This window comes from Shinella sp. NM-101, assembly GCF_021401195.1.
GTDB lineage: Bacteria > Pseudomonadota > Alphaproteobacteria > Rhizobiales > Rhizobiaceae > Shinella.
The window spans coordinates 1-111537 of the sequence record NZ_JACBFT010000002.1; the positions used below are offsets into that span (position 1 = coordinate 1).

The 111537-nt window shown below is 66.7% G+C and carries 105 protein-coding genes, 1 tRNA gene, 2 pseudogenes and 1 riboswitch (1 of these 109 only partly in view); of the genes and pseudogenes, 51 read left to right on the plus strand and 57 right to left on the minus strand.

All coding sequences use genetic code 11. From position 1 onward, the window contains the following. Positions 1–34: 34 nt before the first annotated feature. The 9 genes from L0976_RS03865 to L0976_RS03905 all read left to right on the plus strand — a co-directional run bounded on the left by L0976_RS03865 (position 35) and on the right by L0976_RS03905 (position 10727). The gene (locus tag L0976_RS03865; protein ID WP_234186214.1) at positions 35–964 is read left to right on the plus strand and encodes an electron transfer flavoprotein subunit alpha/FixB family protein; all 930 of its coding nucleotides are present in this window, start codon (positions 35–37) and stop codon (positions 962–964) included. 53 nt (positions 965–1017) lie between these two features. Then, positions 1018–1899, plus strand: a complete 882-nt coding sequence (gene purU / locus L0976_RS03870) for a formyltetrahydrofolate deformylase (RefSeq protein WP_234186215.1) — start codon at positions 1018–1020, stop codon at positions 1897–1899. 262 nt (positions 1900–2161) lie between these two features. Next, the gene (locus L0976_RS03875) at positions 2162–4111 is read left to right on the plus strand and encodes a PrkA family serine protein kinase (protein ID WP_234186216.1); all 1950 of its coding nucleotides are present in this window, start codon (positions 2162–2164) and stop codon (positions 4109–4111) included. Between the two features lie 21 nt (positions 4112–4132). Next, complete coding sequence (locus tag L0976_RS03880) at positions 4133–5449, plus strand: YeaH/YhbH family protein (protein ID WP_234186217.1); 1317 nt, start codon at positions 4133–4135, stop codon at positions 5447–5449. Between the two features lie 12 nt (positions 5450–5461). After that, the gene (locus L0976_RS03885) at positions 5462–7003 is read left to right on the plus strand and encodes a SpoVR family protein (RefSeq protein WP_234186218.1); all 1542 of its coding nucleotides are present in this window, start codon (positions 5462–5464) and stop codon (positions 7001–7003) included. A 134-nt stretch (positions 7004–7137) separates the two neighbouring features. Beyond that, a complete protein-coding gene (locus L0976_RS03890; protein ID WP_234186219.1) occupies positions 7138–7773 on the plus strand; it encodes a CerR family C-terminal domain-containing protein in 636 nt (211 codons plus the stop codon). Further along, complete coding sequence (locus tag L0976_RS03895; protein ID WP_234186220.1) at positions 7766–8707, plus strand: HlyD family secretion protein; 942 nt, start codon at positions 7766–7768, stop codon at positions 8705–8707. Before L0976_RS03890 ends, L0976_RS03895 begins: the two co-directional genes overlap by 8 nt. Continuing rightward, positions 8704–9618 (plus strand): ABC transporter ATP-binding protein, encoded by a 915-nt coding sequence (locus L0976_RS03900; RefSeq protein WP_234186221.1) that lies wholly within the window; start codon positions 8704–8706, stop codon positions 9616–9618. The genes L0976_RS03895 and L0976_RS03900 overlap by 4 nt, the downstream gene beginning before the upstream one ends. Beyond that, positions 9615–10727, plus strand: a complete 1113-nt coding sequence (locus L0976_RS03905) for an ABC transporter permease (RefSeq protein ID WP_203316297.1) — start codon at positions 9615–9617, stop codon at positions 10725–10727. The genes L0976_RS03900 and L0976_RS03905 overlap by 4 nt, the downstream gene beginning before the upstream one ends. Positions 10728–10769: 42 nt before the next feature. On the opposite strand, the gene L0976_RS03910 is transcribed toward L0976_RS03905, so the two are convergent. After that, a complete protein-coding gene (locus L0976_RS03910) occupies positions 10770–11843 on the minus strand; it encodes an ROK family protein (RefSeq protein ID WP_234186222.1) in 1074 nt (357 codons plus the stop codon). A 106-nt stretch (positions 11844–11949) separates the two neighbouring features. Here L0976_RS03910 and otsB point away from each other — a divergent pair, with 106 nt between their 5' ends. The 3 genes from otsB (at position 11950) to L0976_RS03925 (ending at position 14922) form a co-directional block, all read left to right on the plus strand. Continuing rightward, positions 11950–12762 carry a trehalose-phosphatase gene (gene otsB / locus L0976_RS03915; protein ID WP_234186672.1) on the plus strand — a complete coding sequence of 271 codons (813 nt, stop codon included), beginning with the start codon at positions 11950–11952 and terminating at the stop codon, positions 12760–12762. Between the two features lie 57 nt (positions 12763–12819). After that, positions 12820–13260 (plus strand): PPC domain-containing DNA-binding protein, encoded by a 441-nt coding sequence (locus tag L0976_RS03920; protein WP_234186223.1) that lies wholly within the window; start codon positions 12820–12822, stop codon positions 13258–13260. A gap of 129 nt (positions 13261–13389) precedes the next feature. Then, positions 13390–14922, plus strand: a complete 1533-nt coding sequence (locus tag L0976_RS03925) for a phospholipase D-like domain-containing protein (RefSeq protein WP_234186224.1) — start codon at positions 13390–13392, stop codon at positions 14920–14922. Here L0976_RS03925 and L0976_RS03930 read toward each other — a convergent pair. Beyond that, entirely contained in the window at positions 14820–15752 is a 933-nt protein-coding gene (locus L0976_RS03930; RefSeq protein WP_234186225.1) for a lysylphosphatidylglycerol synthase domain-containing protein, read from the minus strand. The genes L0976_RS03925 and L0976_RS03930 overlap by 103 nt on opposite strands. A gap of 81 nt (positions 15753–15833) precedes the next feature. Between L0976_RS03930 and L0976_RS03935 the strand changes: the two genes are divergently transcribed. Next, the gene (locus L0976_RS03935; protein WP_203316292.1) at positions 15834–16559 is read left to right on the plus strand and encodes an endonuclease/exonuclease/phosphatase family protein; all 726 of its coding nucleotides are present in this window, start codon (positions 15834–15836) and stop codon (positions 16557–16559) included. Positions 16560–16567: 8 nt separating this feature from the next. Here the strand turns inward: L0976_RS03935 and L0976_RS03940 are convergent, their stop codons facing one another. The 4 genes from L0976_RS03940 to glyA form a co-directional block, all read right to left on the minus strand. Continuing rightward, positions 16568–17890: a D-serine ammonia-lyase gene (locus tag L0976_RS03940; RefSeq protein ID WP_234186226.1), complete on the minus strand. Its 1323-nt coding sequence runs from the start codon at positions 17888–17890 to the stop codon at positions 16568–16570. 66 nt (positions 17891–17956) lie between these two features. After that, positions 17957–18853 carry a formyltetrahydrofolate deformylase gene (purU, locus tag L0976_RS03945; protein WP_203316290.1) on the minus strand — a complete coding sequence of 299 codons (897 nt, stop codon included), beginning with the start codon at positions 18851–18853 and terminating at the stop codon, positions 17957–17959. Positions 18854–18873: 20 nt separating this feature from the next. Next, entirely contained in the window at positions 18874–19767 is an 894-nt protein-coding gene (folD, locus tag L0976_RS03950) for a bifunctional methylenetetrahydrofolate dehydrogenase/methenyltetrahydrofolate cyclohydrolase FolD (RefSeq protein ID WP_234186227.1), read from the minus strand. 205 nt (positions 19768–19972) lie between these two features. Next, positions 19973–21250: a serine hydroxymethyltransferase gene (gene glyA / locus L0976_RS03955; protein ID WP_234186228.1), complete on the minus strand. Its 1278-nt coding sequence runs from the start codon at positions 21248–21250 to the stop codon at positions 19973–19975. 131 nt (positions 21251–21381) lie between these two features. Between glyA and L0976_RS03960 the strand changes: the two genes are divergently transcribed. The 5 genes from L0976_RS03960 to L0976_RS03980 all read left to right on the plus strand — a co-directional run bounded on the left by L0976_RS03960 (position 21382) and on the right by L0976_RS03980 (position 26833). Beyond that, the gene (locus L0976_RS03960; RefSeq protein WP_234186229.1) at positions 21382–22350 is read left to right on the plus strand and encodes a LysR family transcriptional regulator; all 969 of its coding nucleotides are present in this window, start codon (positions 21382–21384) and stop codon (positions 22348–22350) included. Between the two features lie 254 nt (positions 22351–22604). Further along, positions 22605–23636, plus strand: coding sequence for a transporter substrate-binding domain-containing protein (locus L0976_RS03965; RefSeq protein WP_234186230.1), 1032 nt, complete (start codon positions 22605–22607; stop codon positions 23634–23636). Positions 23637–23706: 70 nt separating this feature from the next. Further along, entirely contained in the window at positions 23707–24918 is a 1212-nt protein-coding gene (locus tag L0976_RS03970) for an ABC transporter permease subunit (protein ID WP_234186231.1), read from the plus strand. Further along, on the plus strand, positions 24915–26045 hold the full coding sequence (locus tag L0976_RS03975) for an amino acid ABC transporter permease (RefSeq protein ID WP_234186232.1): 1131 nt from the start codon (positions 24915–24917) through the stop codon (positions 26043–26045). Before L0976_RS03970 ends, L0976_RS03975 begins: the two co-directional genes overlap by 4 nt. A gap of 29 nt (positions 26046–26074) precedes the next feature. Next, positions 26075–26833 (plus strand): amino acid ABC transporter ATP-binding protein, encoded by a 759-nt coding sequence (locus L0976_RS03980; protein WP_255695791.1) that lies wholly within the window; start codon positions 26075–26077, stop codon positions 26831–26833. Between the two features lie 46 nt (positions 26834–26879). On the opposite strand, the gene L0976_RS03985 is transcribed toward L0976_RS03980, so the two are convergent. Next, on the minus strand, positions 26880–27773 hold the full coding sequence (locus L0976_RS03985; protein ID WP_234186233.1) for a bestrophin family protein: 894 nt from the start codon (positions 27771–27773) through the stop codon (positions 26880–26882). Positions 27774–27968: 195 nt separating this feature from the next. Between L0976_RS03985 and L0976_RS03990 the strand changes: the two genes are divergently transcribed. After that, positions 27969–28871: a DnaJ C-terminal domain-containing protein gene (locus L0976_RS03990; protein ID WP_203316283.1), complete on the plus strand. Its 903-nt coding sequence runs from the start codon at positions 27969–27971 to the stop codon at positions 28869–28871. 2 nt (positions 28872–28873) lie between these two features. Then, a complete protein-coding gene (locus L0976_RS03995; protein WP_233290618.1) occupies positions 28874–29155 on the plus strand; it encodes a chaperone modulator CbpM in 282 nt (93 codons plus the stop codon). 7 nt (positions 29156–29162) lie between these two features. On the opposite strand, the gene L0976_RS04000 is transcribed toward L0976_RS03995, so the two are convergent. The 7 genes from L0976_RS04000 to fdnG all read right to left on the minus strand — a co-directional run bounded on the left by L0976_RS04000 (position 29163) and on the right by fdnG (position 38284). Beyond that, positions 29163–29258, minus strand: a tRNA-Sec gene (locus tag L0976_RS04000). 47 nt (positions 29259–29305) lie between these two features. Further along, positions 29306–31210 carry a selenocysteine-specific translation elongation factor gene (selB, locus tag L0976_RS04005; RefSeq protein WP_234186234.1) on the minus strand — a complete coding sequence of 635 codons (1905 nt, stop codon included), beginning with the start codon at positions 31208–31210 and terminating at the stop codon, positions 29306–29308. Beyond that, the gene (gene selA, locus L0976_RS04010; RefSeq protein ID WP_234186235.1) at positions 31207–32583 is read right to left on the minus strand and encodes an L-seryl-tRNA(Sec) selenium transferase; all 1377 of its coding nucleotides are present in this window, start codon (positions 32581–32583) and stop codon (positions 31207–31209) included. The genes selB and selA overlap by 4 nt, the downstream gene beginning before the upstream one ends. Further along, positions 32583–33494 (minus strand): formate dehydrogenase accessory protein FdhE, encoded by a 912-nt coding sequence (fdhE, locus tag L0976_RS04015; protein ID WP_234186236.1) that lies wholly within the window; start codon positions 33492–33494, stop codon positions 32583–32585. The genes selA and fdhE overlap by 1 nt, the downstream gene beginning before the upstream one ends. Before the next feature lie 31 nt (positions 33495–33525). Beyond that, positions 33526–34218 (minus strand): formate dehydrogenase subunit gamma, encoded by a 693-nt coding sequence (locus tag L0976_RS04020; RefSeq protein ID WP_370643571.1) that lies wholly within the window; start codon positions 34216–34218, stop codon positions 33526–33528. Further along, positions 34215–35204, minus strand: coding sequence for a formate dehydrogenase subunit beta (fdxH, locus tag L0976_RS04025; RefSeq protein WP_234186237.1), 990 nt, complete (start codon positions 35202–35204; stop codon positions 34215–34217). Before fdxH ends, L0976_RS04020 begins: the two co-directional genes overlap by 4 nt. Beyond that, positions 35201–38284, minus strand: coding sequence for a formate dehydrogenase-N subunit alpha (fdnG, locus tag L0976_RS04030; RefSeq protein ID WP_234186238.1), 3084 nt, complete (start codon positions 38282–38284; stop codon positions 35201–35203). The genes fdxH and fdnG overlap by 4 nt, the downstream gene beginning before the upstream one ends. Before the next feature lie 171 nt (positions 38285–38455). On the opposite strand from fdnG, the gene selD reads away from it, so the two are divergent. Further along, on the plus strand, positions 38456–39511 hold the full coding sequence (selD, locus tag L0976_RS04035) for a selenide, water dikinase SelD (protein ID WP_234186239.1): 1056 nt from the start codon (positions 38456–38458) through the stop codon (positions 39509–39511). A 6-nt stretch (positions 39512–39517) separates the two neighbouring features. Here selD and L0976_RS04040 read toward each other — a convergent pair whose 3' ends face one another. Continuing rightward, on the minus strand, positions 39518–40453 hold the full coding sequence (locus L0976_RS04040; protein WP_234186240.1) for an AraC family transcriptional regulator: 936 nt from the start codon (positions 40451–40453) through the stop codon (positions 39518–39520). 71 nt (positions 40454–40524) lie between these two features. On the opposite strand from L0976_RS04040, the gene L0976_RS04045 reads away from it, so the two are divergent. The 6 genes from L0976_RS04045 to L0976_RS04070 all read left to right on the plus strand — a co-directional run bounded on the left by L0976_RS04045 (position 40525) and on the right by L0976_RS04070 (position 47264). Beyond that, entirely contained in the window at positions 40525–41250 is a 726-nt protein-coding gene (locus L0976_RS04045; protein ID WP_234186241.1) for an AzlC family ABC transporter permease, read from the plus strand. After that, positions 41247–41561 (plus strand): AzlD domain-containing protein, encoded by a 315-nt coding sequence (locus L0976_RS04050; RefSeq protein ID WP_203316274.1) that lies wholly within the window; start codon positions 41247–41249, stop codon positions 41559–41561. Before L0976_RS04045 ends, L0976_RS04050 begins: the two co-directional genes overlap by 4 nt. An 88-nt stretch (positions 41562–41649) precedes the next feature. Then, positions 41650–43521 carry a sigma-54-dependent Fis family transcriptional regulator gene (locus L0976_RS04055; RefSeq protein ID WP_234186242.1) on the plus strand — a complete coding sequence of 624 codons (1872 nt, stop codon included), beginning with the start codon at positions 41650–41652 and terminating at the stop codon, positions 43519–43521. A gap of 161 nt (positions 43522–43682) precedes the next feature. Further along, positions 43683–44756: a 2,3-butanediol dehydrogenase gene (locus L0976_RS04060; RefSeq protein WP_234186243.1), complete on the plus strand. Its 1074-nt coding sequence runs from the start codon at positions 43683–43685 to the stop codon at positions 44754–44756. Positions 44757–44820: 64 nt separating this feature from the next. Further along, positions 44821–46620 carry an NAD(P)/FAD-dependent oxidoreductase gene (locus tag L0976_RS04065; protein WP_234186244.1) on the plus strand — a complete coding sequence of 600 codons (1800 nt, stop codon included), beginning with the start codon at positions 44821–44823 and terminating at the stop codon, positions 46618–46620. A 152-nt stretch (positions 46621–46772) separates the two neighbouring features. Beyond that, on the plus strand, positions 46773–47264 hold the full coding sequence (locus L0976_RS04070; protein ID WP_234186245.1) for a GAF domain-containing protein: 492 nt from the start codon (positions 46773–46775) through the stop codon (positions 47262–47264). Between the two features lie 242 nt (positions 47265–47506). Here L0976_RS04070 and L0976_RS04075 read toward each other — a convergent pair whose 3' ends face one another. Continuing rightward, entirely contained in the window at positions 47507–48613 is a 1107-nt protein-coding gene (locus tag L0976_RS04075; protein ID WP_234186246.1) for an acyl-CoA dehydrogenase family protein, read from the minus strand. Between the two features lie 276 nt (positions 48614–48889). On the opposite strand from L0976_RS04075, the gene L0976_RS04080 reads away from it, so the two are divergent. From L0976_RS04080 to L0976_RS04100, 5 genes are all read left to right on the plus strand, one after another. Beyond that, positions 48890–50206, plus strand: a complete 1317-nt coding sequence (locus L0976_RS04080) for an FAD/NAD(P)-binding protein (protein WP_234186247.1) — start codon at positions 48890–48892, stop codon at positions 50204–50206. Between the two features lie 223 nt (positions 50207–50429). Then, positions 50430–51455, plus strand: coding sequence for a sulfate ABC transporter substrate-binding protein (locus L0976_RS04085; protein ID WP_234186248.1), 1026 nt, complete (start codon positions 50430–50432; stop codon positions 51453–51455). Positions 51456–51460: 5 nt separating this feature from the next. Then, positions 51461–52324 carry a sulfate ABC transporter permease subunit CysT gene (cysT, locus tag L0976_RS04090; protein WP_234186249.1) on the plus strand — a complete coding sequence of 288 codons (864 nt, stop codon included), beginning with the start codon at positions 51461–51463 and terminating at the stop codon, positions 52322–52324. After that, positions 52314–53174, plus strand: coding sequence for a sulfate ABC transporter permease subunit CysW (cysW, locus tag L0976_RS04095; RefSeq protein WP_203316266.1), 861 nt, complete (start codon positions 52314–52316; stop codon positions 53172–53174). The genes cysT and cysW overlap by 11 nt, the downstream gene beginning before the upstream one ends. A gap of 19 nt (positions 53175–53193) precedes the next feature. Further along, positions 53194–54252 (plus strand): sulfate/molybdate ABC transporter ATP-binding protein, encoded by a 1059-nt coding sequence (locus L0976_RS04100; protein ID WP_234186250.1) that lies wholly within the window; start codon positions 53194–53196, stop codon positions 54250–54252. Between the two features lie 24 nt (positions 54253–54276). Here the strand turns inward: L0976_RS04100 and L0976_RS04105 are convergent, their stop codons facing one another. The 6 genes from L0976_RS04105 to L0976_RS04130 form a co-directional block, all read right to left on the minus strand. Further along, a complete protein-coding gene (locus tag L0976_RS04105) occupies positions 54277–54996 on the minus strand; it encodes an aspartate/glutamate racemase family protein (protein ID WP_234186251.1) in 720 nt (239 codons plus the stop codon). 1 nt (position 54997) lies between these two features. Continuing rightward, on the minus strand, positions 54998–55720 hold the full coding sequence (locus tag L0976_RS04110) for an ABC transporter ATP-binding protein (protein WP_234186252.1): 723 nt from the start codon (positions 55718–55720) through the stop codon (positions 54998–55000). 3 nt (positions 55721–55723) lie between these two features. Next, positions 55724–56506: an ABC transporter ATP-binding protein gene (locus tag L0976_RS04115; protein ID WP_203316262.1), complete on the minus strand. Its 783-nt coding sequence runs from the start codon at positions 56504–56506 to the stop codon at positions 55724–55726. Continuing rightward, complete coding sequence (locus L0976_RS04120; RefSeq protein ID WP_234186253.1) at positions 56503–57474, minus strand: branched-chain amino acid ABC transporter permease; 972 nt, start codon at positions 57472–57474, stop codon at positions 56503–56505. Before L0976_RS04120 ends, L0976_RS04115 begins: the two co-directional genes overlap by 4 nt. A gap of 4 nt (positions 57475–57478) precedes the next feature. Beyond that, complete coding sequence (locus L0976_RS04125) at positions 57479–58348, minus strand: branched-chain amino acid ABC transporter permease (protein ID WP_203316260.1); 870 nt, start codon at positions 58346–58348, stop codon at positions 57479–57481. Positions 58349–58438: 90 nt separating this feature from the next. After that, positions 58439–59626, minus strand: a complete 1188-nt coding sequence (locus L0976_RS04130; RefSeq protein WP_234186254.1) for an ABC transporter substrate-binding protein — start codon at positions 59624–59626, stop codon at positions 58439–58441. Between the two features lie 233 nt (positions 59627–59859). Between L0976_RS04130 and L0976_RS04135 the strand changes: the two genes are divergently transcribed. Next, complete coding sequence (locus L0976_RS04135; protein WP_234186255.1) at positions 59860–60564, plus strand: GntR family transcriptional regulator; 705 nt, start codon at positions 59860–59862, stop codon at positions 60562–60564. A 98-nt stretch (positions 60565–60662) separates the two neighbouring features. Here L0976_RS04135 and treY read toward each other — a convergent pair whose 3' ends face one another. The 3 genes from treY to treZ all read right to left on the minus strand — a co-directional run bounded on the left by treY (position 60663) and on the right by treZ (position 65563). Beyond that, positions 60663–63284 carry a malto-oligosyltrehalose synthase gene (gene treY / locus L0976_RS04140; RefSeq protein ID WP_234186256.1) on the minus strand — a complete coding sequence of 874 codons (2622 nt, stop codon included), beginning with the start codon at positions 63282–63284 and terminating at the stop codon, positions 60663–60665. Positions 63285–63351: 67 nt separating this feature from the next. Next, positions 63352–63723 (minus strand): CBS domain-containing protein, encoded by a 372-nt coding sequence (locus L0976_RS04145; protein WP_234186257.1) that lies wholly within the window; start codon positions 63721–63723, stop codon positions 63352–63354. Positions 63724–63781: 58 nt separating this feature from the next. Continuing rightward, entirely contained in the window at positions 63782–65563 is a 1782-nt protein-coding gene (gene treZ / locus L0976_RS04150; protein WP_234186258.1) for a malto-oligosyltrehalose trehalohydrolase, read from the minus strand. 181 nt (positions 65564–65744) lie between these two features. Here treZ and glgX point away from each other — a divergent pair, with 181 nt between their 5' ends. Then, positions 65745–67829 carry a glycogen debranching protein GlgX gene (glgX, locus tag L0976_RS04155; RefSeq protein ID WP_234186259.1) on the plus strand — a complete coding sequence of 695 codons (2085 nt, stop codon included), beginning with the start codon at positions 65745–65747 and terminating at the stop codon, positions 67827–67829. Continuing rightward, the gene (locus L0976_RS04160; protein ID WP_370643573.1) at positions 67715–68893 is read left to right on the plus strand and encodes a DNA topoisomerase IB; all 1179 of its coding nucleotides are present in this window, start codon (positions 67715–67717) and stop codon (positions 68891–68893) included. The genes glgX and L0976_RS04160 overlap by 115 nt, the downstream gene beginning before the upstream one ends. A gap of 5 nt (positions 68894–68898) precedes the next feature. Here the strand turns inward: L0976_RS04160 and L0976_RS04165 are convergent, their stop codons facing one another. The 3 genes from L0976_RS04165 to L0976_RS04175 are packed head-to-tail and all read right to left on the minus strand — an operon-like array spanning position 68899 to position 69780. After that, the gene (locus L0976_RS04165; RefSeq protein ID WP_203319818.1) at positions 68899–69156 is read right to left on the minus strand and encodes a DUF982 domain-containing protein; all 258 of its coding nucleotides are present in this window, start codon (positions 69154–69156) and stop codon (positions 68899–68901) included. Positions 69157–69158: 2 nt separating this feature from the next. Further along, a complete protein-coding gene (locus tag L0976_RS04170) occupies positions 69159–69548 on the minus strand; it encodes a CBS domain-containing protein (protein WP_234186261.1) in 390 nt (129 codons plus the stop codon). A 16-nt stretch (positions 69549–69564) separates the two neighbouring features. Continuing rightward, on the minus strand, positions 69565–69780 hold the full coding sequence (locus L0976_RS04175) for a hypothetical protein (protein WP_234186262.1): 216 nt from the start codon (positions 69778–69780) through the stop codon (positions 69565–69567). Positions 69781–69906: 126 nt separating this feature from the next. On the opposite strand from L0976_RS04175, the gene L0976_RS04180 reads away from it, so the two are divergent. Beyond that, positions 69907–70689 (plus strand): SDR family NAD(P)-dependent oxidoreductase, encoded by a 783-nt coding sequence (locus L0976_RS04180; protein WP_234186263.1) that lies wholly within the window; start codon positions 69907–69909, stop codon positions 70687–70689. A 67-nt stretch (positions 70690–70756) separates the two neighbouring features. Next, positions 70757–72268, plus strand: a complete 1512-nt coding sequence (locus L0976_RS04185) for a malonyl-CoA synthase (protein ID WP_234186264.1) — start codon at positions 70757–70759, stop codon at positions 72266–72268. On the opposite strand, the gene L0976_RS04190 is transcribed toward L0976_RS04185, so the two are convergent. Next, positions 72265–73152: a LysR family transcriptional regulator gene (locus L0976_RS04190; protein ID WP_234186265.1), complete on the minus strand. Its 888-nt coding sequence runs from the start codon at positions 73150–73152 to the stop codon at positions 72265–72267. The two genes, L0976_RS04185 and L0976_RS04190, sit on opposite strands and share 4 nt — an antisense overlap. A 103-nt stretch (positions 73153–73255) precedes the next feature. Here L0976_RS04190 and L0976_RS04195 point away from each other — a divergent pair, with 103 nt between their 5' ends. Then, the gene (locus L0976_RS04195; protein WP_234186266.1) at positions 73256–74443 is read left to right on the plus strand and encodes a cyanate transporter; all 1188 of its coding nucleotides are present in this window, start codon (positions 73256–73258) and stop codon (positions 74441–74443) included. Between the two features lie 51 nt (positions 74444–74494). On the opposite strand, the gene L0976_RS04200 is transcribed toward L0976_RS04195, so the two are convergent. From L0976_RS04200 to L0976_RS04215, 4 genes and pseudogenes are all read right to left on the minus strand, one after another. Next, positions 74495–75331: a bifunctional allantoicase/(S)-ureidoglycine aminohydrolase gene (locus L0976_RS04200; protein ID WP_234186267.1), complete on the minus strand. Its 837-nt coding sequence runs from the start codon at positions 75329–75331 to the stop codon at positions 74495–74497. A gap of 45 nt (positions 75332–75376) precedes the next feature. After that, entirely contained in the window at positions 75377–75967 is a 591-nt protein-coding gene (locus L0976_RS04205; protein WP_234186674.1) for an ankyrin repeat domain-containing protein, read from the minus strand. A gap of 265 nt (positions 75968–76232) precedes the next feature. After that, on the minus strand, positions 76233–76670 hold the full coding sequence (locus L0976_RS04210; protein ID WP_234186675.1) for a pseudoazurin: 438 nt from the start codon (positions 76668–76670) through the stop codon (positions 76233–76235). A gap of 162 nt (positions 76671–76832) precedes the next feature. Beyond that, positions 76833–77189: pseudogene (locus L0976_RS04215) on the minus strand (fumarylacetoacetate hydrolase family protein); the annotation flags it as partial. A gap of 156 nt (positions 77190–77345) precedes the next feature. On the opposite strand from L0976_RS04215, the gene hpaR reads away from it, so the two are divergent. Then, on the plus strand, positions 77346–77825 hold the full coding sequence (gene hpaR, locus L0976_RS04220) for a homoprotocatechuate degradation operon regulator HpaR (protein WP_203316244.1): 480 nt from the start codon (positions 77346–77348) through the stop codon (positions 77823–77825). Positions 77826–77835: 10 nt separating this feature from the next. Here the strand turns inward: hpaR and L0976_RS04225 are convergent, their stop codons facing one another. After that, the gene (locus L0976_RS04225) at positions 77836–78348 is read right to left on the minus strand and encodes a flavin reductase (RefSeq protein WP_234186268.1); all 513 of its coding nucleotides are present in this window, start codon (positions 78346–78348) and stop codon (positions 77836–77838) included. 10 nt (positions 78349–78358) lie between these two features. Further along, complete coding sequence (locus L0976_RS04230) at positions 78359–79918, minus strand: 4-hydroxyphenylacetate 3-hydroxylase N-terminal domain-containing protein (protein WP_203316242.1); 1560 nt, start codon at positions 79916–79918, stop codon at positions 78359–78361. A gap of 93 nt (positions 79919–80011) precedes the next feature. Here L0976_RS04230 and L0976_RS04235 point away from each other — a divergent pair, with 93 nt between their 5' ends. Further along, entirely contained in the window at positions 80012–80893 is an 882-nt protein-coding gene (locus L0976_RS04235; RefSeq protein ID WP_234186269.1) for a helix-turn-helix domain-containing protein, read from the plus strand. On the opposite strand, the gene L0976_RS04240 is transcribed toward L0976_RS04235, so the two are convergent. Together L0976_RS04240 and L0976_RS04245 are read right to left on the minus strand one after the other, a co-directional pair. Then, positions 80894–81184 carry a DUF2218 domain-containing protein gene (locus L0976_RS04240; protein ID WP_234186270.1) on the minus strand — a complete coding sequence of 97 codons (291 nt, stop codon included), beginning with the start codon at positions 81182–81184 and terminating at the stop codon, positions 80894–80896. Beyond that, positions 81184–81744 carry a PadR family transcriptional regulator gene (locus L0976_RS04245; RefSeq protein ID WP_203316239.1) on the minus strand — a complete coding sequence of 187 codons (561 nt, stop codon included), beginning with the start codon at positions 81742–81744 and terminating at the stop codon, positions 81184–81186. Before L0976_RS04245 ends, L0976_RS04240 begins: the two co-directional genes overlap by 1 nt. Before the next feature lie 129 nt (positions 81745–81873). On the opposite strand from L0976_RS04245, the gene tsaA reads away from it, so the two are divergent. Beyond that, positions 81874–82395, plus strand: coding sequence for a tRNA (N6-threonylcarbamoyladenosine(37)-N6)-methyltransferase TrmO (gene tsaA, locus L0976_RS04250; RefSeq protein ID WP_203316238.1), 522 nt, complete (start codon positions 81874–81876; stop codon positions 82393–82395). On the opposite strand, the gene L0976_RS04255 is transcribed toward tsaA, so the two are convergent. The 19 genes and pseudogenes from L0976_RS04255 to L0976_RS04345 all read right to left on the minus strand — a co-directional run bounded on the left by L0976_RS04255 (position 82392) and on the right by L0976_RS04345 (position 97629). Further along, positions 82392–82604 (minus strand): molybdopterin-binding protein, encoded by a 213-nt coding sequence (locus tag L0976_RS04255; RefSeq protein WP_203316237.1) that lies wholly within the window; start codon positions 82602–82604, stop codon positions 82392–82394. The genes tsaA and L0976_RS04255 overlap by 4 nt on opposite strands. An 88-nt stretch (positions 82605–82692) precedes the next feature. Then, positions 82693–83298, minus strand: coding sequence for a thiamine phosphate synthase (locus tag L0976_RS04260; protein WP_234186271.1), 606 nt, complete (start codon positions 83296–83298; stop codon positions 82693–82695). After that, on the minus strand, positions 83295–84068 hold the full coding sequence (locus L0976_RS04265; protein ID WP_234186272.1) for a thiazole synthase: 774 nt from the start codon (positions 84066–84068) through the stop codon (positions 83295–83297). The genes L0976_RS04260 and L0976_RS04265 overlap by 4 nt, the downstream gene beginning before the upstream one ends. Position 84069: 1 nt before the next feature. Further along, a complete protein-coding gene (gene thiS, locus L0976_RS04270) occupies positions 84070–84267 on the minus strand; it encodes a sulfur carrier protein ThiS (protein WP_234186273.1) in 198 nt (65 codons plus the stop codon). Further along, on the minus strand, positions 84264–85235 hold the full coding sequence (gene thiO / locus L0976_RS04275; RefSeq protein WP_234186274.1) for a glycine oxidase ThiO: 972 nt from the start codon (positions 85233–85235) through the stop codon (positions 84264–84266). The genes thiS and thiO overlap by 4 nt, the downstream gene beginning before the upstream one ends. A 2-nt stretch (positions 85236–85237) precedes the next feature. Next, positions 85238–87049, minus strand: a complete 1812-nt coding sequence (thiC, locus tag L0976_RS04280; RefSeq protein WP_234186275.1) for a phosphomethylpyrimidine synthase ThiC — start codon at positions 87047–87049, stop codon at positions 85238–85240. Between the two features lie 91 nt (positions 87050–87140). Next, a riboswitch (TPP riboswitch) is annotated at positions 87141–87257 on the minus strand. 274 nt (positions 87258–87531) lie between these two features. Next, positions 87532–88248 carry a Bax inhibitor-1/YccA family protein gene (locus tag L0976_RS04285; RefSeq protein ID WP_234186276.1) on the minus strand — a complete coding sequence of 239 codons (717 nt, stop codon included), beginning with the start codon at positions 88246–88248 and terminating at the stop codon, positions 87532–87534. A 31-nt stretch (positions 88249–88279) separates the two neighbouring features. Then, positions 88280–89053 (minus strand): anti-sigma factor, encoded by a 774-nt coding sequence (locus L0976_RS04290; RefSeq protein WP_234186277.1) that lies wholly within the window; start codon positions 89051–89053, stop codon positions 88280–88282. Then, complete coding sequence (locus tag L0976_RS04295) at positions 89040–89585, minus strand: sigma-70 family RNA polymerase sigma factor (RefSeq protein WP_234186278.1); 546 nt, start codon at positions 89583–89585, stop codon at positions 89040–89042. Before L0976_RS04295 ends, L0976_RS04290 begins: the two co-directional genes overlap by 14 nt. A gap of 55 nt (positions 89586–89640) precedes the next feature. Continuing rightward, positions 89641–90078: a YqaA family protein gene (locus L0976_RS04300; RefSeq protein ID WP_234186279.1), complete on the minus strand. Its 438-nt coding sequence runs from the start codon at positions 90076–90078 to the stop codon at positions 89641–89643. Between the two features lie 302 nt (positions 90079–90380). Beyond that, positions 90381–90605 (minus strand): hypothetical protein, encoded by a 225-nt coding sequence (locus L0976_RS04305; protein WP_203316228.1) that lies wholly within the window; start codon positions 90603–90605, stop codon positions 90381–90383. A gap of 113 nt (positions 90606–90718) precedes the next feature. Next, positions 90719–91438 carry a TfuA-like protein gene (locus tag L0976_RS04310; RefSeq protein ID WP_234186280.1) on the minus strand — a complete coding sequence of 240 codons (720 nt, stop codon included), beginning with the start codon at positions 91436–91438 and terminating at the stop codon, positions 90719–90721. Further along, a complete protein-coding gene (locus L0976_RS04315) occupies positions 91435–92625 on the minus strand; it encodes a YcaO-like family protein (RefSeq protein ID WP_234186281.1) in 1191 nt (396 codons plus the stop codon). Before L0976_RS04315 ends, L0976_RS04310 begins: the two co-directional genes overlap by 4 nt. Next, positions 92622–92882 carry a hypothetical protein gene (locus L0976_RS04320; protein ID WP_203316225.1) on the minus strand — a complete coding sequence of 87 codons (261 nt, stop codon included), beginning with the start codon at positions 92880–92882 and terminating at the stop codon, positions 92622–92624. The genes L0976_RS04315 and L0976_RS04320 overlap by 4 nt, the downstream gene beginning before the upstream one ends. A 30-nt stretch (positions 92883–92912) precedes the next feature. Next, complete coding sequence (locus L0976_RS04325) at positions 92913–94724, minus strand: hypothetical protein (protein WP_234186282.1); 1812 nt, start codon at positions 94722–94724, stop codon at positions 92913–92915. 6 nt (positions 94725–94730) lie between these two features. After that, positions 94731–95174, minus strand: coding sequence for a helix-turn-helix domain-containing protein (locus tag L0976_RS04330; protein WP_234186283.1), 444 nt, complete (start codon positions 95172–95174; stop codon positions 94731–94733). Between the two features lie 141 nt (positions 95175–95315). Then, positions 95316–96077, minus strand: coding sequence for an amino acid ABC transporter ATP-binding protein (locus tag L0976_RS04335; RefSeq protein ID WP_234186284.1), 762 nt, complete (start codon positions 96075–96077; stop codon positions 95316–95318). Continuing rightward, positions 96074–96753, minus strand: a pseudogene (locus L0976_RS04340) (amino acid ABC transporter permease). The gene L0976_RS04335 and the pseudogene L0976_RS04340 overlap by 4 nt, the downstream one beginning before the upstream one ends. A gap of 102 nt (positions 96754–96855) precedes the next feature. Beyond that, positions 96856–97629 carry an amino acid ABC transporter substrate-binding protein gene (locus L0976_RS04345; RefSeq protein ID WP_234186285.1) on the minus strand — a complete coding sequence of 258 codons (774 nt, stop codon included), beginning with the start codon at positions 97627–97629 and terminating at the stop codon, positions 96856–96858. 277 nt (positions 97630–97906) lie between these two features. On the opposite strand from L0976_RS04345, the gene L0976_RS04350 reads away from it, so the two are divergent. The 5 genes from L0976_RS04350 to L0976_RS04370 are packed head-to-tail and all read left to right on the plus strand — an operon-like array spanning position 97907 to position 104389. After that, the gene (locus L0976_RS04350) at positions 97907–99502 is read left to right on the plus strand and encodes a peptide ABC transporter substrate-binding protein (RefSeq protein ID WP_234186286.1); all 1596 of its coding nucleotides are present in this window, start codon (positions 97907–97909) and stop codon (positions 99500–99502) included. A gap of 59 nt (positions 99503–99561) precedes the next feature. After that, positions 99562–100485 (plus strand): oligopeptide ABC transporter permease OppB, encoded by a 924-nt coding sequence (oppB, locus tag L0976_RS04355; RefSeq protein WP_234186287.1) that lies wholly within the window; start codon positions 99562–99564, stop codon positions 100483–100485. Further along, the gene (locus L0976_RS04360) at positions 100478–101608 is read left to right on the plus strand and encodes an ABC transporter permease (protein ID WP_234186288.1); all 1131 of its coding nucleotides are present in this window, start codon (positions 100478–100480) and stop codon (positions 101606–101608) included. The genes oppB and L0976_RS04360 overlap by 8 nt, the downstream gene beginning before the upstream one ends. Before the next feature lies 1 nt (position 101609). Beyond that, the gene (locus tag L0976_RS04365) at positions 101610–103226 is read left to right on the plus strand and encodes an ABC transporter ATP-binding protein (protein WP_234186289.1); all 1617 of its coding nucleotides are present in this window, start codon (positions 101610–101612) and stop codon (positions 103224–103226) included. 23 nt (positions 103227–103249) lie between these two features. Next, entirely contained in the window at positions 103250–104389 is a 1140-nt protein-coding gene (locus L0976_RS04370) for a gluconeogenesis factor YvcK family protein (protein ID WP_234186290.1), read from the plus strand. On the opposite strand, the gene L0976_RS04375 is transcribed toward L0976_RS04370, so the two are convergent. After that, a complete protein-coding gene (locus L0976_RS04375; protein ID WP_234186291.1) occupies positions 104367–107030 on the minus strand; it encodes an EAL domain-containing protein in 2664 nt (887 codons plus the stop codon). The genes L0976_RS04370 and L0976_RS04375 overlap by 23 nt on opposite strands. A 205-nt stretch (positions 107031–107235) precedes the next feature. Between L0976_RS04375 and paaX the strand changes: the two genes are divergently transcribed. The 5 genes from paaX to paaC form a co-directional block, all read left to right on the plus strand. Beyond that, positions 107236–108129 carry a phenylacetic acid degradation operon negative regulatory protein PaaX gene (paaX, locus tag L0976_RS04380; protein ID WP_234186292.1) on the plus strand — a complete coding sequence of 298 codons (894 nt, stop codon included), beginning with the start codon at positions 107236–107238 and terminating at the stop codon, positions 108127–108129. A gap of 181 nt (positions 108130–108310) precedes the next feature. Next, positions 108311–109516: a 3-oxoadipyl-CoA thiolase gene (gene pcaF / locus L0976_RS04385; RefSeq protein ID WP_234186293.1), complete on the plus strand. Its 1206-nt coding sequence runs from the start codon at positions 108311–108313 to the stop codon at positions 109514–109516. A gap of 24 nt (positions 109517–109540) precedes the next feature. Continuing rightward, positions 109541–110545: a 1,2-phenylacetyl-CoA epoxidase subunit PaaA gene (gene paaA, locus L0976_RS04390; RefSeq protein WP_203316212.1), complete on the plus strand. Its 1005-nt coding sequence runs from the start codon at positions 109541–109543 to the stop codon at positions 110543–110545. 17 nt (positions 110546–110562) lie between these two features. Then, positions 110563–110847: a 1,2-phenylacetyl-CoA epoxidase subunit PaaB gene (gene paaB, locus L0976_RS04395; RefSeq protein WP_027675144.1), complete on the plus strand. Its 285-nt coding sequence runs from the start codon at positions 110563–110565 to the stop codon at positions 110845–110847. Next, positions 110847–111537 carry the 5' portion of a 1,2-phenylacetyl-CoA epoxidase subunit PaaC gene (gene paaC, locus L0976_RS04400; RefSeq protein ID WP_234186294.1) on the plus strand. 92 nt of this gene lie beyond the right edge of the window, so the window shows 691 of its 783 coding nt (coding positions 1–691); its start codon is at positions 110847–110849; the stop codon falls past the right edge of the window. Before paaB ends, paaC begins: the two co-directional genes overlap by 1 nt.

Genomic DNA, 111537 nt, shown 5'->3' on the forward strand with positions numbered 1-111537 from the left:
GGCGTGCTGTAAGCAGGAAAGGGAGAACATCACCATGGCCATTCTTCTTCTGGCAGACCACGACAACGCTCACCTTTCCGACCAGACGGCCAAGGCGCTGACGGCGGCAAGCAAGATCGGCCCGGACGTGCATGTGCTCGTCGCCGGCAGCAATGCCAAGGTCGCGGCCGAGCAGGCGGCCAAGCTGTCGGGCGTGACGAAGGTGCTCGTCGCCGACGATGCCAGCCTTGCCAACAACCTCGCCGAACCGCTGGCAGCGCTGATCGTGTCGCTGGCCGGCAGCTATGACGCCATCGTCTCGGCCGCCACCTCGGTCGGCAAGAACGTGCTGCCGCGCGTGGCCGCGCTGCTCGACGTGGCGCAGGTCTCGGAGATCGTCGAGGTCGTCTCGGCCGACACGTTCAAGCGTCCGATCTATGCGGGCAATGCGATCCAGACGGTTCAGTCCACCGATGCGAAGAAGGTGATCACCATTCGCACCGCCTCGTTCGCCGCAGCCGGTGAAGGCGGCAACGCCGCCATCGAGACCATCTCGGCCGCAGCGAACCCGGGCCTCTCGACCCACGTCAAGGATGCGCTGTCGTCCTCCGACCGCCCGGAGCTGACGTCCGCCAAGATCATCATCTCGGGCGGGCGTGCGCTCGGCTCGTCGGAGAAGTTCCAGGAGGTCATCCTCCCCGTCGCCGACAAGCTCGGTGCGGCCGTCGGTGCGTCGCGCGCGGCCGTCGATGCGGGCTATGCGCCGAACGACTGGCAGGTGGGGCAGACGGGCAAGGTGGTTGCGCCGCAGCTCTACATCGCCTGCGGCATCTCGGGCGCGATCCAGCACCTTGCCGGCATGAAGGACTCGAAGGTCATCGTCGCGATCAACAAGGACGAGGAGGCGCCGATCTTCCAGGTCGCCGACTACGGCCTCGTCGGTGACCTCTTCGAAATCCTGCCGGAGCTTGAGAAGGCCATGTGACAAATGCGGGAGATGCCTCAAGGCGTCTCCCGCCGTTCCTGGGCGAGGATTGCATGACCTATGTGCTGACCATCACCTGCGCGTCCACCCGCGGGATCGTCGCCGCCGTCACCGGCTATCTGGCCGGGGCCGGCTGCAACATCGTCGACTCCTCGCAGTTCGACGACCTGGAAACGGGCCTGTTCTTCATGCGCCTGACCTTCCTGTCCCAGGAGGGCGTGTCGGAGGACGAGATCAAGTCGGGCTTCGCCCCGGTCGCCAAGAAATTCGCCATGACCTGGCGCTTCAACGACAGCGACGAGCGCATGAAGGTGCTGCTGATGGTCTCGCGCTTCGGCCATTGCCTCAACGACCTGCTCTACCGCTGGAAGATCGGCGCCCTGCCGATCGACATCGTCGGCGTCGTCTCCAACCACTTCGACTACCAGAAGGTCATCGTCAACCACGACATCCCCTTCCACCACATGAAGGTGACGAAGGACAACAAGCCGCAGGCCGAGGCGCGGCTGATGGAGGTGGTCGAGCAGTCCGGCGCGGAACTCATCGTGCTGGCCCGCTACATGCAGGTGCTGTCGGATGCCGTCTGCAAGAAGATGTCGGGGCGGATCATCAACATCCACCACTCGTTCCTGCCGTCCTTCAAGGGGGCGAACCCCTACAAGCAGGCCTTCGAGCGCGGCGTGAAGCTGATCGGCGCGACGGCGCACTACGTCACCGAGGACCTCGACGAGGGCCCGATCATCGAGCAGGACGTGGCGCGCATCACGCATGCGCAGTCGGCGGAGGACTATGTCTCGATCGGCCGGGACGTCGAGAGCCAGGTGCTCGCCCGCGCGGTGCACGCCCACATCCATCACCGCGTCTTCATGAACGGCAACAAGACCATCGTCTTCCCGCCGAACCCGGGAAGCTACGCTTCCGAGCGCATGGGCTGACAGGGCGCAATGCCTGTCTGTATGCCGACGGGCCTTGTTCGTGGGCAGCGTTTCCCCGCGCCCGCCGTCATCCCGGACCTGATCCGAGGATGACGGTGTTGCCTGACGCAAGGGCAGGTAAATTCGTGCTCGCGGTTTCGTTACACACGAAGTGTATGGTTTTCTGCCGGTTTTCAGGAACAAATTGCAGCATGATTTCGTTGTTCGGGTTATACTGGCAACGACAGAATTGGCGATTCGGTTCGCGACGCGGGAGGGTTCCATGGGAACCACTGGCAGCGATGTATTCGATCTGTTTTCGAGAATTTATGCCGGCAGCGCCCACGAGGAGCTGAGCCTGCAGGAATATCTCCTGGCGTGCCGCGAGGACAAGAGCCTTTATGCCACCGCGCCGGAGCGAATGGTAGCGGCCATCGGCGAGCCGAAGCTTATCGACACGAGCGCCGACGAGCGCCTCGGGCGGATCTTCGCCAACCGGACCATCAAGCTCTACCCGTCCTTTGCCGATTTCTACGGCATGGAAGACACGATCGAGCGGATCGTCGGCTACTTCCGCTACGCGGCGCAGGGCCTGGAAGAGCGCAAGCAGATCCTCTACCTGCTGGGACCTGTCGGCGGGGGCAAGTCGTCGCTCGCCGAACGCCTCAAGAAACTGATGGAGGAGCAGCCGATCTATACGCTCGCCATCGACGGCAGGATCAGCCCCGTCTTCGAATCCCCCCTTGGCCTCTTCAGCCGAGAGCGCATGGGCGACCTTCTGGAAGACAAGTACGGCATCGCCAAGCGGCGGCTCACGGGCCTCATCTCGCCCTGGGCGACGAAACGGCTGGACGAGCTCGGCGGCGACATTTCGCGGTTTAGCGTCGTCAAGCTAATGCCCTCGCGGCTGCGCCAGATCGCCATTGCCAAGACGGAGCCCGGCGACGAGAACAACCAGGACGTCTCGACGCTGGTCGGCAAGGTCGACATAAGGCAGCTCGAAAACTTCAGCCAGGCCGATCCCGACGCCTATTCCTACAGCGGCGGCCTCAACCGCACGACGCAGGGCCTGCTCGAATTCGTCGAGATGTTCAAGGCGCCGATCAAGGTTCTGCATCCGTTGCTGACCGCCACGCAGGAGGGCAGCTACAACGGCACGGAGAATTTCGGCGCCTTCCCGTACCAGGGCATCGTGCTCGCCCATTCCAACGAGTCCGAATGGCTGCAGTTCAAGCACAACAAGAACAACGAGGCGTTCCTCGACCGCATCCTCGTCGTGAAGGTGCCCTATTGCCTGCGGGTGACGGAGGAGCGGCAGATCTACGAGAAGCTCCTGCGCGAGAGCGAGCTGTCCGACAGCCCCTGCGCGCCGGAAGTGCTGGAGAACCTCAGCCGCTTTACAGTCGCCACGCGCCTGACGCCGCACGAGAATTCGCCGACCTACACGAAGATGCGCGTCTATGACGGCGAGAACCTGAAGGACACCGACCCCAAGGCGAAGTCGCTGCAGGAATACCGCGATGCGGCGGGCGTCGACGAGGGCATGACCGGCATCAGCACGCGCTTTGCCTTCAAGGTGCTCTCGGAGACCTTCAACTACGACACGAAGGAAGTCGCGGCCGACTCGGTCCACCTGATGTACATCCTCGAACAGGCGATCCGGCGCGAGCAGTTTCCCAAGGAGGTCGAGGCGAACTATCTCGATTTCATCCGCTCGGAACTGGCCAGCCGCTATGCCGAGTTCATCGGCCACGAGATCCAGAAGGCGTATCTGGAATCCTATAGCGAGTACGGCCAGAACCTCTTCGACCGCTACATCGCCTATGCGGATGCCTGGCTGGAAGACCAGGATTTCAAGGACCCGGACACGGGCCAGATCCTCAACCGGGAGATTCTCGACAGCGAACTCTCGCAGATCGAGAAGCCTGCCGGCATCGCCAATCCGAAGGACTTCCGCAACGAGGTCGTCAAGTTCACCCTGCGCGCCCGTGCCCGCAACGGCGGGCGCAACCCGGCCTGGACCAGCTACGAGAAACTGCGCGAGGTCATCGAGAAGCGCATGTTCGGGCAGGTCGAGGACCTGCTGCCCGTCATCAGCTTCGGCTCGAAGAAGGACAGCTCCACCGAGAAGCAGCATGCCGAGTTCGTCGAACGCATGACCGCGCGCGGCTATACCGTGCGTCAGGTCCGGCGGCTCGTCGACTGGTACATGCGCGTGAACAAGGCCGGCTGACACCGAAACGGGGGCAGCGCCATGCCGAATTTCATCGACCGACGGCTGAACCCCAAGGACCGCAGCCTCGGCAACCGGCAGCGTTTCCTGAAAAGGGTGCACGACGAATTGAAGCGGACGATCCGTGACCGGGTCAAGTCCGACAGGATCGCCGACGTGGATGCCGCCCACGGCGTGCCGGTGCCCAGGCGCGGCGCCGACGAGCCCGGCTTCCGCCAGGCCCCCGGCACGGGGGAGCGCGATCACGTCCTTCCCGGAAACGAGACCTTCTCGCCGGGCGACCGGCTGGGAAAACCGGAGGCCGGAGGGGGTGGCGGCGCCGGCCGCGGCCCGGGCCGGGGCGAGAGCGACGACGACTTCCTCTTCGTCCTTTCGCGCGAGGAGGTGCTGGACCTCTTCTTCGAGGATCTGGAGCTTCCCGACATGGTCAAGCTCAACCTCAAGGAGACGGTGACCTACAAGCCGCATCGCGTCGGCTTCACCACGGCCGGCACGCCCAGCAACATCAATGTGGGCCGCACGATGCGCAACAGCTTCGGCCGGCGCATCGCGCTCCGCCGCCCGAGCGGCAAGGAGTTCGAGGCGATCGCAGGCGAGATCGCCGCGCTGGAGGCCGAGGCCGATCTTTCCCAGCCGCGGCGGCGGCGGCTGTCGCAACTGCGCGAGGAACTGGAGATCCTGGAGCGCCGGCGCAAGCGCATCGCCTATGTCGATCCGGTCGACGTGCGCTTCAACCGCTTCGAACGCCAGCCGATGCCCAATGCGAGCGCGGTGATGTTCTGCCTGATGGACGTGTCGGCCTCGATGGGCGAGCGGGAGAAGGACCTCGCCAAGCGGTTCTTCGTCCTGCTGCATCTCTTTCTCAAGCGCCGCTACGAGCGCATCGACATCGTCTTCATCCGCCATACCGACGAGGCGCGCGAGGTGGACGAGGAGACCTTCTTCTTCGGCCGGCAGAGCGGCGGCACGGTCGTCTCCACCGCGCTGGAGGAGATGCAGCGGATCATCCTCGACCGCTACCCCTCGAACATCTGGAACATCTATGCCGCGCAGGCCTCCGACGGCGACAATGCCCAGGGCGATTCCGAGCGCTGCGCCGGGCTTCTGCGCGACGAGCTGATGAAGCTGTGCCAATACTACGCCTATGTCGAGATCATCGACGAGCGGGAAAGCGAGATCTTCGGATCGACGGACAACGGCACCTCGCTCTGGCGCGCATACCGTACGGTCGACGGCGCGGCGCCGCATTTCCAGATGACGCGCATCGCGCGGCCGGCGGACATCTATCCCGTCTTCCGCAAGCTCTTTGCCCGCCAGCCCGTCCAGTTGCAGCGGTGAGGAGAGGATCGCATGGCAAGACGAAGCGCCTCCTCCCTGCTGTTCGACGGTTCCGAATGGAGCTTTGCCGCGATCTCCCGGGCCTATGACGCCATCGAGGAGATCGCCCTTGGCGAGATGGGGCTCGATGTCTATCCGAACCAGATCGAGGTCATCTCGTCGGAGCAGATGCTCGATGCCTATTCCTCCGTGGGCATGCCGCTGATGTACCAGCACTGGTCGTTCGGAAAGCGCTTCGTCTTCGAGAACCACCTCTACCGAAAGGGGCGGCGGGGCCTTGCCTACGAACTCGTCATCAATTCCAACCCCTGCATCACCTACCTGATGGAAGAGAACACGATGCCGATGCAGGCGCTCGTCACCGCCCATGCCGCCTTCGGCCATAACCACTTCTTCAAGAACAACTACCTGTTCCGCCAGTGGACGGATGCGGGCGCCATTCTCGGCTACATGGATTTCGCCAAGAAATACGTCGCGCGGTGCGAGGAGCGGCACGGCGTCGCCGCGGTGGAGGAGATCCTCGATTCCGCCCATGCGCTCATGGACCAGGGCGTCTTCCACTATCGCCGCCCGCCGCGGCTCTCCTCGGAGAAGGTCACGGAGCGGGCGCGCGAGCGGCTGGAATACGAGGAGCAGACCTACAGCGACCTGTGGCGTACATTGCCCCTGGCCCCCGGGAGCCGCGACAGGGAAGAGGCCGAGCAGGAGGCGCTGGAGCGCAAGAAGGTGCTCAATCTCCCCGAGGAGAACCTGCTCTATTTCCTGGAGAAGCACAGCCTCATCCTGGAGCCGTGGCAGCGGGAGATATTGCGGATCGTCCGCGTCATCGCGCAATATTTCTATCCGCAGGGACAGACCAAGGTGATGAACGAGGGATGCGCGACCTTCGTGCATTATTTCATCATCAACCGACTGTTCGACCAGGGCAGACTCAGCGAGGGCGCCATGCTGGAGCTCCTGGCGAGCCACGCCAACGTGGTCTTCCAGCCGGGTTTTCGCGATCCCCGCTTCGGGGGTATCAACCCCTATGCGCTGGGTTTCGCGATGATGCAGGACATCGAACGCATCTGCACCCTGCCGACGGAGGAGGACAGGGACTGGTTTCCCACGATCGCCGGTAACGGCGACTGGCGGGGAACGCTGCTCGATGCCTGGGAGAACCACCGGGACGAATCCTTCATCCTGCAATATCTGAGCCCGGCGTTGATCCGCAAATTCCGCCTGTTCCACCTCACCGACCGCGCGGGCGACCGGTTCTGCGAGGTCGCCTCCATTCATGACGAGCGGGGTTATTCGGCTGTGCGCGCCGCGCTCGCCCGTACCTACGATCCCGGCGCCAACAGGCCGGATATCGAGGTGACCGACGTCGATCTCCTGGGCGACCGGCGGCTGCGGCTGCGGCACACGGTCAAGAACGGGGTCCTGCTGGAGGAGGCCGACCGCGACGCGACCCTCGCCCATATACGCCGCCTGTGGGGATATGAGGTGAGCCTGGAAGGGGTGCAGGCCTCGACCGGGAAGGTCCTCTACGAATGCTCCTCGGGCAGGACATGACGGTGAGCTGACCAGCCTTCCCGACCGAAAGGCCATGCCGCAAAATCGCTCCCGGATCGGGACCGCAGCCGGGCGACTGGACGGCGCGTATCGTGCGGGCTATAAATCAATCGATTGATTGAAATGGTAACGCCATGCACGACAGCGAACATCCGACCCGGCTCGGCCTCATCCAGGTCGCGTTGCGGCAGTTCGGCCGGGATGGCTTCGCCGCGGCCTCGACCCGCTCCATCGCCGCCGAGGCCGGGACGAACATTTCCTCCATCGCCTATCATTTCGGCGGCAAGGAAGGGCTGCGGCTGGCCTGCGCGGACTTCGTCGCCTCGCGCATCGGCCAGGTGGCGCGCATCCTGCCCGGCGATCCCGCGCATCTCACGCGCGCCGGCGCCCGCCATATCCTGCGCCGCCTGCTCCGGCGCATCGTGTTGTACCTCACCGCGCCGGCGGCCGAACCGGTCGTCGCCTTCCTGCTTCGCGAGATGGCCCAGCCGAACAGCCCCGTTCCCGACAGGCTCTTCCATACCCTGATCGAAAGCCGGCATCGCAGCCTTTGCCGGATCTGGTCGGCCGCCACGGGCCAGCCGGCGGAATCCGTCGACGTCAAGCTCGCGGTCTTCTCGATCGTCGGCCAGGCAGCCTATTTCCGCCTCGCCGCCCCGGTCGTCCAGCGCCGGATGGACTGGAACGGGTATCCGCATGCCGCGATCCGGGCCATCGCGCGGCGGCTGCTCTTCAACCTCGATGCCATCCTGGAGGCGGAAAATGGCTGATCTCCTCTGTACGCTCCCCTTCGCGGCGGGCCTTTTCGCCTCATGCGCAGCGCCCTCGCCGCTTGCTACCGGCTATGTGGAGGGCGACTATGTGGCGGTCACGCCGCTTGCCACCGCCCGCATCGTCGAGATTTCGGTGCAACCCGGCGACCGCGTGGCGAAGGGCGCGGTGCTGGCGCGCGTCGACGATGCGGATGCGACGATCGCGCTTGCCGCTGCCGAGGCGGCGCTCAGCCGGGCAGAGAGCGAGCTTGCAAACCTCGAGGAGGGCAGCCGCGCCGCCGAGCTGGCCGTCGTGGAGGCCTCCGCCGTCTCCGCCCGCGCCAATGCCGCGCGCACCGAAAAGGAAGCGGCCCGGCAGAAACGGCTCGTGCAGGAGCGCGCCAGCTCCCAGTCGCAATACGACGCCGCGCAGGCGGCGGCCGACATGGCGGCCGCCGCCGTCGCCGAGGCGGAAGCGCGCCTTGCTGTCGCCCGCCTGCCGGCCCGCGACCACCAGATCGCCGCGGCGCGTGCCGCCGTCCGCGAGGCCCGCGCCAACCGCGATACGGCCCGCTGGGCGCTCGACCAGCGCCGGCTTCTCGCCCCCTCGGGCGGGATGGTGACGGATGTCGTGCGTCACGGCGGCGAGATCGCCGGCCCCGCCATGCCTGTCCTCACCTTCCTTCCCGACGGCGCCGTCAAGCTGCGCCTCTATGTGGCGGAGGCGGACCTGGCGTCGATCGGCCGGGATACGAGGCTCTCCGTCCGCTGCGACGGGTGTCCGCCGCTCTCGGCGGTGGTGACCCATGTCGCGGACGAGGCGGAGTTCACGCCGCCCGTCATCTATTCGCGCGATGCCCGCCAGAAACTCGTCTACCGGATCGAGGCCCGGCCCGAGCGGGCGGTGAAGCTGAAACCGGGCCAGATCGTCGAAGTGCGCCGCGAACCATGACGGATGCCGCTCCCCCTGTTGTCGCCGTGCGCGGCCTCACGAAGTCCTTCGACGGCCGCAAGGTCGTGGACGACGTCGCGCTGACGGTGGCGGAGGGCGAGATCGCCGGCTTCCTCGGGCCGAACGGTTCCGGCAAGACGACCTGCATCCGCATGATCTGCGGCCTCCTGACGCCGGATGCGGGGGAGGGCGAGGTGCTGGGGCTCGACGTGCGGCGCGACCAGCGCGACATCCGCCGCCAGGTCGGCTACATGACCCAGCGCTTTTCCCTCTACGAGGACCTCACCATCGAGGAGAACCTCGCTTTCGTCGCGGGCCTTTACGGGCTGCCGCGGCAATCGGTCGCCGATACGCTCGGCGATCTCGGGCTCACCTCGCGCAAGCGGCAGCTTGCGGCCAGCCTTTCGGGTGGCTGGAAGCAGCGCCTGGCGCTTGCCGCCTGCATCATGCACAAGCCGCGCCTCCTGCTGCTCGACGAACCGACCGCCGGGGTCGATCCCAAGGCGCGGCGGCAGTTCTGGGACGAGATCCATGCCCGTGCCGCCGACGGCATGACCGTGCTCGTCTCGACGCACTACATGGACGAGGCCGAGCGCTGCCACCGCATCAACTACATCGCCTACGGCCGGCTGGTCGCCTCGGGCACGACGCAGCAGGTGATCACGGATGCCGGCCTCGTCACGCTCCTCGTCGAGACCGACCGTCCGGGCCTGCTCGCCGCACGCCTGCGCAAGGCGCCGGGCGTCGAGCAGGTGGAGCCCTTCGGCACCGCGCTGCATGTCACGGGCACCGACCGGAAGGCGCTGGAGGCGGCGCTCGCGGCGGAGAACGTCGCGGGGCATCCGGCCGAGACGAGCCTGGAGGACGTGTTCATCCGCCTGATGGACCAGTCGAAGGATAACGTGCGATGACCCTTTCGCTCCACCGGCTGGGCGCGATCCTGCGCAAGGAATTCATCCAGATGCGGCGCGACCGCGTCACGTTCGCGATGATGCTCGTCGTGCCGGTCATGCAGCTTCTCCTGTTCGGCTTCGCCATCAACAACGATCCGCGCCACCTGCCGACGGCGCTTGTCGCACCGGTTCAGGACCGTTTCACGCAGGCCATGTCCACCGCGCTGGAAGTGACGGGCTATTTCGACATCACCCATGCCGGCGTGACGGCGGCGCAGGCGGACCGGCTGCTTGCCCGCGGCGACGTTTCCTTCGTCATCCTCATCCCGCCGGATTTCGGCCGGAGGATTTTGCGCGACGACCGGCCGCGATTGCTGGTCGAGGCGGATGCGGCGGATCCGGCGGCCTCGTCCGGCGCGGTCGCGGCGCTGGGCCGCGTCGCCGATGCCTTCCTGGCGCGCGAGATGGGCGAGGCCCCGCCCCATACGCTCGAGATCGTCGCGCACAGCCGGTACAATCCCGAAGGCATCATGCAATACAATATCGTGCCCGGCCTTCTCGGCGTCATCCTGCAGATGACGCTGGTCATGATGGCGGCGATGGCGCTGACGCGCGAGATCGAGCGCGGCACGATGGAAAACCTCCTCGCCATGCCCGCCACGCCGGCCGAGATCATGATCGGCAAGATCACGCCCTTCATCGGCATCGGCGCGGTGCAGGGGCTCGTCGTGCTCGGCGCTGCCAAGCTTGTCTTCGGCGTTCCCTTCGTCGGGTCCGCGCATCTGCTTTTCGCCTGCGTGCTGCTGTTCGTGCTGGCGCTCGTCCTGCTCGGCTACCTGATCTCCACCGTCGCCCGCACGCAGATGCAGGCCATGCAGCTCTCGATCTTCATCTTCCTGCCCTCGGTGCTGCTTTCCGGCTTCATGTTTCCCTTCCGCGGCATGCCGGAATGGGCGCAATGGCTGGGCGAGATCCTGCCGATCACGCATCTTTTGAGGATGGTGCGCGCCGTCATGCTCAAGGGCGCCGAGCCCGCGGATGTCGCCACGGACTTCGCCGCCCTGCTCGTCATGGTCGTGGTGCTCGGCGCGCTCGCGCTGATGCGGTTCCGGCGGACGCTCGACTGAGCGGGGGTTCGCGCCGCCGCCCCGCGGCCTGGTTACGGTCCCTCAGGCGGGCGATTGCCGCTCGAAGCTGGCATTGCCGAGGCCGGTGCCGATCGTCACCGCCGCCCAGCGCTCGACATCCGCCATGCGCGGCACTTCCGACAGGCCCTGCACGACGGCATCGTTGTGCATGATGACGAATGTCGGCTGGCCCGCGATTTCGGGGATCGCCTTGCGCAGGGCCTCCGGAAGGTTGAAATGCGTGCTCTCCCAATTGCCGCCCGGCAGGTTCTGCCCGCCGCGGGCGATCGAACCGTCCGGGGCGATGATGCCCGGGCATCCGATGCCGATGACCGGCGCGAGCGCGAGCTTGGCCTTTTCCGCCCTGGCGATCAGGGCTTCGATCATCTTGACGAGATATTCGATGGTTGCGGTGCGGCGCGGCTCGTCGTCGGCATGGCGCCACAGTTCCGACTTCCAGACCTCGGCCTTGGAGAAATCCGGCTTCTTGTCGAGATTGAGCTTGACGATGCCGGCGCGGATGTTGGTGCCGCCGATGTCGACGGCAAGGATCGCATCGTGGCCCTTCAGCATCCAGGAAGGAATGAGGTGGACCGCGCCGATCAGGCCGGCTTCGTCGGGGTGATGGGCGATCGGCAGCAACTCCACCTTCCGGCCGTCGGCCTTCAGAAGGATCTGGGCCTTGGCGATCGCCATCAGGCCTGCCTTGCTGTCGCGAAAGCCGCCGCCGACCGCGATCTTCGTCGCGCCCTTCCACGGCTCCTCCTTCAGGTAGCGCGCAAGGATGGCGGCGAGCGCTTCGGCGAAGTCGTCGACGGCGGCGAGCACCAGGGCGGCGGCCTCCGACTGCTCGTCCTTGAGCGGCGCGTCGATCTCCTTCTTCGTGAGCTCGTCCGTCGGGACGTCCCCAAGGGGATCGGGTCCGCCCTCGCGCACGCGCTTGCGCCATCCGTCGACGGCGTCGCGGAAAGCCGACTTGTTCGCCTGGTCGCCGATGAAACCGTTCCTGTCGCGCAGTTCCAGGTTGTAGCTCGTCACGCGCACCGCCGGGAGCGCCTCGGCGCCGTGGGCAATGGTGGCGTGTTGTTCGCCGGCCTTCTCTTTTCGCTTCGCCATGCCGTCTCCCGCCCGCTTCAAAATGCGAGGGCAGAATGCGGCGGAGAAAAACTTGTTCCAATCCACCCTCTTGCCGGCCGCCGATCGCGAACTACTTGCAGGGATCATGAGCGAACAGGAGAAATTGCAGCCGACCGATGCGGCGACGCGCCACCTCGTGCGCCGTCTTGTTGACGAACCCGACCGCTGGGCGCTTTTCCTCGACATCGACGGGACGCTGCTCGATCTGGCCGCGACGCCGGATGCGATCCAGGTCCCGCTTTCCCTGCCGGGCAACCTTGCGGCGGTCTCAGGCCGCCTCGGCGGGGCGCTGGCGCTGGTGACGGGACGGAGCCTTCCCTATGCGGACGGGCTGTTTGCGCCGCACCGCTTTCCCATCGCGGGCCTGCACGGTGCGCAGGCCCGGCGTGCCGACGGGACGGTTTCGGTGGTCGCCGAAACGCCGGCCTTCGCGGCGCTGAAACACCGGCTGGCCGAAGAGACGGCCTGGATGGAGGGCGTGCTGATCGAGGACAAGGGCGCGGCCGTGGCCGCGCATTACCGGCTGGCGCCCGCCTACGATACGGCGCTCGAAAGGATCATGCGCGATTTCGCCGAGGAGGCCGGGCCGGCCTGGGTGCTGCAGCCGGGCAAGATGGTCTTCGAGATCCGCCCGTCCCGGGCCGACAAGGGCGAGGCGGTCGCCTCCTATCTGGAGCAGCCTCCCTTCACGGGACGCCTGCCGATCGCGATCGGCGACGACCTGACGGACGAATCCATGTTCGCCCTCGCCAATGCGCGGGGCGGACGGTCGATCCGGGTCGGCTCGCTGTCCACCGCAACCTGCGCGCTTGCCAAATCCTCCTCTCCATCGTCGATCCGCTCGGCGCTGGCGACCGTCGCGGCCACGAATGCCCGCAAGACCGCCGCCGCTTCCTGATCGGCCGGAACAGAAACGGTCCTCGCGCCTTTCCCCTCAAGCGAACGGAGGCAGACGATGAAGCACAAACTTCTGGCAAGCGATGAGGGCGAACGGACCTACATCCTCGTTCTCGACGAGGGGGATGAGGCTTTCCGGTGCATCACCGACTTTGCAAGGAGCGAAGGCGTGACCTCGGCCTCGATCACCGCGATCGGCGCCTTTCGCGCCGCGACCATCGCCTTCTTCGAATTCGAGACGAAGAGCTACGGCAAGATACCGGTCGAGGTGCAGTCGGAAGTCCTCAGCATGATCGGCGACGTGGCGGTGGACGACGACGGCGAGGCGAGCCTGCACCTGCATGTCGTGCTCGGCTTTTCCGACGGCAGCACCAAGGGCGGCCATTTCCTGGAGGGCCATGTCCGCCCGACGCTGGAGGTCGTGCTGCGGGAAACCCCGGGGGCTCTGCGGCGCAGGCACCGCGCCGATCTCGGCATCGCGCTGATCGACATCGATTAGCCCGCTGCACGTCTGTCGCGTTTCGACGGGAACCAAAACCGTTCCCGCGAATTTCCCGCGTGGCATCGACAGACAAGGCGGCAGAGAGTGCGAAGCGAAGGGTTTCCGTTGAGCGGTGCGAATACCGGCATGCCATCCCCCATCGTCCGGGCCGGACAGAACGTCTGGCGCACCGCGACTGCCGACAGGCTGAGCGTGCTCGTCGATGGCGATGCCTATTTCCGGGCGCTGGAGCCGGTGCTCGAACAGGCGCAGCGGGAAATCTGGATCGTCGGCTGGGACTTCAATCCCGACATCCCGATGCGGCCGGGAGATCCCCGATCCCCGACGCTCGGCGCTTTCCTGCTGAGGCTGGCCGAAGAGCGGCCGGACCTCACCATCCGCGTTCTCGTCTGGGCGATGGGGCCCATCTATTCCGGCAAGTCCCTGAAGATGTTTCGCAAGCGGCGTTGGTCCTCCCACCCGCGCATCGTGCTTGCCTTCGATAGCCGCCATCCCTTGCGCGGCTCGCATCACCAGAAATTCGTCGTGGCGGACGACCGCGTGGCCTTCGTCGGCGGTATCGACCTTACCGCCAAGCGATGGGACACCAGCGAGCATCGGGTCGACGATCCCCGTCGCATTCTGCCGTCCGGCAAGCCTTACGAGCCGGTGCACGACATGCAGGTGGCGCTGGAAGGCGAGGCGGCGCGGCTTGCCGGCGATATTGCGCGCCGCCGCTGGCTGTTTGCCACCGACGAGGCCGTGCCGGTGCCGGAAAAGCCTGCCGACATCCGCCTCGACGGCCTGGTCCCCGACATGATGAAGGTCGATGTCGCCTTCGCCCGCACGGAGCCGGCGATCCGCGGCCGCGCCGTCGCCACGGAGGCGATGGACCTCACCGTCGCGGCCCTCAGGGCGGCCCGCCGCCATATTTATATCGAAAGCCAGTACTTCGCCTCCAAGCGGGTCTGCGACGTGCTGTGCGAAAGGCTTGCCGAGCCCGACGGGCCGGAGGTCGTCGTGATCTCGACGCTAAGTTCGCACGGCACCATCGAGCGCCTCGTGCTCGGCGCCAATCGCGACCGTTTCGTCCGCCGGCTTGCCCGTTGCGACGTTCACGGCCGCATGCGCGCCTTCTATCCCGTGGTGCCGAAGGCCGACGGCACGGAGCAGGAGATCGTCGTCCATTCCAAGCTCGTCATCGTCGACGACGGCTTCCTGCGTATCGGCTCATCGAACCTCAACCAGCGCAGCGAGGCCCTGGATACGGAGCTCGACATCGCCGTGGAAGCCTCCACCGAGGCGCAGCGGCACAGCATCCTGGCGCTGCGCGACCGGCTGCTGGCCGAGCATCTCGATGCGGACATCGAGGCGTTCGGCGCGACTGCGCGGGCAGAAGGCTCGTTGGTCAGGGCGATCGATGCCTTCAACAGGCAGGCGCGCGGATTGCGACCGTTCCGCGATGCCGCACGAAAGGGCGCCATGGCGCCCGTGCTCGGAACCGGCTTCGTCGACCCCGTCGCGCCCTGGTGGCCGCTCTCGCTCTGGGTGGACGGCGCGCGCGCGTTCCTGCAGCGTCAGTTCGGGCTGTTGCGCAATCCGGTCTCGCCCTTGGAGGCGACCAAGGCCTCGCTGGCCAGCAGGCAGACAAGCCCCAGCGGCAGCGGAATAAAGAAATAGACCGCGCGGAAGGCGATCAGCGCGCCGATCGATGCGGCGCTGCCGAGCAGGTAGCCGATCGCCGTCTCCAGCACGCCGAGCCCGCCCGGCACATGGCTGACCAGTGCCGTGAGGTTGCCGACCACATAGGCTGCCGTGGTCTCCATATAGCCGGCATCCCCTTTCAGGAGCTGGTGCAGGCAGGCGGCAACGAAGGCGAAGTTTGCGGTTCCCACCATGATCTGCAGGGCGGCGATGCCGGGACGCGGCAGCGCGAAGCGCCAGCTTCTGACCTTCAGTTCGCCGCGCACGAAGGCGGCGAGCGCGAGATAGATCACCCCGAGCAGCAGGCAGGCAAGACCGAGGGCCAGCGACGCACCCGTCCCGATTCCTGCCACCTTGCCCGCGGTGCCGGGAAGGGCAAGCAGGCAGATGCCGGCGAGCGTGACGAGCCCGAGCCCCACGGTCACCCCGCAGAAGACGATCAGCTTTGCGACCTCCTGTGCTTCAAGGCCCCAGCGGGAATAGAAGCGGTAGCGCACGGCACCGCTGCTCAGCGCGGCCACGCCGACATTGTGGCCGATGGAGAGGCTGGTGAAGGAGGCGAGTGCGGTGCGCGGATAGGGCAGCGGCTTGCCGACATAGCGCAGCGCCAGGACGTCGAAGAATGTCAGGCAGACGTAGGAACAGGCCGCGAAGGCGAGCGCGAGCGCGAAGTTCACAGCCGGGATGGCGGCGATGGAGCTCCGGATGTCCTCCCATGTATATTGGCTCAGCGTCCGGTAGACGAGCCAACCGGCGACGAGCACCGCGCCGGCGACCAGCGCGTGGAGGATATGGCTTCGTTTCATGCGTTTTCCCTTGCCTGACGGGACGGAACGAAAACGAGGCTTTTCGGGTTCCCACGACGTGCGAAGGAACGAGAGGAAGGCATGGGCAGTCGGCTGAGGGTGGTGACCTACAACGTGCACAGTTGCTTCGGCACAGACCGCAAGCTCGATCCCGGCCGTATCGCCGCCGTGATCGCCGAGTGCGGGGCGGACATCGTCGCCCTGCAGGAGGTGGACGTGGAGCGGGCGCGCAGCGGCGGCGTCGACCAGGCCGAGACCATCGCCGCTCACCTCAGCATGATCTCGCATTTCCATCCCGCGCTCCACCTCGAGGAGGAGCGCTACGGAGACGCGCTGCTGACGGCCCTGCCGACGCGTCTGGTCAAGGCCGGCGGGCTGCCGTCGCGCGGCGAGCCGCGTGGGGCGCTCTGGGTTGAGGTGCCGGTCGACGGGATGAAGCTGCAGGTCTTCGTCACCCATCTCGGCCTGCTCGGCGGCGAGCGCATGCGGCAGACCGAGGCCCTGGTCGGGCCGGGCTGGCTCGGGGCGGAGATGCCGGAGCGTTCGCGCATCGTTTTCGCCGGCGACCTCAACGCCGTTTCGCGCTCGGCGTCCTACCGCCTGCTGGCGCGGCGTCTCAAGGATGCGCAGGTCGAGGCTGGAGGCCGGCCCGGGGCGACGTTCCCCTCGCGCCTGCCGCTCCTGCGCATCGACCATATCTTTGTCGACGAGGGGGTGCGCGTTCACCGGACCTTCGTGCACGACAGCCCGCTCGCCCGTCGCGCATCCGATCACCTGCCGCTCTGCGCGGACATCGAGATCGAGTAGCCGGCCGCTTATCCGAGTTCGGCCGCCGTTTTCAGGAAGGCGTCGAACTGCTCCTGCGGCACGAAGGAACCACCCGTCGTCCAGACGACATGGGTCGCGCGGGCAAGGCTGTCGCCGATCTTCCAGCGTTCGGCGAAGGCGCGCCCCTGCGGATGATCGACCAGGAAGTGCGGACCGGCGAAGCCCGCCGCGGCCGAGGGCTCGAGGCGGATGGCCTGCGTCTCGTGGGCAAGACGCAGCCAGCGGAAGAGCGAGGCGTCGTCGACGGTGAAGACACCGGCCAGCATCTCGCGCATGACCGTGGCGACGAAGGCCGACATGCGCGCGACGGCCATGCCGTCGGCTTCCGTGTCGTTGGTGAGGCCGACATCGTAGACCGAGACGAGGTCCTGCGACCCGCTCATCATGTGGACGAGCGCGCAGGGTGACTGGACCGGCTCCACGAAGAAGCAGTGGACGGCGTCGCCGAAGATCTTCTTGGCGCCATAGGCGACGCCGCCGGGCGCGCCGCCGATGCCGCAGGGCAGGTAGAGGAAGAGGGGATGGTCGGCATCGACCGTGACGCCGCAGGCGGCGAGCTGCCCGGCAAGCTCCGACGCGGCGGCGCTGTAGCCGAGGAACAGGCGGCGGGATTGCTCGTCGTCGACGAAATAGATCGACGGATCGCTCGCGGCGACCTCGCGGGCCATCTCCACGGCGGTGGTGTAGTCGGCCTCGTGCTGCACGACCTCGACACCGAGCTTCCTCAGGCGCTCCACCTTCCATGCCTTCGCATCGGAGGACATGTGCACAGTCGCCTTGAAGCCGAGCGCGCGCGCCGCGATGCCGACGCTGAGCCCGAGATTGCCGGTGCTGCCGACGGCGATCGTGTATCGGGAGAAGAAGGCGCGTGCGTCGGGGCCGGCGAGATTGCGGATGTCCTGTCCCCGGGCGAGAAGTCCTTCCCGCCGCGCGAGTTCCTCGGCGAAGACGAAGACCTCGTAGACGCCGCCGCGCGCCTTGATCGACCCGGCGACCGGCAGCGCGCTGTCGGCCTTCACGAAGACCCGGCCGAACCCGGCGCCGCCATAGCCGAGCGCCTCGCGCAGCGCGTCCAGCTCGATCAGATCGGAGCGGATCGCGCCCGCCGTGGCGTCCAGTTCCGGAAAGCAGGCCGCCAGCAGCGGCGCCAGCCGCTTCCAGTTCGCCTCCGCCTCGTCGACCTGCGAGGGCTCCAGCGGCAGGGACGCGTCGGCGATGGCATTCTCGCGATAAAGCCCGTTGGTCCAGAGCGTCGGGCGGGCGGCAAGCACGTCCGCGCGGGCGGGATCGTTCGGCAGTTCCATCGTCATGTCGGCGTCCTGTCTGGAGCGGTCGCGGCCTTGCGTAGAAGAAAGCGGCGGGCTTGTCGATCCTGCTCAGCCCATGCGCTCGGAGGCGTAGGAGCCGGGCGAGGGCGGGAAGACGATGGTCCTGTTGCCGTTCATGAAGACGCGGCCGTGGATATGGGCGTGGATGGCGCGGGCAAGCACCTGGCTTTCCACGTCGCGGCCGAGGCTGACATAGTCGTCGGCGCTCTGGGCATGCGTCACGCGGACCGTGTCCTGCTCGATGATCGGGCCTTCGTCGAGGTCGGCGGTGACATAGTGCGAGGTCGCGCCGATCAGCTTCACGCCGCGCTCGAAGGCCTGCTTGTAGGGGTTGGCGCCCTTGAAGGAGGGCAGGAAGGAGTGGTGGATGTTGATGATCCGGCCCGACATCTTCCTGCACATCTCGTCCGAGAGCACCTGCATGTAGCGGGCGAGAACGATCAGCTCGGCGCCGGTCTCCTCGACGATGCGCATCTGCTCGGCCTCGGCTTCCGGCTTGTTCTCCTTCGTCACCTTGATGTGGTGGAAGGGGATGTCGTGGTTCACCACGACCTTCTGATAGTCGAAATGGTTGGAGATGACGCCGACGATGTCGATGGGGAGCGCCCCGATGCGCCAGCGGTAGAGCAGGTCGTTGAGGCAATGGCCGAAGCGCGAGACCATGAGGATGACCTTGCGCTTGGTCGTCTCGTCGAAGAACTCGGCATCGGCCTCATAGGTCGCGGCGATCTCGGCAAAGCCTTCCCGCAGCTCCTCCAGCGTGCGGCCTTCCTCCGACTGGAAGCTGACGCGCATGAAATAGCGGCCGGTGCTCTTGTCGTCGAACTGGGCGCTGTCGGAGATGTTGCAGCCGCTGGCGGAAAGATAGGTCGCGATGGCGGCGGTCACGCCCCGGATGGAGGGGCAGGCGACGCGCAGGGCATAGCGGTTGGAAAGAGCGGACATTGGCGATCCTTTCGGGTCGATCAGTCGATGGTGACGGAATGCTGGCGGCGGAAGGCCGTGAGCGTATTGGAGAGGAGGCACGCGATGGTCATCGGGCCGACGCCGCCCGGAACCGGCGTGATCGCGCCGGCATGGCGGGCTTCCTCGAAGGCGACGTCGCCGACGATGCGCGATTTGCCGTCGATCTCCACGCGGTTGATGCCGACGTCGATGACCACGGCCCCCGGCTTGATCCAGTCGCCGCGCACGAGGCCCGGCCGGCCGACGGCGACGACGAGGATATCGGCGGCGCGGCAGAGCTCCGGCGTGTTCCTGGTGCGCGAATGGGCGATGGTCACGGTGCAGTTTTCCGAAAGCAGGAGCTGCGCCATCGGCTTGCCGACGATGTTGGACTTGCCGATCACCACGGCATGGAGGCCGGAGAGGTTGCCGCCGAGACGGTCCTTCAGCAGCATCAGGCAGCCGAGCGGCGTGCAGGGCGTGAGCGCCGGCTGGCCGGTGGAAAGCCGGCCGGCATTGGAGATGTGGAAGCCGTCGACATCCTTGTCGGGATTGATTCCCTGGATGACGGCGTTGGCATCGAGATGGGCGGGCAGCGGAAGCTGCACGAGGATGCCGTGCACGGCGGGGTCGACGTTCAGCCGGCCGATCAGCGCCATCAACTCGTCCTGCGTCGTATCGGCCGCAAGCTCGTGCTTGAAGGAATTCATGCCGGCGGCGACCGTCTGGCGGTGCTTCGAGCCGACATAGACGGCGCTTGCGGGATCGGAGCCGACGAGGACGACGGCAAGGCCGGGGATGGCGCCGGTCGTTTCCCTCAGCTTGGCGACCTTCGCCGCCACGTCTTCCAAGAGGCCGGCCGCGAAGGCCTTGCCGTCGATGATCGCACCGGCGGCAATTCTATCCATTCCCATGACGTTCCCTTTCGCCTCGTCCCGAATTGCGCAAAGCGCCGCGCATGACGCGGCACTCAGCGTGTCGACAAACCTCGCACCACCCACCGGCGTCATCCTCGGCCTTGTGCCGAGGATCTGCCAACGCATTGAAAGATCGAGGCGTTGCAGATGCTCGGGACAGGCCCGAGCATGACGGGCGAAAGGTTTTCGGGCTTTCCGTGCCTCAGTGCGCGTAGACCGGGAAGGCGGCGGTCAGCTCGGCGACCTTGGCCTTCGCACCCGGGACGACATCGTCGGCCTTGCCGGCGGCTTCCGCCTCGATGAGGTCGGCGATGATGTTGCCGAGCGTGCGGAACTCGTCTTCCTTCATGCCGCGGGTGGTGGCGGCCGAAACGCCGAGGCGCATGCCGACCCATTCCGGCGGACGCGGGCTGTCGTTCGGAATCGGGTTCTTGTTGGCGGTGATGTTGGCGCGGGCGAGGAGGTCTTCCGCCTGCTTGCCGATCAGGCCCTTGCTCGACAGGTCGACCAGCACGATATGGGTGTCCGTGCCGCCGGAGACGATGCGCACGCCGCGGGCGATCAGGGTTTCGGCGAGCGCCCGGGCGTTTGCCTTGACCTGTGCGGCATAGACCTTGAAGTCGTCGCGCAGCGCCTCACCGAGGCAGACGGCCTTGGCGGCGAGCACGTTGCTGTGCAGCGAGCCCTGGACGCCCGGGAAGACGGCGGCCTGCAGCTTCTTGAACCAGGCTTCGTTGTTGGTGAGGATCAGGCCGCCGCGCGGGCCGCGCAGCGTCTTGGTCGTCGTGCAGGTGACGATGTCGGCATGCGGGAAGGGCGAGGGGTGCTGGCCGCCGGCGACGAGGCCGGCGATATGCGCCATGTCGACGAGGAACCAGGCGCCGACCTTCTTGGCGATCTTGCCCATGCGCTCGAAATCAAGCTCGCGCGGATAGGCCGAGCCGCCGGTGATCAGCAGCGTCGGGCGGACCTCCTCGGCGATGCGCTCCAGCTCGTCATAGTCGATGACTTCGGTTTGCGGGTTCACATTGTAATTGTGCGATTCGAACCAGCGGCCCGAAAGGTTGCCCTTCATGCCGTGCGAAAGGTGGCCGCCGGCGGCGAGGTCGAGCGAAAGAACCTTGTCGCCCGGCTTCAGCAGCAGGAAGAAGACGGCGAGGTTCGCCTGCGTGCCCGAATGGGGCTGCACGTTGGCATAGGCGCAGCCGAAGAGCTCCCTGGCGCGGTCGATGGCCGCCTGCTCGACGACGTCGACGAACTGGCCGCCGCCGTGGAAGCGGTTGCCCGGATAGCCTTCCAGCGTCTTGTTGGTCATCTCGTGGCCGAGGGCGTCGAGCACGGCGCGGCTGACGATGTTCTCGGACGCGATGAGCTCGATCTGGTCCTGCTGGCGCTTGCGTTCGTTGTCGAGCGCCCCGGCGACGAGCGGGTCGCGCTCGTGGACGGACGTGTTGAAATAGGCTTTCGTCTGTTCGGTCATCACCTGTCTCCGGGCATGGCTGTGGGGCGTGGAGAAAGGCTAGCGACGCCATCGATCCAGAAAAAGTTAATAATATTTGCACATGCGTTCTGATCTGCTAATCATTCCCGCGACGACTGGAGGAGGAGAGAATGGACCTTGCCCGCTTGCGCGCGCTGCGCGAACTGTCGATCCGCAAGACCATGGCGGCGGTCGCCGAGGCGCTCTACGTCTCGCCGTCGGCCGTCTCGCAGCAGATCGCGCTTCTGGAGCAGGAGGTGGGCATCGACCTCATCGAGCGGCGCGGCCGCGGCGTCGAGCTGACGCCGGCCGGCAAGCAGCTCGTCGAGCGGGCGGAGCGTATCCTGATCGAGCTCGAATCGGCGCGGGCCGACATTGCCGAGCTGAAGAAGGTGATTGCCGGCGAATTGCGGGTGGCGGCCTTTCCCTCCGTGGCGGCGGCGGTGGTGGCTGGCGCGATCCACGAGCTGCACCGCCTCCATCCGCACCTGACGGTGCTGTTCGACGAGATGGAACCGGCCGAAAGCCTTGCGGCCCTCCGGAGCTGGCAGACCGACATCGCGATCATCGACGACCTCAACGTGCCCGCGGGGGCGATCGATCCGAACATCGAGACGATCCCGCTGATGGACGACGTCTTCAACGTGATGGTCTCCCAGACCCATCCGCTCGCCGAGCAGCCGAGCGTCATGCTGCACCAGCTTCGCGACGAGCGCTGGGCGCTCGATACGGCCTCCTCCGCCTATAACCGGATGATCACCGATGCCTGCCAGGAGGCCGGCTTCACGCCCAACATCGTCGCCCGCTGCAAGGGCTTCGAGGTGACGATCGCGCTCATCCGGGAAGGCTACGGCATCTCGATCCTGCCGGGCCTGCGGGCGAGCTACGACCTGGAGGATGTCTGGGTCTGCAAGGTCGAGCCGGAGATCCGCCGCAGGATTTCGCTTGCCTTCCGCAAGGGGGAAAAGCGCAGCCCCGCCGTCCAGGCCTTCATCGCGGAAGTCAACGCGCGAATCGACTCCCGCCGCCGCCTGCCCACGGGCAAGGGGGAGCCGAAAATTCCGCTGGGGGAAGGTCCCGCCGGCCGCACGGGACGATAAGAACGATCAATTTTTCTAAATAGTACATAAAGCAGAATTAAGTAGACCTGAATAAACCCTGTTCCTATCGTTCATTTGTCGATTGATATGGGTTCGCGGTTTGGCTACCAGACGGCGGACTTAGGCCAATGGCGGGAACAATCGCTACAGAACGGCAAAAGCCGCTGTTGCCTATCGCCCAAATCAGCTCTCGGCACGAGAACAGGGCTCTGCACCGCGGTGCGGGCTGTCGCGATATTTCACAGGGGAATGCGATGAAACTGATGAAACTTCTTACGGCTGGCGTGTTCGCCGGCCTCGCCCTTACCGCAGGTCAGGCATCCGCCTCCGTCCTCGATACCGTCAAGCAGCGCGGCACGCTGAACTGCGGCACCGACAACACGGCACCCGGTTTCGGCTACCTCAACACGACGACCGGCCAGATGGAAGGCCTCGACGTGGACTTCTGCCGCGCCGTCGCGGCCGCCGTCCTCGGCGATGCCTCGAAGGTCAAGTTCGTCACGGTCACGGACAAGAGCCGCTTCGACGCCGTGCTGACCAACCAGGTCGACGTCGTCTTCGCCCACACCACGATGAAGCCGGCGCGCGAATCCTCCATCGCCATCGACTTCCTGCCGATCAATTTCTACGACGGCACGGGCATCATGGTGAAGACGGATTCGGGCGTGAAGGAATTCGCCGACCTCGACGGTGCCACCTTCTGCACCACGCAGGGCTCGGTCACCGAGACGGTCCTCACCGGCGCCTTCAAGGCGCGCGGCTGGGAAGGCTCCAAGGTCCTCACCTACGAGAACCTCGAAAAGCTGTTCGCCGCCCTCAATTCCGGCCGCTGCAACGCGATGAGCACGGACAAGTCCGCACTCGCCGCCTGGGCCGGCAACTCGCCGAAGCCGGCCGACTACCTGATCCTGCCCGACACGCTCGACAAGTCGCCCTTCGCCGGCTTCGTCGCGGCAAACGATTCCAAGTGGCGCAACGCCCTGCGCTGGATCACCTACGGCCTGTTCCAGGCTGAAGAATCCGGGATCACCCAGGCAAACCTCGAAGAGAAGCTGAAGAGCGAGGACCCGTTCGTCCAGAAGTTCCTCGGCGTGGGCGGCGGTTACGGCAAGGACTTCGGCCTTTCCGACGATTTCGTCGCGCAGGCGGTGAAGGCCGTCGGCAACTACGGCGAGATCTACGATCGCAATCTCGGCCCGAACACCACGATGTTCCTCGACCGCAAGGGTACGCCGAACGCCTCGTGGACCGAGGGCGGCGCGATCTATTCGCCGCTCTGGAACTGATCCTTTCTGCTGACCGAGCCGAGGCGGGTGTCCCGCCTCGGCTTCCTATTTTTGGGTCCGGTATCTCGACATGAATGTGCAACAAGCCAACGCGGCCGGACAGACGGTCGATGACGATCTTTCGACCGCCCGTCGCCGCCGACGCAACCGGATCCGGTACGACGCCATCCAGTTCGCAGTGGTTGGGGCCGCGATCGTGCTCGTGGTGCTCTTCGCCTTCGCCGTGAAGGAAGGGCTCGCCCGGCACGGAATCCGCTTCAGCTTCTCGTTCCTCCGGGAGGCCGCCGGCTTCGACATCAGCGAGGGCAAGACCCTTGTCCTGGACGGCTTCTGGCCCGGCGTTGCGGATTTCACGTCGGATCGCCTGATCGTGCAGGCCTTCCTTGCCGGCATCTTCAACACGATCAAGGTTGCCGTCCTCGCCATCGTCCTCAGCACGGTGCTCGGAACCATGCTCGGCGTCGGCCGGCTTTCCACCAACTGGGTGGTGCGCAACCTCTCCTTCTGGTGCGTGGAGTTCGTGCGCAACACGCCGCTGCTGATCCAGCTCGTCTTCTGGTATTTCGCCGTCGTCCTGCATTTCCCGCCGATCGCCGCGGCCGCGAAGTTCTACGGCGTGGTGATCAGCCAGCAGGGCCTCTATTTCCCCGCGCCCTTGTGGCAGGGCGGCGCTTCGCCGCTCGCCGTCGGCGCGGCTGTTCTCTTCTGGGTCGCCGTCATAGGCCTCATCCTCGGCCGGAAGAAACAGGTTCGCTGGATGTGCGCGGGAGCGGCCGTCGTGCTCGCCGGGGCGATGTTCGCCACCGGCGTCCTCGGCCTCGACGTCCCCGTCGCCTCGAAGTTCAAGGCGAGCGGCGGCACGGGCATGAGCCCGGAAATGGCCGCCCTGCTGCTTGCCATCGTCGTCAACAGCGCGTCCTACATCGCGGAAATCGTGCGCGGCGCCATCGATTCCCTGCCGAAGGGCCAGTGGGAGGCCGCTGCCTCGCTGAGCCTCAACCGGCGCGACACCGTCCACGACATCATCCTGCCGCAGGTCTTCCGGGTCGTGCTGCCGTCCTTCGGCAACCAGTATATCAGCCTGACGAAGAACACCGCGCTCGGCATCGCCATCGGCTATCCCGAGCTCTTCAACATCTACGGCACCATCGCCAACCAGACCGGCCACAGCCTTGAAGGCATCGTGATCGTCATGGTGTCCTACCTGATCCTGAGCTGGGCCATCAGCGCCGCCGTCGGCTGGGCCGACCGCCGCATGAGACAACGTGGAGCCGCGCGATGATCGCCAAATCCCTCAAATGGTCGCGGCACAACCTGTTCGGCAAGCCGTTCGACATCCTGCTGTCCCTCACGGTCATCCCCGGCGTCCTGTGGCTCTTCTGGCAGGCGGCCCGCTGGGCGCTGACGGTGGCGCAATGGGACATCATCCCGCAGAGCCTGCGCGTGCTGATGATCGGCATCTTCCCGGTCGACCAGGTGTGGCGCACCTGGGTCGCGGTCATGATCATCGCGGTCCTGCTCGGGGCGGCGCTCGGCTGCGTCTTCGCCTTCCGCGCGCGCCATGCCGGCGGCCTTCTCGCCGTGGTGGCGGCATCGCTCGTGCTGACGGGCACCGGCAGCCTCGTCAACGTGCTGCTCGTCGCCGCGACGGTCATGCTCTTCGCCCTCGGCTGGGCGACGATCTCCCGCATCCCCGTTGCGCGCAAGGTGCTGGTGCCGGCGAGCTTCACCGGGATGATCGCGATCTTCGCCGTCATGGCGCCCCCCGGCGCCGGGCTGTGGGGCGGCCTGCTGCTCAGCATCCTCCTGACGCTCGTCACCGCGGTCGTCACCCTGCCGATCGGCATCCTGCTCGCCTTCGGCCGCCGCAGCCGCTTTTCCAGCGTGCGATGGATCTCGACGGCCTATATCGAGGTGATGCGCTCGGTCCCGCTCATCATGGTCGTCTACTGGATCTGGATCCTGATGCCCGTGCTGACGCCGCAGCTCAACCTCGCCGACGTGCTGCGCGGCATGATCGGCTTCACGCTGTTCTACTCCGCCTATGTCGCCGAATATGTGCGCAGCGGCCTGCAGGCCGTGCCGCGCGGGCAGACGGAAGCCGCCCGCTCGCTCGGCATGAGCGAGTTCGACATCAACCGGTCGATCGTCCTGCCGCAGGCCCTTCGCGTGGTGGTGCCGCCGCTCGTCGGCAACGTGCTGGACATCTTCAACACGGCGCCGCTGGTCTTCATCATCGGTCTCACCGACTTCCTGCGCGCCGGCCAGATGATCCTCGCCAACCCGCAATATGGCGACCGCACCTATGAAGTCTATTCGTTCCTGTTCCTGACCTATTTCCTCGTCGGATCCCTGATCACCTTCCTTGCCCGAAAGCTCGAAAAGCATCTCGCGCGAGGCAGCCGATGAGCGAAACGAACAATGCCGGAGGCAGCTCCATGAGCCCCATCGTCGAAATGAAGAACCTCAACAAGTTCTACGGAAACCATCACGTTCTGAAGGACATCGATCTTTCCGTCGCGCGCGGCGAGGTGGTCGTGGTGATCGGCGCGAGCGGCTCGGGAAAGTCGACGCTGATCCGTTGCGTCAACGGGCTGGAAATGTACCAGAACGGCAGCCTCCTGGTGGACGGCTACCATGTGCCGGTGGAGGAGGACCGCCTCCTCGGCGGCGAGCGCGAGCTTGCGGCCATCCGCAAGGGGGTCGGCATGGTGTTCCAGCAGTTCAACCTCTTCCCGCACAAGACGGTGGTGGAGAACATCACCATCGCGCCGATGCGCGTGCATAAGAAGCCGAAGGCCGAAGCCGAGGCGACGGCGCTCAAGCTGCTCGACCGCGTCGGCCTGACGGCCCATGCGCACAAATATCCCGGCCAGCTCTCCGGCGGCCAGCAGCAACGCGTGGCGATCGCCCGCTCGCTGGCGATGGAGCCGCACCTGATGCTGTTCGACGAGCCGACCTCGGCCCTCGACCCGGAAATGATCGGCGAAGTGCTCGACGTCATGCGCGAGCTTGCCGCCGACGGCATGACGATGATGATCGTGACGCACGAGATGGGCTTTGCCCGCGAGGTCGCCGACCGCATCATCTATATCGACCAGGGCACCATCCTGGAGACCGGACAGCCGGACGCGTTCTTCGACAACCCGCAGAACGAGCGCGCGCGTTCCTTCCTTGCCCGCGTGCTGAAGCACTAGATTCCGCTATCGCCGGGCAGGCGGCCCGCCGGATGCGATTCCGGCGTCAGCTCAGCACGTTGTTCCGCGCCAGAACGGGTTCCGGCAGGTCGGTATCGCCGAGGAGGAAGAGCATGTCGCGCTCCACCGTGCGCAGCATGGCGGCGAGCGGCAGGGCGTTCGGTTCGAGGCCGAACGGCTCCTCGAGCTGGTGGCCGAGCGCTTCCAGGCCGAAGAAGGTATAGGCGACCAGCAGGACGGGAAGCAGCGTCCACCAGTCCAGCGAACCGGCAAGCGCGAAGGGAAGGGTGATGCAGAAGACCAGCGCCGTGCGGTGCAGCAGCAGCGAATAGGCGAAGGGCACCGGCGTCAGGGCGATGCGCTCGCACCCGCCCTGCACCTTCGCCAGCGCCGCAAGCTGGATTTCCAGCACGGAATAGTGGATCGCGTCGATCCGGTGCGTCTGCATGAGCGTCAGGCAATGACGGCCGATGCGGTCGAGCACGTCGTTCGTCGGGTTGGGGCTGTCGGCGCGCAGCGCGATGTCCGACCAGCGGCGGATCGCGGCGGGCTCGTCCTCGCTTCTCAGCCGTGCGGCAAGCCCCGCCGTGAAGGCGCACAGGCTGGTCAGAAGAAAGCGGCGCTCGTCGTTCAGCGCCGATGTCTGCCGGGCGAATGAGCGGCAGGCGATGATCAGGTCGCCCCAGAGCATGCGGCCTTCCCACCAGCGCGCATAGCAGGCATTGTTGCGGAAGCTCATGAAGACGGAAAGCGCGATGCCCGTCAGGGTGAAGGGGATGGCGCTGATCTTGGCGAAGATGCCCGGATGGCTCTGCGCGGCGAAGACGGCGATGATGCTCAGCAAGGCCACCACCACAAGGTGCCAGGCGATCCGCGGCAGGATGGAACCGTTGATCGTGAAGAGAATGTCTTTGAAGCTCGGCTTCGAACGCAGGATCATGGGCTTTTCTGCAGCAAGGGGCGACGTGGACAGCCGGAGCGGGCGGGGCCGCTCCGCCTTTTCTTTCATCCCGATGCGCGGGAGGCAAGCCTTCCGGCGGACGGCGGCCGGCCTTCCGGAAAAAGAGACGGCCCGTTGCCGAGCGTCGATTGCAACCCAATATAGTATTCAAGTTCAATCATCCCGGAGCCTGACGTGAAAAATCCCTATGAGGTTCTCGGCGTGCCGTCCAGCGCATCGGCGGCCGAGATACAGAGTGCCTACCGCAAGCTCGCCAAGAAGCTGCACCCGGACCTCAATCCGGGCGACAAGGCGGCGGAAGAGAAATTCAAGGAGGTCGCGGGCGCCTACGACCTGCTCGGCGACGCCGACAAGCGCAAGCGCTTCGACGCGGGCGAGATCGACGCCTCCGGCGCCGAGCGCCCGCCGCGCCAGCACTATTACCGCGACTATGCCGGCGCGCAGGCGGAGCACCCCTATGCCGACGCTTCCGGCTATGCCGATTTCATGGACAGCGACGACATTTTCGCCGACCTGCTGCGCCGCAGCCAGAAGGCGCGGGGGAACCGCCGCGGCGAGGACATGCACTACCGGCTGGAGATCGCCTTCGCCGATTCCATTGCCGGCGCCACAAGGCGTATCACGCTGCCGGACGGCGGCACGCTCGACGTGAAGATCCCGCCGGGCCTCGTCAGCGGCCAGACGATCCGTCTCAAGGGCAAGGGCGCGCCGGGCTTGGGAACGGGCGGCCGGGGCGATGCGCTGATCGAGGTGGATGTCCTGCCCGATCCGCGCTTCACCCGCGAGGGCGACGACATCACCATCGAGCTGCCCGTCTCGCTCAGCGAGGCGGTGCTCGGCGGGCGCGTGCATGTTCCGACGGCGACCGGCGCCGTCACCATGGCCGTGCCGAAGGGGTCCAACACCGGCACGAAGCTGCGCCTCAAGGGCAAGGGTGCCCCGAAGCGGGGCGGCGGCTTCGGCGACCAGTTCGTCAGGCTGAAGATCGTCCTGCCGCCGCAGCCCGATCCCGAACTGGAGGCCTTCGTCTCCGGCTGGGCGAAGGGGCAGGCGTTCAATCCGCGTGAGGAGGCCTGATCATGGCGATGAGCAAAGAGGAATTCCTGAAATCCTCCGGCCTCAAGGTTCAGGTGCTGGAACTCTGGGTCGCGCAGGAATGGCTGATCCCGGAGGAGACCTCGTCGGGGCCGCGCTTCCGCGAGATCGACGTGGCCCGGGCGCGGCTGATCGGCGAGCTGCAATCCAATATCGGCGCGAACGAGGCGGGAATCGACGTGATCCTTCACCTCATGGACCAGTTGCACGGCATGCGCCGGGCGCTGGCCGAGCTGCGCCGGGAAATGGGCGACCGGAAGGCCTGAGGCATCCTGGCGGAGGGGAGTGGGGGTCGAACCCACCCGGGACAGGCTCGCTGCCCCAACCGGATTTGAAGTCCGGCCGTCCCACCGGAGACGATTCCCTTCCCTGGAGACATTCCGGCAAGACTGCGTAGCGGTCCTGCCGGAATTGCGCTAGCGATCGAAGAGATCGCTGCGATGGATATTTATGCGGCGCAGGTCGCCCCTGCGCAAGGTCAGGCCGAGGCGGTCGAAGAAATCGAGGATCTCGATGGCGACCTTGCGGCCGTTGTGGACGCGGTCGCGGAAGGCGGGCGCGGTGAACCAGCCATCCTGTGCTTCGGCGGCGACATCCAGCACGATCTGCGCCATTTCCCGCACCACTTCGCGCGCGAAGAAATGATCGTGGGCGACCTGATCGGTTCGCCCGAGTTTCTGTGTCAGCTTCAGGACGCGCCGTACCTCGCGCTCGTCCGCTCCGAAGGCTTGTGCGAAGTCGCGCACGCGCGGCGGGCGGAAACGGCCTTCGTCCAGAAGCTGCGGCTGGATACGGCGCCAGAGCGCCTCGTCGTCAGGCGAAAGCCGCACCGCGTGGCCGGGCAGGCGCAGGAAGGCGCCGTCGAGCACCACGCGACCCGCCGCCGATTCCGCCTTCAGGAAGATGAGAAAGGCATCCTTCGGCAGGCGGGGAAGGAGCGCAAGACGCAGTCTTTCGCGGCCGAGGCCGGCAAGATCGGGGTTTTCGGAATGGAATTGGGCAAGCTGTTCGGCAAGGCCGGTCTGCAGGCCGTGAAGCGCCATGGGGGAGAGCGCGAGCGATCCCAGCGTCTCGGCGCCGGCGGCCGCGAGAATGGCGGGCAGGGCGCGTTCCGCAAGGCCGCGGTCGCGCAGGAAGGCGGCAAGGTCGACCGGAGCCACGGCGAGGAGCCTGGCAAGGGCTTCGGCGGGATCGGTGCTGCGGGCGGCGGAGAGCAGGGCAAGCCGCTCCGGCTTGCTGCGTTTCCTTGCCGGGGGGCGAAGATCGAGGAAGCGTCCGCCGCCGATGGTGCGGCTGGCGGAGGTGTCGCGCAGAATGAAGCGGTCGCCGACGCTCGCGGCAATCGGCCGGTCGAGGACCAGTTGCACCAGGCCCTCGCCGCCGGGGGCGACCGGGCCGTCCAGCGGCACGATCCGCGCGCCGGCCTCCACCGCATGGCTGTGCAGCCGGGCGGGAAACCATGTGCCGATGGCCCCGGCTTCCGTTGCGAGCACGGAAAGGCTGGCGTCGATCCTGTCCGTCGGTGCGTGGAGGGCCGGAGCGAGCACGATGTCACCGCGGCGGATGGCATCCTTCGTCACCCGCTCGCCGGCAAGGTTCAGCGCACAGCGCTGGCCGGCAAGACCTTCCGCCGCCTTGCGGTTCTGGGCATGGATGCCGCGCACGCGGGCCGTCAGGCCGGAGGGGCTGACGGTGACCGTGTCGTCGAGCGTGACGCGTCCGGACAGCATCATGCCCGTCACCACGGTTCCCGCGCCCGCCAGCGTGAAGCTGCGGTCGACGGCAAAGCGCAGGAGGCCCGTAGGGTCGCGTGCCGCGATTTCCGCTTCCGCGGCGGAAAGGGCGGCGCGCAGGGTCTCGATGCCCTCGCCGGTGAGCGCGGAGACCGGGACGATCGGGGCGTCGGCAAGGCCGGTGCCAGCGAGAGCCGCCCGGATTTCCGCGGTTACCTCGGCCCGGCGTTCCGGGCCGGCAAGATCGGCCTTGGTAAGGGCGACGATGCCGCGCGGGATGCCGATGAGGTCAAGGATCGCGAGATGTTCGCGCGTCTGCGGCATGATACCGTCGTCGGCGGCAACGGCCAGCAGGGCGAAATCGATGCCGCCCGCGCCGGCGAGCATGGTGTGAACCAGCCGCTCATGGCCGGGCACGTCGACGAAGCCGGTGATCGTCCCGCCGCCGAGGTCGGCATAGGCGAAGCCGAGGTCGATGGTGATGCCGCGCGCCTTCTCCTCGGCGAGGCGGTCGGCGTCCGTGCCAGTCAGCGCCTTGATGAGCGCGGTCTTGCCGTGGTCGATATGGCCGGCGGTTCCGACGATCATAGGGCGGCCAGCGCTTCCAGCAGCGCGTCGTCCCGGTCGAGGCAGCGCAGGTCGAGGACCAGCGCGCCGTCGCGGATATGGCCGATGACGGGGACGGAAAGGGCGCGGAGCCGGGCGGAAAGCCGGTCCGGCGCATCGCCGCCCGTGCCGGCCAGCCTCAGGCCGGCGCTCGGGATCGTATCGACGGGCAGCGCGCCGGAGCCGACCTGGCTCTTGCAGGGGCAGGCAGCGGCGGAAAAGCCGTGCGGGGCGAGCAGCGTGTCGACGGCGGGGGCGAGGCGGGCGGCCTGCGCGGCGATCTCGGCCTCGGGCCGGGCGAGGAAGCGCAGCGTCGGCAGGCGCTCCGCGAGCCGGTCGGGATCGCGGTAGAGCTTCAGCGTCGCTTCCAGTGCGGCGATGCGGATCTTGTCGAGCCGCACGGCGCGTTTCAGCGGATTGCGGTTGATCGCGGCGATGAGGTCCTTCCGGCCGACGATGAAGCCGGCCTGCGGCCCGCCGAGCAGCTTGTCGCCGGAGAAGGTGACGAGGTCCGCGCCCTCGGCCACGGCCTCCTCCACGGTCGGCTCGCGCCGCAGGCCGAAGGCGGAGAGATCGACCAGCGAGCCGGAACCGAGGTCGTTGAGAAGCGGAACGCCCGCTTTCCGCGCGATGGCGGCGAGCTGCGGCGCCGGGACCTCGGCGGTAAAGCCTTCGATACGGTAGTTCGAGGTATGGACCTTGAGGATGACGCCCGTTTCCGACCCGATCGCGTTTTCATAGTCGCGCGGATGGGTGCGGTTGGTGGTGCCGATCTCCACGAGCTTCGCGCCGGCGCGGGCCATGATGTCGGGCATGCGGAAGGCGCCGCCGATCTCGATCAGTTCGCCGCGCGAGACGATGGCTTCGCGACCTTCGGCAAGCGTGTTGAGGGCGATCAGCACGGCGGCGGCATTGTTGTTGACGATGGTGGCGTCCTCCGCCGCCGTCAGCTCGCGCAGGAGGCCGCGCAGGTGGTCGTCGCGCTGGCCGCGCCCGCCGCCGGCAAGGTCGAATTCCAGCGCGAGGGGATTGGCCATGGCGACGGTTGCGGCACGGACCGCCTCCCCGGCGAGGATGGCGCGGCCGAGATTGGTGTGCAGCATCGTGCCCGTGAGGTTCAGCACCGGGCGCAGGCCGGAGCGCGCGGCAATGGCAAGGTCCTCGGCGACCTCGCGCGGCAGGCCCGCCGCAAGCGCCGCGCCGTCCGCGCCGCCACGGATCTTCTCCCGCGCGATTTCGAGCCGCGCGCGGATGGCGGTGACGACGGCAAGCCGGCCGTATTCGGCGACCAGCGCCAGCCCCTCGGGTGCGGTCAGCACCTGGTCGACGGAGGGGAGCGCGCGAAAACCCTGCATCAATAGCCTGCGAGATAGGGGTTGAAGCCGCCGCGCCGGAAATCCGTTTCCTTCATCAGCATGTCGAGGCCGAGGCTGCCGACGTCGTCGGCGACGGGATCGAGGCTGGGGTTCTTCATCGTGTAGAAGATCTTGATCCAGGAATGGCATTCCCGGCAGGTCTCGGCCTTCACCGTCGCCTCGGTGGTCTCGACCGAGCGGTAGCCGACGCCCCTGGTCGAGCCGCAGCACAGGCACTTCACCCGCACCTCGTTCCAGCGCGTGGTGCAGCAGGCGCAGGCGGCGTAGCGGACGTTCTCGACGCCCTGCGTGCCCATGACCGAGGAGGTGGCGGGGCGGCCGCCGCAGGCGGGACAGAGGCCCGTGCCGACCGGGACCAGCGCTTGCGCATCGAGCGTTGCGGCAAGGCGTGCCATGTGCACCTGCACCGCCGCCGCTGCGAAAAGGTGCGGGGCGGCGCTATCCTCGGGGATCCGGTCGGCCAGGATGTTGGAAAGGAGCCATGTGCGGTCCTCGGGGCTGGCGGCGCGCACGGCATCGAGCGCAAGGCGGGCGGGCTCGGGCATGGTGATCTCGGCGGCGCCTTCGAGGAAGGCGTCGAGCGTCGCGCCGAGGGCGGGATCGGCGGCGAGTGCGAGCCGGTCGATGGGCGGCATGGCAACGCGTGCCGCCTCGGTCCTGCGTGCGGGGGCGACGGGGGATACCGGCGGCAGCGTTGCGGCGAGGCTGGCCTGCAGGCGGGAGAGCTCGGCGAGGAAAGTGAGATAGGGCGCGAGCGCGTTGCTTTCGGCGAGGAAGGCGAAGCGGCGGGCGCGCATCTGGAACAGCTTGACCGGCTCGGGCAGGAAGGCGAGCGGCGGCTTCGGCACGCCGCCGATCAGCGAGGGGTCCGGCTCTGGTGTCTCCGCCATGAAGTCTCCGGCGATGCTCCGTCTTCGGCGGCTATTTTGACGGGTCGGTGCGCTGGCGTCCAGCCAGTTCGCGCAGCCATTTGCGATGATGGCGGAAGGCCCAGCCGCCGGTGACGGTGCCGTGCGTCATCGCCCTAATCGTGCCGCGCGTCCAGATCGCCGCATAGACATGGACGATGAAGATCAGGATCGCGCCGAGCGCCGCCAGCGCATGCACGGCGACGGCGATGCGGCGCACCGGGATCGAGACGATATGCGGGAAGTATTCCTCCCAGATCATGATGCCCGTGGTGACGAGGAGGGCGATCAGCGCGGACATGCCCCAGAACACCATCTTCTGGCCGGCATTGTACTTCCCAAGCTCGGGCAGCTTGTCCTCGTCGCCCTTCAGCATGTCGCCTATCTTCAGGCTCCATTCCACGTCCTCGCGCCGGGGCAGGTTGAGCTTCCACATCTGCAGGAAGAGCAGGAGGAAGCTCGCCACCAGGACGAGGCCGACGATGGGGTGCAGCCAGCGCGTCGTCTGCCCGCCGCCGAAAAGGCCGGTCATCCAGAAGAGCGCGGGGTGGAAGAAGGAGAAGCCGGAGACGAGGAGCACGATCATGCAGAGCGCCGTGATCCAGTGGTTGAGCCGCGTGATGCCGCGATAGCGGCTCACCAGGACGGGGTGCTTCGTCTCGATCTCGTCGCCGGGGGCGGAATAGACGCGGTTCTCGTCCATCATGCCTCCTTTCCGCCGGGTTTTTCATCGGCATGATCGAAGAGGTCCTCGGCCTCTTCCTCCTCATGGGGCGTCACCTCGTTCGGCCGGGCGAGGAGGCCATGCAGCAGCGCGCCGGCGGCGGCAAGGCCCGCCACGGCGAGGCCGACGGTCTTGGCCGGGCCCTTCCAGCCGCGCACCACGGGGGAGATCCTGGGATCATCAGGCAGGCCGGCATAGAGCGAGGGCTGGTCGGCATGGTGCAGCACATACATGACATGGGTGCCGCCGACGCCCTCGGGATCGTAGAGGCCGGCATTGTCGTAGCCGCGCGACTTCAGGTCCTCGACCCGTTCTTCGGCCAGCTCGATCATGTCCTCCTTGGTGCCGAAGGTGATGGCCTTGGTCGGGCAGGCCTTGGCGCAGGCCGGGCCCTGGCCGACGGCCACGCGGTCCGAGCAGAGCGTGCACTTCTTCGAGACATGCGCGGTCTTGGAGATGCGCGGGATGTTGAAGGGACAGCCCGTCACGCAATAGCCGCAGCCGATGCAGTTGTCGGAGATGAAATCGACGATGCCGTTGGAATATTGCACGATGGCGCCGGGGGCCGGGCAGGCCTTGAGGCAGCCGGGATCGGCGCAATGCATGCAGCCGTCCTTGCGGATCAGCCATTCCAGCTCGCTGGTGTCAGGGTTCTCGTATTCCGTGAACCGCATCAGCGTGAACATGTCGGGCGTCAGGTCGTGCGGGTTCTCGTAGACGCCGACGTTCTCCTCCACGTCCGGATGGGTGTCGTTCCACTCGATGCAGGCGGACTGGCAGGCCTTGCAGCCGATGCATTTCGACACGTCGATCAGCTTGGCGACTGGGGTGAGCTGTCGCTCGGGTGCCGGCAGGTCGCTCGTCGCCGAGGCCCTGACGACGTCGCTGGCGAGGAGGTTCGAGGGCAGGGGCTGGAGCGGCGGATTGGCGGCCGCCGTCAGGGGTTCCGGTGCGCGTTCGTTCGTCATGACGAAGCCTCCTCTGGCGCCGGCTCTATATTGACGAGGAAGGCCTTGAATTCCGGCGTGTCGATATTGGCATCGCCGACGAAGGGGGTGAGGCTGTTCGGCCCGAAGCCCTTGCGCGCCGCGCCCATGAAGCCCCAGTGCAGCGGAATGCCGACGACATGCACCGGCTTGCCGGCGCAGACGAGCGGGCGGATGCGCTTCGTCACCACGGCCTTCGCCCAGACCTCGCCGCGCTTGCTCCACACCCTGACGCGCCCGCCCTTGACGATGCCGCGCTCGGCCGCCAGTTCCTCGCTGATCTCCACGAAGAATTCCGGCTGGAGGACGGCGTTCACGCGGTTGTGCTTCGTCCAGTAGTGGAAATGCTCGGTGAGGCGGTAGGAGGTGGCGACGAAGGGATAGTCGGCGCTGGTGCCGAGCTGCGCCACGTCATCGGGGAAGATGCGGGCGACAGGGTTGCCGCGCAGACTTGCGTTGAACGGGTTTTCGACCGGGCTTTCGAACGGTTCCATGTGGATGGGGAACGGCCCGTCCCGCATCAGCTTGCGGGCGAAGAGCCGGGCGGTGCCCTCCGGCGTCATGATGAAGGGCATCACCGTCTCCGGCTTTGCCGTCACCGCGATGTCGGGCACGTCGAAGCCGGCCCATTTCTCGCCCGTCCATTCGATCAGCTTGCGGCTCTCGTCCCACGGTTTGCCCGAGAGGTCGCAGGAGGCGCGGTTGTAGAGGATGCGGCGGTTGGCCGGCCAGGCGAAGGTCCAGTTGAGGAAGGTGCCGATGTCGCCGGGATCGCTGTTGTCGCGCCGGGCCATCATGTTGCCCTCCTCCGTCCAGGAGCCGGCATAGATCCAGCAGCCGGACATGGTGGAGCCGTCGTCGCGCATCACCGCGAAGTTCGGCAGGAGCTTGCCGGCCTCCACCATAACCTTCGTCGGGTCGGCCGGGTCGTAGAGGGTCTGGAGCGCGCGCCCGTTCATCTCCTGCGCCAGTTCGGCAGGTTCCGGCTCGTAGGGGTCCTTGTAGCCCCAGGAAAGGTTGAGGATCGGCTCGGGGCAGACCCCGCCTTCCTTGCGGTAGAGCTCGCGCACGCGCAGGAAGATGTTCGCCATGATCCAGGTGTCGTGCCTGGCGTCTCCCGGCGGCGTCGCGCCCGGCCAGTGCCATTGCAGCCAGCGGCCGGAATTGACCGTCGCGCCCTCGTCCTCGGCAAAGCAGGTGGCGGGGAGCTGCAGCACCTCGGTCATGATCTTCGAGGGCTCCACGTCGTTGTAGATGCCGTGGTTCTCCCAGAAATGCGCCGTCTCGGTCTCCAGCGGGTCGATGGTGACGAGCAGCTTCAGCTTCGACAGGCCCGCGGTCAGCTTGGCCCGGTTGGGGAAGGAGAGGAGCGGGTTGAAGCCCTGGCAGAAATAGAGGTTCACCTCGCCCCGGCTCATCATGTCGAACATGCGCAGGATGTCGTAATAGGGCACGTCCAGCTTCGGCAGCCAGTCGAAGCCCCAGTCGTTCTCCCTGGTAGCGGCGCTGCCCCACATGGCCTTCAGGAAGCTGACCATGAATTTCGGCGTGTTCTGCCAGTAGCTCGTCTGGCCGGGAACGAGCGGCTTGTTGCCGCGCGTCGACATGTAGGTTGCGTAGTCCGTCTCCTTCTCCGTGGCGAGGTTCATGTAGCCCGGCAGGGTGTTGGAGAGCAGGCCGATATCGGTGAGGCCCTGGATGTTGGAATGGCCGCGCAGCGCGTTCACCCCGCCGCCGGGCAGGCCGACATTGCCGAGGATGAGCTGGAGCATCGCCATGCCGCGGATGTTCTGCGCGCCCTTGGAATGCTGGGTCCAGCCGAGCGCATAGAGCGAGGTCATCACCTTGTCTCGCGCGGCGGTCGCGCCGATCATCTCGCAGATCTTGAGATAGCGCTCCTTCGGCGTGCCGCAGAGGTTTTCCACGAAATCCGGCGTATAGGCCGAGACATGCTCTTTCAGGAGGTTCCAGACGCAGCGCGGGTCGGAAAGCGTCGCGTCGGCCTTCACCGTCCCGTCGTCTTCGAGCTGGTATTCCCAGGCGGTGCGGTCGTAGTCGCGCTTGTCCTCGTCATAGCCGGTGAAGAGGCCGTCGGCCCAGCCGAAGTCCTCGCGCACCAGATAGGTGGCATTGGTGTAGGCCTTCACATAGTCCCACTGCACCTTGTCGTTCTCGATGCAGTAGCGGATGACGCCCATCAGGAAGGCGATGTCCGAGCCCGGGCGGATCGGCGCATAGACGTCGGCGACCGAGGCCGTGCGGTTGAAGCGCGGGTCGACGACGATCAGCCGTGCGCCGCGATGGTGCTTGGCCTCCGTCACCCATTTGAAGCCGCAGGGGTGCGCTTCTGCCGCATTGCCACCCATGACGATGACGAGGTCGGTGTTCTTGATGTCGGTCCAGGCGTTCGTCATTGCGCCGCGGCCAAAAGTTGGAGCCAAACTGGCTACCGTGGGGCCGTGTCAGACGCGTGCCTGGTTGTCGAAGCCGACTATACCCATGGAGCGGACGGTCTTGTAGGTCAGCCATCCGGTCTCGTTGGTGCCGCCCGAAGCGGCAAGGAAGCCCGTGGTCGTCCAGCGGTTGACCGTGACGCCGGCTGCGTTCTTCTCGATGAAGTTCGCGTCGCGGTCGTCCTTGAGCGCACGGGCGATCTTGTCGAAGGCCTCGTCCCAGGAGATGTCCTCCCAGCGGTCGGCGCCGGGCGCGCGGCGGCGGGGCTTCGTGGCGCGGGTCTCGGACTTCACGAAGTCCTTGAGGGCCGCGCCCTTGGGACAGAGCGTCCCGCGATTGGTGGGATGGTCGGCGTCACCCTCGATATGGATGAGCTCGGCCTTCTCGCCGGCGGCAAGGTCGCCCCTGGAATACATGAGAATCCCGCAGGCGACCGAGCAGTAGGTGCACACGTTGCGGGTTTCGGTGGTGGTCGCCAGCTTGAAGGCGCGGACATGAGCGGCTGTCGCTGCCTCCGCCGCGCCGAAGCCCATGGCTCCGAGCGTGGTGGCCGCCGCTCCCGCGCCGGCGAGCTTCAGGAAGCTGCGGCGGGAAAGATCGATGTTCATTCGCTGTCCTCGTACCTGCCTTGCGGATCGGTAGACCTCAAATGGTCGTCCTTGTCAGCCAGCCTGTCAAGGACGGATTTCACGCGAAAGTCATGGCCTTGGGGGAACCGATGGGTCATGATCGCCCGCACGGCGCCTGCTGCCATATGTTCGAAAAGGGAGTTCAGAGCCATGTCCGACGCTGCCGTTTCCGCCGAGCCGCGCCTCACCTCGCTTGCCCATGGCGGGGGCTGCGGCTGCAAGATCGCGCCCGGCGTGCTCTCGGAAATCCTGCGCGGGCGGACGATGCTGCCGGTGCCGCCGGAGCTGCTGGTCGGCATCGAGACCGCCGACGATGCGGCCGTCTACCGGCTCAACGACCGCCAGGCCGTCGTTGCCACCACGGATTTCTTCATGCCGATCGTCGACGATCCGCACGATTTCGGCCGCATCGCCGCGACCAATGCGATCAGCGACGTCTATGCCATGGGCGGCACGCCGCTCTTCGCGCTGGCGCTGGTCGGCATGCCCGTCAACACGCTCTCGACCGCGACGATCGGCGCGATCCTCGACGGCGGTGCCGCGGCCTGCCGGGCGGCAGGCATCCCCGTTGCCGGCGGCCACACGATCGATTCCGTCGAGCCGATCTACGGCCTCGTCGCCATCGGCCTCGTTGATCCCGCCGATATCAGGAGCAATGCCGGGGCGCGGCCGGGAGACGTGCTGGTTCTCGGCAAGCCGCTCGGCGTCGGCATCTTCTCGGCGGCGTTGAAGAAGGGCGCGCTCGATGCCGCCGGCTATGCCCGGATGATCGAAACGACGACCCGCCTCAACACGCCGGGGCCGGACCTTGCCCGGCTCGAAGGCGTGCACGCCATGACCGACGTCACCGGCTTCGGCCTGGCCGGCCATGCGCTGGAAATGGCGCGCGGCGCGGGTTGCCGCCTTCATGTCGACTGGTCCGCGGTGCCCCTCCTCGAAGGCGCGCGCGACCTTGCCGCCGCCGGCTTCATAACCGGAGCCTCCGGCCGCAACTGGGCGAGCTACGGCAGGGACGTCGCCTTGGCGCGCGAGATGACGGCGGTCGACCAGGCGCTGCTGTGCGACCCGCAGACGAGCGGCGGCCTGCTCGTCGCCTGCGCGCCCTCGTCCGTCGCCGGGGTCCTGGAGGTCTTCCGCGGGCAGGGCTTCGACGCGGCGGTCATCGGCAGGGTGGACGAGGGCGAGGCCGGGCTTTCGGTCGCCTGAGCGCGATCAGCAGCACGAGGCGGCGAAGCGGCGTGGCGTCACGCCGAAGCTCGTGCGGAAGTGGTTCGTGAAGTGGCTCTGGTCGAAGAAGCCGACGCTGGTTGCGGTTTCCGCCGGCGACAGGCCGGCCGCGAGGCGGTCCTTCGCGGCCTGCAGGCGGACCTGCGTCAGGTAGGCGTGCACCGTCATGCCGGTCTTTTCCTTGAAGGAGCGCATGAAGTGGAAATCGCTGAGGCCGACGCTGCGGGCGATGTCGGCGGTGGTGAGCCTCTGCTCGAAGCAGGCGTGGATGAGGTCGATCGCGCGCCCGACATTGCCCGCCGGCGGTTGCCGGCGTGCCGTGCCGGTCGACGACTGGCCGTAGCGCCGGATCAGCGGGGCGAAGGCGGACAGGAGGGCATCCTGCTTTTCGAGCGGGTCGCGCGCGCCCTCGATGCGCGCGTGCATCCGGCTCAGGTGGTTCGCCGCCTCCCGGTCCTGCCAGAGCGGCCGGCGGCCGAAATCGAGATGGATGCCCTGCCCGCCGAAGAGGTCCTCGGCGATTTCCTCCAGCACTTCGGTCTTCGGATAGAAGGCGCGGTAGGACCACATTCCCGCTTGCGCGGCCGGTTCGCCCGTATGCACCTCTCCCGGGGAAATGACCATCACCGAGCCGGAAACGGCAAGGCCCGGCCGGCTGGCGACGGTATGATGCTGCGCGCCCGCCTCGAAGGTGGCGATAACGAACTCGTCGTGGGAGTGGGCGGGATAGCGGTGCGCGGTCCGCAGCGCACGCAGCATCTCGGTGCCCGCGATGTCGCCATCGCGCCACAGGCGGATGTCCTCGCCCCTCGGCCGGGCGGGTCGTCCTATATCGGGATCGTGGCTGCGCAGGATTTTCCAATCCCCGTTTCGACAAGTGGTGTATCCGTCCGGGTCGGTGTTGCGCGAGCGGACAAGCATCTCTACCCGCCGGCGGCCGGACGATCAACAAACGGATGCTTTCAGCGTTGGATGACATGCCAGAACGGAACATGACGATACAGGGCGGGCGGTCCGCCTTCACAGAAGGCGTGATCGCCTGCGGGCCGACGATCCTCGGCTACTGGAGCATCGGGTTCGCCTCCGGCGCCATCGGGGCTGTTTCGGGATTCAGCGTCCCCGAGATCCTGCTGCTCGCCGCGTTCCTCTATGCCGGTTCGGCGCAGTTCCTCTTCTATTCGCTCTGGGCGGCGGGGGCAGGCCCGGCCGCCGTGGCGCTGGCCGTGCTGCTCGTGAACATCCGCTACCTGCTGATGAGTTCCTATCTCGCCCGCTTCTTCTCCGGCTCGTCCATGATGCAGAAATTCGCCAGCGGCGTGCTGTTGACCGACGAGACCTTCGGTGTCGCCGCGCAGCATGCCGGACGGCACGGCGCGCTGCCGTTCCGGTGGATGCTCGGCCTCAACGTCGCCGCCTATGCGAACTGGATCGTCGCCAACGTCGTCGGAGCGATGTTTGCCGCGGTCATTCCCGCCGGCATTTCGCACGGTCTCGGTTTCAGCCTGACGGCAATGTTCATCGGCCTTCTGGCGCTCAACTATTTCGGCAGCGCGCAGAAGCGGCTGGAGATCGTGGCGATGGTCGTCTCGGCCGCGGCCGTCCTCGGCACCATGGGGTTCCTCGACGTCAACGTCTCCATCCTGATCGCCACGGCGCTCGCCGCGACGATCTGCGCCACCGCGCTGCAGATGCAGGCCCGCCGCGGGAGGACGGCATGACCGGTTCCTTCCTCGTGACTGTCGCCATCTGCGCGGCGATGACGATCTGTGTGCGTGCCCTGCCCATCGTCTTCCTGGCGGGCGTGCGGCTGCCGGCCTTCGCCATGGCCTGGCTCGGCTTCATCCCCTCCGCCATCATGATGGCGATCGTGACGCTGGAACTTGTGAAATATGCCGGCGAGCCGGGAGGGACGGCCGCGACCGTCGCGGCCGCGGCGGGCTGTGCGGCCGTGGCGTTCCTGACGCGCAGCCTTTTCGGCACGGTTCTGGTCGGTGTAGCCGTCTACCTCGCCTTCATGGTCCTGCCATAGGCGCATCCAGCCGGCGGCCGCGTTCCCTGCGCAAGGCGATTGCCGGACGGGCCCTCCTGTGCGACCATGCGCGCGGGAGGATGTCTGGATGGTGTCGACGCTGTCGCACATACGGGAGATCGAACGCGTCGGCATGGGCGCGGTCAGCCCGCGCGATGCGCCCGTCATCCAGTCCTGGCTGCGCTGCCTCAACGACTACAAGCTCGATCCGGCCGTCGCGCAGGAAGCCTATATCGTTCCCGAACTGAAGCTGCGCGAGCATCGCGAGCAGGCCGAGGAGCTGATCCGCATCGGCCGCTCGGGTCTGGAAGCGCTGTTCAACCAGGTGGCCGGGCAGAACTACGTGCTGCTGCTTTCCGATGCGCGCGGCGTCACCGTCGATTTCATGGGCGATCCGACCTTCGACAACCAGTTGCGCAAGGCGGGGCTCTATCTCGGCTCGGAATGGTCGGAGAACCGGGCGGGCACCTGCGCGGTCGGGGCCTGCATGGTCTCCGGCGAGCCTGTCATCATACACCAGGACGACCATTTCGATACCAGCCATATCGGCCTTACCTGCACCGCCGCGCCGGTCTTCGACACGCTGGGCAGCCTGACGGCCGTGCTCGACATCTCGCAGCTCCGCTCGCCGACGGTGAAGACGAGCCAGCAGCTTGCGCTGCATCTCGTCGCCTCCACCGCGCGGCGCATCGAGCTTGCCAATCTCATGACCCGCACCCGCAACGACTGGGTGCTGCGCCTTGCCCGCTCGCCGGAATTCCTCGATGTCGATCCCGATGCCGCCATCGCGCTCGACGGCAGCGGCCGCATCACCGGCCTCACCCATGGCGGCTTCGGCGCGCTCGCCCGTTCGATGAACCTTGCCGGCCTTTCCACCCGCGATTTCCTCGGCCAGCCGATTTCGCAGGTCTTCGACATCGACGTCGACGACCTGCCGCGCTTCATGCGCGGCCGGTCGAACGGCGAGCGGCTGCTTCAGGCGCGCAACGGGCTGGTGCTGTTCGCGAGCGCCGTCGCGCCGGCGGTCAATCTTCGTCCGGCCGTGCCGGCGCAGCCGCGCCTGCCGCGGGCGCTCCGGGACCTCAGCAACGGCGACGCCGCGATGGAGCGGGTGCAGGCGCGCGCGGCAAAGCTTGCGGCGCGCGATATCCCGATCCTCATCCAGGGCGAGACGGGCAGCGGCAAGGAGTTCCTGGCGCGGGCGATCCATGACGGTTGCGGCGGCAGCGGCGCCTTCGTCGCGGTCAATTGCGCGGCGATCCCCGAACATCTCATCGAATCCGAGCTCTTCGGCTATGCGCCGGGCGCCTTTACCGGCGCCAGCCAGAAGGGCAAGCGCGGCCTGATCGAGGAGGCGAGCGGCGGCACGCTCTTCCTCGACGAGATCGGCGACATGCCGCTGGCCCTGCAAAGCCGGCTCCTGCGCGTGCTCTCGGAAAACGAGGTGCAGCCGGTCGGGGCGCTCAAGGCGCGCACGGTGCGCCTCAGGGTTCTCTCCGCCTCGCACCGCGATCTTGCGGAACTGGTGCGGGAAGGCCGCTTCCGGCAGGACCTCTATTATCGCCTCAACGCGGCGACGCTGAGCCTGCCGGCGCTCCGGGAGCGGCAGGATCTCGGCTGGCTCGTCGACCAGCTCCTCGCCCGCATCGAGAAGGAGAACGGCGCGTCCTACCGGCTCGACAGGGCGGCGCGGGCCGTGCTGCTCGCCCATGACTGGCCGGGCAACCTGCGGGAACTCTCCAATGCGCTGCGCGTGGCGGCGGCGCTGTCGGAGGGCGGCGTGATCGGCACCGACAGCCTGCCGGATCACCTTTTCGCCGAACCGGCCGCCGCCCGGCCCGGCGGCGAGGACGCCCTGCGCCAGGCCCTTACCGACTGCGGCAACAACGTTTCCGCGCTCGCCCGCAAGCTCGGCGTCAACCGCTCCACCATCCACCGCCGCCTCAAGCGGCTCAACTGACGCAACGGCTGCAACACCTGTCGCACGCCACCTGTTGCATCCCGCTCCGCGATCCGGCTTCCTTTGGTGGAAGCCATTGATAGAACTTGTAAATTCTGCCATCGGCCGTTCTGGCACGGTGCTTGCTGATCCTCCTGCGCAAGAACGACAGGAGGAACTCAATGAAAGCTCTGCGCTTCCACGCCGCCAAGGACCTGCGTATCGAGGAGGTCGATGCGCCGCCGTCGCCCGGCCCGGGCGAGGTGCTGGTCGAGAACCGCTTCTGCGGTATCTGCGGCACGGACCTGCATGAATATGCCTATGGCCCGATCTTCGTGCCGAAGGAACCGCATCCGTTTACCGGCGCGCACGGCCCGCAGATCCTCGGCCACGAATTCGGCGGGGTCGTCAAGGCCGTCGGCGAAGGGGTCGGCCATGTAAAGCCGGGGGATCGTGTCTCGATCCAGCCGCTGATCATGCCCCGCCATGGCGACTACTATGCCGACCGCGGCCTGTTCCACCTCAGTGGCAACCTCGCGCTCGCCGGCCTGTCCTGGCATTCCGGCGGCATGGCGCAGGCAGCGCTTGTCAACGACTATAACGTCCAGCCCATTCCCGATGCGCTGAGCGACGAGGAAGCCGCCCTGATCGAGCCGACCGCGGTCGCCGTCTACGCCTGCGATCGTGGTGGCGTGACGGCCGGCAACAGCGTGCTCGTCACCGGCGCGGGACCGATCGGCATTCTCGTCGCCATGGCGGCGCGGGCGGCTGGGGCCTCGCAGATATTCCTGTCCGATCTCAATGATACCCGGCTGTCTCTGGCGCGGGAGGCGCTGGGCGAGGTGCGCACCATAAACCCAAGGACGGAAAAGGTGGGCGACGTCATCCGCGCCGAGACGGAGGGCGGCGTCGGCTGCGATGTCGCCATCGAATGCGTCGGCAACGAGCATGCGTTGAAGAATTGCGCGGATGCCGTGCGCAAGCAGGGCGTCGTGGTGCAGACCGGGCTTCACCCCGGCGAGAACCCGCTGAACTGGTTCGACGTCACCTTCAAGGACATCGATATCCGCGGCTCCTGGGCCTACCCGACCCACTACTGGCCGCGCGTCGCCCGGCTGATCGCCAGCGGCCAGATTCCGGCGAGCCGCATCGTCACGAAACGTGTCTCGCTCGGCGAGGCCGTCACCGAAGGGTTCGACCAGTTGCTCGACCCTGCCGGCAGGCACCTGAAGATCCTGATCGACCTCACGCGATAGGCCGGTCCGTTCTGCGGGACGGTTGAGGAGCCGTCCCGTTTTCCACTGAGCAGGAGGAGAAACGATGCTCGAGAAAACCCCCACCACCCGCGTCCAGACACTTCTCGATGCGCTCGGCGCGGCCCTTGCCGCCGGCCGGATCGACGATGCCGTCAACCTTTTCGCCGAGGAGTGCTATTGGCGCGACCTCGTCGCCTTCACCTGGAACATCAAGACCGTCGAAGGCCGCGACCAGGTGCGCGACATGCTGCAATCGCAGCTTTCCGCCGCCAAGCCGTCGAACTGGCGGGTCGCTTCGGGCGAGGAGGCGACGGAGAACGACGGCGTCCTCGAAAGCTGGATCACCTTCGAGACGGCGACCGGCTGCGGCTACGGCCTCGTGCGCTTCAAGGACGGCCTCATCTGGACGTTGCTGACGGCGCTTTCCGAGCTGAAGGGCCATGAGGAGAAATCCGGCTTCACCCGCCCGCTCGGTGCGAAGCATGGCCAGAACCTCGGCGCAAAGACCTGGAAGGAGGAGCGCGAGGAGGAGGAGCGCACGCTCGGCTACGAGAAGCAGCCCTATGTCGTCATCATCGGCGGCGGGCAGGGCGGCATCGCGCTCGGTGCGCGGCTGCGCCAGCTCGGCGTGCCCACCATCATCCTCGAGAAGAACGACCGGCCGGGCGACAGCTGGCGCAAGCGCTACAAGTCGCTCTGCCTGCACGATCCCGTCTGGTACGACCACCTGCCCTATATCGACTTTCCGAAGAACTGGCCGGTCTTCGCGCCGAAGGACAAGATCGGCGACTGGCTGGAATTCTACACGAAGGTCATGGAGCTGAACTACTGGACCCGTTCCACCGCAAAGTCCGCGAAATGGGACGAGGCGGCGCAGGAATGGACCGTCGTCGTCGACCGCGACGGCGAGGAGGTGGTGCTGCGGCCGAAGCAGCTCGTCTTCGCGACCGGCATGTCCGGCAAGGCGAACATTCCCGACTTCAAGGGACGCGAGCGCTTTGCCGGCGACCAGCACCATTCCTCGCAGCATCCGGGGCCGGACGGCTACAAGGGTAAAAAGGTCGTCGTCATCGGCTCGAACAATTCTGCCCATGACATCTGCGCGGCGCTCTACGAGGCCGGCGTCGACGTCACCATGATCCAACGCTCGACGACCCATATCGTCAAGTCGGATACCTTGATGGATATCGGCCTCGGCGCGCTCTATTCAGAGGAGGCGCTGGCGAACGGCGTGACGACGCAGAAGGCCGACCTCATCTTCGCCTCGCTGCCCTACCGGATCATGCACGAATTCCAGATCCCGCTCTACGACAGGATGCGCGAGCGCGACGCCGACTTCTACGCGGCGCTGGAAAAGGCCGGCTTCCAGCTCGACTGGGGCGCGGACGGCTCGGGCCTCTTCATGAAATACCTGCGGCGCGGCTCCGGCTATTATATCGACATCGGCGCTTCCCAGCTCATCATCGACGGCAAGGTGAAGCTTGCCGCCGGGCAGGTCGAGGAGATCACGGAGAATGCCGTGAAGCTTTCGGACGGCAGGGAGATCCCGGCCGACGTCATCGTCTATGCGACGGGTTACGGCTCGATGAACGGCTGGGTCGCCGATCTCATCGACCAGGAGACGGCCGACCGGGTCGGCAAGGTCTGGGGCCTCGGCTCCGATACCCCGAAGGATCCGGGTCCCTGGGAGGGCGAGCAGCGCAACATGTGGAAGCCGACGCAGCAGGCGGCGCTGTGGTTCCACGGCGGCAACCTGCACCAGTCGCGCCACTATTCCCAATATCTGGCGCTCCAGCTCAAGGCGCGCCTGGAAAACCTCCCCACGCCGGTCTATGGCCTCCAACCGGTTCACCACCGGAAATAGCCGGCACCTCGAGCGGGCAGCGCACGCCGCTGCCCGCCCTTTCCTTCCCGCATTTCGTCTCGCCGGCCGACCGCATGTCTTACGCCCTTCTTGCCAGCGGCGGCTTCCGGGTCTATCGACGGCGCGGCCATGTCCGTTCGGGGAGCCCTGCCATGCACGACATCCGCAAGATCGAAGCCGCCGACAAGCCGGGCTTCTACCGCGAACTGCGCGCCCAGGCCGAGGGCCTCCTGCACGGCGAGCGCGATGCCATTGCCAATGCCGCCAATCTTTCGGCGCTGGTCTACGATGCGGTCGCCGATCTCAACTGGGCGGGATTCTACTTCCTGAAAACGCCGGCGGAACTCGTGCTCGGTCCCTTCCAGGGCAAGGTCGCCTGCGTGCGCATTGCCGTCGGCAAGGGTGTGTGCGGCAGCGCCGTCGCCGAAGGGCGCAGCCAACTCGTGCCCGATGTGCACGCCTTTCCCGGCCATATCGCCTGCGATGCCGCCTCGCGCTCCGAGCTCGTGGTGCCGCTCATCCGCGATGGTGCGGTCCTTGGTGTGCTCGATCTCGACAGCCCCACGCCCGGCCGCTTCACGGCGGAAGACCAGGCCGGTTTCGAGGCGCTTGCCGCGCTCTATGTCGCAGGCAGCGACATCTGAAGGGGAGCATTGCAGCGCACGCATAGCTGCACTGCACAATAAATGTTTTCCATCTGATCAAAAAACAGCCATAGTGCACACAGCTGATGCACATGGCGGTTTTCCTCCCAGTGCCGCCGCAGCAGCTGTTCCCCTCTGGAGGTTTTTGACCTTCACACTTCATGGGCCGCGGTTTCCGTCGGCCCATTTTTTTTGCCGAAAGCGAACCCGTCTTGCGTGGGATAGCGGCCTCATGCCACGTCTCAGCTCTCCGTCTCCGGCTGCCGGCGATTTTCCGTCCGGAACAGCTCACCGCTTTCCCCAAGGATGGCGCGGAGGTGCGGGGAGAGGGAAGCGGTGAGGACGGTTCCTTCCCCGGGTGGATCTGATACTCGCAGGATGGCTGCGGCGGCTTCCTCGGCCGCTGCGAGTGCGGCGACAGCGGCAAGGAAAGCGTTTGTCCGGTGCTGGTCGGCAAGGCCGATCTGGGCGGCGTCAATGGCGCGGCCCGCCTCGGCGGTCATCGCGTCGGCCGCGGCGAGCCGCGCGGAAAGAAGGCCGCTCACGACGGGTTCGCCCGTCGCCTCGTCGAGGAGATGCCGCAGGGCTGCGCGGGCGCCACCCTTCCGGCGTGCCGCCTCGAGCAGCAGGTCGAGCGAGCGGGGAACGCCATGCGTGGCCGCCTCGCCGGCAGGCTGCAGCAGCGTATCGCCGTCGACAAGCACATCCTTGAACAGCACATGCTCGGCGGCCTGCGTGCCGCCGGCCACCGGCTCGCAGCTATTGGCGACGTAATGCAAGCCGTCGAGGCGCGTGGGAAGCAGCAGGACCGCCGGCCGGCCGCCGTCGAGGCGCACGGGCATCAGCAGCCAGTCGGCGTGGCGGGCGCAGGGCGTACAGAGGGCCTCGCCGCCCAGCCGCCAGGCAAGGCCGCTTGCGGCGAGCGGAAGGCCATCGGCCGCCTCGCTGTTCCGGCGGGCGGAGGCCCGGGCGAGGCGCGCGCCGGCGAGGACCGCGGAAAAGACGGTGTTCCGCTGGCTCTCGCTGCCGTGGCTGCGGACCTTTTCCACGGCGACGAAATGGGCCGCGAGGACTTCCCCGAGCGCTGCCGAACCGGCGGCGGCCAGTGCGCAGACCTCGGCGAGGACCGTGTTGGAAACGTCGATCCCGCCATGTTCGGTCGGCACCGATATGCCGAAAAGGCCGGTGCGGGAGAGAAGTTCGTGGCGGGCTTCGGCCGCCGCGCTGTCCTGTGCGGGCAGGCTGAAGGCCTCCGCTATCCTGCCGGCGGCGGCAATGGCTTCGTCTTCGGTTCCGATGATGGCGGCCGTTCGTGCCGAGCGGTCGAGTGCCGATGAGAGAGTACCCATGTCGTCTGCTCCTTGCGGGATGCTGTTCCAGGGCGCACAGGCATTATCGGGTAAGAAAGACCATATTCTATAGAGATTGTATAGATCGGTTTGCCGTTTCGGGATCGGTCACGGTGTTTCGCGCGGCCCCGCCCGGCGGGCAAGCGCCGATTTTCCGGCGCTCCGGAGCCGGTGAAAAGTGCCGGTCGATTATTCTACTAAAAAGGTAGAAAATTATCGGAGGCTGCGTTATCCTGTCTTCCGCTTCTGGCTCCATCGTGCAGGGAAGGGACAGGCATGTTCTTCGAAACGATCGCGGGAGAAGGTGCCCCGCCTGCGGGCACGCCGACGATGGCAAGGATCGCGGTGATCGGCGCGGGGCCTTCCGGCCTTGCCACGGTCATTGCGCTGATGCGGCGGTTCCACCGCCCCTTCGAGGCCTGGATGATCGATGCCGAGGATGCGCCCGGCGCCTTCGGCGACGGGCCGGCCGGTGCGGCGCTGACGGCGGAGCCCGCGCGCGATCTTTCGATCCTTCCCGACCGGCCGGACGATTTTGCCCGCTGGCTGAAGGACAACCTCCTTGCCGCCGGCACGGTTTCGGCCTTGCGAGGCCCGCAGGACCTGCATGTGCCGCGCGCGCTGTTTCGCGATTATGCGATGGGCCGCTTCGGCGAGGCGCTTTCCCTGCGCAGGGACGTCCGCATCCGCACCATCAGCGGCACCGTGGGCCATCTCTGTACGAACACCGAAGGCGTGCGCGTCGCGTTCCGGGATGGCGAGGGCGCCGTCTTCGACCACGTCTTCGTCGCGACCGGCTTCGGTGCCGCGCAGCGCGAGGCGGCTTCCTGGCGTGGCGCGATCGCCGCGGCCGAGCGGCTTTCGGCCCAGGAGAACCCGCCGCCGCTCACCCTTGTCGGCAACGGCCCACGCCTTGCCGCCATCCTGCTCGATCTGAGGAAGCGGGGCTTTGCCGGTGACATTCACGTCGCTGCCGCGGCCGGCCGCCTGCCGCAGCCGCATGGCCGCGGTTACGAAGGCATGGCCTTCGGCACACCGCCCGCCAGCCGTTCGCTGCGCGAGGCCTTCCGGTATATCCGCGGGGAATGCAGCATCGCGCAAGCCCGCGACGGCGGCCGCTGGCAGGGCGTCGTCGATGCGGCTTCCGACCGCCTCTCCGTGGTCTGGCGCAACCTGCCGCAGGGCGAGCGCAATCATTACCGCCGCCACCTCCTTCGCCTGCACCGGCATTTTTCGGTCCGCATCGCGGGCGAGATCCACCGTCGCCTCGCCGCGGAATTCGAAACCGGCCATACCCGCTTCGTTCCGCCGCGCGATCCGAAGTCGGGTGACGAGAATACCGTCGACTGCCGCGAGGTCCCCTCCGCCCGTGCTCTCGCCGGGCTGCTCGGATGCGATGTCGCGACCCTCTCCGTCGACGACAGCGGCCGTCTCCTTCGCCAGGGCGAGCCCCTGCGCGGGCTTTCCGTCGTCGGGGCGGTCGCGTCCGGCCTGCGACCGGGACCCTTCACCTTTGCCGAAACCGTGCGGCAGGCCTATCGCAGCGTTCTCGCCGCGCCCCTTTCCGGCCCGGCCCGGGCCCTGCACGGCTAAAAAATCCGGCGAGCGGGCTGAAAATTCCGGTTTTTCGCGGATGCATTTTGCGTTCATGCAGCCACTTTCGAGATGAACTGTGCGTGCGGTGCCGGGAAGGCCAGTTCGTCCGTTGCGCCGTTTCGGCCCTTATGAAACCGGTTTTGCGAATTTTCCGAGCATTGTTGACTAAGTCTACTAAATCCCTAGGCTTTTATTCGAGGCAGAGACCAGGAGGTTGGAGATGTCGACGTTTATGAAGAGGGCCGGGGTTTTAGCCCTCAGTCTGGGGCTCGTGTTCGGCGGGGTGACGGGAGCGGTGGCGCAGACCACGCTGCTCAACGTCTCCTACGACCCGACGCGCGAGCTCTACAAGGATTACAATTCTGCCTTCGCGGCACACTGGAAGGCCGAGACCGGCGAGGACGTGACGATCCAGCAGTCGCATGGCGGCTCCGGCAAGCAGGCCCGCGCGGTGATCGACGGGCTGGAGGCCGACGTGGTGACGCTGGCGCTCGAAAGCGACATAAACGCCATCGTGGAAAAGACGGGCAAGATCGCCAAGGACTGGCGCTCGCGCCTGCCGAACAATTCCGCGCCCTATACCTCGACCATTGTCTTTCTGGTGCGCAAGGGCAACCCGAAGGGCATCCATAACTGGGGCGACCTCGTGAAGGGCGACGTGCAGATCGTCACCCCGAACCCGAAGACCTCGGGCGGCGCGCGCTGGAACTACCTTGCGGCCTGGGCCTGGGCGAACGAGGAATTTTCCGGCGACCAGGACAAGATCAAGGCCTATATCGCCGAGCTCTTCAAGCGGGCGCCGGTGCTCGATACGGGCGCGCGCGGTTCGCTGACCACCTTCGCCCAGCGCCAGATCGGCGACGTGCTGCTCGCATGGGAAAACGAGGCCTATCTCGCGGGCGCCGAGTTCGGCGCGGACTCCTTCGATATCGTCGCCCCGCCGATCTCGATCCTCGCCGAGCCGCCGGTCGCCGTGGTCGACGGCAATGTCGACGCCAAGGGCACGCGCAAGCAGGCGGAAGCCTATCTCGAATATCTCTACTCGGAAGAGGGCCAGAACATCGCGGCCAAGCACTTCTACCGCCCGTCGAAGCGCGAGGTGGTGAAACCCGAGTTGCTGCAACAGCTTCCCGACATTAAGCTGGTGACGATCGACGACCCAATCTTCGGCGGCTGGGCAAAGGCACAGCCCGAGCATTTCGGCGACGGCGGTGTCTTCGACCAGATCTACAAGCCGGGGAACTGAGCAACTTGACGACTTCTGCTGCCGCTTCGGTGCGGTGGCGACTGAGACAGCCAAGCGTCATTCCGGGCTTCGGACTGACGCTTGGCTTTTCGCTCGCCTACCTCACGCTCATCATCCTGATTCCGCTCGCCGGCCTCGTCTGGCGTTCCGCATCGCTGTCGGGCGGGGAGTTCCTCGCCATCCTCGCCGACCAGCGCACGCTGAATGCGCTCAGGATCTCCTTCGGCACGGCCTTCGTCGCCGCGCTGATCAATGTCGTCTTCGGCGTCATCGTCGCCTGGGTGATCGTGCGCTACGAGTTTCCCGGCCGGCGCATCGTCGATGCGGTCGTCGACCTTCCCTTCGCCCTGCCGACGGCCGTTGCCGGCATCGCGCTTGCCGCGCTCTATGCGCCGAACGGCTGGATCGGCCAGGTGCTGAACGTCTTCGGCATCAAGGCCGCCTTCAACCCGACCGGCATCGTCATCGCGCTCGTCTTCATCGGCCTGCCCTTCGTGGTGCGCACCGTGCAGCCCGTCATGGAGGAGATCGACAGGGAGGTCGAGGAAGCGGCGGCGACGCTTGGCGCCAACCGGTTCCAGACGGTCTTCCGCGTGCTTCTTCCGGGGCTCTCGCCGGCCATCCTGACGGGTTTCGCGCTCGCCTTCGCCCGCGGCGTCGGCGAATACGGCTCGGTCATCTTCATCGCCGGCAACATTCCCTACGTCTCCGAGATCGCGCCGCTCCTCATCGTCATCCGGCTGGAGGAATTCAACTACGGCGCGGCGACGGCCATCGCGACGATCATGCTGGGGCTGTCCTTCGCCATGCTGCTCGTCATCAACCTGATCCAGGCCTGGAGCCGCAGGAGGTACGGTCATGGCGCATGAAACCCGACGCCTGCGCTCGCCGACGACAGAAACGCCCGTCGCGCGCTATACGCTGATGGCACTCGCCTTCCTGTTCCTGGCGCTCTTCCTCCTGCTGCCGCTGGTCGCGGTCTTCATCGAGGCCTTCCGCAAGGGAGCGGCGGAGTTCCTCGCTGCCTTTGGCGATCCGGACACGCTGGCCGCCATCCGCCTCACGCTGCTGGTCGCCGGCATCGCGGTGCCGCTCAACCTCATCTTCGGCGTGGCGGCGGCCTGGGCCATCGCCAAGTTCGAGTTCAAGGGCAAGGCGTTCCTGACGACCCTGATCGACCTTCCCTTCTCGGTCTCCCCGGTGATTTCCGGCCTCGTCTATGTCCTGCTCTTCGGCGCCGGCAGCGTGCTCGGGCCTTGGCTGAAGAGCCATGGCATCGAGATCCTCTTCGCCGTGCCGGGAATCGTGCTTGCGACAGTCTTTGTGACCTTTCCCTTCGTCGCGCGCGAACTCATCCCGCTGATGCAGGAACAGGGCACGGGCGACGAGGAGGCGGCGCTGTCGCTCGGGGCATCCGGCTGGCAGGCCTTCTGGTACGTGACGCTGCCCAACATCAAGTGGGGGCTGCTCTACGGCGTGCTGCTCTGCAATGCGCGCGCCATGGGCGAGTTCGGGGCCGTCTCCGTGGTGTCCGGCCATATCCGCGGCCTTACCAACACCATGCCGCTGCATGTCGAGATCCTCTACAACGAGTACAATTTCGTCGCCGCCTTCGCGGTGGCCTCGCTGCTCGCCGCGCTCGCGCTCGTCACGCTGGTCGTCAAGACCGTTCTCGAACTTCACTACGGCGCGGAAATTGCCGCCGGCCGCAAGCATTGAATTGAAAGGCACGCCCGCAATGGACGTCAGTGTAAGAAACATCCGCAAGGAATTCGATCGATACCCGGCGCTGAACGATGTCTCGCTCGACATCCGCTCGGGCGAGCTGATCGCCTTGCTCGGCCCGTCGGGATCCGGCAAGACGACGCTGCTGCGCCTCATTGCCGGCCTCGAGCAGCCGACGCTCGGCAGCATCCACTTCGGCACGGAGGATGCCTCGCACAAGACCGTGCAGGAACGCCATGTCGGCTTCGTCTTCCAGCACTACGCGCTGTTCCGCCACATGACGGTGGCCGACAACATCGCCTTCGGCCTGACTGTGCGCCCGCGCGGCCAGCGTCCGCCCAAGGCGGAAATCCGCCGGCGGGTCGGCGAGCTGCTCGACATGGTGCAGCTCTCGGGCCTCGAAAAGCGCTATCCGAGCCAGCTTTCCGGCGGCCAGCGCCAGCGCGTGGCGCTTGCCCGCGCGATGGCGATCGAACCCAAGGTGCTGCTGCTCGACGAGCCCTTCGGCGCGCTCGACGCCAAGGTGCGAAAGGAGCTGCGCCGCTGGCTGCGCGAGTTCCACGACCGCACCGGCCACACGACCGTCTTCGTCACGCATGACCAGGAAGAGGCGCTGGAGCTGGCCGACCGCGTCGTCGTCATGAGCCAGGGCAAGATTGAGCAGGTCGGCTCGTCCGACGATGTCTACGACCGGCCGAACTCGCCCTTCGTCTTCTCCTTCATCGGCGACAGCGCCAGCCTGCCCGTGACCGTGGACGCGGACGACATCCGCTTCCAGGCAGCGGCCTTCGGCATCGCCCCGCATGCCGGCGATGTCGCCGCCGGCGCCGGCACGCTGTTCTTCCGGCCGCAGGATGTGGTGCTCGTGTCCGACCCGCAGGCGCCTGCCCTCGAAGGCCGCATCGCCACGACCCGGCGCCTCGCCGGAACCCGCATCGCCGACATCGACATCGGCGGGTCCGGCGCTTCGCATCACGTCGAGATCGAGATTCCGCTCGATGCGCAGGCGGCCAACGGCGCGACTCTGCGCTTCAGGCCGACGCGATGGAAGCTGTTCGGCGGCGAGGTCTAGGGGCCGTCCGGTGGGGGCGCGCGCTTATGCGTTGCGGAAGATGCTTTCGAGCTTTGCCGGCGGCGGCGGCGCGTAGCCGCCGAGGCGCGAGGTGCGCATGTTGAGGCCGGCCATGGCCTCGGCGAGCTTCACCGCGCAGGACACGCCGTCGAGCACCGGCAGGCCGTGTTCCCGCGCGAGATCGGCGGCAAGGCCCGCCATGCCGGCACAGCCGAGCACGATGGCCTCCGCGCGGTCCTCGCTGACGGCAAGGCCGATCTCGGCGCTGATCTTCTGCCGGGCATTGGAACCGGGCTTCTCCAGTTCCAGCACGGCGACATCGGAGGCGCGCACGCGCGCACAGCGCGCGTCGAGGCCGTAGCGGGCAAGGTTGTGCTCCAGCGCGGGTACGGAACGGGCGAGCGTGGTGACGACCGAGAACTTGTTCGAGATCATCGAGGCGAAATGATAGGCCGCCTCGCCGATGCCGATCACCGGCCGGTCGGTGAGGCAGCGCGCCGCGTCGAGGCCGGTGTCGTCGAAGCAGGCAATGACGACGGCGTCGCAATCCGGGTTGCGGCGGATCGTGTCGAGCAGGCCGGCAAGGCTCATTGCCTCGTCGAAATAGCCTTCGATGGAGACGGGGCCGTGCGCCGGGTTGACGGCGGTAATCTGCGTGCCGGGAGAGGCGGCGGCGCGCGCCGCCTTCCCGATGTGGTCCGTCATCGATGCAGTCGTGTTGGGGTTGATGACGAGGATTTTCATGTCAGAGTTCGCCTCCGAGGTAGGCAGCCTTGATGCGGTCGTCGTTCATCAGTTCCTTCGAATTGCCTGACAGCGCGATCGACCCGGTGGAAAGCGCGTAGGCGCGGTTGGAGATGGAGAGCGCCATGCGGCTGTTCTGCTCGACGAGGAGGATGGAGACATTCTCGTCGCGGCTGATGGCGACGATGGCGCGGGCGATGTCCTGCACGATCTTCGGCGCGATGCCGAGCGACGGCTCGTCGAGAAGCAGGAGTTTCGGGCGGGCCATGAGGGCACGGCCGATCACCATCATCTGCTGCTCGCCGCCCGACATGGTGCTCGCCTGCTGGTGATAGCGTTCCTTCAGGCGCGGGAAGCGCGTCAGCACGTTCTCTAGCGTCTGCTCGATCTCCGCCTTGTCGGTGCGGGTGAAGGCGCCCATCAGCAGGTTGTCCTTCACCGACATCAGCGGGAAGGCGCGGCGGCCCTCCGGCACCATGGAGATGCCCCGGCGGACGATCTCGGCGGCGGGCGTGCCGTCGAGCTTTTCGCCCTGGTAGGTGATCCGGCCGGACTTGATCGGCCGGAGCCCCGTGATCGCCCGCAGGATCGAGGACTTGCCCGCGCCGTTCGCGCCGATCAGCGCGACGGTCTCGCCTTCGCCCACGTCGATCGAGACGCCTTTCAGCGCATAGATGTGGTCGTAGTAGAGTTCAACATTTTCAACGCTCAATATGTTCGTCATGGCTTACATCCCGATCGCGGCATCTTCAGAGCCGAGATAGGCCTCGATGACCTTCTCGTCCTCCCGGATTTCCTGGGGCGTGCCTTCGGCGATCTTCTGGCCGAAGTTGATGCACACGATGCGGTCGCTGATTTTCATCACCGCCGGCATGTCGTGCTCGACGAGCAGGACCGTGACGCCGCGCTCGTCGCGAAGCCGGCGCACGAGGCCCACCATCTTCATCGTCTCGTCGTGGTTCATGCCGGCGAAGGGTTCGTCGAGCAGGATGACCTTGGGGTCGGTGGCAAGGCCGATGGCCATGCCGAGCGCGCGAAGGTGGCCCTGCGGCAAGCTGGAGGCGAGTGCGTTGCGGATCGCCTGCAGGCCGAGGAAGTCGACGATGTCGTCGGCCGATGCGGCGAAGGCCGCCTCGTCCTCGCGCGCCTGCCTGGTGCCGAGGAAGAAGCCGAGGAGGCTCGCCTTCGAGCGCAGGTGATGCGAGACGATGATGTTCTCGCGCACCGTCATGGAGCGGAAGATCGTCGTTTCCTGGAAGGTGCGCACGACCCCCATGCGCGCCACCACGTGCGGCGCGAGGCTGGAAATGCGGCTCCCCTTGAACAGCACCTCCCCTGTCGTTGCCGGCACGAAGGAGGAGATCAGCTTGAAGAGCGTCGACTTTCCGGCGCCGTTCGGGCCGATCACCGAGAGGATCTCGCCTTCCTTCACGTCGAAGGACACGTCGTTGACCGCCGTCAGGCCGCCGTAGCGCTTGGTGACGTTCTTGATTTGCAGGATGGGGGTCATGCGCGGCCCTCCTTCTTGTCGAGCAGGCTCAGGACGCCGTTCGGCAGGACCAGCATGAGCAGGATCATGACGCCGGAGTAGATGAGGAGCTGGTATTCCCTGGCGATCGACAGCAGGTCCCAGCCGAAATAGAGCAGGAGCGTGCCGAGCATCGGGCCGAAGACGTATCCGAGGCCGCCGAGGAAGCAGTAGAGCATGAAGTTCACGCTGTCGGCGACCACGAAGGAGGACGGATAGATCGACTGCGAGATGGAGGCGAACATGGCGCCCGCGATGCCGCCGAAGAACGAGGAGATCGCATAGGCGAGCACCCTGAGATAGGCGGTGTTGACGCCGATCGAGGCCGAAAGCTCCTCGTTCTGCTGGAGGCTGCGGCACAGGTGCCCGAGCCGCGAGTTCACGATGCGCCACAGCACGAGATAGGTGACGACCATCAGCGCGGCGGCCATCATGTAGAAGCCGAAGCGCGGATTGGAGAGCGATCCGAAGGCCGGGATGACGGTGAGGCCAAAGAGCGAGAGCTCGCCCGGCAGCGGGATCGAGGTGATGCCCTTCGCGCCGTTGGTAATCGGCAGGGCAAGGGCGGAGAGGCGTGCGACCTCCGTCAGTACCAGCGTCACCATGGCGAAGTAGACGCCGCGCAGGCGCAGGATCGGCAGGCCGATCAGCACCGAGATGAAGGCGCAGAAGAGGCCGGCCAGCGGCAGGGTCAGCCAGAAGGAGACGCCGGCCTGCGTGACGAGGATGGCCGAGACGTAGCCGCCTACCAGCGCATAGGCGCCCTGGCCGATATTGATGCGGCCGATATAGAAGGTGAGCCAGACGCCGGCGGCGCCGACGGACAGCAGCGCAACCGAGGTCAGCGTGTAGAAGAAGTCCCAGCGCCCGGTCGCGCGGATGAACAGCGGCACCAGCACGAAGACGGCGACGAGGAAGACGGCGAAGCCGAGAAGTTTCTTAGCGGTCATGGTCTTAACCCCACGGCTTGCCCATCAGCCCCTGCGGGCGGACGGCCAGGAACACCATCAGCGTGGCGAAGATGACGAGATAGGTGATGTCGCCATAGGCGGAGAGCACGGTCAGGCCGACGCTCTCCATCATGCCGAGGATGAAGCCGCCGGCGATCGCGCCGGAGATCACGCCCGCCCCGCCGATCATGATCATCAGGAAGGCCTTGATCGAGGTCGGGCCTCCCATGCCGAGATTGACGCCGGTGATGGTGACGAGAAGGCCGCCGACGAGGCCGGCGAGCATGGCGCCGAGCGCAAAGCCCAGCATCGAATAGCGCGAGACGTCGACGCCCATCAGCTGGGCCGCCATGCGGTCCTGCGCGAGCGCCCGCATGGCGCGGCCGGCACGGGAATAGTTCATGAAGCCGATGAAGGCGACGATCAGCAGGATCGCGAGGACGCCGATCAGGATGCGGTCATAGGGCATGATGATGCGCATGTCCCAGTTGAACACGCCGTTGACGACCTTCGGCACGCCGCGCTGCTTTTCGCCGAACAGGAGCAGGATGACGGCGTCGAGGAAGAAGGCGATGCCGGCGGCGAGCAGCATGGTCGATTCATCGCGCTTCGACCGCCGCACGACGGGGGCGAAGAGGAATTTCTCGATGGCGGCGCCCAGGATCGCGAGGATCGCCGCCGAGGCGAGGAGGCCGACGATGAAGGGCAGGCCGAACTGGACGACGACCGTGTAGGTGACGAAGCCGCCGAAGACGTACATCTGCCCGTGGGCGAAGTTCAGCACGTTCATCAGCGAGAAGATCAGCGTCAGCCCCAGGGCGATCAACGCATATTGCGCACCAAGGTAGAGACCGTTGGCGATTATCTGTTCCATCGTGAGCCTCCAATGGAAGGTTCAGGCAAAGAGGGGCCCGGCCGGACCTTGCGCGGTCCGGGCCCCGTTGCGGTATGCCTCAGGCTCCGATCAGTCGACCTGGCCGACGAACAGCGTCTCGAACTTGCCGCCCTTGTACTCGTTGACGACGAGCGGGACGGAGACCTGACGCTTCTGGCCGAAGGAGGTCATGCCGACATATTTCAGCTTGGCGTCGCCCTTCATGAAGGGGTTCGGCGCCTCGAACGTGTCCATGGTCTTCTTGTATTCATCGACGTTGTCGATGGCCGCCGGGTTCGCCTTCAGCGTCTCGATGATGTATTCGAGCGCATAGACCTTGGTGTTGGACTCGTCGTTGTATTCGCCGAACATCTTGGTGTAGCGCTCGACGAATTCCTTCATCGTGTCGCTGGCGAGTTCCGGCGTGGAGGCGCCGCCGACCGAGATGAAGCCTTCGGCAAGGTCGCCGGCGCCTTCCTGGAGCACGGCGGCGTCCTGCGCCGTTTCCGTCGAGATGAGGCCGGTATAGCCGAGCTCGCGCGCCGAGCGGATGAGTTGCGGGGCGTTGGCCGGCGAGACGCCCGAAAGCACCAGAAGGTCGGGCGCGGCCTGGATGACCGGCAGCAGCACCGGCGTGAAGTCGGTCGTGTCCACCTGGTAGGTCACGTTGCCGGAAACCACCTCGAGGCCGAGCGCCTGGGCGGCGGCAATGCCGGATTCACGCTGGCTCAGCGGGTCCGATTCGTTGGCGGCGACGAAGGCGGCCTTCTTCACGCCCTTGTTTTCCATGAGGTATTTGTAGATGGCCGGACCCGACTGGTAGTTTGCCACCATGCCGAGGATCGCGTTGGACGCCGGCGGGGTGAACAGCGCCTTCGGGAAGGAATAGGGGAAATACATGATGCCGTTCTGCTCGGCGACCGGGCGGACTGCGGCGGCGCCGTCGTCGACGTTCGGGCCGACGACATAGTGGATGCCATCCTGCGCCATCTTCTCCATGCCGGCGATGGCGCGCTTGGGGTCCTTCTGGTCGTCGAAGGGCACGATCTGGATATTGTAGGTCTTGTCGCCGATCTTGACGCCGCCGAGCTCGTTCAGCCAAGCTGCACGCGCCTCCATCGAGCGCTGGTTGGAAATGCCCCAGGCCGCCGCCGGGCCGGAGGTGACGCCGACGAAGCCCACCTTCAACGTGGCGTTCTCGGCATGGGCGAGCAGCGGCAGCGACAGGACGGTCGCGGCTGCGAGGGCGGAAAACTTCAGGAATGAGCGCTTGTGCATGATGTTCTTCCTCTGGGGCCATTGATCTTTATGAGTATGGGCGCACGGACCGCGAGAGGCGGCCGCGATGGGCCTTGGCGAGGGTATTGAGCGTATTGTTAACGATCTTGTCAAGTGGTGTGAACAACGCCAACATTGCCGTGTCGACGAAATAGGCGCTTGTTGGTCAACCAGAACGGCCCTATTTAAGGGAACGGTTGAGGCGGGAGACTCGTGTCGAGGTAGATGCGGTGATGGATGTGGCTACGGAAAACCCGGTGGACGCGGAGGAGATCGACGAGAGCGACATCGTCGATCGCATTTTCGAAGCGGTCATCGAGCAGAGATTGCCGCCGGGCACGAAACTCTCCGAATCCGCCCTGTGCGAGGCCTTCGGGGTCGGGCGCATGCGCATCCGCCGCAGTCTCCTGCTGCTGGCCAGCCGTGAGGTCGTGGAACTGCATGCCAACCGCGGCGCCTTCGTCGCCTCGCCGACGGCCGAGCAGGCCCGCGAGGTCTTCGAGGCTCGCCTGGCGCTGGAGCCGAACATCGCGCGCCTCGCCGTGCAGCGCGCGACGGAAGAGGACATCACGGTGCTCAACCGGCACCTTGAGATGGAATATGTCGCGCACAAGGAGCGGCACAGGCACGACGCGATCCGCCTTTCCGGCCAGTTCCACACGCTGATGGCGCAGATCGCCGGCAATGCCGTCCTCATCCGCACCATGAAGGAGCTGGTGACGCGCACATCGCTGATCATCGGCATCTTCGGTGCGCCCGGCGTCAGCAATTGCCGCGACGACGACCACGCCGCGATCGTCGGGGCGTTCCACACCCGCGATGCCGAAAAGGCGGCGTGGATGATGACGCTGCATCTCCGCCATATCGAGAACCACCTGCAACTCGGCGCCAAGACGACCGACAGCGTCGATCTCGTCCAGCTCTTCGCCAGGCCCTAAAGCAATTCCAGCAAAAGTGCGCAGCGGTTTTGCGTCCGAAATTGCGTAGAAACAAAAGGATAGAGCGTTTTCGCGATTCGAAGAAAAGCGGAAATGCCCTAGGCGCTGAGGAGGAGGGCGACGGGCTCGGTCCCGAAGGCGCTCGACAAGGGCAGCGTGTCGCCGAGCGTCAGGGTGCGCCCGTCAAGGAGCGAGCGCATGCTGCGTCCCCGGAAACGCGGTGGAACGGCAAGGGCGATGTCGCGCGTGGCGGCCTCGGCCAGCCGCAGCGCATCCGGTTCGATCTTTCCGAATGTCAGCCGCGGAACCGCTGTAATGGCGAAGGCGTCCGGCGTGCCGCGCAGGAAGGCGAGCGCCTGCCGGCCGCCATCCGAGGCGTCCAGCGGCAGGTAGGGGCCGTCGAAGACATCGGCATGCCGGTTGCGCGCGGCGAGCACGGTTGCGACCAGCCATTGCTTGTAGTGCGGGAAATGCGTTCGCGAAGCGGGCGGCTTTTGCGGCACGTCGAGGGACGCGGTGTCCAACGGCCGCCTGTTGTCGGGATCGACCAGCGAGAAATCGCACCGCTCGCTGCCTTGGTAGATGTCGGGGATCCCGGGGGCGGTCAGCTTGATCAGCGTCTGCGCCAGCGAATTCATCAGCCCGGCCTCGACGAAAGGCGAAAGCGTTTCGGCGAAATCGTCGAGGAAGGCTTCGTGGCCGAGCAGATGGTCCAGGAAGCCGGCCACCTTCTCTTCGTAGTCGAAATCCGACTGGCTCCAGTTCGAGCCGATCTTCGCCTCGCGCAATGCCTTTTCGACATAGGCCCGCATGCGCACGCCGAGCGTCTCCATCGCGGCGCCATCCGCGCACCCGTCAATTGGCCAGGCTCCGGCCAACGACTGGTAGACCTGCCATTCCACGCCCGGCTCGGGCACGGTGCGGCCTTCATGATGGCGGCGAAGGGGAGCGTTGAGCGTCGTCCAGCGCCGCGTTGCCGCGATCCATGCGTCGGGCGCCTCGCTGAGGGCGTAGAGCCTCGCCCGGGCATCCTCGCCGCGCTTGGTGTCGTGTGTCGCGGTGGCCGACAGGCCCTCCGGCAGGGATCGTGCGCGCGCCTGCATGGCGGCGTGGAAGGCGGCGGGGCCGCCGGCGGGCCGGCCGGGATCGCCGCCGACCTCGTTGAGGGCGATGAAGGCGTTCTCGCGATAGAACAGCGTGTCCTCCAGCGCCTTCGCCATGATCGGGCCGCTCAGTTGCTGGAAGCGGATGCGGAATTCAGGGCAGCCGGGCAGGGCGCTGCAGGTCTGGTCGTCGACGAGCAGTTCCCAGATGAAATCGACCGCCTCGCACACCTCCGGACGCATGTCCGTGCGTGCCTGCCGGCGCGCGGCCGCGAGAAGCTGCCGGTCGCGTTCGTCGGCGCCCGACGTCGCGGTCGTATAGGTCCGGTAGACCGGCAGGGCGACGATCATGCCGCAGATCGCCCCGGCGAGCGCGGCGCGGGAGAGACCGGCATCGGTCCGGTCGGCCATGTCCTTTGCCAGCCGGACGATGCGGCGCACTTCGCCTTCGAAGTTCTCCGAAAGCATCTGCCGTTTGCTGGCGTTCCTCTCGTGCGCATAGGTCCCGCGGTGACCCTCGGCCTTGAGGGGGCGGAAGGCCTCGGCAAGCCGCCCGCCTTCCCGTTCGTCGGCGAATGCATCGGCAAGCGAGGCGATGAATTCGTATCCCGTCGCACCCTGGACCGGCCAGTGCGCCGGAAAGGGCTCCTCCTTTTCGAGGATTTTCTCGACGACGATATAGACATCGGGGCCGACGGCGTCGCGCAGTCGCTCCAGATAGGCCCGCGGGTCGGCAAGCCCGTCGACATGGTCGATGCGCAGGCCGTCCACCGTTCCTTCGTGCACGAGGTCGAGGACCAGGCGATGGCTGTCGTCGAAGACGCGCGGGTCTTCGACGCTGAGGCCGGCAAGGCCGGCGATCTCGAAGAAGCGGCGGTAGCTGAGATGGCGGTTCGCCGTCTTCCAGTCCGTGAGTTGCCAGGGCTGTGCGGCGTGGATGGCGGCGAGCCTTTCCGGGTCGGCCGAGATGGCGGCAAGGTGCCTTTCCAGGGCCGCGCGCGTGCCCGGGACGGCGAATGCCGGCGAGAGGACGGCCCGGCCCAGCGGATCGCCCGCTGGATCGGCCTTGAGGGGAAGGTCCCCATGCCCGTCGAATACATCCCGGTAGGTGCGGGGATGCAGCGGGTAGCAGGTGTCGTGATAGCAAAGGGCGAGGGCGTCGTGCCCGGGATCGAGCGCGAGGCGGATGGTGCCTTCCGCCACTTCCTGCGAAAAGTCCTTGCCGAGAAAGGGAAGCGTCAGTCTCTGCGACCAGTCGATGTCGAAATGGCCTGAAAACGGGCTTTCCGCGCCCCACACGACCACGCTGCGCCACCAGGGATTTTCCAGGCTGGCCGCCATGTGGTTCGGCACGATATCGAGGATGAGACCCATGCCACGTCCGTGCAGGTCCTCGGAGAGCGCGCGCAGGCCGTCGAGGCCGCCGAGCGCCGGATCGATCTCGTTGGCGTGCGTCACGTCATAGCCGTGCGTCGAGCCGCCGACGGCGGTCATCAGCGGGGAGGTGTAGAGATGGCTGATGCCGAGCCGCTCGAGGTAGGGGAGCAGGCCACGCGCCCCTCCAAAGTCCATGCCGTTGCGGAACTGGAGGCGATAGGTCGAACGGGGAGGTATCATGGGGCCCTGGAGAAAGCGGGTTTCAGCCGCGCAATAATACATATCCTCCCGATTTGTTCCAAAAGGCTCAAAGACCGTGCCGGGCGAAATCCGAGCGCGATACCACACCCGACAGCCGGCTTTGCCGGTCCAGAACGGCAAGGCGGCGCAGGTGCAGCGACTGCATGTTGGCAAGCACGTCCGCGGCTTCCTCGTCGTCGTAGCAATAGGTGATGTTCGTCGTCATGATGTCGGAGACCCGCGTGGTCTCCGCGTCCAGCCCGGGCGCCACGGCGCGCAGGATGACGTCCCGGTCCGTCAGCGTCCCCACGAGCCCGCTGGCATCGGCGACGGGCAGGAAGGCGACATCCCATTCCGCCATCAGGCTTGCGGCATATTGCAGGGTCTCCTCCGGCCGAACGAGGTGAACGTTGCGCGTCATGATCTCACCGATATGCATGGGAACCTCCCGGTCGAAGGGTTTGCGGGAACAACCGCCAAAAGGCCTGTTGGTTCCGTCATCGACGTCTCCGGTCGACGGCAACGACGATCGCCGGCCCGGTCGTGCTTCCCGGCGAAAGCGAGAAGATGGCATCGCCCGCAACATCCGGCCAGGAATTGCGGCCCCTCGTCAAATTCGCGCGGATGGCGAGCGTTGCGCCCGCAAAGCGCCAGTCGATGGCGAGAATGCCGCTTTCGGCGGGCAGGACGCGCGGTTCGGCGGTGCCGGGAGCGCAGAGCAAGGGCACGATGTGGGCCTGCCGCAACCGGATCAGGTCGCGCACGAGTGCCAAATGCTCCCGGCCGGCGGGGGAATCGGCGCGCGACCAGTCGAGCTTGGAGCGCCGGAACGTCTCCTCGCCGTTGGGGTCGGGCAGATCCTCGACCGACCTGCCTTCCGGCATGCCGCCGAATTTTTCCGCTTCGTCCTTGCGCCCCTGTTTCGTCGCATGCGCCAATTCCCCATCGAAATCGGCGAAGAAATAGAAGGGGCGCTGCTCGCCGTATTCCTCGCCCATGAAGAGCAGGGGGATCGGCGGGGCGAGCAGCAGCAGCGCCGTCATCACGTTGAGGAGCGCGGGGTCGGCGAGGGTCGAAAGCCGCTCGCCGAAGGCGCGGTTGCCGATCTGGTCGTGGTTCTGCAGGAAGTTGACGTTGACCACCGGGGGCAGCGGATCCTGCGGCGCCGGGCCGACCCGATCGTTCGAGATGTCTCTGTGGGCAAAGCCCCGGGCGGTCGATTCACGAAGCGTCCAGTCCGGGTCGGTCGCGAAGGGCGCATAGTGGCCGCCGACCTCGCCCGTCGCGATGACGTGGAGGGCGTGGTGGAACTCGTCGTTCCAGCCCGCCGTATAATGGTGGACGATGCCGCCGTCGCGGTTCAGCAGGCTCTTCCGGCTCATTCCGTCCTCGACGACGAGATGGACCCGGCGATCCGGCACGGCTTGGCGGACCGTCTCGGCCAGTTCGATCAGCACATGCGGCTCGCTCTCGTCGTCGATCTCGTCCGTCGCGTCGAGCCGCAGGCCGTCCAGCCGGTAATCCTCGATCCAGTGCAGCGCGTTGCCGATGAAGTAGCGCCGGACCGCCTCCTCGTCGAAGGCGATGGCGGCGCCCCAGGGCGTATGGCGTTCGGGGTGGAAGAAGCCGGGCGCGACGCGCGGCAGGTTGTTGCCGATCGGGCCGAAGTGATTGTAGACGACGTCGAGCAGCACCATGATGCCGTTGCCATGCGCTGCGTCGACAAGCGCCTTCAGGTCGTCGGGCGTGCCGTAGGCCGTGTGCGGCGCATATTGCAGCACGCCGTCATAGCCCCATCCGCGGCGACCGGCGAAATGGACGACGGGCATGATCTCGATGGCGGTGATGCCGAGATGGCGCAGGTGCGGCAGGCGCCCGATGGCGGCGCGGAAGGTACCCTCGGGCGTGAAGGTGCCGACGTGAAGCTCGTAGACGATCGCTTCTTCCCAAGGTCGTCCCGTCCAGCCGGAATCCTGCCAGGCATAGCTGCCGTGGTCGACGACGATGGACGGTCCTTCGATGCCGTCCCGCTGGGCGTGGGAGGCCGGGTCGGGGATCTCTGTTCCGTCCGTAAGCCGGAACAGGTAGGCGGTGCCTGCCCGCACGTCGTCCGTCTCCACTGCATGCCAGCCGTCGTTTCCGGCCTGCATGGCGATTTCCCTGCCGTCGGCAAGGAGCGTGACAGTGCTTTCGGCGGGTGCCCAGAGATGGAACTGCACCCGGCCATCCTTCAGGACACGCGGTCCCCAGCTCTTTTGCATCGGCGTTGGCTCGCTCATCCGTTTCCTCTCTCGCGATTGCGCGAAAACGAACCGGCCGGCGGCACAATTGTTCCGGAACAATGCCGGGTCTTTCGCGTTGCACCATCGCTTTTTTTCAGCCCCGGCGGAGACGGGCGCGGCGGCTCTGTCCGGGCGTCTCCAACCGGCAGGCCGCAATTCGACCGAAGGGGACGCACAGATGGGGTACTCGTTTTCCGAACTCGACTTCATGAAGCCGGAGCTCGGCGCCGAATTCACCGGCGAGGGCACGCATTTCGCCGTCTTTTCCGCCCATGCCGAGCAGGTGGAGCTTTGTCTCTTCAGCGATGACGGCAAGGAGGAGACGGCGCGGCTGCCGCTGCCCAAGCGCGAGGGCGACGTCTGGTCCGGCTATATTGCCGGCCTGAAGCCCGGAACGGTCTACGGCTACCGCGCCCACGGCCCCTATGAGCCGGATGCCGGCCACCGCTTCAATCCCAACAAGCTGCTGCTCGACCCCTATGCCAAGCAGGTCCTCGGCACGCTCGACTGGAACGATGCGCTTTACGGCTACCGCATCGGGGACCCGCAGGAAGACCTGTCCTTCGACGAGCGCGACAGTGCCCTCTTCATGGTCAAGGGCGTGGTCCAGGACCCGGCCTTCGACTGGGCGGGCGACCAGGCGATCCGCCGTCCCTGGACGGAGACGATCATCTACGAGGCGCATGTGCGCGGCATGACGATGGCCCATCCGGGCGTGCCGGAAGAACTGCGCGGCACCTTCCTCGGCATGGCGAGCGACCCGATCGTCGAGCATCTCGTCGATCTCGGCATTTCCGCCGTCGAGCTGCTGCCGATCCAGTATTTCCCTGACGATCGCTATCTGCTGGAAAAGGGCCTGCGCAACTACTGGGGCTACCAGACGCTCGGCTTCTTCGCGCCGCAGCCGCGCTTCCTGTCGGGTTCGGCCATCACCGAGTTCAAGACCATGGTCAAGCGCTTCCATGCCGCGGGCATCGAGGTGATCATGGACGTGGTCTACAACCACACCGCCGAAGGCTCCGAGCGTGGGCCGACGCTCAGTTTCCGCGGGCTCGACAATCTCAGCTACTATCGCCTGTCGCCCGACGATCTCCGCCACACCTACGATACGACCGGCACGGGCAACACGCTCAACGTCGCCCATCCCATGGTGCTCCGCATGGTGCTCGACAGCCTGCGCTACTGGGTCGGCGCCATGCATGTCGACGGCTTCCGCTTCGACCTTGCCAGCACGCTCGGCCGTACCCGGCATATCGAGTTCGACCGCGAGGGCACGTTCTTCGATGCGATCCGGCAGGATCCGATGCTTTCCGGCGTCAAGCTGATCGCCGAACCGTGGGACGTCGGAGACGGCGGCTACCAGGTCGGCGGCTTCCCCCATCCGTTCCGCGAGTGGAACGACAAGTATCGCGACGACGTGCGCCGCTTCTGGAAAGGGGACGGCGGGCTCGTCCCGGGACTTGCATCCCGGCTGACGGGCTCCGCGCAGCAATTCAACCATTCCGACCGGGGCGCCACCGCATCGGTGAACCTCATCAGCGCCCATGACGGTTTCACCCTCATGGACACGGTCTCCTACGGCGACAAGCACAACGAGGCCAATGGCGAGGAGAACCGCGACGGCCACTCCGACAACCATTCGGACAATATGGGCGCCGAAGGTCCCACCGACGACGGCGGCATCCTATCGGCGCGCTCCCGCCGCCGGCGCAACATGATCGCCACGCTGATGCTGAGCCAGGGCGTGCCGATGCTGCTGGGCGGCGACGAGCTCGGCAACGGCCAGCAGGGCAACAACAACGCCTATTGCCAGGACAACGAGATCGGCTGGACGGACTGGAGCGGCCTCGATGACCCGTTCCTCGATTTCTGCAAGGGCGCGATCGCCTTCCGCAAGGCCCACGCGGCGCTCCGGCAGGAGCGGTTCGCGACCGGCGAGCCGGCGGAGGACGGCACGGTCGAGATCGCCTGGTACAGGCCCGACGGTGCGACCATGGAGGACGCGGACTGGGAGGACGGCGAGCTTCGGATCCTCGGCCTCCTCCTCTCGCGGCCCGCCAATGGCGAGGGGCTCGACCGGCTCTTCCTCGTCTACAATGCGGGCGGGGACTGCGCGGTGGAGCTTCCCGCGGTGAATGGCATCACGGCATGGAAACGGGTGCTGGATACGGGGGCCGAGGAGGGAGCCTTCACGGAACATCCCGCCGAAAGCCCGGCGACGGTCTACGGCGCCAGCGTCGCCGGCTTCGAACCGGCGGAATAGCGTCCAGCATGGCGCCGGAGAACCTCAAGGAGACCGGTCTCGTCTACGTCTCCGACAGCGAGCCCGGAATCCGGCGCCAGCGCGCCGGCCGCAGCTTCTGCTATCGCCTGCCGGACGGTTCGCTGGTGCGGGACGCGGCCCTGAAGGCGCGCATCGCCTCCCTCGGCCTGCCGCCCGCCTACGAGAATGTCTGGATATGCCTTGCGGACAACGGCCATCTCCAGGCGACGGGCTACGATGCGCGCGGGCGCAAGCAGTATCGCTACCATCCCGACTGGCAGTCGCTGAAGAGCGGCGACAAGTTCGACCAGCTCATCGCCTTCGGCCGGGCGCTGCCGAAGCTCCGGCGCGCCGTGCGACGCGATCTCGACGGTGCGCCCGGCGTGATCGACACCATGCTGGCGGCGATCACCGTGCTGCTCGACGAGGCGCATCTTCGCGTCGGCAACCGCGCCTATGCCGAGGAGAACAAGACCTATGGCGCGACGACGCTCCTCAAGCGGCATGTCTCGCTCGCCGACGGGGGCATCGAGTTGCGCTTTACCGCCAAGGGGGGCAAGCGCGTGCGCCGGACGCTGAAAAACCCCCGGCTCCAGCGCCTGCTGGAGGACTGCGCCGACCTGCCGGGCCGCCAGCTTTTCGTCTGGAGGGATGACGGCGATGCGGCCCGGCCGGTCGATTCCGGCCGGCTCAACACCTATCTCGCCGATATTTCCGGCATCGCCGTTTCCGCCAAGACGTTCCGCACCTGGGCCGGCAGCCTCGCTGCCTTCTCCCTCGCGCGCCGCGTGGTAGAGGAGGGCGGCCGGCCGACGATCAAGGGCATGGCGCAGGCGGCGGCCGAGATCCTGCACAACACGCCGGCCATCGCCCGCTCGAGCTATATCCACCCGGATGTCATCGCGCTCGCCGAGGCGCCCGAGGCGTTGCGTCTTGCGCTGCGTCGCCCGCCGCTGGCCGTTGCCGGGCTCAGGGCGGAGGAGGAACGGCTGCTGCGCTTCCTGGAGAGCCGGCGGAACGCCCGCCGGCGCGCGCGCCGGAAAGCCCCGGCTTCTTCGTCGTGAGATCGCTACGTCGTCCAGGAATTCACGCGAAAACCGGCTTCCCTGGCGGCTTCGACGAAGGCCCGGCGGGCAAGGGCGGGATCGTCGTCGCTCGTCAATCCCTGCTCGCAAACGCCCTGCGCCGTTCGCGCGGCGGCGCCGTTCTCGATCGGCCAGTGGTTCTTGAGGCAGAGCAGGGCATCGCGCGTGCTCTGCACGCGAAGCACCTGGCGATCGCCTTCGAGCACGACGGCCTCGTCCCACAGCCGGTCTGTCGCAAAGATGGTCATCGCTCCTCCTCCGTCGGCTTTGCGGTCGGAAGATCGACGATGCCGACGATGCCGACGACCCGGCGCTCGTCGTTCACGACCACCAGGCGGCGCACGCCGAGGTCCCGCATGCGGGCCGCGACCGCTGCCGTCTCGTCGGTCTCGTTGCAGACTTCGGGCGAGACGGTCATGAATTCGGCGATGGTGGTGGAGGTGGAAAGTCCCCGGCCGAGCACCGATACGACGATGTCGCGATCCGTGATGATGCCGACGATGGCGCCGACGCCGGGCACTTCGACCGGCAGTGCGCCGACTTCCGTTTCGAGCATGAGCCGCGCGGCCGACTGGGCGGTGTCACTGGGCGAGACCGTCACGATCTGGGCGGACATCACGTCCTTCACACGCATTTCCCTGCGCTCCTCTTCACAGCCGCCCATTGACGAGGCTGCGGCCGTTGGGCGCGGCGGGCACGGCCACCTCGTCCCGCTCGGGGCGGGCAAGCGGAAGGTCGACCTGATGCGGCACGACGACCTGGGGCTCCCAGGCGTTGCGGCGTTTGCGGGCGTTGCGGAGTTCGGTATCCGGGGTGACGGCGGGTTTGCGGGCAAGCGGCTTCTTCTTCTGGTTTTTCTGGCGCACGTCGGACTCCTGCGAACTGGCTTCGTCTTCCGACCCAACGCGAAGGCTTCGCGTTGGTTCCGAAAAAAGAGGGAACAGAGCCGCTCGCCAGGCATTCCTGCCCGACCCAGGCGTATGGAGGCATGCATGCTCTTTGCAGGAAAGATCGCCCTCGTGACCGGTGCCGGATCAGGCATCGGCAAGGCCACGGCGCTGGCATTCGCGCGCCATGGCGCAAGCGTCGGCGTTCTGAGCCGGACCGCGGAAGAGGTTGAGGCGACAGCAAAGGAGATCCGCGCGCTCGGCGGCTCGGCGCTGCCGCTCGTGGCCGACGTCACGGAGGAAGTGTCCATGCGGGCGGCGGTCGCGCAGCTTGCCGATACCTTCGGTGGGCTCGACATCGTCGTGGCCAATGCCGGCATCAACGGGGTTTGGGCGCCGATCGACGACCTCAAGCCTGAGGAATGGGACGCGACCATCGCCGTCAACCTGCGCGGCACCTATCTGACGCTCCACCTTGCGGTGCCGCATCTGAAGAAGGCGGGCGAGGGAAGCATCGTCGTCGTCTCCTCGATCAACGGCACCCGCACCTTCACGACGCCGGGCGCGACGGCCTATTCCGCCTCCAAGGCGGCACAGGTGGCGATGGTCCAGCAGCTGGCGCTGGAACTCGGCAAGGCCGGAATCCGCGTCAACGCCGTCTGCCCCGGCGCCATCGAGACCGACATCGACGAGAACACCGCGCAGCGCGGCGCACACGAGACGGGCATTCCCGTCCACTGGCCGGAAGGCGACATACCGGTCTCGCAGGGCAAGCCCGGAGCGGCCGACGAGGTGGCCGACGCGATCCTTTTCCTCGCCTCCTCCAAGGCGCGGCATATCACCGGGGTGCCGCTCTGGATCGACGGCGGGCAGGGTCTCCTTCGCTGACGCGTTTGCCTCTGGCGCGATCGCCTCGCCTTGTGACAAGGTGCGGGGAAAATGCAGGAGGAGACCCATGGCCAATCATCTTTTCGACGCGATCCGTGCTGCCGCGACGCCGGAGGCGGTCTTCATCGAAACGGCCGAGGGGCGGCGCTGGACCTATGGCGACATGATCAGGCTTTCCGGGCAGATGGCGGGCGCGCTCCGCCGGCTCGGCGTGGCGCCGGGCGACCGCGTGGCGGTGCAGGTGGAAAAAAGCCCGGAGGCGCTGATGCTCTATCTCGCCTGCCTCAGGGCGGGTGCGGTCTACCTGCCGCTGAACACGGCCTATACGCTGGCGGAACTCGACTATTTCATCGGCGATGCCGAGCCGCGGCTGGTGGTCGTCGATCCGAAGGCCCGCGACGGCGTGGCGGCGATCGCCGAGGCCCATGGGGGGGTCGTCGAGACGCTGGATGCGACGGGCGGGGGGAGCCTCGTGCAAAGGGCCGGCAGCGAGGATGCGGATTTTCCCGACGCCGACCGCGAAGCGGACGATCTAGCCGCCATCCTCTATACATCCGGTACGACCGGCCGTTCCAAGGGCGCGATGCTGACGCACGACAACCTGCTGTCCAACGCCCTGACGCTGCGCGACCACTGGCGCTTCACCAGCGCCGACCGGCTGATCCACGCCCTGCCGATCTTCCACACGCACGGCCTCTTCGTCGCTTCGAACGTGACGCTGCTTTCCGGCGCCTCGATGTATCTCCTGGCGAAGTTCGACGCCGACGAGACGCTGAAGCTGATGGAAAGCGCGACGGTGCTGATGGGCGTGCCGACCTTCTATGTGCGGCTGGTGCAGCATCCGGGCCTGACGCGCGCGGCGACCGCCGGCATGCGGCTCTTCGTGTCCGGTTCCGCGCCGCTGCTCGCCGAAACCCATCGCGGCTTTTCGGAAAAGACCGGCCACGCCATCCTCGAGCGCTACGGCATGACCGAGACCAACATGAACACCTCCAACCCCTATGACGGCGACCGCGTGGCCGGCACGGTCGGCTTCCCGCTGCCCGGCGTTTCGCTGCGCGTCACGGAGCCGGAGACCGGCAAGCCCCTGCCGGACGGCGAGACGGGCATGATCGAGGTGAGAGGCCCGAACGTCTTCAAGGGCTACTGGCGCATGCCGGAAAAGACCGCCGCCGAATTCCGTGCGGACGGTTTCTTCATCACCGGCGACCTCGGCCGGATCGACGGGCGCGGCTATGTGCACATCGTCGGGCGGGGCAAGGACCTCGTGATCTCCGGCGGCTACAACATCTACCCGAAGGAAGTGGAGGCCGAGATCGACGGCATGCCCGGCGTCGTCGAAAGCGCCGTCATCGGCGTGCCGCATCCCGATTTCGGCGAGGGCGTGACGGCGGTCGTGGTGCGGGCGAAGGGTTCGGCGCTGGACGAGAAGGCGGTGCTCGACGGGTTGAAGGACCGGCTGGCGCGCTACAAGCAGCCCAAGCGCGTGCTCTTCGTCGACGACCTGCCGCGCAACACGATGGGCAAGGTGCAGAAGAACGTACTGCGCGAGACCTATGCCGATCTCTATGCAGGCTAGCCGCGCTGGCGGTCGAAATGGCGCTTGAGGATGTCGAGCGCCTCGCCGGCCAGTTCGCCGACAATGCCGTTGCGCTCCCAGGAATAGAGCGAGGCGACGACGGGCGGCTCCGGCCCGAAATCGGGCAGGGACTTCAACCGCCATCCCCTGGTGGCATCGACGGGAAGCAGCGAAAGGCCGAGGCCCGCCTCGACCGCCATCAGCACGTTGCGCAGGCTGGCGGAGGTGAAGGCGACATACCAGCGCCGCCGCTCGCGCTCCAGCCGCTCGAACATGGCGTCGCGGTAGAGCCCGCCCGGCGGAAAGGTGACGAGCGGCACGGGATCGGGCAGGTCGCCCGCCGCATCCTCTGCGCTGAACCAGGTGATGGGTTCCGCGAAGCTCGCCCAGGCGTCGGCGCTCGGCGTGTCCTCCTTCAGCACCACGATGTCGAGCTCGCCTGCGCGGTAGCGGCGGGTCAGGTCGGAGCGCAGGCCCGTCGTGACGTCGAGCCGGACCTCCTTGTGGCGCCGCGTGAAGGTGGCGAAGGCGCGGGCCATTTCGGGCGTGGCGATGTCGTCGGGCATGCCGATCCGCACGGAGGTCGTGCCGGAGGTCTCGGCCAGCAGCGTCAATGCCTCGCTCTGCAGGGCGAGGATGCGGCGGGCGTGGCCGAGCAGGCGCTCGCCCGTCACCGTCAGCCGCACCGGCCGCGCGGCGCGGTCGACGAGGTCGCGCCCGATCGCCTCCTCGAGGCGGGCGATCTGCTGGCTCATGGTGGACTGGGTCATGTGCAGGCGGTCGGCCGCCGCGGTGAAGCTGCCGGAATCGGCAATCGCCACGAAGGCCCGGAGCAGGCGCGGGTCGAGCACGGCATCTCCATCGAAATTCGGAATGATGCTCATCTAAACATCTAATTTGCGCATGATTCAAGCCGGTGGTAGCGATAGGCCGTGACAAGCGGGCAGTCTGCACGCCTGCAACGGTATTCAGCACGAGAGTCGAACGATGACGGATATGCGCCCCGGCCGCGACTGGGCAATGCTCGCACTGGTCGTCCTGGTCGGCCTCAACCTCCGGCCGTTCCTTGCCGCCCCCGCGCCGATCCTTGCCGAAATCGTCGCCGATACCGGACTCGGCTATGGCGACATCGCGATGCTGACGCTGCTGCCGATGCTGCTGATGGGCGTGGGTGCCTTCGTCGCGCCCGGCCTGCAGGTGCGGATCGGCGCGCGGCGCGGGCTTCTCATCGCGCTCGCCATCCTGCTTGCCGGCTCGGCCCTGCGTCTCCTGGCGTCGAGCGGCGCCGTGCTGATCGCCACGGCGGCGCTCTGCGGTATCGGCGTCGCGCTCATCCAGGCGGCCTTTCCCGGCATCATCAAGGCACGCTTTCCCGGCAGCGTACCAGCGGTGACGGGCCTCTATTCGGCGATGATCATGGCGGGCGGTGCCTTCGGGGCGCGGCTGATGCCCGTTCTCGTCCAGGCCGGCTTTGGCTGGCGAGCGGCGCTCGCCTGGCTGGCGCTGCCGGTCGCCGTCGCGTTCGTCGCCGCCTGGCGCATCCTCTCCGATACAAGGTCGAGCAGGCCGGACGGCGCGCTGGCGCGCCACCTCCTGCGCCGGCCGCGTACCTGGGCGCTGATGGCGGCCTTCGGGCTGATCAATTCGGGCTATACATCGATGATCGCCTGGCTTGCGCCCTACTACCAGGCGCAGGGCTGGACGAGCGCCGACAGCAGCGGCCTCGTCGCCGTCATGGCGGTGTGCCAGGCGGCCGCGGCGCTCGGCCTTCCCCTTCTCGCGCGGCGGAATGTCGACCGCCGTCGCTGGCTGTGGCTGACCATCGCCCTGCAGGCGGTCGGCTTCCTCGGGCTTGCGAACGCCCCGGGCATGGCGCCCGCCCTCTGGGCGGGTCTGTGCGGCGCCGGCCTCGGCGGCAGCTTCGCGCTCGCCATCGTCACCGCGCTCGACCATCTGCCGCGACCCGAGCAGGCCGGGGCGCTCGCCGCGCTGATGCAGGGTGGCGGCTTTCTCCTTGCCGCCGCCGGACCCTATGCGATGGCGCTGCTGCACGACTGGACCGGCGGTTTCTCCGCCGGCTGGATGCTGCATTTCGGCTGCGTGCTGATAACCGCGCTGCTTTATCTCCGCTTCAATCCGCGCTCCTATCCCGAGGCGATGGCCTTCGCCTCATGAAAAACCCGCGCCGGTGGCGCGGGTCCGGAAGGCTTGGGAAGCGGTGACCGTTCAGCGGCGTGCGGCGAAGGGTTTCAGCGCCATGTGGCGGTTGACGTCCTTGTAGAGCAGGTAGCGGAACGGCTCCGGGCCGCCGGCATAGCAGGCCTGCGGGCAGAAGGCGCGCAGCCACATGAAGTCGCCGGCTTCCACTTCCACCCAGTCCTGGTTGAGGCGATAGACGGCCTTGCCCTGCAGCACGTAGAGGCCGTGTTCCATGACATGGGTCTCGGCGAAGGGAATGACCGCGCCCGGCATGAGCGTGACGATCGTCACATGCATGTCGTGACGAAGGTCCGAGGGGTCGACGAAGCGTGTCGTCGCCCATCCGCCGTCGGTGCCGGGCATGACGGACGGGGCGATGTCCTTTTCGTCGAGGATGAGCGGCTCAGGATGGGGCAGGCCGTCAACGGCCTCATAGGCCTTGCGGATCCAGTGGAAGCGGGCATGGGCGCCCGAGCGGTTGTGCAGGGACCACTTGAGGCCCGGCGGCAGGAAGGCGTAGCCACCCGGCTTGAGCGTGTGGCTGCCGGTCGGCAGGGTCAGCTCCACCGCGCCGTCGACGACGAAAAGCACGCCCTCGGCGTCCGGGTCCTGCTCCGGCCTGTCGCTGCCGCCGCCCGGGGCGACTTCCATGACATATTGCGAGAAGGTCTCGGCGAAGCCGGAGAGCGGGCGGGCGATCACCCAGCAGCGCGTGTCGTTCCAGAAGGGCAGGAAGGAGGTGACGATGTCCTGCATCACGCCCTTGGGAATGACGGCATAGGCCTCCGTGAAGACGGCGCGGCCGGTCAGGAGGTCGCTCTGCGGCGGATGGCCGCCGAGGGAGGAGTAATAGCTTCTTTGCATCGTCTGAGGCCCTTTGTCTTGAGTGTTTCCGGTCGTCCTGGTGCGCTAGTTCGCCCCTGCCTTCTCCAGCAGGGCCACGATCTCGCCGAAGCCGCGGTCGCGGGCATGCCGGAGAGGTGTCACGCCTTCGTTGTCGGCGAGGTCGACATTCGCGCCCGCCTCGATGAGAAGCTCGACGATGCGGATATGGCGCGGCCCGCCGTTGCCGAGGATGACGGCCTCCAGCAACGCCGTCCAGCCGAGGCGGTTGACGTGGTCGATGTCGACGCCGGCCCTGATCAGCGTGTCGACGGTCTCGACATGGCCGCGCTCGGACGCGGGAATGAGGGCGGTGCCGCCGTAGCGGTTGGTGCTCGCAAGGTCGGCGCCGTGGGCGAGCGTCAGCTCCAGGATATCGAGATGGCCGCGCGCGCCGGCATAGAGATAGGGGCTGTCGCTGATACCATCCTTGGCATTGACGTCGGCGCCGACCTCGATCAGCGCGCGGGCGGCGTTCACACAGTTGCCGTGCGTGGCGACGAGAAGGGCGGTTGCGCCGCTTGCGTCCCGCGCGTCGATCTCTGCGCCGCCGGAAAGCAGCGTTACGATGGCGGCGGCGTCGTCGGCCGCGGCGGCCTGGTGCAATTGAAGGTTCATGGCATTGTCGGCGGCGAAAAGGGGAGGACAAAGGGCGGCGAGGAAAAGCCAGGCCGAGAACGAAGCGAGTTTCAGCATGCGCTATCCCGTTGGTGTCATGCGAAACTAGCAGGCAGGAGGGGCATTAGAAAATTAAATGTGCAAATCAGGATCATGCAGAATCTGGAACATGGCGGGCGCCCGCCGGTGATCGCCTGCCATAACGCGAAGAACCCGGAGCGGATCGCTCCGCCCCGGGCCCTTGCCCCCGCCCCGAAAGGACGCGTTACAGGCCTGCCGCCGCGATGGCGGCATCCATGCGCTCGCGTGCCTTCTTCGGCAGCTTGCCGGTCTTGACCGCATCGAGATTGGCCGGCGCATCGCCGACGATCACGACGCCGACCATGCCCATGCCGACATGCGGCGTGCACTTGACGCCATAGGCGCCCGGCTTGTCGAAGGTGACCTTGTAATGCTCGTTCATCTTGCTCTTGAAGGCTTCGGCGCCCTCGGGAATCATGTCCTTGATCGTCTCGACATTGTGGCCCTTGTCGGTCGGGATGAAGGTAATGGTGTCGCCGGGCGCGATCTTCACGAAGGCGGGCTCGAACACCATGGCGCCTTCGGCGCCCTTGTTCAGCATGTGAACTTCGAAATCTGCTGCCGCTGCCGGAAGCGCGAGCGCCAGGATGACCGCTGCCGCGCCGACGATGCTCTTTGCCATGGTACGCACTGGAATTCTCCTTGATGACGAACGTCTCACGTTCATGCGCTAGGAGGTAGACCCGCAGGACCGCTCCTTCTTTGACTTTAATCAAACAAGGCGGTGAAGGTGCGTGGCGTCCTGTCGCAGGTTTGCGTCTCAGGTGACCGTGACGGCGATCTCGTCGAGCCCGACGGCATAGCCGTAGACGCAATCGAGTGCGTGCTCGGCCGGAATGTCGCTGCCGACGCTTTTCAGCGCCACGACCAGCTCGACCTCATGGTGAACGTCGCTGCTTGCCGGAGGATAGGGAAAGCCGCTTTCGGGCGCGACGAGTGTGTCCGGATTCTTCTGGAAGAAGAAGGGCGGCTCCTTCACCGGATCATGGCCCATTTCGCTGGCATGGTCGGCGAAATTCCGGCCGACGCAGTAGATGCGATGCACGGGAAAGAGTGCCGAGGCGCCCCGGACCGGCAAGGCGGGTACGGGAGCCGGTGCGAAGATAAAGCTGCGGCCGGGCGGGGTGTCCTGGGCTGTCATTGGCGTGCTGCACTTTCGAGAGACGGGGGTCGATCCGAACGCTGGCACGGGGAGGGGCCGCGATCGATCTGTTCTTCTTGCCCTATACCGTCTTCCATTGCGCAGGCCGGAAAAATCGCGGATAGAGGCAGGACGACGAACGGTGCCCCTGTGGACATGAACAATCCCGACGAGACGAAAGACAGGCCCCGGCGCGAGCGCCGGCGTTCGCTGGCGATCGGCCTATTGAAGGCGCGCGAGGCCGTCATGAGCCATTTCCGGCCCATCCTTGCCGATCACGACGTGACCGAACAGCAATGGCGGGTGCTGCGCGTGCTGGCCGACGCGGGCATGCTGGATGCCTCGGAGGTCGCGGAAAAGGCTTTCATCCTCGCGCCGAGCCTCACGCGCATGCTGCGCTCGCTGGAGGAGCGCCGTCTCATCTCCCGGCACAAGGACAAGGACGACGGTCGCCGCGTGCTGCTGCGGCTCGCGCCGGCCGGCCAGGCGGTCATCGACGAGGTGATGCCGGATTCCCGCCGGGTCTATGCGGATATCGACACCCGTTTCGGCGCGGAAAGGGTCGAGCAGCTTCTCGACATGCTGGAAGAGCTCGCCGCCCTCAAGCTCGACGGCAAAGGGGGCGGCGAGGAATAGCCGGATCGTCTCAGCCGCCGAAGCTGCCGGCCTGCGTCGGCACATGCACGTAGTTGCGGTCGAAGTAGAGGAGCGCGTGCCCATCGTTCCGGCAGCGGATGTCCACGACCTCGCCGATGAGGATGTTGTGCGTGCCGACGAGCCGGGCCTCCGTCAGCCGGCAGTCGAAGGAGACGATGGCGTCGGCGAGCGCCTGGTTGCCCGAGGGCAGGTCCGTCCACGCGGCTTCGCGGTAGCGCGTCTCCATGTCGGCCTCGCGGCCCGCGAAGGAGGCGGCGAGCGCCTTGTGCTCCTGCGTCAGCACGTTGACGCAGAACCGCCTGTTCTCGATGAAGAGGCCGGTCTGGGCCGAGCGGCTGTTCATGCAGACCAGCAGCGTCGGCGGCTCGTCCGTCACCGAGCACATGGCGGTGGCGGTGAAGCCGCCGCGACCGGCAACTCCCTTGGTGGTGATGACGTTGACGGGCGCGCAGACCCGCGCCATCGCGTTGCGGAATTCCGTCCTGGAGACGTTGAGGTCCATGGCCCGGCCCTCATTCGGCCGCGTCGCGCACGGCTTCGTCGCCGAGCGGGGGGAGCCAGGTGTCGCCGGTCCAGCCGTTCTCGTCGTAATCGGCCATGCACTGGTCGACGAGCGCTTCCATCTCCTTGAGCCGACCGCCGCGCTCGGCGCCTTTCAGCACCTGCAGCCGTACTTCCTCCGGCGCGCCGGCATAGTTGAGCTCGTAGAGCGCGTGGCGTCCGCCGAATTCCGTGCCGGTCGCGTCCCACAGCAGCTTCATGATCTTGATGCGCTCGACATGGCCCATGTCGTTCGAGCCGCGGACATATTGCGCGAGGTAGCGGTCGATCTCCGGGTTGGCGAAATCCTTCGCGGAGGACGGCAGGTAGATGAGGCCCGAGGCGACGGTGCGGCGCACGATGTCGATGACCTTCGGATAGGCCTCCGACATGAAGGTGCGGTAGCACAGCGCGGCTTCCAGGTTGGGCAGCACCGTGCCGTTCGCCCAGGGGATCGGGTTGTGGGCCATGGCGTTGGAGAAGGACCAGAACTGGTGGCGGATGGCGATCACCTCGCCGAGCATCGCCTGGTTGCCGCGGAAGGCGTCGCCGCCCGTCGCGCGCAGCGCCTTGGCGAGCAGGCCGGCGAGGAAATCCAGCTTCACCGCAAGCCGCGTGCAGCCCTGGAAGCAGTAGCCGTGCATGAAGCCCGAGGCGGGGTGGAAGGAGAGGATCTTGGCGGCATCGCGCAGCACCAGCACGTCCTCCCATGGCACGAAGACGTTGTCGAGCACGAGGATGGCGTCGTTCTCGTCGAAGCGCGAGGAGAGGGGGTAGTCGAAAGGATGGGCGGCCGTATTGGCGGTCTGCTCGTAGGAGACGCGGCAGAACATCTTCACGCCCGGCGCATTCATCGGCAGGATGAACATCACCGAGAGAGACGGGTCCTCGGTCACGGTCGCCGAGCTCTGGGCGAGGAAGTTGTAGTGGGTCAGCGCCGAGGAGGTGGCGACGACCTTGGCGCCCGAGACGTAGATGCCCGCATCCGTCTCCCTGGTGATGTGGACGAAGACGTCCTTGACCGCATCGGCCGGCTTGTGGCGGTCGATCGGCGGGTTGACGATGGCGTGGTTCATGAAGAGCACGCTCTCCTGCGCGCGCTTGTGCCAGGAAAGCGCATTGTCCTTGAACGGACCGTACCAGTCGGCATTGGCCCCGAGGGTGTTCATCAGCGCGGCCTTGTAGTCCGCCGTGCGGCCCATCCAGCCGTAGGACATGCGCGCCCAGTCGGCGATGGCGCCCTGCTGGGCGACGAGGTCGTCGGCGGAATGGGCGACGCGGAAATATTTGTGGGTGTAGCCGCCGGAGCCGGTATCGGTCGGCGAGGTCAGTCTTTCCTTACGCTTCGGGTCGTGCAGCGCGTCGTAGAGGCGCGCGATGGAACGGGCCGAATTGCGCATCGAGGGATGGCTGGTGACGTCTGCGATACGCTCGCCGTTGATATAGACCTCGCGCCCGTCCCTGAGGCTGGCGAGGTATTCGGCGCCGGTGAACGGCCGGGTCTTGTCTTTTCGATGGTCTTCCGCACGCATGGATATTCTCCTCCAAAATCCTGACAAACGCTAAGTCGGCAGAGGCGGAAGCGCCATGGACAAACAGGTCAATTCGCTGGTACTTTTTCTGGCATGATTACCCGCAACGACGTTCCCGCCTTCTTCGTCTACGGCGAGCCGAGCCGCGCGCTCGACGTCGGTTTCCTGCATGTTGAAACCGTCATGGAACGCAAGAGCTTGCATTTCGGCCGCGTCGCGCCGCACAAGCATCCGCTGATGGGGCAGGTCACCTACTGGTTCAAGGGCGGCGGGCGCTACCGGATCGAGGATCGCACTTGGAATTTTTCCGCTCCCGCGATCAGTTTCGTGCCGAGCAACGTGGTGCACGGCTTCGATGTCGGCGACGAGGCGGACGCCATCGTCGTCTCGATCTCCGACGACCTGCTTCGCGTCATGGCGGGGCAGGTCGACCTTGCACTGGATGCGCCGATGCTGCTTTCCGGCGAGGCGGGCACGCCCGGCTGGACCAGGATCGGCACGCTGCTCGGCATGGTGATGGAGGAATATCTCGGCGGGGCGGCGGCCAGCGAGCGGGTGCTGGCGGGGCTTGTCGGAGTCGTGCTGTCGCTGATGGCCCGGCTCGGCGGCAATGTCGGCTTTGAGGCCGCCTCGCCGGCGGTGGCGCTCGGGCTGGAACTGCGCCGCGCCATCGACCGTCACTATCGCGAGGACTGGCCAGTCGGTCGCTATGTCGAGCGGCTGGCGACGACGCCGCACCTGCTCGACAAGGCGGCGCGCACCGTGTTCGGCCAGACGGTGAAGGACATGGTGCTGGAGCGACGCCTGCTGGAGGCACGGCGCCTGCTGCGCTTCACCATCCGACCGGTGGAGGATATCGGCCGGGAGATCGGCTTCGAGGACCCGGCCTATTTCTCGCGCTTCTTCCGCAGGCGTACGGGACTGTCGCCCACGGAATGGCGCCGGCAGAATTCGGAGGCTGCCGGCACCGGCTGATCAGGCATCCTGCCAGTCGACCTCAAGTTCCTCGCGGAAGGCGAAGCGGACGAGGTGGCGTATCACCACGTCCTTCAACTGCGCCATGTCCTGCGCGGTCGGTGTGGAAAGGTCGAGATGCAGCGCTGCGCCGTCGGCCTTCAGCCGGCAATCGCCGATCGGGAAGACGATCTCCCCCTCATGCTCGTCGAACCTGACGGCGAGCTTGTGGGCGAAATGCTTGCAGAGCTGCTGCAGGTAGCGGCTCGCTTGCCCGGTGGCGATGGCGGCCCTGCTCGTTGCCGATGCCATCAGCTCTTCTCCACGGTCCGGGCGGCAAGGTCGAGCGCGGCGGCGATGGCTTCGGCTGCCTCGTCGCTGATGTCCGCCCGCCGCAGCCGCAGCCGCATGGCGAGTTTCAGGTTCTCCATGGCACGCACGACCGGGGCGGGCACGCCCTCGCGGCCGCGCGGCCCGCCGCTGCCGGCGCGCGCCATGAGCTCGTCGATGGCGGCACGGTTGGCGGCGAGGAAGGCCTTGCCTTCCGGCGTGATGGAGTAGCGCTTGCGCCCGCCTTCGGCCGGCTCGATCACGGCATAGCCCATGTCGTCCAGCCAGGAGAGCGTCGGGTAGATGACGCCGGGGCTCGGGCTGTAGCTGCCGCCGAAGCGCTCCTCGATGGTCTTGATCAGCTCATAGCCATGGCTCGGTGCATCGGCGATGATGGCGAGCAGCAGGAGGCGCAGCTCGCCGTAATCGAAGAGGCGTCCGCCGTGGCGGCCGCCGCGCCCGGGACCGTGATGCCCGCCGCGGTGGAAGGGACCCGAACGATCGTCGGGCGGTGAAAAGTGGCGGTGAGGGCCGCATCCCATTCTGTGTTTCATGGTTCCGATATAAATCTCGATATATCGGAAATCAAGATATATCGAGATTTATATCTTTAAAAAGTTTCCGATGGCCGCTATCGTCGTATTCCTGGAGATATAGCGATGGAGATGGGCATGGTCCGACTGAACGAAATCCGCACGAACGAGGTCGCGATCACGCCGCCGGAAGCGGTGGACGCCGCGCTGGTCTTCATCGGCCGGATCACAACGCCCTGGACTTCGCGCATGGAAACGCCGCGGCAGGGACGCCACGACGGGCCGGTCTGCACGATCGAGATCTTCGAGCCGTGGATACAGGCGCTTTCCGGCGTCGAGCGGTTCGAGCGGCTGGAGGTGCTGTACTGGCTGCACCAGTCGCGCCGCGACCTCGTGCTGCAGAGCCCTGCCTCGAACGGCGAGGTGCATGGCACCTTCTCGCTGCGCTCGCCCGTCCGGCCCAATCCGATCGGCACGTCGATCGTCGCGCTGGAGAAGATCGAGGGCAACCGCCTCTTCGTGCGCGGCCTCGATTGCCTCGACGGCACGCCGCTGATCGACCTGAAGCCGGACCGCACGCTCTTCAAGCCGATCGCACCGCCCCAGCCGGGTGATTTCGAAACCGGCCGGGTGCATATGTGCAGGAAGGCCGGCGACTAGTCGTCGACGGCGACCATCACGTCGGAGGCCTTGACGACCGCATAGGCTTCCTGCCCGGCGGCAAGGCCGAGTTCGTTCACCGCTTCGTTGGTGATCGAGGCGGTGATGACCGACCCGCCCCCGACGTCGATGCGGACATGGGCGGTGGTCGCACCGAGGACGACCTCGACGATCTTGCCCTTGAGGCGGTTGCGTGCGCTGATCTTCATGCGATTTCTCCTTTGGTTGAAACGGAAAGCTAGCGGTATCGGGCCGGAATGGAAGCCCTGACGGCGCTTTCGTCGCATCAATTCCCGGTCACCGCCACCGCGCGGTGCGCGCGATCCATTCGCGGGTGCGGGCCTCCGGGTCGGCATTCAGCGTGATGTCGGTGACGACGGCGGCGCTATCGGCGCCGTTTTCGAAGACGGCGGAAAGGCGATCCGGGTTGAGTCCGCCGATGGCGACGAGGGGCAGCGGCGCGATGCGCGCCTTCCAGTCCGCAAGCCTTTCGACACCCTGCGGCGCCCATTTCATCTTTTTGAGGATCGTCGGCCAGACGGGGCCGAGCGCCACGTAGTCGGGCCTTGCGGCGAGCGCGCTGTCAAGCTCGGCTTCGTCATGGGTGGAAAGGCCCAGCTTCATGCCGGCGGCGCGGATGGCCGCGACATCGGCCTCGGCCAGGTCCTCCTGCCCGAGATGCACGAAGTCGCAGCCCTCCTCGATGGCGATCCGCCAGTAATCGTTGACGACGAGCTGGCAACCATGCTCGGCGCAGATGGCCCTGGCGCGGCGGATTTCGCTCCGCAGCCGGTCTTCCGGTACGTCCTTCATGCGAAGCTGTACCAGCCTGACGCCGACGGGCACGAGGCGTTCGATCCAGCCGGAACTGTCGACGATGAGGTAGAAGGGATCGAGCTTCATGAAAAGACAGCCTTTCCGATGACGGGGGTGGAGGGCACCGCCATGTCGCGCGGCTCCAGCGGTACGGCCTCGTGCGCGAGGCGGCCGGCGTCGATGGCAAGCGCGAAGGCTTCGGCCATGGCGGCGGGATCGCCCGCACCGGCGACGGCGGTGTTGAGCAGCACAGCGTCATAGCCGAGTTCCATGACACCCGCTGCATGCGAAGGGCGGCCGATGCCGGCATCGACGATGAGCGGGATATCCGGGAAATGCGCCCGGAAGGACCGCAACGCCATGGGGTTCGCCGGCCCCATGGCCGAGCCGATGGGCGCGCACCAGGGCATCAGCACGCGGCATCCCGCCTCGATCAGCCTCTCGGCCACCACCAGGTCGTCGGTCGTGTAGGGAAAGACCTGGAAGCCTTCGCCGGTCAGGATGCGCGCCGCCTCGACGAGGCCGAAGACGTCTGGCTGGAGCGTGTCGTGATGGCCGATCACCTCCAGCTTGATCCAGTCGGTGCGGAAGACCTCGCGCGCCATCTTCGCCGTCAGCACGGCCTCCCTGACGCTGTGGCAGCCGGCCGTGTTGGGCAGCACGCGCACGCCGAGGTCGCGGACCAGCTCGAAGAAGGCGTCGCCCGCCTTGCCGCCGGCCGTTTCCCGCCGCAGCGAGACGGTGACAATCTCCGCCTTCGAGCGCCGCACGGCGTCTGCAAGGATGGCGGGGGAGGGATAGCGCGCCGTGCCGAGCAGCAGGCGCGAGCGGATCTTGCTGTCATAGAGGGTCAGCATGTCAGCCTCCCTGCATGGGCGAGAGGATTTCGATGCGGTCGCGCTCGCCGAGCGTGAAGTCTGCACGGTCCTCGCGATGCACCAGCTCGCCGTTCACCGCCGTCGCCAGCCATTCGCCGTCGTAGTCGAGTGCCGACAGGAGATCCGCGAGCGTCTTGGCGGCGACCTTCTGTTCCTCGCCGTTGATGATGAGGGTCATGATGCCTTCCTTTCCGGTTGCCGGAGGAGAAGCCGGGCGACCTCCGCCGCCATGGCGGGGGCGAGCAGGAAGCCGTGGCGGTAGAGACCGTTCACATGGATCGTGTCCCCGTCCTCCGTCACGCGGGGCAGGTTGTCCGGATAGGCGGGGCGCACGCCGACGCCGGTTTCCACGAGCCGCGCCTCGCCGAAGGCCGGGTGCAGGGCATAGGCGGCGTTCAGCAACTCCATCAGCGAGCGGGCGGTGACGGGGCCGTCGTCGCCGCTTTCGATCATGGTCGCGCCGACCATGAAGCGGTTGCCGTCCCGCGGCACGATGTAGATCGGGTGGCGGGGATGCAACAGGCGGACGGGGCGGGAAAGACGAAGCTCGCCGGTTTCAAGCTGGAGCATCTCGCCGCGAACGCCCCTGAGCCCGGGCAGGCGGCCGATGCGGGCGGCGCCGGTGCAATCGATCACCCGTTCATGGTCGCCGGCGTACCTGCCGTTGCCGAGAACGAAGCGCATGCGGGCTTCCTCCAGCCCGGCCGTCAAGGCGGAAAGGGCCAGGCGCGGGTCGAGATGGGCTTCCTCCCGGAAGAACAGGGCCTTGCCGAAGCGCCCCTCAAGGTCCGGTTCCAGCGCTGCGATCCCGGCCGCATCGAGCCATTCCCAGCCGCTCGTCCGGCCGGCGAAGCGGCTGAGTTCGCCGGCGTCGCGTCCGCCGGCCACGACCAGCGTGCCCTTGCGGTGCACATGACCGGGCAGGGCCGCTTCCCACCAGTCAGCCGCCTGGCGGCCGAGCGTGAGCACGGGTTCTTCCGCGCTTTCCCGCTCGCACCAGGGGGCGAGCATGCCGCCGGCAAGGCCGGACGCACCGCCTGCCACCTTGTCCGCGCGCTCCGCGACCGTGACGTCGAAGCCGTGGCGGTAGAGCTGCCAGGCGACGGTGAGGCCGGCGACGCCGGCGCCCTTGACGAGGATGCGCATGGTCATTCTCCCGAAAGCGGCATGTAGAGGTCGCCGCCTGCGCGGAATTTCGCAGCCATGGCCTCCAGCCCCTCCTTCTGCGCCTCGGCGCGGATGTCGTGCGAGATGCGCATGGAGCAGAATTTCGGGCCGCACATGGAGCAGAAATGCGCCACCTTGTGCGCCTCCTTGGGCAACGTCTCGTCGTGGAAGGCGCGGGCGGTTTCCGGGTCGAGCGAGAGGTTGAACTGGTCCTCCCAGCGGAACTCGAAGCGGGCGCGCGACAGCGCGTCGTCGCGGACCTTCGCGGCCGGGTGGCCCTTGGCGAGATCGGCGGCATGGGCGGCGATCTTGTAGGTGATGACGCCGACCTTCACGTCGTCGCGGTCGGGCAGGCCGAGATGTTCCTTTGGCGTGACGTAGCAGAGCATGGCCGTGCCGAACCAGCCGATCATCGCCGCGCCGATGCCGGAGGTGATGTGGTCGTAGCCGGGGGCGATGTCCGTCGTCAGCGGGCCGAGCGTGTAGAAGGGGGCCTCGCCGCAGGTCTTGAGCTGCTTGTCCATGTTCTCCTTGATCTTGTGCATCGGCACATGGCCGGGGCCTTCGATCATGACCTGGCAGTCCTTCGCCCAAGCGATCTGAGTCAGTTCGCCGAGCGTTTCGAGTTCGGCGAACTGGGCGGCGTCGTTGGCGTCGGCGATCGAGCCGGGGCGCAGGCCGTCGCCGAGCGAGAAGGTGACGTCATAGGCGCGGGCGATGTCGCAGATCTCCTCGAAATGCTCGTAGAGGAAGCTCTCCTTGTGGTGATGCAGACACCACTTGGCCATGATCGAGCCGCCGCGCGAGACGATGCCGGTGACGCGATTCACGGTCAGCGGGATGTAGTGCAGCCGCACCCCGGCATGGATGGTGAAATAGTCGACGCCCTGCTCGGCCTGCTCGATCAGCGTGTCGCGATAGACCTCCCAGGTCAGGTCCTCGGCGATGCCGTTCACCTTCTCCAGCGCCTGGTAGAGCGGCACGGTGCCGATGGGGACCGGCGAGTTGCGGATGATCCATTCGCGGATATTGTGGATGTTGCGGCCGGTCGAAAGGTCCATGACCGTGTCGGCGCCCCAGCGGATGGCCCAGACCATCTTCTCGACCTCCTCCGCCATGGAGGAGGTGACGGCGGAATTGCCGATATTGGCGTTGATCTTCACCAGGAAGTTCCGGCCGATGATCATCGGCTCGGCTTCCGGGTGGTTGATGTTGGCGGGAATGACGGCCCGGCCGCTCGCGACCTCCTGGCGCACGAATTCCGGCGTGACGTAGTCGGGAATGTGCGCGCCGAAACTTTCGCCGTCGCGCGCCAGTGCCTCCTTCGCCGCCCTGCGGCCGAGATTTTCGCGGATGGCGATGAATTCCATCTCCGGCGTGACGATGCCGGCGCGGGCATAGGCGAGCTGCGTCACCGCCCTGCCGCCGGTCGCGCCGTGCGGGCGGTTTCGCACCGGGAATTCCGGCGTCAGGCGCTCGCCGGTGGCAAAGCCGTTGTCCTCGGGGCGGACGTGGCGGCCGTCATAGGCTTGCGTATCGCCGCGGGCGGCGATCCAGCCTTCGCGAAGGCGCGGCAGGCCGGCGTCGATGGAAACGACATGCGTGGGATCGGTGTAGGGGCCGGAGGCGTCGTAGACGATGACGGGCGGCTCGCCGGAGGTCGGGTGCAGGGCGATCTCGCGCATCGGCACGCGGATATGCGGGTGCAGTTCGCCGGGAATGTGGATCTTCCGCGAGGCGGGGAGCGCGCCGGTGGTGACGGTCGGGGTGAGCTTCTGGGCGGCAATATTCATCGTGAGGCTCCAAGTGTTCGTTTGGAGACCCAGTCCTAGAGCCGGAATGATGGAAGGACGCGGGAGACGGAATCCGGGTTGCGGATTGCCTGCCACAGCGCTTGCACCGTCCCTACGCCAGTATGAACTGGATCAGGTTCAACGGGTCACTGCGCTGCGAATGCCAGCAGTATCTCAGCCCCTTGTCGGGACCCCCCTGGTGAATGTCTCAAGCAAAGACGCTGCGTGGAGATTTGTCAACGGGGTAATTTGCGTAAGTTATTTCTTACGTTTTTTGCGCCGCATTCTGTCTTTTCCTGCGCCCTGCCCGGGCCTGTCCCGAGCATCTCCCAACGTCCCGGGTTTTGATGCTTTGGTGGATCCTCGGCTCTAGGCCGAGGATGACGACGGTGAGCGTGGGGCGGTTGACGGCAAAAGAAACGGCGGGGTCTTGCCCCGCCGTTCCCTTCGAGCCGCTGATCAAGAGTCAGCTGCTCTAACGACTATTCGCGCTCGCCTGTGAAATTCAGCAGGAGCTGGAAGATGTTGACGAAGTTGAGGTAGAGCGACAGCGCGCCGAAGACGGCCATCTTCTGCTGCGATTCCTGGCCGATATTCTCCGCATACTGCTCCTTGATGTTCTGCGTGTCCCAGGCGGTGAGACCGACGAAGACGAGGATGCCGATCACCGAGACGGCGAACTGCAGGGCGCTGGAGCCGAGGAAGATGTTGACGATCGACGCGATGATCACGCCGATGAGGCCCATCATCAGGAACGAGCCGAACTTGGAGAGGTCGCGCTTCGTCACGTAGCCGTAGAGGCTGGTGGCGCCGAACATGGTGGCGGCGATGAAGAAGGTGCGGGCGATGCTCATGCCGGTGAAGACGAGGAACACCGAGGCGAGCGACAGGCCCATGACGGCGCAGAAGGCCCAGAAGGTCATCTGCGCGGCGCTGGCCGACATGGTCTGGATCTTGAACGAGAAAAACAGGACGAAGGCGAGCGGGGCCAGCATCACCACCCATTTCAGCGGGGAGGAGAAGATCGGCACGTAGAGCGCCGGCGTCGAGCCGACGACGAAGGCGATGAGGCCGGTGATGACGAGGCCTGCGCCCATGTAGTTGTAGACGCGCAGCATGTGCTGGCGCAGGCCCTCGTCGAAGAGGGCGGCGGACTGCGCCTGCGCGCCGTAGCCGAATCGCTGTTGTACGGGTTCCATCGGGAGTCTCCTTCAGTATGGAAGCGGTTGATCAGTAGAGCGTGCGGGAAAGGTCCCGCGCGGTTTCGGCCAGGTCGTCGGCCTTGCGGCTTTCCGACACCAGCGCATAGGCGACGTCGCCGATCTGCCAGTAGGCGGCACGGGCATTGTCGGCGTGGAAGACGAGGACGTGCTGCACGGCGAAGGAGCCGGGACGCACGGCGAAGAGCGAAAGGCGTTCGTCCTTCGCAGGCTCCAGCACCAGCTCGACGCTGGGGCCGTAGGCGGAGGGGAAGACCTGGGTGTCGATGACGTTCCAGCCCTTCGGCAGGTCCGGCAGAACGATTGCCGTCGCGGAGCGGATTTCCGCCCGGTCGAAGGTATCGGTTTCCGGCAGGGAGGCCATGGTGTCGCGCAGCAGCGTCGTCCTGTGCGCGCGCACCGCTTCCTCGACGAAGGCGGGCGGCGGCGTGGAGGCGATGACTTCCGTGGCGCCGAAGGGGCCGAGCACGGCGTGGGCGGTCCAGCCCGCGGCAATGAAGAGGGCGATGGCGGCGGCGCGGCGGAAGACGGAAAGGACGCGGCGGCGGGACAGCGTGCGTTCGAGCAGGCGCGCGGCCTCGCGCGTCTCCTGCCGCGTCACCGTGCGATGGTCGGCGAGCGCAAGACGCAACTCGTCTCGCACGCGAAGATCCTTCATGATCTGCGCGGCGACGTCCGGCCGCTCCGAGAGATAGGCCTCGACCTCGATCCGGCGGCCGACAGCGAGCTGGTCGTCGACATAGGCGTTGAGATCGGCTTCGAGGATGGGGTCATTGCTTGTCATCGCCGGTGCCTCCGACAATTCTGAGATGGGTGACGGGTGCGGACATGCCGTTCTGCTCGAAGGCGCGCAGCCGCTGGCGCGCGCGGGCCACGCGCGACATCAGCGTGCCGACGGGAATGGCGAGCGCGTCGGCCGCCTCCTGGTAGGAAAGCTCCTCGATGGCGACGAGATGCAGCGCTTCGCGCTGGTCTTCCGGCAGGCCGAAGAAGGCGTTGCGGAGCTGCGTCAGGCGCACGGAATGATCCTGGTTGGCCGGCGTCGCGGTTTCCGCGATCTCGGCCGCGGCATCGTGGCGGCGCTCCCGCGAGCGGCGCTGGCGCAGGCGGTCGACATGCGCGTTGTGCAGGATCGACATCAGCCAGTTGCGCACATTCGCGCCGGAGCGGAAGGTCGACTGGCGCTCGTAGGCCTTCACCAGCGCGTCGTGCACGAGGTCTTCCGCCTCGTCCGGATTGCGGACGAGCGACAGCGCGTAGCGCCTGAGCGCCGCAAGCTGTCCGATCACGTTGAAGCCGGGTGTCTTTCCGTTCATGCCCCAGTATACGGGTGCCGGCCCGCTCTCATTCCATCGCCGCCCGAAAAAAAATTCAGAGCCAGTGCAGCACGATGGCGGCGAGGGCGATATAGCGGCCGAATTTTGCGATGGAGACCACGAGAAGGAACCGCCAGAGCGGCTCGCGCATGATGCCCGCCGCGACCGTCAGCGGATCGCCGATGAAGGGCAGCCAGCTCAGAAGCAGGCTCCACCAGCCGTATCTGCGATACCAGGTTCCGGCGCGCTCCAGCGATCCTGCGCCGACGGGAAACCATCGGGCCTCGCGAAAACGTTCGATGCCCCGGCCGAGCAGCCAGTTGACCAGCGAGCCAAGCACGTTGCCGATGCCGGCGACGACGACGAGCAGGGCGGGCGCATGATTGCCGGAGACCAGCAGGCCGGCAAGCACGGCCTCCGACTGCGCGGGCAGGATGGTGGCGGCGACCAGGGCGGCGAGGAAGAGGCCGCCATAGGCGGCGAGCGCAGTCATCTTTGCCGGGCGGCCTTGCCGCTCCGTTGATCCCTGCCGTTCATGCCGCCTCCGCTCCGCCGCCATTGGCAGTCCGGCGCTTCCGTAAACCGTGTCGCCGGCCAGGGGAAGGGGAGGAGAGGCTTTTGCGGGCGTCGGCAGCGATCAATAGCGGTGGAGATGCTCTGCCGTACTAGCGCAGACACCGCCCGAAATGTCATCGAAGCGGGTGGAAGGATCCACGGCGGTCCGGTTGTCGAGGCCGCCGACGCGACCGGCGCCGTGGAGGAACGGCGGCCGGATTACGCCGGCGTACCGGCCGCTCAGCAGATCGCCGACCGGTTCATCAGCACGATGTCGTTCGTCGTCAGCGTCATGCGGGAGGGTTCGTCGATCTGGTCCAGAACGGCCCTCAAGGCCTTGTCCAGGCAGAATTCGACGACCTCGGCATCCAGCGATTTGGCGGATTCCAGCGCGTAGGCGACAAGGCGGGCCAACGCCATCAGTTCGGTGCCCCGATCTTCGGTCTCAGTGGTTTCGATTCTCATGCTTTACGTCCCCGAGCAATGCTCACACTCAAGCCAGCAACGAGTATAGGCGTGACTCCCGCATTCTGCGCGTGACGCGAGCGTGACACGCGCGGAATGGGAAATTGCACGTTCTATTGCGTTCTGGGTTGATCGCTCGCGGTGCGCCAGAGCGTGGTAACGCGGAAGGTCCAGTCTCCGCGTTTTGCAGGGCCTTGCGGCCGAAAATCCGTGAGCGCGCGAAGCAAAGCAAGCGCGTCCTGGCGCTTCTGGTTCACCGCTTCTGCGTGGAAAAGTTGCAGGAGTTGTCGGCGGTTGTCCCCGCCGCTGCCGGTCCTGTCGAGGATGGCGGGCCACGTCCGGTCCTTGTAGAAGAGGGCGCGCGCGGCCTCGCGCAAACGCGCTATGTCCTGATCGCCGAGCCGTCGCGACGCCGCAAGGCGGTCCAGCGTGGCGTCGACATTGACCATGGGAAGCGACAATGCGGGATAGCCGAGTTCGGCGGGGCCGTGCAGCAGGGCGACGTCGGCGTCATCGACGCGCCGACCTGCGGCATAGTCCTCATAGATGCGGCCGATGCCGATCATGCCGAAGCCGTCGCACTCGGCCGCGCGCAGCGCGCCCATGCTGGCCGCGCCGAAGACCGTGACGCCGGCTTCCAGCGCGTGAAGGATCTCCTTGTGCCAGACCGGCGCGACATGCTCGAAATTGCCGTCGACGAGGCCGATCGCCGTTGCGCCGGCCCGCACCGCCGCAAGCACGTCGCCATGCGCCGCCGGCGGGCGGGCTTCGATCCCGTCCTGACGGAGCGCGGCGGCGTCGGGAAGGCTTGGGCCGGCGAAGAGGATTTTCATGGCGTTCCGAACAGCATGCGGGAAAGGGCGCGCGGGCCGACGGCGTGGCGTCGCGCGCCCTCGGGATTTTCGAGGGCCGGTACGACCATCTTGACCACGGAGACGGGGAGGGAGGCATCGCCGAGCGGCACGGCCACGATCGGGGCGATGCCGGAGGCGGCGAGCTTTTGCAGGCACCAGGCCAGGAGCGCGGCGGCATCGCCGCCGGGCGCGGGATAGGCGGCGGCCACGCCGGGCCAGGCCTCGAAGAGCGCGAGCGTCTCCGGCGGCAGCGGCCGGGTGAAGGTCTCGGCGAAGAGATCGTCGCGCGCGCCGCTGATATAGGTGAGGCGCGACTGGGCGACCTCGGTCAGCGCCCGGATGACGGCCCGTGCGGCCACGGGATGGGTGCCGTATCCGATGGTTGCGTCGTGGAAAAGCGGCTGCCTGCGGGCGAGGATGCCGGCCTCGGCGAGCACCGCGGCATAGGTGGGGAACGCAAGATCGCTGGTGATGTCGAAGAGGCGAAGGTCCAGCCCTGCCTCCCTGAAGTGGCCGAGCAGCCTGTCGACGACGGGATCCGCGATGCCGGCGGGGTCCATGGCCGTGGCAAGGCGCTTCTGGCGGGGCAGGAGGCGCCATAGCCGGTCGGCGTCCCGTTCGATGCGTTCGAGCAGGCCGTGCAGGATGGCTTCAGGTTCCGAATTGCCGGAGGCGAGGCCGTCGGAGGATTGCCAGAAGCGTGGCGCGCTGTTCGTACGGTCGACGATCACGGCCTCGCGCGGCACCCAGACGCGGCCGCCGGTCGCCACGTCGTACCCCGCCAGCCACTCGACCACCTCGTCCTCGCCGATGAACGGCTGTCCGGCCGCGACGAAGATGTCGAGCGGCAGGCACGCCTCGCCGGCTTCGGCGAAATCGCGACGGGAAGACCGGCGCGCCGGCACGGGCGGGTCGCCCGCCACGGCGCGCTCCAGCGCCTCCATGGCGGCGGAGACCTTGGCGTCGATGTCGGTGATGCCCTTGCCCTGGTTGATGACGATCGAGCGGGCATTGGGGCTGACGGCATTCCAGACCGGGATGCCGACGCGGTCGAGCCCCGTCAGGCGGGAAAGCCGGGTGATGCCGAACCGGGGCAGAAGCGCCCCGATCCGGTTCCAGGTCTCTTCGGGGCCGCAGATGCGGTCCGAATAGGGGCTGTTGCTCACTTATCCATGAAGCCGCCGGAAGCGTCCATGAACCCGCCGGAGACATCCATGAAGCCGCCCGAAACGGCATCCGCCGAGGAGGCGAGCGCGGCGAGGTTCACGCCCTTAACGATCGTCGCGCCGGCCTTTCGCAGGTCGTCGGCGGCCTTGAGGGCCCCGCCTGCGGGAACGCCGATCTGCGAGACGGTGCCGGCATCGAGGTCCGCGACCCAGAGCCCGTCGTCTCCTTCAATGCCCAGAACAACCAGTCTTGCCATGTCCAATTCCTCTCCTGTTCGATTGCATGTTCAAAAACCCGCCTTCTTCAGCCCCTCGTAGTAGTGCTGGCGCTGCCATTCCTCCTTGAAGGGGACGATGGCCATCCAGGCGTCGAGGTCGAAGTCCGGATGGACGGCGTAAGTGCGGCGAATGAAGTGCCGCGCTTTCTTGGCATCGCCCAGCATGCTCCAGCTCGCCGCCGAAAGGCGGTCAGCGGCAGTGCGGTCCTTCATGCGGGCGATATATTCGAGCGCCTGCCGATAGAGGCCGAGCGAATAGCTGGCGCCGGCGGCGGTCCAGAAATACTCGTCCGGCGGCAGCGGGTTCAGCTCGATGGCGTGCTCGATCTTCTGGAGGCCGATGTCGGGCCGCGAGGCCTGCACGAGCGTATCGGCATAGCTTGCGATGACATTGGCATAATGCGGGCTCAGGGCCTCGGCGCGGTCGAGATAGGCGGCGCTTTCGTCGAACTGGCGGGCATAGAGCTTGACGACGCCGAGTTCGCGGTAGCCGGAGGGCAGGCGGTCGTCGGTGCGGATGGTGTCCTGCGCATATTGCTCGGCCATGTCCAGCAGTTCGCGGTCGTTGCGGGCCGTCACGAGCCATTCGAGGAAGTAGCTGCGGGCAAGGCCGCCGAGGGCCGGGGCGAAGCCGGCGCTCAGTTGCAGGGCTTCGCGGAAGCTCTTGCGGGCGCGGCGGATGTCGCGCAGGTCGAGGTTCTTCAACTGCCCCTGGCCGATCAGGAAACTGCGATAGGCATCGGCGTCGCGCTCGTAATCGCCGCGCACCAGTTCGTTGCGCTCGATCTCGGTGGCGATGGCGCCGGCGATCTGGTGCGCGATCATCTGCCGGGACCGGGCGAGCCCCTCGGCCGAAAGCGGGAAGCGCTCGGCCCAGATGACCTCGTCGCTGCCGAAGAAGATGAGCTGGACGAAGAGCGTATGTCCATCGCCCTCGTCGCGAAGCCGCGTCTCCAGGATGTAGCTGATCTTGTGGCGCTCGTAGGTCGCGGCGCGGTCGGCCTGGAGCGAGATCTGCGCTGCGGTGTGCGGCGCGATGATCGAGATCGAGCGCAGCGCGCAGAGCCCGATGGTGACGTCCTCGATCAGGGCCTCGGAAAAGCGCGCCGCCATGCGCGAGGCGAAAGCGGTGACCGGCGGCAGCAGCACGACACGCGGCGGATTCTGTCGCGGCTGGACGACGGCCGCCTCTTCCGGGACGAGGACCCGGGCGGCGGGCTGGAGTGTCATCAGGGCCGTGGGCACGGCCGGGCGGCCGGTCAGGACCGCGCGCACCTCCTCGTCGTCGGGGTTTGCCTCCAGCAGGCGAAGGGCGGCGGCCGAGCGGGCTTGCCGGGAAGTGCCGCCATCGCCCGCCGTCTCTTCTAGGAGGGCGCGGCGCAGCAGGGCCATGTGCGCCGCGCGTTGCAGGCCAATCCAGCTGGCGAGCGCCCGGTTGACGGGGCGGACATGCTTGAGGAAGTCTTCGGTGAGCAGTCCGGCGAGACGGTCGAGACCGGCATCCTCGCGGACCTGCGCCACATCGCTTTCGACCGGCTCCGGCCCGAGGGCGATGGTTGCGTCGGTGAAGGCAAGATAGGTCCGGCCGAGCTCGCGCTGGCGTTTCTGGATGCGCGAGACGGTCTGCCGGAGGCTGGCATAGGCGGCGGCGGTGTTCGTATCGTCCCAGAACAGGCTCGCCGCGTCCGCCCTCGGCATGTCCGCCAAGCCACGCGCATGGAGGTAGCAGACGATCAGCAGCGCCTTTTCGGGAAAGACGATATCGCTACCGCCCTCGTCGAGCAGGCGCAGATGACCGAGCGTCTGCAGCCGCGCCGGCATTTGGGATCAGATCCGCAGTTCCGGTGCGTTTTCCGCGCGTTCGGTCGCCTCCGCGCCGGCGCTCGCCTTGGAGAGCGCGGTGGCGAGCGCGATGATCGACTTGCGGATGCCCGCGTCCCCGATCTTCAGGAAGGCACGATTGAGGTCGAGGCCTTCCTTGGAGGAAACGAAGGTGGAGACGTCGCCGGTCTCGTGGGCCATGCCCGCTGCCGGCCCGGCGTTCTCGTCGTCCTGGAAGAAGAAGCTCGGCGGAACGCGGAAGACGTCGGAGATCGCCTGCAGGCGGCTGGCGCTGATGCGGTTCGTGCCCTTCTCGTATTTCTGCACCTGCTGGAAGGTCACGCCCAGCCTGTCGGCGAGCGCCTCCTGGCTCATGCCGACCATCAGCCTGCGCAGGCGGACACGGGAGCCGACGAAGACGTCGATCGGGTTCGGTGTTTTCTTGATCATGGGACTTTCTCCCCAAAAGGGCATGCCGGGGCATGACGAGATACGAATATCCCGTCACTGTGCTTGAATCGCCGCTCCGACGCAACTACCGGCGACCCAATTTCATCGCTACCGTAGCGTGAGGCAACGTGTGCCGGCGGCCTAGATGTCATAGCTCTGCGGCGCGCTGAGCGAGGCGATGAACTTCCTCGTCCTATCGCGTTCGGGTGTCGAGAAAATGGCGCGCGGCGGTCCCTCCTCGACGATCACGCCGCCGTCGAGGAAGACGACGGCATCGGCGACGCGCGAGGCGAGGCGCAGGTCATGCGTCGCCATCACCATGGTCGTTCCCTCGCGGGCAAGGCGGCTCAGCACCTCCACGACCTCCTCGGCAAGCTCCGGGTCGAGCGCGGAGGTCGGTTCGTCGCAGAGAAGGACGCGCGGCGAGGGCGCGAGCGCCCGGGCGATGGCGACGCGCTGCTGCTGGCCGCCGGAAAGCGTCGCCGGCCAGGCATCCGCCTTGTGCGCCATGCCGACCTTTTCGAGAAGCTCCATGGCGCGGGCCCTTGCCTTGTCGGCCGGCCATTTCAGCACGGTGACGAGGCTCTCCATCACATTGGCGATGGCGGTCTGGTGCGGGAAGAGCTGGAAGTTCTGGAAGACCATGCCGGTCTGGCGGCGCAGCTTCTGGATCGCGTCCCAGCCGACCTTGCGGCCGGGGGCGAAATCGATCTTCTCCTCGCCGAGGCGGATCGAGCCCGCGGTCGGGATTTCGAGGAGGTTGATGCAGCGCAGAAGCGTGCTCTTGCCGCCGCCGGAAGGGCCGACAAGGGCCGTCACCGTGCCTTCGGCCAGCCGCAGGCTGATGTCACGCAGCACGACATTGTCGCCGAAGCGTTTCTCGATATGCGTGAGTTCGATCATGTGCGGGCCTCCAGGAAGCCGCCATAGCGGGCGAAGCGCTTTTCGAGCCGCACCTGCAGGGACGAGAGCACCGAGCTCAGCGCGAGATAGATCAGCGCCGCCTCGATATAGAGGATCAGCGGCTCGTAGGTGGTGGCGACGATGCGCGGGCCGTCTGGAAGAGTTCTGGCACCGTGACGGCGGCGGCGAGCGAGGTGTCCTTGACCAGCGAGATGAAGGTGTTGGACAGCGGCGGCACGGCGACGCGCGTCGCCTGCGGCAGGATTGTGCGGCGCATGGCCTGCGACCAGCTCATGCCGATCGAATAGGCCGCTTCCCACTGGCCGCGCGGCACGGAGGAGATGACGGCGCGGATGATTTCCGACGTATAGGCGCCGACATTGAGCGTGAAGCCGATGAGGGCCGCCGGGAAGGCATCGAGCAGGATGCCGACGCTCGGCAGGCCGTAGAAGATCACGAAGAGCTGCACCAGGAGCGGCGTGCCGCGGATCACCCACACGTAGAACCGCGCGACGTCCGAGAACGGTCGTGGGGCGAAGAGCCGCACGACGGCGGTGAGGAGGCCGAGCGCAAGGCCGAGCACGAAGGAGGCGAGGGTGAGGGGAATGGTGAAGACGAGCGCGGCCCAGAGCAGCGGGGCAAGCGAGTCCAGCATCAGTTGAAGCCAGGGCGGCACGGGGGCGATCCTCCGAAATGCGGCTGGCCGGGTCATCCCCGGCCAGATCGTCGGTCTATCTATAGGTCAGGAACAGGCCGGCGCGAAGCGGCCGGCCGAAGATTACTTCGAGACGTCCTGGCCGAAATACTTGTCCGAAATCGCCTTGTAGGTGCCATCGGCCTTGATCTCGGCGAGCGCCTTGTTGATGGCGTCGAGCAGTTCCGGCTCGCCCTTGCGGATGATGATGCCGGAATAGTCGGCGCCTTCCTTTTCGGCGGCGATCCTCACATTGGCGTCGGGCTTGTGCTTCTTGAAGTCGAGGAAGGACAGGCTGTCGTTGATCGTCGCGTCGGCGCGGCCGGTCAGGACGAGCTGGATCGACTGGTCGAAGCCGTCGGTGCCGACGAGCTCGGCGCCCGACTCCTGGGCGAGTTTGCCGAAGTTGCTGGTCAGCGACTGGGCGGATTTCTTGCCCTTGAGGTCGGCGAAGCCCTTGATGCTGTCGTCGTCGGCGCGCACGATCAGCACGGCCTTGGAAGCGATATAGGGCTCGGAGAAGTCGTATTTCTGCTTGCGCGCCTCGGTGATGCCGACCTGGTTGATCACGGCGTCGTAGCGGTTGGCGTCGAGGCCGGCGATCAGGCCGTCCCACTTGCCTTCCAGGAACTCGGCCTTCACGCCGAGCTTCTTGGCGACCGCCTCGCCGATCTCCACGTCGAAGCCGACAAGCTTGCCGTCCGTGTCATGGTAGGTGAAGGGGGCGTAGGTGCCTTCGGTGCCGATCTTCAGCGCACCGGCCGACTTTACGGCGGCGAGGTTTTCACCGGCAAGGGCAGGGGCGAGAGCGGCGGCCTGCAGGGCCGCGGCGGCGGCGAGGGTCTTCAACCAGTTCATCTTGGGACTCCGTTTCCGGTTCAAGTGTTCGATGAGGGACCAATCGCAGAAATCGGTGCCGAACGATGCGCAGAAAACTGCGATTTATTTGGGTAAAGGCAAATATTTTTCTCATCTTTCGTCGCAAACCGTTGCGCAGGCTCGCGATTTCATCGCTTCGCCGGACCGCGCTCAGGTTGTGCACATGCTGGCATTTCCTGTTTTCGGGGTCTTGCCAAGCGCTGAAACAGGGACAATTGATTGGGCACCCAAAAGAACAACGGGGAAGGAAAACAAAATGGCAAACAAACTCATCAGCCTGCGCGCAGCGCTCCTGGCCGGCGCGCTCCTCATCGGCGCAAGCCCGGCGCTCGCCGAAGCGGTGCTTCACCGCGGCAATGCCGGCGAGCCCCAGACGCTCGACCAGGCGCACACCTCCATCAATATCGAGGAGTTCATCCTGAAGGACCTCTACGAGGGCCTGACGATCTATGACGCCGCCGGCAAGATCGTCCCGGGCGCCGCCGAAAGCTGGACGGTCTCCGACGACGGCACGGTCTACACCTTCAAGCTGCGCGAGAACGCCAAGTGGTCCGACGGCTCCCCGGTGACGGCGGAAGACTTCGTCTTCTCCTTCACCCGCGTCGAGGACCCCAAGACGGCCGCGGGCTACGCCAACATCCTCTACCCGATCAAGAACGCCGAAAAGGTCAACAAGGGCGAGCTCGGCCTCGACCAGCTCGGCCTCAAGGCCGTCGATGCCAGGACGCTGGAAGTGACGCTGGAACGCCCGACGCCCTTCTTCCTGGAACTGCTTGCGCACCAGACGGCGCTGCCGGTCTCCAAGGCAAGCGTCGAGAAGAACGGCGCCGATTTCGTCAAGCCCGGCACGATGGTCTCGAACGGTGCCTTCAAGCTCGTCAGCCATGTGCCGAACGACAACCTCGTCGTCGAGAAGAACGGCGAGTACTGGGATGCCGCCAACGTCAAGCTCGACAAGGTGATCTTCTACCCGATCGACGACCAGGCCGCCTCCGTCCGCCGTTTCGAGGCGAAGGAGATGGACCTCGTCTACAACTTCTCGGCCGACCAGATCGAGCGCCTGAACAAGAGCTACGGCGACCAGGTCCATGTCTCGCCGACACTGGCGACCTATTACTACGCCTTCGACACCCGCCAGGAACCCTATAGCGACGTTCGCGTGCGCCGCGCGCTCTCCATGGCCGTCGACCGCGATTTCCTCGCCAAGGAGATCTATTCCGGCTCGCAGATCCCGGCCTATTCCATGGTGCCCCCGGGCATCCAGGGCTATGAGCCGGCGGCCGCCGATTTCGGCGCGCTCTCCCAGCTCGACCGCGAGGACAAGGCGCTCGAACTGATGAAGGAAGCGGGCTACGGCGAGGGCGGCAAGCCGCTGAAGATCGAGATCCGCTACAACACCAACCCGAACCACGAGCGCGTGGCGACGGCGGTGGCCGACATGTGGAAAAACACCTTCGGGGCCGACGTCTCGCTGGTGAACCTCGACGTGTCCTCGCACTACGCCTACCTGCAGGAAGGCGGCAAGTTCAACGTGGCGCGCGCCGGCTGGGTCGCCGACTATGCGGATGCGGAGAACTTCCTCGCCCTCAGCACGAGCGGCAACAAGACCTTCAACTATGGCCAGTTCAACAATGCGGATTACGACGCGCTGATGAAGAAGTCGTACGAGGAGCGCGATCCGGCGGCCCGCGCCAAGGTGCTGCACGAGGCGGAAGCCCTGCTCATGCAGGAGCAGCCGATCGCCCCGCTGCTCGCGCAGGCCGACCTGTGGCTCGTCTCCAGCAAGGTAAAGGGGTGGCACGACAATGCCGCCAACCAGCACCTGAGCCGCTTCCTCAGCGTTTCGGAATGATCCGCCGCCGCCGCGCGGCCCGTTGAGGCCGCGCGGCGCGTTCCTGGGGAGTCCTGGCCATGCTTGCCTTCGTTCTGCGGCGCCTCGCAAGCGCCGTGCCGACGCTGTTCATCGTCGTCACCATTTCGTTCTTTCTGATGCGCTTTGCGCCCGGCGGCCCGTTCAATCTCGAACGCCCCCTGCCGCCCGCCACGATGGAAAACCTGATGCGGGCCTACCAACTCGATCAGCCGCTCTGGCGACAGTATCTCACCTATATCGGCAACGCCGTGACCGGCGATTTCGGCCCGAGCTACATCTACAAGGACAACACGGTCGCCGAACTCATCGGCAAGGGCCTGCCCTATTCGATAGAGCTCGGCTTCTACGCGCTGCTGCTGGCGCTCGTCGGCGGCGTCATCGTCGGCACCATCGCCGCCTTGCGGCAGAACAGCGTGCTCGACTTCGCCGTCATGTCGGTCGCCACCGTTGGCGTCACGGTGCCGAACTTCGTCGTCGGCCCGGTGCTGACGCTGATCTTCGCCATCGTGCTCGCCTGGCTGCCGGCCGGCGGCTGGGGCGACGGGTCGCTGCGCTTCCTCATCCTGCCGATGATCGCGCTGGCGCTGCCGCAGCTCGCGGTCTTCGCGCGTCTTACGCGCGGCTCGATGATCGAGGCGCTGCGCACCGACCATATCCGCACCGCGCGGGCCTATGGCCTCCCGGCGAAATCGGTGGTCGTGGTGCATGCCATGCGCGGCGCCATGCTGCCGGTCGTCTCTTATCTCGCGCCCTGCGCGGCGGCGCTGCTGACCGGCTCGGCCGTCGTCGAGACGATCTTCACCATTCCCGGCGTCGGGCGCTACTTCGTGCTCGGCGCGATCAACCGCGACTATACGCTCGTCATGGGCACCGTCGTGCTGATCGCCATCTTCGTCATCGTCTTCAATCTGTTGGTCGACATCGTCTACGGCCTGCTCGATCCGAGGGTGCGCCATGACTGACGCCGTCGTCTCCCCCGCGCCCGAGCGCGACGTCAAGGGGCGCAGCCTCTTCCAGCTCGCGCTTCTGCGCTTCCGCCGCAACCGGCCGGCGATGGCCGGCAGCGTCATGCTGGTGCTGATCGCCTGCTTCTCCTTCCTCGGCCCTTTCTTCATCAGCCACAGCTACGACCAGGTCTTCTCCTCCTATGTCACGAGCCCGCCGAGCCTCGAGCCGCGGCCGGGCGCCGATGCGCTGGAAGAGGCGATGAAGAGCGTGGCGGGGCGGGCGCGCGTCGAGCTCCAGTCCTTCTCGGTCGAGGGCGAGACCTTCACGGCGGTCGTGACGGCGAAGGATCCGATCGATCCGCGCACGACGCGCTATTTCGACCGCGCCAACGAGTTCGACAGGACCGCGGTCGTCTCCACCGAGGACGAAGGCCGCAAGCTGACGCTGACAGGCATCGTCGACCGGGAATATTTCCTGTTCGGCACGGATACCAACGGGCGTGATCTCATGGCGCGCGTCATGCTCGGCGGGCAGATCTCGATTGCCGTCGGGCTTCTCGCCAGCCTCGTCTCGCTCGGCATCGGCGTCGTCTACGGCGCGATCTCCGGCTATATGGGCGGGCGCGTCGACAACGTGATGATGCGCTTCGTCGAGATCCTCTATTCGTTGCCCTTCGTCTTCCTCGTCGTTGTGCTCGTCGTCTTCTTCGGGCGCAGCTTCGTGCTGATCTTCATCGTCATCGGCGCGGTGGAATGGCTCGACATGGCCCGCATCGTGCGCGGCCAGACATTGTCGCTCAAACGGCGGGAATTCATCGGGGCGGCGGAAGCGCTCGGGTTGACGGACTGGCAGATCATCCGCCGGCATGTCATCCCCAACACCATCGGCCCGGTCGTCATCTTCGTGACGGTCATCGTGCCGAAGGTGATCCTGCTCGAAAGCTTCCTCTCTTTCCTCGGCCTCGGCGTGCAGGCGCCGCTGACGAGCTGGGGCTCGCTGATCGCGGAAGGCGCCAACAACATCCAGTCGGCGCCGTGGCTGCTCGTCTTCCCCGCCATCTTCTTCGTCGTCACGCTCTTCTCGCTGAACTTCGTCGGCGACGGCCTGCGCGACGCGTTCGACCCGAAGGACCGCTGACATGGCAGAGACGAAAGAGACCATGGAACCGATCCTTGCCGTCAGGGACCTCAAGGTCTCCTTCACGACGCCTGACGGTGACGTCGACGCCGTCAAGGGCATCGACCTCGACGTGCGCCCCGGCGAGACGCTGGCGGTGGTGGGCGAATCCGGCTCCGGCAAGAGCCAGACCATGATGGGCATCATGGGCCTGCTCGCTGCGAATGGCCGGGTCTCGGGCTCCGCGAAATACCGCGGGCGGGAGATGGTCGGGCTTGCCCCGAAGGCGCTCAACGAGATCCGCGGCGCGAAGATCACCATGATCTTCCAGGAGCCGATGACCTCGCTCGATCCGCTCTATCCCGTCGGCAGGCAGATCGCCGAGGTGATCGTGCATCACCGCGGCGGCACGCGAAAGGCGGCGCGCCCGCGCGTTCTTGAATTGCTGAAGCTCGTCGGTATTCCGGATCCCGAGCGCCGCATCGACAGCTATCCGCACGAAATGTCCGGCGGCCAGCGCCAGCGTGTCATGATCGCCATGGCGCTCGCCAACGAGCCGGACATCCTGATCGCCGACGAGCCGACGACGGCGCTCGACGTGACGATCCAGGCGCAGATCCTCAAACTCCTGCGCGACCTGCAGAAGCGCTTCGACATGGCGATCGTGCTCATCACGCACGACCTCGGCATCGTCCGGCATTTCGCCGAACGCGTCGTCGTCATGCGGCGCGGGGAAGTGGTGGAGCAGGGCGCGACGGCGGCGATCTTCGACGCTCCGAAGGCCGACTATACCCGCATGCTGATCGAGGCCGAGCCCTCGGGCCGCAAGGCGTCGCCGCCGGACGATGCGCCGATCATCCTCGAAGGGCGGAACGTCGTGGTCGACTACAAGATCGACGGCGGGTTCCTGAAGACGCGCGCCTCGACCTTCCGCGCCGTCGACAACGTCACGATCAGCCTGCGCGAGGGGCAGACCATCGGCGTGGTGGGCGAATCCGGCTCGGGCAAGTCGACGCTGGGGCGGGCGCTGCTGCGGCTCATTTCCAGCGAGGGCGCCTATCGTTTCGGCAGGACGGACATTTCCCATCTCGACCGCACGGGCATGCGGCCGCTCCGGCGCGGCATGCAGCTCGTCTTCCAGGATCCCTACGGCTCGCTCTCGCCGCGCCAGACGGTGGGCGAGATCGTCACCGAGGGGCTCTACGTGCACGAACCGCAGCTTTCGCGGGCCGACCGTGACAGGCGGGCGATCGCGGCGCTGAAGGAGGTCGGGCTCGATCCCGCCGCGCGCAACCGCTATCCGCACGAATTCTCCGGCGGCCAGCGCCAGCGCATCGCGATTGCCCGCGCGATGATCCTCAAGCCGCAGGCGGTGGTGCTGGACGAGCCGACCTCCGCGCTCGACCGGTCGGTGCAGGGCCAGGTGATCGAGCTCCTGCGCGATCTCCAGTCGCGCCACGGCCTTTCCTATGTCTTCATCAGCCACGATCTTTCGGTGGTGCGCGCCATGTCCGACTATGTCGTGGTGATGAAGGACGGGAAGATCGTCGAGGAAGGGCCGACGGATGCCATTTTCAGCGCGCCGCGGGAGGCTTATACCAAGACCCTGATCGGCGCGGCCTACAATATCGGGCCGTGAAACCTATAAACGCAGGAGACGGAATGGCCGAGAGCCGCTTGCCGCATATCGTGCTCTTTTCGGGCGGCACCGCCTGCCGCACGACCAATCTGGCGCTTCTGTCCAAGCCGGTGCGGCTGACCCGCATCGTGCCGGCCTGGGACAGCGGCGGCAGTTCCAAGGTGATCCGTGAAAGCCTCGGGGTGCTCGCCGTCGGCGACATCCGCCAGGCGCTGATGACCATGGCGCATGGCGAGGGCCGCGCCGGCGACGTGGTGAAGGTGTGCAATGCGCGCCTGACCAGCGGCGCGCAGGCGGACGCCCGCACGGAATTCGCACTCTATGCCGAAGGCCGCCATCCGCTGCTGGAGCGCATGGAGCCGGGGCTGCGCGGCGCGATCCTCAATTACCTGCGCACCTTCCGCGCGGCGATCGGCGCGGACTTCGATTTCCGCAACGGCAGCATCGGCAACTTCATCCTCACCGGCGCGCATCTCGCGCATAACCGCGACATCAACACCGCCATCTTCGTCTTCCGCAAGCTCTGCGACATCACTGGCCATGTCTGGCCGTCCACGACCACGGACGGCGTCGATCTTTCCGCGGTGCTGAACGACGGCACGCGGGTGGAGGGGCAGCACCGGGTGACGGCGCTGGAGGAGGGGGCCGGCCGGGCGGGCATCCGCGAGATCGCGCTCTCGGCGGCGGGCGGCGCGGTGCCGGCCAATGACGCCGTGCTGGAAAGCCTTGAAAGCGCCGATGCCATCGTCTTCGGGCCGGGCAGCTTCTTCACCAGCGTCCTGCCGCATTTCCTCGTCGAGGGCATCGTGCCGGCGATCGCGCGGAACGTCCATGCCCGCCGCGTCTTCATCGGCAATATCCTGCAATGCCCGGAAACCCGCGGGCTCGATCTGGCACGCATGCTCGATATTGCCGGCGCGCTCTGGCGGGAGCGCGGCGGGGCGGAGGCGCGGCCGTTCACCCATATCCTCGCCAACCGCCAGCTCCTGCCCTTCGAAAAGACCGTCGGGACCTTTGCCTATCTCGGCAACGGGGCGCTGGAGGAAACCTGCATGCGGCTCGGCGCGGAGGCCGTCATCGGCGAGTTCGAGGATGCCTGGCAGCGCGGCCATCACGACGGCCGGGCCGTCGCCGACGTCGTCAGCGCGCTCCTGCCGGGCTGAGGCCAGCCGCCAGCATCCAGGCGCGCCTCTTGGCGAAGGCGAGGAAATCCTCGCCGGCCATCGGGCGCGCGAAGGCGTAGCCCTGCAGGACCTGGCAGCCGAGACGGCGCAGCAACTCGGCATGCGCCATCGTCTCGACCCCTTCGGCGACGGTCTCGATGCCGCGCACCTTGCCGATGTCGATGATGGAATGGACGAGGCTTTGCTGGGCGGTCGATTCCAGCAGCGGCTGGATCAGCCGGCGGTCGATCTTCAGCCGCTTGGGCGAGAGTTCCAGGAGGCTGACGATGGAGGCGTGGCCGCTGCCGAAATCGTCGATCTCGATATCGATGCCGAGCGCCTTGATCTGGTCGATCGCCCGCTTCAGCCCATCGTCCGCCGTGTCGAAGGAGATCGATTCCAGCAGCTCGAAGGTGAGCGAGCCGGGGCGGATGTTCATCGCCTTCAGCTTCTCGATCAGGCCCTCGTCGTGCAGGCGCTGGCAGGAGACGTTGACGGAGACGCGCGGGATGTCGAGGCCCTGGGCCTCCCAGCGGATGGTCTGGAAGAGCGCCTGCTCGAGGATCGCCTCGTCGATCTGCGCCACGACGTTGAGGCTTTCGGCGACCGGCAGGAACATGTCGGGCGGGATGAAGCCGCGCGTCGGGTGCTCCCAGCGGGCGAGGGCCTCGACGCCGACGATCTCCAGCGTCTCGGCGTCGAACTGCGGCTGGAAGAAGGGACGGAACTCGCGCTGCTCCAGGCCGCGCAGGATGTCGTCGCCAAGGCGCTTCACCTCGACGGTGCGCAGGCGCAATTCGTCGTTGAAGGCCTCGACGCGATTGCGGCCGCGGCGCTTGGCCTCGTAGAGCGCGAGGTCGGCGTTGACGAGGAGCTGCTCGGCCGATTCCTCGGCATCGTTGCGGGTGGCGATGCCGATGCTCGCGCCGATGCGACAGTCGTGACCCCGGATCGCCATCGGCTCGCTGATCGCCTCGATGAGGCGTGCGGAAAGGGCAGGGAAGTCGGCCTCTGCCGGGTCGCGGCGCGACAGCAGCACGAACTCGTCGCCGCCGATGCGGGCGATGAAATCCTCGGGCGGCACATGGGCGCGCAGCACGCCGGCCGCCTGCTTCAGCACCGCGTCGCCGGCGGCATGGCCGAGCGTATCGTTGATGTCCTTGAAGCGGTCGAGGTCGATGTGCAGCAGCGTCAGCGGGGAACCGTCGTCGCCGGCAAGGGCGAGCCGCTGGTCGAGGAAGCGGCGGTTCGGCAGGCGGGTCAATGCGTCGTGCAGCGAATTGTGCTCCATGACGCGGCGGGCCTCCTCGAGCGCCCGGTTCTGCGCCTCGGCCGTCAGCTTGGCCTGCAGCAACTCGGCGTGCAGCCGGATGTCCCCGGTCACGTCCCAGTTGGCGCCGACGATGCGTTTGGCGCCGGAGGCGGTGCGGTAGGTCATGCCGTGCGCCCGGATATGACGGATCCCGCCGTCGCGCCGCAGCACCCGGAACTCGGTGATATAGGGCTTTTCCCTCTCGACGGCGTCTGCGAAGACGCGTTCGGCATCCTCAAGGTCATCGGGATGAAGCGCCGAGCGCCAGTCCTCGTAGCTGCAGATCGGCTGGGCCGGCGGCACGTTGTAGAGCTCGCGCATGCGCGCGTCCCAGGAGAGGGCATCGGTCTGCGTATCGTATTCCCAGACGCCGACCTGCGAGGCGTCCAGGGCGAGCTGGAGGCGCTGCGAGACGGTTTCCAGCCGTTCCTCGCGGTCCTGCAGGGCACGGATATGGCGATGCCGGTCCTTCATCAGGTAGCCGACCCAGAAGATGGGCGCGACGATGATGACGGCGAGCAGCGCGAGGCCGCCGCGGAAGAGGCCGAGATCGGCGGGCGCCTGATGCCAGCCGTTCAGCGGGGCCGCCGACATGGTCCAGACCTCGTGGCCGATGTCGATGGTCATCACGACCGGATCGGCATCGACCGCAGCAGCACTGCCGAAGACGCTTTTCGCCTCGCCACCGTCATGCGGCTGGCTGGAGATCGAGGCGGCAATGCGCATGTCGTCCGTGAAGCCGCTGCCGGCGAGCAGCCTGTCGAGGTCGATCACGGCGGAGGCGATGCCGAAGAAGGCGTCGTTGCTGCCGGTGTGGATCGGGTATCGCGCGATCAGGCCGCGTCCGCCCTGCACGAGATCGACCGGGCCGGTGACGATCAGGCGGTCGAGTTCCTGCACCTGCATGGCGGCCGCGCGCTGGCGTTCGTTCTTGCGATAGTCGAGCCCGAGGCTGCGCTCGTTGCCCTTCAGCGGATAGACGCGGGAGACGACGAAATCCGGTGCGATGGCGAGATTGCGCAACTGGGCAGCATCGCGGAAGACGCGTCCGGACAGGGTGTCGAAACGCTCCGGCGACATGTCCGGCTCGGTCGAGAAGGCCGCGACGAGGCCCTGGACCAGCTTGATGTCACCGAGGATGTTGCCTTGCAGGCGCGAGCGCAGGAGGCCGAGCTGCTCCGTCGTGAAGGAGCGCAGATACTCCTCCTCCAGCCGCCGCTTCTGGCCGTCGACGAGGACGGCGGCGATCAGGACGGCGAACGCGACCACGATGGCGGGGATGTAATATCCCAGTCCTCGGAAGGAAAATGGCGCAGTCCGGTCGTTCATCGCGTTTCGTTTTTCTCCGCGCGCTGGTGCCGTCGACGGGCGGGCCCGGATCCCGGCTATCGGGGGACGATGGCAGATGCAGCTTAATATTTGCTGACGAGGCGACGGCATGTCCCGATCCCGGCGGAGCGGCGCGGCCGGGGCTTCCCGTCGCGGTCCGTTCGGGCTACTCCTCCGCACGAAGCGAAACGAAGAGGGCACCGGTTTGCCTGATGACAGTCAGAGGGCGGAAAGCGCGTTCGGGGCGCTCCTGCGGGCGATCCTTGCGGAAAGCCCGCTGAAGGCGGCCGGCTTCATCGTCACGATCTACGGCGACGTGGTGGAGCCGCGGGGCGATGTCGTGTGGACGGGCAACCTCATCGAGACCTGCGCCGCCGTCGGCATCAGCGAGACGCTCGTGCGCACCGCCGTCTCGCGCCTCGTCGCCGCGGGGCAGCTCTCCGGCGAGCGGGAAGGGCGGCGCAGCTTCTATCGCCTTGCAGCGCCAGCCCGCGCGGAATTCGCCGCCGCCGCCCGCCTGCTCTTCGGCCCGCCCGAGGCGGCGGACTGGCATTTCGTGCATCTGACCGGCCCGGCGCCCGACGAGGCGCTGCAGGTGCTCGAACGGGCCGGCCATGCCCGGCTCGGCCCGCGGCTTGCCGTCGGCGCGCGGTCCTTGCCGCCGCTGCGGCAGCCGGCCGTGGTGTTCAAGGCGGAGGTGCTGAGCGGCGAGCGGGACCTTGGAGCCTTCGCCGCGGACCACTGGAACCTTGCCCTGCATGCCGATGCCTATCGCGCTTTCCTCGGGCGGTTCGGCCCGCTTGCCGGCCTGCTTGAGGGTACGAACCGGCTCAGCGCGGCCGAAAGCCTCGTCGCCCGGCTCGTGCTCGTGCACCAGTATCGCCTCGTCGTGCTGCGCGATCCGCGCCTGCCGCAGGCCGCGCTTCCGGCCGACTGGCCGGGCGAGGCGGCCCGCCGGCTCTTCACCGGTCTCTATATCCGTCTCTCCCCGGAAGCCGACCGGCATGTCGCGCGCAATTTCGTGACCGCGGACGGCCCGCTGCCGGAGGCGAGCGAGGCGACGCTGCGTCGTCTTGCGCTGTTGCGCGAGGCGGTCTGAGGCACTTTTCCCCCGAAAGACGCCCTGTCTGTGCTATCCTGCGAATGGCAGGATTAAAACATCACAGAATTATGGAAAAGTACCGTTGATTTGTGATGTTTTGAATGCTAAATAGATAACCGATCGGTCGGTCAATCTTTCGAGGGAAGATGCCGACCATGGATGCCAGGGAGGAAACCGCGTGTCCGAAGCCTTCATCTGCGATGCCGTTCGTACGCCCATAGGCCGTTATGGCGGGCTGCTGTCGTCGGTGCGTGTCGACGATCTTGCCGCCGTGCCGCTTGCCGGCCTGATGGCGCGCAATCCCGGCGTCGACTGGTCGAAGGTGGACGACCTCATCTATGGCTGCGCCAACCAGGCGGGCGAGGACAATCGCAATGTCGGCCGCATGGCCGTTCTGCTTTCCGGCCTTCCCGTTTCCGTTCCCGCCACCACCGTCAACCGCCTCTGCGGCTCCGGCATGGATGCCGTGGGCATGGCGGCGCGTGCCATCCGTGCCGGCGACTGCGATTTCGTCATCGCCGGCGGCGTCGAGAGCATGAGCCGCGCGCCCTTCGTCATGCCGAAGGCCGAAAGCGCCTTCTCCCGCGCCAACGCCGTCTACGACACGACCATCGGCTGGCGCTTCGTCAACCCGAAGATGAAAAAGGCCTTCGGCGTCGATACGATGCCGGAGACGGCCGACAACGTCGCCGCCGACTTCGCCGTCAGCCGTGAGGACCAGGACGCGTTCGCCGCGCGCAGCCAGGCCCGCTGGGCCGCCGCGCACGAGGCCGGCGTCTTTGCGGACGAGATCGTGCCCGTCCATGTGCCGCAGAAGAAGGGCGATCCGCTGGTCGTCGACCGCGACGAGCATCCGCGTCCCGGCACGACGGCCGAGCAGCTTGCCAAGCTCAGGGGCGTCAACGGCCCCGACCTTTCCGTCACCGCCGGCAATGCCTCGGGCGTCAACGACGGCGCGGCCGCGCTTCTCATCGCCAGCGAGGCGGCCGCGAAGGCGCAGGGCCTGACGCCGAAGGCGCGCATCGTCGCCATGGCGGCGGCGGGCGTCGAGCCGCGCATCATGGGCGTCGGCCCCGCGCCGGCCGCGCGCCGCGTACTGGAGCGTGCCGGCCTGTCGCTCGGCCAGATGGACGTCATCGAGCTCAACGAGGCCTTCGCCTCGCAGGCGCTCGCGGTGCTGCGCGACCTCGGCCTGCCGGACGACGCGCCGCATGTGAACCCGAACGGCGGCGCCATCGCCATCGGCCATCCGCTCGGCATGAGCGGCGCGCGGCTCGTCACCACGGCCGCCTACCAGCTCCACCGCCAGGGCGGACGCTATGCCCTCTGCACCATGTGCATCGGCGTCGGCCAGGGCATCGCCATCATTCTCGAGCGCGTCTGACGCGTCGGAACAGGAGGAACGACCATGTATGCACAGATGGTGAAGACCGATGCCGCCCGCGTCCGGTCCCTCGACGAGATGGACCCCGTGGAGCGCGCCTTCCAGGAGCGCGTCGACGCCGGCCAGAAGATCGAGCCGAAGGAATGGATGCCGGAAGGCTACCGCAAGACGCTCATCCGCCAGATCAGCCAGCACGCCCATTCGGAGATCGTCGGCCAGCTTCCGGAGGGCAACTGGATCACCCGCGCGCCGACGCTGGAGCGCAAGGCCATCCTGCTCGCCAAGGTGCAGGACGAGGCGGGCCACGGCCTCTATCTCTACTGTGCCGCCGAAACGCTCGGCATCAGCCGCGACGAAATGTATGCGCAGCTCCATTCCGGCAAGGCGAAATACTCCTCGATCTTCAACTATCCGACGCTGACCTGGGCGGATATCGGCGCGATCGGCTGGCTGGTCGACGGTGCGGCCATCATGAACCAGGTGCCGCTGCAGCGCTGTTCCTACGGCCCGTATTCGCGGGCCATGATCCGCATCTGCAAGGAGGAGAGCTTCCACCAGCGCCAGGGCTTCGACATCCTGATGAAGATGGTGAAGGGCACGCCCGCTCAGAAGGCCATGGTGCAGGATGCGCTGAACCGCTGGTGGTGGCCGTCGCTGATGATGTTCGGCCCCTCGGACGATGCCTCCGTGCACTCGGCCCAGTCGATGGCCTGGAAGATCAAGCAGAATTCCAACGACGAGCTGCGCCAGAAGTTCGTCGACCAGACCGTGCCGCAGGCCGAATATCTCGGCCTCACCGTGCCGGACCCGGACCTCAGGTGGAACGAGGAAAAGGGCGGCTACGATTTCGGCGAGCCGGACTGGGAGGAGTTCTTCAACGTGATCGCCGGCAACGGGCCCTGCAATGCGGAGCGTCTCGACGCCCGCAAGAAGGCCTGGGATGACGGCGCCTGGTTCCGCGACGGGCTGACGGCCCATGCTGAAAAGGCAGCCGACCGCCGCGCCGCCGCCAAGATCGCCGCCGAATAAGTTTGGGAGAGAGAGCCATGTCCAGCGAATGGCCGCTTTGGGAAGTCTTCATCCGGGGCCAGCACGGCCTCAACCATCGCCATGTCGGCAGCCTGCATGCGCCCGACGCCGAGATGGCGATCAACAATGCCCGCGACGTCTATACGCGCCGCAACGAGGGCGTCAGCATCTGGGTGGTGAAGTCCGCCGACATCACCGCCAGCGCGCCGTCCGAAAAGGGCCCGCTCTTCGACCCGTCGAATTCCAAGGTCTACCGTCACCCGACCTTCTTCGATATTCCCGATGAAGTGGGGCACATGTGATGGCGACCGCGGCGCTCGATCCGGCGGCCCGTCAGGCTGCGCTCTACGAATTCCTGCTGCGCATCGGCGACAATGTGCTGATCCTCGGCCATCGCGTCTCCGAATGGTGCGGTCATTCGCCTGTTCTGGAAGAGGATATCGCGCTCGCCAATACCGCGCTCGACCTGATCGGCCAGACCCAGCTCTGGCTCGGCCTTGCCGGTGAGGTGGAAGGCAAGGGCCGTTCGGCCGATGACATCGCCTATCTGCGCGACGGCTACGCGTTCCGCAATCTCCTTCTGGTCGAGCGCCCGAACGGCGATTTCGGCAAGACTCTGATGCGCCAGTTCCTGTTCGACGCCTGGCACTACCTGCTGCTGAAGGCGCTGAAGGGCTCTTCGGATGCGCGCATCGCCGAGATCGCGGAAAAGGCCTTCAAGGAGGTCTCCTACCATCTCGACCGCAGCCGCGACCTCGTCATCCGCCTCGGTGACGGCACGGCGGAAAGCCATCGCCGCATGCAGGCGGCGCTGGACGATCTCTGGCCCTTCACCGGCGAGATGTTCATGAGCGACGCCATGGACGGAGAACTGGTCGAGGCCGGTATCATCCCGGCGCCGCAGAGCCTCAAGGCGGGCTGGGACGAGATCGTCGCCGAGGCGCTTGCCGAAGGCACGCTGAAGAAGCCGGCCGACGGCTACATGCACAAGG

What these genes read in the sequence shown, in the direction of transcription:
- L0976_RS03865 (WP_234186214.1), top strand. Translation starts at nt 35, where the DNA reads ATGGCCATTCTTCTTCTGGCAGACCACGACAACGCTCACCTTTCCGAC.
- purU (WP_234186215.1), top strand. Translation starts at nt 1,018, where the DNA reads ATGACCTATGTGCTGACCATCACCTGCGCGTCCACCCGCGGGATCGTC.
- L0976_RS03875 (WP_234186216.1), top strand. Translation starts at nt 2,162, where the DNA reads ATGGGAACCACTGGCAGCGATGTATTCGATCTGTTTTCGAGAATTTAT.
- L0976_RS03880 (WP_234186217.1), top strand. Translation starts at nt 4,133, where the DNA reads ATGCCGAATTTCATCGACCGACGGCTGAACCCCAAGGACCGCAGCCTC.
- L0976_RS03885 (WP_234186218.1), top strand. Translation starts at nt 5,462, where the DNA reads ATGGCAAGACGAAGCGCCTCCTCCCTGCTGTTCGACGGTTCCGAATGG.
- L0976_RS03890 (WP_234186219.1), top strand. Translation starts at nt 7,138, where the DNA reads ATGCACGACAGCGAACATCCGACCCGGCTCGGCCTCATCCAGGTCGCG.
- L0976_RS03895 (WP_234186220.1), top strand. Translation starts at nt 7,766, where the DNA reads ATGGCTGATCTCCTCTGTACGCTCCCCTTCGCGGCGGGCCTTTTCGCC.
- L0976_RS03900 (WP_234186221.1), top strand. Translation starts at nt 8,704, where the DNA reads ATGACGGATGCCGCTCCCCCTGTTGTCGCCGTGCGCGGCCTCACGAAG.
- L0976_RS03905 (WP_203316297.1), top strand. Translation starts at nt 9,615, where the DNA reads ATGACCCTTTCGCTCCACCGGCTGGGCGCGATCCTGCGCAAGGAATTC.
- L0976_RS03910 (WP_234186222.1), bottom strand. Translation starts at nt 11,843, where the DNA reads ATGGCGAAGCGAAAAGAGAAGGCCGGCGAACAACACGCCACCATTGCC.
- otsB (WP_234186672.1), top strand. Translation starts at nt 11,950, where the DNA reads ATGAGCGAACAGGAGAAATTGCAGCCGACCGATGCGGCGACGCGCCAC.
- L0976_RS03920 (WP_234186223.1), top strand. Translation starts at nt 12,820, where the DNA reads ATGAAGCACAAACTTCTGGCAAGCGATGAGGGCGAACGGACCTACATC.
- L0976_RS03925 (WP_234186224.1), top strand. Translation starts at nt 13,390, where the DNA reads ATGCCATCCCCCATCGTCCGGGCCGGACAGAACGTCTGGCGCACCGCG.
- L0976_RS03930 (WP_234186225.1), bottom strand. Translation starts at nt 15,752, where the DNA reads ATGAAACGAAGCCATATCCTCCACGCGCTGGTCGCCGGCGCGGTGCTC.
- L0976_RS03935 (WP_203316292.1), top strand. Translation starts at nt 15,834, where the DNA reads ATGGGCAGTCGGCTGAGGGTGGTGACCTACAACGTGCACAGTTGCTTC.
- L0976_RS03940 (WP_234186226.1), bottom strand. Translation starts at nt 17,890, where the DNA reads ATGACGATGGAACTGCCGAACGATCCCGCCCGCGCGGACGTGCTTGCC.
- purU (WP_203316290.1), bottom strand. Translation starts at nt 18,853, where the DNA reads ATGTCCGCTCTTTCCAACCGCTATGCCCTGCGCGTCGCCTGCCCCTCC.
- folD (WP_234186227.1), bottom strand. Translation starts at nt 19,767, where the DNA reads ATGGGAATGGATAGAATTGCCGCCGGTGCGATCATCGACGGCAAGGCC.
- glyA (WP_234186228.1), bottom strand. Translation starts at nt 21,250, where the DNA reads ATGACCGAACAGACGAAAGCCTATTTCAACACGTCCGTCCACGAGCGC.
- L0976_RS03960 (WP_234186229.1), top strand. Translation starts at nt 21,382, where the DNA reads ATGGACCTTGCCCGCTTGCGCGCGCTGCGCGAACTGTCGATCCGCAAG.
- L0976_RS03965 (WP_234186230.1), top strand. Translation starts at nt 22,605, where the DNA reads ATGAAACTGATGAAACTTCTTACGGCTGGCGTGTTCGCCGGCCTCGCC.
- L0976_RS03970 (WP_234186231.1), top strand. Translation starts at nt 23,707, where the DNA reads ATGAATGTGCAACAAGCCAACGCGGCCGGACAGACGGTCGATGACGAT.
- L0976_RS03975 (WP_234186232.1), top strand. Translation starts at nt 24,915, where the DNA reads ATGATCGCCAAATCCCTCAAATGGTCGCGGCACAACCTGTTCGGCAAG.
- L0976_RS03980 (WP_255695791.1), top strand. Translation starts at nt 26,075, where the DNA reads ATGAGCCCCATCGTCGAAATGAAGAACCTCAACAAGTTCTACGGAAAC.
- L0976_RS03985 (WP_234186233.1), bottom strand. Translation starts at nt 27,773, where the DNA reads ATGATCCTGCGTTCGAAGCCGAGCTTCAAAGACATTCTCTTCACGATC.
- L0976_RS03995 (WP_233290618.1), top strand. Translation starts at nt 28,874, where the DNA reads ATGGCGATGAGCAAAGAGGAATTCCTGAAATCCTCCGGCCTCAAGGTT.
- selB (WP_234186234.1), bottom strand. Translation starts at nt 31,210, where the DNA reads ATGATCGTCGGAACCGCCGGCCATATCGACCACGGCAAGACCGCGCTC.
- selA (WP_234186235.1), bottom strand. Translation starts at nt 32,583, where the DNA reads ATGCAGGGTTTTCGCGCGCTCCCCTCCGTCGACCAGGTGCTGACCGCA.
- fdhE (WP_234186236.1), bottom strand. Translation starts at nt 33,494, where the DNA reads ATGGCGGAGACACCAGAGCCGGACCCCTCGCTGATCGGCGGCGTGCCG.
- L0976_RS04020 (WP_370643571.1), bottom strand. Translation starts at nt 34,218, where the DNA reads ATGATGGACGAGAACCGCGTCTATTCCGCCCCCGGCGACGAGATCGAG.
- fdxH (WP_234186237.1), bottom strand. Translation starts at nt 35,204, where the DNA reads ATGACGAACGAACGCGCACCGGAACCCCTGACGGCGGCCGCCAATCCG.
- selD (WP_234186239.1), top strand. Translation starts at nt 38,456, where the DNA reads ATGTCCGACGCTGCCGTTTCCGCCGAGCCGCGCCTCACCTCGCTTGCC.
- L0976_RS04040 (WP_234186240.1), bottom strand. Translation starts at nt 40,453, where the DNA reads ATGCTTGTCCGCTCGCGCAACACCGACCCGGACGGATACACCACTTGT.
- L0976_RS04045 (WP_234186241.1), top strand. Translation starts at nt 40,525, where the DNA reads ATGACGATACAGGGCGGGCGGTCCGCCTTCACAGAAGGCGTGATCGCC.
- L0976_RS04050 (WP_203316274.1), top strand. Translation starts at nt 41,247, where the DNA reads ATGACCGGTTCCTTCCTCGTGACTGTCGCCATCTGCGCGGCGATGACG.
- L0976_RS04055 (WP_234186242.1), top strand. Translation starts at nt 41,650, where the DNA reads ATGGTGTCGACGCTGTCGCACATACGGGAGATCGAACGCGTCGGCATG.
- L0976_RS04060 (WP_234186243.1), top strand. Translation starts at nt 43,683, where the DNA reads ATGAAAGCTCTGCGCTTCCACGCCGCCAAGGACCTGCGTATCGAGGAG.
- L0976_RS04065 (WP_234186244.1), top strand. Translation starts at nt 44,821, where the DNA reads ATGCTCGAGAAAACCCCCACCACCCGCGTCCAGACACTTCTCGATGCG.
- L0976_RS04070 (WP_234186245.1), top strand. Translation starts at nt 46,773, where the DNA reads ATGCACGACATCCGCAAGATCGAAGCCGCCGACAAGCCGGGCTTCTAC.
- L0976_RS04075 (WP_234186246.1), bottom strand. Translation starts at nt 48,613, where the DNA reads ATGGGTACTCTCTCATCGGCACTCGACCGCTCGGCACGAACGGCCGCC.
- L0976_RS04080 (WP_234186247.1), top strand. Translation starts at nt 48,890, where the DNA reads ATGTTCTTCGAAACGATCGCGGGAGAAGGTGCCCCGCCTGCGGGCACG.
- L0976_RS04085 (WP_234186248.1), top strand. Translation starts at nt 50,430, where the DNA reads ATGTCGACGTTTATGAAGAGGGCCGGGGTTTTAGCCCTCAGTCTGGGG.
- cysW (WP_203316266.1), top strand. Translation starts at nt 52,314, where the DNA reads ATGGCGCATGAAACCCGACGCCTGCGCTCGCCGACGACAGAAACGCCC.
- L0976_RS04100 (WP_234186250.1), top strand. Translation starts at nt 53,194, where the DNA reads ATGGACGTCAGTGTAAGAAACATCCGCAAGGAATTCGATCGATACCCG.
- L0976_RS04105 (WP_234186251.1), bottom strand. Translation starts at nt 54,996, where the DNA reads ATGAAAATCCTCGTCATCAACCCCAACACGACTGCATCGATGACGGAC.
- L0976_RS04110 (WP_234186252.1), bottom strand. Translation starts at nt 55,720, where the DNA reads ATGACGAACATATTGAGCGTTGAAAATGTTGAACTCTACTACGACCAC.
- L0976_RS04115 (WP_203316262.1), bottom strand. Translation starts at nt 56,506, where the DNA reads ATGACCCCCATCCTGCAAATCAAGAACGTCACCAAGCGCTACGGCGGC.
- L0976_RS04120 (WP_234186253.1), bottom strand. Translation starts at nt 57,474, where the DNA reads ATGACCGCTAAGAAACTTCTCGGCTTCGCCGTCTTCCTCGTCGCCGTC.
- L0976_RS04125 (WP_203316260.1), bottom strand. Translation starts at nt 58,348, where the DNA reads ATGGAACAGATAATCGCCAACGGTCTCTACCTTGGTGCGCAATATGCG.
- L0976_RS04130 (WP_234186254.1), bottom strand. Translation starts at nt 59,626, where the DNA reads ATGCACAAGCGCTCATTCCTGAAGTTTTCCGCCCTCGCAGCCGCGACC.
- L0976_RS04135 (WP_234186255.1), top strand. Translation starts at nt 59,860, where the DNA reads ATGGATGTGGCTACGGAAAACCCGGTGGACGCGGAGGAGATCGACGAG.
- treY (WP_234186256.1), bottom strand. Translation starts at nt 63,284, where the DNA reads ATGATACCTCCCCGTTCGACCTATCGCCTCCAGTTCCGCAACGGCATG.
- L0976_RS04145 (WP_234186257.1), bottom strand. Translation starts at nt 63,723, where the DNA reads ATGCATATCGGTGAGATCATGACGCGCAACGTTCACCTCGTTCGGCCG.
- treZ (WP_234186258.1), bottom strand. Translation starts at nt 65,563, where the DNA reads ATGAGCGAGCCAACGCCGATGCAAAAGAGCTGGGGACCGCGTGTCCTG.
- glgX (WP_234186259.1), top strand. Translation starts at nt 65,745, where the DNA reads ATGGGGTACTCGTTTTCCGAACTCGACTTCATGAAGCCGGAGCTCGGC.
- L0976_RS04160 (WP_370643573.1), top strand. Translation starts at nt 67,715, where the DNA reads ATGGAAACGGGTGCTGGATACGGGGGCCGAGGAGGGAGCCTTCACGGA.
- L0976_RS04170 (WP_234186261.1), bottom strand. Translation starts at nt 69,548, where the DNA reads ATGCGTGTGAAGGACGTGATGTCCGCCCAGATCGTGACGGTCTCGCCC.
- L0976_RS04180 (WP_234186263.1), top strand. Translation starts at nt 69,907, where the DNA reads ATGCTCTTTGCAGGAAAGATCGCCCTCGTGACCGGTGCCGGATCAGGC.
- L0976_RS04185 (WP_234186264.1), top strand. Translation starts at nt 70,757, where the DNA reads ATGGCCAATCATCTTTTCGACGCGATCCGTGCTGCCGCGACGCCGGAG.
- L0976_RS04190 (WP_234186265.1), bottom strand. Translation starts at nt 73,152, where the DNA reads ATGAGCATCATTCCGAATTTCGATGGAGATGCCGTGCTCGACCCGCGC.
- L0976_RS04195 (WP_234186266.1), top strand. Translation starts at nt 73,256, where the DNA reads ATGACGGATATGCGCCCCGGCCGCGACTGGGCAATGCTCGCACTGGTC.
- L0976_RS04200 (WP_234186267.1), bottom strand. Translation starts at nt 75,331, where the DNA reads ATGCAAAGAAGCTATTACTCCTCCCTCGGCGGCCATCCGCCGCAGAGC.
- L0976_RS04205 (WP_234186674.1), bottom strand. Translation starts at nt 75,967, where the DNA reads ATGAACCTTCAATTGCACCAGGCCGCCGCGGCCGACGACGCCGCCGCC.
- L0976_RS04210 (WP_234186675.1), bottom strand. Translation starts at nt 76,670, where the DNA reads ATGGCAAAGAGCATCGTCGGCGCGGCAGCGGTCATCCTGGCGCTCGCG.
- hpaR (WP_203316244.1), top strand. Translation starts at nt 77,346, where the DNA reads ATGAACAATCCCGACGAGACGAAAGACAGGCCCCGGCGCGAGCGCCGG.
- L0976_RS04225 (WP_234186268.1), bottom strand. Translation starts at nt 78,348, where the DNA reads ATGGACCTCAACGTCTCCAGGACGGAATTCCGCAACGCGATGGCGCGG.
- L0976_RS04230 (WP_203316242.1), bottom strand. Translation starts at nt 79,918, where the DNA reads ATGCGTGCGGAAGACCATCGAAAAGACAAGACCCGGCCGTTCACCGGC.
- L0976_RS04235 (WP_234186269.1), top strand. Translation starts at nt 80,012, where the DNA reads ATGATTACCCGCAACGACGTTCCCGCCTTCTTCGTCTACGGCGAGCCG.
- L0976_RS04240 (WP_234186270.1), bottom strand. Translation starts at nt 81,184, where the DNA reads ATGGCATCGGCAACGAGCAGGGCCGCCATCGCCACCGGGCAAGCGAGC.
- L0976_RS04245 (WP_203316239.1), bottom strand. Translation starts at nt 81,744, where the DNA reads ATGGGATGCGGCCCTCACCGCCACTTTTCACCGCCCGACGATCGTTCG.
- tsaA (WP_203316238.1), top strand. Translation starts at nt 81,874, where the DNA reads ATGGTCCGACTGAACGAAATCCGCACGAACGAGGTCGCGATCACGCCG.
- L0976_RS04255 (WP_203316237.1), bottom strand. Translation starts at nt 82,604, where the DNA reads ATGAAGATCAGCGCACGCAACCGCCTCAAGGGCAAGATCGTCGAGGTC.
- L0976_RS04260 (WP_234186271.1), bottom strand. Translation starts at nt 83,298, where the DNA reads ATGAAGCTCGATCCCTTCTACCTCATCGTCGACAGTTCCGGCTGGATC.
- L0976_RS04265 (WP_234186272.1), bottom strand. Translation starts at nt 84,068, where the DNA reads ATGCTGACCCTCTATGACAGCAAGATCCGCTCGCGCCTGCTGCTCGGC.
- thiS (WP_234186273.1), bottom strand. Translation starts at nt 84,267, where the DNA reads ATGACCCTCATCATCAACGGCGAGGAACAGAAGGTCGCCGCCAAGACG.
- thiO (WP_234186274.1), bottom strand. Translation starts at nt 85,235, where the DNA reads ATGCGCATCCTCGTCAAGGGCGCCGGCGTCGCCGGCCTCACCGTCGCC.
- thiC (WP_234186275.1), bottom strand. Translation starts at nt 87,049, where the DNA reads ATGAATATTGCCGCCCAGAAGCTCACCCCGACCGTCACCACCGGCGCG.
- L0976_RS04285 (WP_234186276.1), bottom strand. Translation starts at nt 88,248, where the DNA reads ATGGAACCCGTACAACAGCGATTCGGCTACGGCGCGCAGGCGCAGTCC.
- L0976_RS04290 (WP_234186277.1), bottom strand. Translation starts at nt 89,053, where the DNA reads ATGACAAGCAATGACCCCATCCTCGAAGCCGATCTCAACGCCTATGTC.
- L0976_RS04295 (WP_234186278.1), bottom strand. Translation starts at nt 89,585, where the DNA reads ATGAACGGAAAGACACCCGGCTTCAACGTGATCGGACAGCTTGCGGCG.
- L0976_RS04300 (WP_234186279.1), bottom strand. Translation starts at nt 90,078, where the DNA reads ATGACTGCGCTCGCCGCCTATGGCGGCCTCTTCCTCGCCGCCCTGGTC.
- L0976_RS04305 (WP_203316228.1), bottom strand. Translation starts at nt 90,605, where the DNA reads ATGAGAATCGAAACCACTGAGACCGAAGATCGGGGCACCGAACTGATG.
- L0976_RS04310 (WP_234186280.1), bottom strand. Translation starts at nt 91,438, where the DNA reads ATGAAAATCCTCTTCGCCGGCCCAAGCCTTCCCGACGCCGCCGCGCTC.
- L0976_RS04320 (WP_203316225.1), bottom strand. Translation starts at nt 92,882, where the DNA reads ATGGCAAGACTGGTTGTTCTGGGCATTGAAGGAGACGACGGGCTCTGG.
- L0976_RS04325 (WP_234186282.1), bottom strand. Translation starts at nt 94,724, where the DNA reads ATGCCGGCGCGGCTGCAGACGCTCGGTCATCTGCGCCTGCTCGACGAG.
- L0976_RS04330 (WP_234186283.1), bottom strand. Translation starts at nt 95,174, where the DNA reads ATGATCAAGAAAACACCGAACCCGATCGACGTCTTCGTCGGCTCCCGT.
- L0976_RS04335 (WP_234186284.1), bottom strand. Translation starts at nt 96,077, where the DNA reads ATGATCGAACTCACGCATATCGAGAAACGCTTCGGCGACAATGTCGTG.
- L0976_RS04345 (WP_234186285.1), bottom strand. Translation starts at nt 97,629, where the DNA reads ATGAACTGGTTGAAGACCCTCGCCGCCGCCGCGGCCCTGCAGGCCGCC.
- L0976_RS04350 (WP_234186286.1), top strand. Translation starts at nt 97,907, where the DNA reads ATGGCAAACAAACTCATCAGCCTGCGCGCAGCGCTCCTGGCCGGCGCG.
- oppB (WP_234186287.1), top strand. Translation starts at nt 99,562, where the DNA reads ATGCTTGCCTTCGTTCTGCGGCGCCTCGCAAGCGCCGTGCCGACGCTG.
- L0976_RS04360 (WP_234186288.1), top strand. Translation starts at nt 100,478, where the DNA reads ATGACTGACGCCGTCGTCTCCCCCGCGCCCGAGCGCGACGTCAAGGGG.
- L0976_RS04365 (WP_234186289.1), top strand. Translation starts at nt 101,610, where the DNA reads ATGGCAGAGACGAAAGAGACCATGGAACCGATCCTTGCCGTCAGGGAC.
- L0976_RS04370 (WP_234186290.1), top strand. Translation starts at nt 103,250, where the DNA reads ATGGCCGAGAGCCGCTTGCCGCATATCGTGCTCTTTTCGGGCGGCACC.
- L0976_RS04375 (WP_234186291.1), bottom strand. Translation starts at nt 107,030, where the DNA reads ATGAACGACCGGACTGCGCCATTTTCCTTCCGAGGACTGGGATATTAC.
- paaA (WP_203316212.1), top strand. Translation starts at nt 109,541, where the DNA reads ATGTATGCACAGATGGTGAAGACCGATGCCGCCCGCGTCCGGTCCCTC.
- paaB (WP_027675144.1), top strand. Translation starts at nt 110,563, where the DNA reads ATGTCCAGCGAATGGCCGCTTTGGGAAGTCTTCATCCGGGGCCAGCAC.